This window comes from Caballeronia sp. BR00000012568055 (assembly GCF_029439455.1).
GTDB lineage: Bacteria > Pseudomonadota > Gammaproteobacteria > Burkholderiales > Burkholderiaceae > Caballeronia.
In genome coordinates this window covers 57,672-140,008 of sequence record NZ_JAQFVG010000358.1, presented here as the reverse complement: position 1 = coordinate 140,008, position 82,337 = coordinate 57,672, and the positions used below count along the sequence as shown (strand labels likewise).

Sequence of the window (82,337 nt, the reverse complement as noted above, 5' to 3'; positions counted from 1 at the left end):
TCAGCGCGCGCTGAATTCGAGGGCTTCCTCTAAAACAATTTAAACGATGTGAAGAACTGATCGGCCTGGTCTGCGGGCGGCGCTTTATCCGAGACGATAGCCAGTTGATAGACGTGCGTGCCCTTCGCGACAAAGCGTGCGTGAATGGTCCGTGCCTCGCGCTTTTCACCGCTCTTCCCTTCGACCAAGATCTCGCTGCCAAGCACCTTGCCGCCCGCCGCGAGATCGATCTGCGTGGCGCGCGCATCGGCCTGGGCGTTGACGTTGCGGGCGAGACCCTGCTGTAAGTAGTCGAGTGTCGCGCGTTGCAGCGCGGGATCGGCGCTCGGCAGCACGACGGTGCCGACGGCAAAAACCGCGTCGTTGGCTTCGGCGCTTTGCATGCGCATGGTCATCGGCTGACCGGCTATTTCAATCTTCCGCTCGGCTTCGTGCGGCTTGGCGGGCAGCGTGACCTCGTAGCCGTCGTCATTATTCATGATCGTGCGCCAGTCGTAGGCCGGCGTGCACGCGAGCAGCGCGCCGCATGCGACAGATGCGCACAGGGCGACGCGGAGAGGGTTTCGTCTGAAGAAGGAAAACGTCATGACAGATGGCTGCGTGGAAACCATCATTATCGCGCTGCGATGCCGGACCTATCGGCGCGTCACGACTTCATCTCGAAATCGGCGCTAGAATACGCGTCACTGTTCCACTGCTGCCGCGCCCGCGCGCGACGCAGATTCCGAGGTTCTCATGTCTCAAGCCACATCCGCCAATTCCAAAAGTCCGCTGCGCTATATCGTCATGGCGATCGTTGCGGGCGTGATCGCGTGCACCGGCTATTTCGCTTTCGGCGGCCAGCAAAAGGTGCCGGATGCGACCTTCACGCTGTTGTCCGGCCAGAAGATTTCCACGGCCAGCGATCTCAAGGGCAAGGTCTATCTCATCAACTTCTGGGCGACGAGCTGCGAGACCTGCATGAAGGAAATGCCCCAGATGATCAACACGTACAACAAGTTCAAGAGCCGCGGCCTGGAATTCGTCGCCGTGGCGATGAACTACGACGCGCCGATGTACGTGAACAATTACGCGCAAACGCGCAATCTGCCGTTCAAGGTCGCAATGGACGATGGCAGCGCGGCCAAGCAATTCGGCAATGTGCAACTGACGCCGACCACGTTCGTCGTCGATAAAGACGGCAAGATTCTGAAGCGCTACGTCGGCGAACCGACGTTCGCGGAACTGGATCAGTTGCTTGATAAAGCGCTGGATTCGAAGGCTTAAAGAAAAAACCCAAGAAAAAACCCGCTTCGGCGGGTTTTTCGTTTCAACGCTCGCCAGACTCGCCCTTCACCGCGATTCCATACCGTTTAATCTTCTCGTACAGCGTGGCTTTGCCGAGTTGCAGGCGACCCGCCGCCATCGCTACCGCGCCGCCGCACTGCTCCAGCGTCTCGCCGATCACCGCGCGCTCGAATTGCTCGATGCGCTCCTTCAGCGATTGCGTCGCCGTATCGAGCGATGAAACCGCGCTTTCATCGACAATCCCCAGCACCATCCGATCCGCCGCGTTGCGCAACTCGCGCACGTTGCCGGGCCAGTCGCGCTGCATCAGTTCGGCGCGCTGCCGATCCGTCATCAGCGGCGCGGGACGTTGATAACGGACGGCGGCATCGAGCAGAAAATGTTCGAAGAGCGGCACGATATCTTCGCGACGCTCGTTGAGCGCAGGCAGCGTGATCGTCACCACGTTCAGCCGATACAGCAAGTCGCGCCGGAATGTGCCGTCCGCGACGTGCTCGTTCATGTCGCCTTTGGCGGCGGCGACCACGCGCAGATTCGCGCGCACCGGCTGATTCGAGCCGAGCCGCTCCAGCACGCCGTCCTGCAACACACGCAGCAGCTTCACTTGCAGCGAAAGCGGCATGCTCTCGATTTCATCGAGAAACAGCGTGCCGCCCGATGCCGCTTCCAGCCTGCCCACGCGTCTTTTCTGCGCGCCCGTGAACGCGCCTGCCTCGTAACCGAACATCTCCGATTCGAACATCTGCTCCGGCAACGCGCCGCAATTCACCGCGACGAACGGCTTGTCGCGACGCGGCGATAGTTCGTGAAGACTGCGCGCGATCAGTTCCTTGCCCGCGCCCGTATCGCCATTGATAAGCACGGACGCGTCCGTCGGCGCGACGTTGGCGATCAGCCGCTTCACCTGTTCGATCGCCGGACTGCGCCCGATGATGCGGTTCTGCCCGCCTTCGCCCAACTCACGCCGCAACGCCTGATTTTCGAGCACGAGCTTGCGGCGTTCGAGCGCGCGCCGCACCGTTTCGATCAATCGTTCCGATGCAAACGGCTTCTCGATGAAGTCGTACGCGCCGTCGCGCATGGCTTGCACGGCCATCGAAATATCGCCGTGGCCGGTGACGAGAATCACCGGTACGTCGGGCGCGCGTTCGTGGCACTGCGCGAGCAGATCGAGACCGCTTGCGCCCGGCAGACGGATATCGCTGACGATCACGCCCGGAAAACCCGGATCGATCGCGCGCGCGGCGGACTCGACGCTGCCGTGGCCCGTGACATCGAAGCCCGCGAGTTGGAGACTCTGCACGCTCGCGCGCCGCACGAGTTCGTCGTCTTCGATAAAGATCACCTGCAATCCGGTGGTCATGGCTTGCCTCAACAAAGTGTTATGCGCGACGCAGTGTCAGCACGAATTCCGCGCCGTGCGAATGATCGGCGTCCGCCTGCGTGCCGCCTTCCGGACCGTCCGCGACGATCGGCGCCTCGCGATTGCGCGCCACCAGCGTGCCCGCGTAGTCGCGTGCAATCGCCGATGAAATCGCCAATCCGAGCCCGAGGCCGTGGCCCATTTCCTTCGTCGTGAAGAACGGCTCGAAGAGGCGCGGCAAGGCATCGGCGGGAATGCCGGGGCCGTTGTCGCGCACGATGATGTCGATCACATGCTCCGTCGCCGCCAGTTCCACGATCACGCGCGGTTTATCGCAGGAGGCGACCGCATCGAGCGCGTTGCCGATCAGGTTGATGAAGACTTGCTCAAGACGCAAGTCCTCGCATCGCACGAAGATGGGCGCGGCGTCGCCGCTGAGTTCGGGCGCGATATCGAGCGCGACGTTTTTCAGGCGCGGACGCAGCATCGACACAACATTGCGCAGCGCGCGCGCGACGTCGGCGCGCGCATTCTTCGGGCGCGCCTTGGTGACGAACAGTTTGAGCTGATTCGTGATGTTGCCCATGCGCTCCGTCAGCGAGGCGATCGCTTCGAGATTCTCACGCGCGGCGTCCTGGTCGCCGCGATCGATCAGCACGCGGGTGTTATCGGAGAAACTGCGCAGCGCGGCGAGCGGCTGATTCAGTTCGTGCGTGATGCCCGCCGCCATTTGCCCGAGCGCGGCGAGTTTGCTGGCCTGAATGAGTTCATCGTGCGCGGCGCGCAAATCCTGTTCGGCGCGCGTGCGTTCGTTCACTTCCTTCGTGAGTTGCGCGTTCGCATCGGACAGATCGGCCGTCCGTTCGGCTACGCGCTGATTCAGTTCGGCATAGGCGCTCTGCAACATCTCGCGGCTGCGAATCATCTCGCGCACGCGCGCGCGCCGCATGCGCCAGTAAAACGCCAGCAAACAGAGCGATACGAACACCAGCGCCGTCACGATCACCGCGTTCGTCGCTTCGTTTTCGACGGGATCGAGCGGCGCCATCGTAATCAATTGCCAGTCCGGTTCGCCGATGGAACGGCGCGTCGCCAGATAGCTCGGCGCATTGCGCCCGCCGCCGACGCGCACGATCTGCGCGCCGCCTTCCAGCGTATTGACGATGGACATCGGCAGCGGTGTGATCGGCTGTTGCGCGTACTGACGCGTCTCGTACACCGACGCCTCGATCTTTTGCGGCAGCGGCCGCACCGTGTGGTACTTCCACGCGGGCACGGACGACAGAAAGATCACGCCATGATCGTCGGTAACGATCAGCGGTTCGGACGCATCCGCGCCCGTCAGCCATTCGAGATTGAGCTTCACCACCGCCACGCCGATCACATCGTGCGATCCTTCGCGATAAACCGGCTGCGAGATGTAATACCCCGGCTCGACCGAAATCGTGCCGATACCGAAGAACCGGCCAACGCTGCCTTTCACGGCATCGACGAAATATGGCCGGAAGTTATAGTCCACGCCGACAAAACTGTCGCCCGCGTTCCAATTGCTCGCGGCCACGCAAATGCCGTTGGCGCGAATCAGATATGTGTTGGTGGCGTGCGCACGCGCGTTGAGATCTTCGAGATAGCGATTCGCGCGCTCGACATTAGCCTGATCCGGATGATCCAGCGCGTTCTGCACCACCGGATGCCGCGACAGCAGATAAGGAAGATATTCGTAGCGGTCGAGCGTGCTCTTGAGCGTGTTCGTGGTGCGATCGACGCGCGCCGCCGCATTGCGCCGCAACTCGTCGATCCCGCGTTGCCACGCGACATGCCACGTCAGCGCGCAGCACGCCACCAGCGCGGCGAGCAGCGCAAAAATCACGAGGATGCGGCGCGTCACGTGAGCAGATTCCCGCGAGTGAGGATCGCTCATTGTGTCATACGCGCTCTCGGGATAAGACGCCGGAAACGAACGCGGCGAAGCGCTCGCTGATCGAGGCTTCGCCGCGTGCATTACCGTGTCCTCAGTGCGGGACGTGCTCAGACCGTCTTCGCTTCTTCGGTGTCGGTGACATCGACACCGCGCGTCAATACCGCTTTAAGCTTCGCGCGATCTAGTTCCTTCTCCCACGCCGACACCACCACCGTCGCCACACCGTTACCGACAATATTCGTCAGCGCGCGGCATTCCGACATAAAGCGGTCGATACCCAGAATCAGCACCATGCCCGCGAGCGGAATGGTCGGCACCACGGCCAGCGTCGCGGCGAGCGTAATGAAGCCCGCGCCCGTCACACCGCTTGCGCCCTTCGACGTCAGCATGGTCACGGCGAGCAGCGTCAATTGCTGGCCCCACGTCAGGTCCGTGTTGGTCGCCTGCGCGATAAACAGCACGGCCATCGTCATGTAGATGTTGGTGCCGTCGAGGTTGAACGAGTAGCCGGTCGGCACCACGAGACCCACGACCGAACGCGAGCAGCCGAGCTTTTCGAGCTTCAACATCAGTTGCGGCAACGCGGCTTCCGACGACGACGTGCCGAGCACGATCAGCATCTCTTCCTTGATGTACGCGACGAATTTGATGATCGAGAAACCAACCATGCGGGCGATTGCGCCGAGCACCACCAGCACGAAGACGATCGACGTGAGATAGAACGTGCCGACCAGCTTGAGCATGGGCAGCAGCGAGCCGATGCCGTATTTGCCGATGGTGAAGGCCATCGCACCGAACGCACCGATCGGCGCGAGCTTGGTGATGATGCCGACCATGCCGAACAGAATGCTCGACAAGCCTTCGATAAAGTTCGTCACCACGCGGCCACGTTCACCGATATGCGCGAGCACCGAGCCGAACAGCAGCGCGATCAGCAGAATCTGCAGAATCTCACCCTGCGCGAACGCCGATACCAGCGTGTCCGGAATGATGTGCATGAAGAAATCGACCGTGCTCTGGCCGTGCGCCTTCGTCGCGAAGGAATCCACAGCTTTGTGATCGAGCGTGGCCGGATCGACATTGAAGCCGACGCCCGGCTTCAGAATGTGCGTGGCGGCCAGACCGAGCACCAGCGCGAACGTCGAAACAATTTCGAAATACAACAGCGCCTTGCCGCCGACGCGCCCGACCTTCTTCATGTCCTCCATGCCGGCAATCCCGGTCACGACGGTACAGAAGATGATCGGCCCGATCACCATCTTGATGAGCTTGATGAAGCCATCGCCGAGCGGCTTCATGTCGGTGGCGAGAGCGGGATAAAAATGCCCGAGCGCAACACCGATGATGATCGCAGCGATCACCTGCACGTACAGGACTTTATGGAGTGGTTTTTTCACGATGGTTCCAGGCTCTGAAAATCAGGCAGTTGGCAAAAGACAGCCAGCGGCAGGGCGCACGGGCGCGCCGATTCGCATCGAACGAGCGACAGCCGCTTCGTCGACGGATTCAGGGACGTTTGGATGCGAGAGGGGTCATCGAATTGTCTCCTTGAGTTTTTTAAGGCGGCTTCGCGGGCCGTGGCTCTTATATTGCAAGGTCGATGCCAGTTTTTGGATGCGCTAATACCCTGATTTTGTGGGATTTTTCTTAGGGGATGGTTGCTCGGAGTCTGGGAATCTGGAAATTGGGATTGGGGGTGTCTGGTGATCTGGACGCGTCAACCCGCACACGCTACCGCCGCTCAGGCATTGCTGAACGGCGATAGTAGATCGATCATCGGTTAAATAGATTCATGATGTACGGTCCGCACAGCGAAATCACTGCCAGAAAAAAACCAAACATTCCGCTCGCCAAGATCCACCGTCCAATTCTCTCGACGCTGTCGTCTTCCATGACTTACCCCAAGTGAACGTGCACATAGCACGAGATTACTAACGTTACGATGCTCAGATAGACCGAAATCCGGAAAAGAGTGAAGTGCCGCCATTTCGATACGCCCGCAGGCTTCTCCTTCGGAGGATTCGACGCCCCTACCGCAGCGAGCATTCCACCGGAAGCGGCGATCGTGAATAGAGCGATAATCCCGCCCATCCGCAACCCAATCGACAGACCGCCCATCTTCGCCAACTCAAAGACAGCAGCCATCGCCCAGCCGAGCACCATATAGCCGAGTTGCGCCTCCCGATACGGCGCAAAGTAGCTGACCGTAAAGGCAAACGGATGCTCCAAGTTCGCGGTCATCTGATTCAGTTGCCTCATGGCATACATGCCGATCAGCGGCGCAAACACACCCACCACGACATTCGTCCCAAGCCAACCAATCAAATCGACCCAGTGAACCCACAACCAAGTTGAAACGAGTTCAATCACATTCAGCGCTCCTTCATTGTTTCGCCGTCCTAAAACTCAACGAAACAATTCTATGGAAACGCCCGAGCTTGCCAACTAGGCCGAACGGCCATCGCGCAAATAAAAACGGCCTGACCGCGATTCGCGATCAGGCCGTTCGATCAAACAACTGCCATTAAGCAAAAACCGTCAAACCACGCCCGCCCCATGCGCCTGCTGATCCGCGTGATAGCTCGACCGCACCATCGCGCCGACCGCCGCATGCGTAAAGCCCATCTTATAAGCCTCTTCCTCGTACATCTTGAACGTATCCGGATGCACATAAGCGCGCACCGGCAGATGGTGCTCCGAAGGCTGCAAATACTGGCCGATCGTCAGCATATCGACGTCATGCTCACGCAGATCGCGCATCACCTGAAGGATTTCCTCCTCGGTCTCACCCAGCCCGACCATCAATCCCGACTTGGTCGCCACTTCCGGATGCAGCGCCTTGAAGTCCTTCAGCAGCTTCAGCGAATGGTGATAATCCGATCCCGGCCGCGCTTCCTTATACAGACGCGGCACCGTTTCCAGATTGTGGTTCATCACATCCGGCGGCGCGGCCGTCAGAATATTGATCGCGCGATCCAACCGCCCACGAAAATCCGGCGTCAAAATTTCGATACGCGTTTCCGGCGAATGCTCACGCACATGCCTGATGCACTCGACGAAGTGCGCCGCGCCGCCATCGCGCAGATCGTCACGATCGACGGAGGTAATCACCACGTACTTCAGCTTCAACGCGCCGATCGTGCGCGCGAGATTCAGCGGTTCGTCCGGATCCAGCGGATCGGGACGGCCGTGGCCGACGTCGCAGAACGGGCAGCGGCGCGTGCACTTGTCGCCCATGATCATGAACGTCGCGGTGCCCTTGCCGAAGCATTCGCCGATATTCGGGCAACTCGCCTCTTCACACACCGTATGCAGATTGTGCTCGCGCAGAATCGTCTTGATTTCGTTGAAGCGCGAATTGCCGGTCGCGGTGCGCACGCGAATCCACTCGGGCTTCTTGAGCTTTTCGATCGGAATGACCTTGATCGGAATGCGCGACGTCTTCGCCTGCGCCTTCTGCTTCGCAGTAGCGTCGTACGCGGGAACGGCGGTGTCGCCAGCCAGGTTTGCGGTTGCGTCTGTCATTCGGTCGATCCGGTTGTTGCAGCGGGAAGGCTCGCGCCTTCGTGCAGGGGTGCGGCGCTTGCGGGAAAGCCGCCGATTTGATGTGCCAGCCGTTCGGCCAGCATGAAGGCTACGTCGCGCCAGCCGGCATCGACGCCGAGCGTCGCCATATCGACTGTTTCGAGTCCCGCGTAGCCACACGGATTGATAGCGAGAAACGGCTGCAAGTCCATTTTCACGTTCAGACTCACACCGTGATAACTGCATCCGTTGCGAATTTTCAGGCCCAGCGCGGCGATCTTCGCGCCCTGATGCGCCGACGGCGCCGTCACGTAGATGCCCGGCGCACCGGCCTTGCGGTCCGTTTCGAGATTATAGGCCGCGAGCGTTTCGATCACGGCTTCCTCGATTCGCCGCACCATCTCGCGCACCATCAGCTTGCGGCGGCGCAGATCGATCAGCAGATAAGCGACGATCTGCCCCGGCCCGTGATACGTAATCTGCCCGCCGCGATCCACCTTGACGAGCGGAATGCCGCTGTCCGCCAGCAGCAGATGCGCCGGGTTCCCGGCCAGGCCGAGCGTAAAAACGGGTGGATGTTCGACGAGCCAGATTTCGTCCTGCGTGTCGGGCGTGCGGGCGTCGGTAAAGGCGCGCATCGCGTCGAAGCTTTGGCTGTACGGCTCGAGGCCGCGCCAATGCAGCGCGATCGGGTCGTGGCCCGATGCGTCGTCGGTAAAAGCGGGGATTTCTAAGAGCGGAGTGGCGGACATGGTGACGATAGTTTACCGAAATCGTCCCCTGCCCGCCGATGGTGAATTCGCATGCATCCAATGGCAAAAGCGAATAAATGCATCAAACCGTGCGCCAGCCATCATGGAACCGGCGCGCGAGGCCTTCGAAACGCTTCGCCAGCCAGCGGATCGCGCGTTCGTCGCAGCGCGGCTGGATCATGAAAACCACGCGCGCGGGATTCTCGCCATCGACCGAAAGCCATAGGCGTTCGCGTTCACGCAGCTTGAGGTTGTCGCCGGGCGTCAGCCAATAGTCTTCGATATCGTTGCTGCGCGTCGCCCACACCGTGCCGCCCTGCACCGACAGCCGCGTGCCGCGCGCGATGCGGAACGGCACGGTCTTGCCCGGTTCGATTTCGAACGTGACGCTTGTTGAAATTTCTAGCATGATCCACTCCGTCAGAGGTACGCTTTGGTGACTACTATCCTAGGCGTGGCAAGGCATCGGGCAAAACGACGAATTTTCATCGCTATGTGAGCCGTTTTAACAATGACGATCCCAACCGCGAGCATCCACATGGACCTCCGCCAGCTTCCCGCACTGAACGCGCTGCGCGCCTTCGAAGCCGCGTCGCGTCACGAAAGCTTTTCCCGCGCCGCCGACGAGCTTTTCGTCACGCACGGCGCGGTCAGCCATCAGATTCGAGGATTGGAGGCGGAACTTGGCGTCACGCTGTTCGCGCGCGATGGCAAGCGCGTGCGTCTGACCGATCGCGGCCGCCAGTACGCCGCCGAAGTGCGCGCGGCGCTGGTGGCGCTGGCGGAATCCACGCGGCGCATCCGTTCGGGCGATCGGGACAGGCGGCTGATCGTGTCGATGTTGTCATCGTTTTCGGCGCGATGGCTGACGCCGCGCGTGGGCCGTTTCATCGAAAAGCATCCGGAATTCGATCTCGAGTTGCTCTCGACCAACGCGCTCACCGACTTCAATCGCGATGACGTGGATGTGGCGATCCGCTTCGGCTACGGCAAATACGCGGGCGTGCACATGGAAGAACTGCTCGACGAAGTGTTCTTCCCGGCATGCTCACCGAATTTTCGCGGCGGCGAACTGCCGAGCGAACCGCGCGATCTCGCCAATCTACCGCTGATGCGTTCGAACGACGAACTCTGGCGTCCGTGGTTCGATGCAGCCGGCATGACCGACTTTCCCGAGCCAAAACGCGGCGTTCTGTATGAGGATTCGTCGAACTTGCTGCAAGCGGCGATCGACGGTCAGGGCATTGCGCTCGTGCGTCGCTCGCTTGCGATGGAGGAGATCATCAAAGGCCGCCTGGTGCGGCTCTTCAATATCGACGGGCCGAGTCCGTGGACGTACTTTTTCGTATGTCCGCACAGCCTGCTGGAAACGCCGCGCGTGCAGGCGTTCAGGGAATGGATTTTCGAGGAAGCGCAGCAGTTCAGGCTGCTCTACGAGCGCACGCCCGCCGTATGTGACGGCGAAGCCGCGCCCGCAGCAAAGAAACTCAGAGCACTACCTTGACCATCGGATGGCTGGTGAGCGCGCGGTAAATATCGTCGAGATGGGCACGGTTTTGCGCGCGGATCGTGCACGTCAGGCCGGTGTAGTTGCCGCCCGACGACGGACGCGTTTCGACGCGCGAGGCATCGAATTCGCTGTCGAAACCGCGTAGCAGTTCGACCATCGTGTCCTGAAACTCCGGATTTGACTTGCCCATCACCTTGATCGGGAAATCGCAGGGGAAGTTGAACAGTTCGTCGGCGCTGTGGGCAGCGGCGTCGGTTGGATCGGTGGAAATAGGTTTGGGATCGGTCATTTCAAGCTCCTTGCTTCGCGCGGTTTCGGATCAACTCGAACTCGCGCGCTTTGGCCCGCTGGTAGGCATCGAACAATGCAGCATAGACCGCGCCGGGCCGGCCGTCACCCACGCTTTTGCCATCGAGCGTGGTCAGCGGCATGACTTCCTTGGTCGCCGACGACATCATGATTTCGTCGGCGCTGCGCAGTTCGGCTTCGGTGATATCGCGCTCTTCGAATGCGATGCCCGCCTCGCGCGCCAGTTCCTCAATCAGCGAATAACGGATGCCTTCGAGAATGCGCGGTCCGCGCGGCGCGCCCAGCAGCACGCCGCCCTTCACGATCCAGATATTTGAGGACGATCCCTCGGTCAGCAAGCCATCGCGCAACTGGATGGTTTCGAGCGCGTCGTTTTCGGCGGCGTACTGCGCCATCAGCACGTTGCCGAGCAGCGACGTGGATTTGATATCGCAATTCAGCCAGCGCTTGTCTTCCGCCGTCACCGCGACGCCGCCGCGCGCGCGGGCTGCATCGGTTGGGAACGCGAGCTGGCCGACCATCACGAACGCGGTCGGCGTGATGCCCGCCGGAAACGCGTGCCCGCGACGTTTGGCGACGCCACGCGTCACCTGGATATAGACGAGCGCATCGCCGGGGCCGGCGTTCTCCTGAATCGCGCGATCGATCAGCGCGCGCCAACCGGCGTCATCGAACGGATTGTCGATGCGAATCTTGCCGAGGCTGCGTTCCAGCCGCGCGAGATGCTGCGTCAGGCGGAACGGCAAACGCGCGCCGTCAGCCTGCGCGTACAACGGCACGACTTCGTAGATACCGTCGCCGAAGATGAAACCGCGATCCAGCACCGGAATGCGTGCCTCGGAAAGCAGGCCCCATTCGCCATTGAGATAAACCGTCGGGTTCCAGTCTTCAGCGTGGGTCATCGACTCAACTCCTTACTTCTTCTTTTGCCACATCAGCAACGCGGAATCCCACAGGCGGCCGAAGATGCCCGCTTGCGGCACATCCTGCAGCGCGACCAGCGGGAACGCAGCGACTTCCTTGCCATCCGCGACCATCTTGACGGTGCCGATCTGCTGGCCCTTCTTGATCGGCGCGATCAGCGTGCCTGTGTCCGTGACTTGCGGCTTGACCTTGTCGCCTACGCCCTTCGGCACGGTCACGTATTGATCGGTCAGCACGCCTGCCTGCACGTTGTCCGTCGCGCCCTTGTACACGCGCGGCGATTCGATCACCTGATTCGCCTTGAACAAGCGCAGCGCGTCGTATGCGGTGTAGCCGTAGTTCAGCATCTTCAGGCTGTCCTGCACGCGATTGTGCTCTTTCGGCTCGCCCATCATCACGGCGACGAGACGGCGTTTGGCATCCGGCGTGCCGTCGAGCGGACGCTGCGCGGTCGCGATCAGGCAGTAACCCGCCGCTTTGGTGTGGCCGGTCTTCAGACCATCGACGGTCGGATCGAGCCACAGCAGGCGGTTGCGGTTCGGCTGCTTGATCTTGTTGTACGTGAATTCCTTCACCGAGAAAATGCTGTAGTACTCGGGGAAATCGCGGATCAGGCGAGTGGACAGCACGGCGAGATCGCCTGCGGTCGTGTAGTGGTTGGGATCCGGCATGCCGTTGACGTCGGCATAGTTCGTGTTCTTCATGCCGATGCGCTTGGCCGCGGCGTTCATCATCGAGACGAACTGGCTTTCGCTGCCGCCGACGAGTTCCGCCAGCGCGATCGCGGCGTCGTTACCCGACTGCACGATCATGCCGTACACGAGGTCATGCACGGTCACCGGCTTGTTCGCCTCGATGAACATGCGCGACTCGTCCGTCTTCACGCGACGCACGTTCTCGCTCGGCATCACGGTCTGATCCATATTGATCTTCTTCGACTTCAGCGCGTCGAAGACGAGGTACGCGGTCATCAGCTTGGTCAGCGATGCAGGCTCGACGCGCTGATCAGGATTACCCGATGCGAGCACCTGATTGCTGGTGGCATCGACGAGCACCCACGAATTCGCGGTGACTTCGGGCGGCGCGACTTGCGCGAACGCGCTCGCGGCGACCAGCATGGCGGGCAGCACGAACGCGGTTTTGAGGGAAGCGGAAACAGAAGGCACAGACAAGCCGGAAGGGACAAAGCGCATAGGATCGATCGGCAGAGAAAGCAGGCTGCGTCGATGGCGATCGGGGATCGGGAGATCGGCGAAGCACGGGTTGAACAGGCGGACCGCGAGACCGGTCTTTAGTCTCTTCGCAAGACAGCGACGCACGCACAGCGAAAAAGCGCGACGCGGCAAAGAGCGCAGTTTCGACAGACGGACGCTCATTCGGTTCTCGAACGTCGGGGTTGTCGAACGCTGCGAGGAACCGATTTCGGGTCTATGTGTATCGTTTGCAGCGGGACGCAGCAGAAAAATTGCTGCGCCATTATACGCGCGGGGCGCAGCGCTTTCGCCGCTTTTGCTTCAGGACGCGAGGTTTCGGGATTTGCCTTAAGACGCTGTCCGCTTTGTGGTTCGTGGCGCGAAACGATGCTTCGTTTGGCCTTCGAAAGGCTTGCGATTCAGCGGCTCAACGCCTCAGCGCCTCAGCGCCTCAGCGCCACGCATCGACGATGACGCGTTTGAGAATGTGCAGCTTTCGATGAAAGAAATGCTCGCCGCCCGGAATCACGACGATCGGCAATTCCTGAGGACGCGCCCAGTCATAAACCGATGCGATCGGCACTGTCTCGTCCACTTCGCCGTGGATCACCAGCGTGGTGTCGGGCACGGTCGCCACTTCCCAGCGGCTCGCCGCCGTGCCGACGAACACCATGCGTTCGATCTGCTGACCGGCATCGAGCAAACGCTTTGCAACGTGCGACAGCACGAAAGTGCCGAAGGAAAATCCGGCAAGCACGAGCGGTACATCGGCCTGGCCGGGCTGCGCGCGCATATGGTCGATCAGCGTCAGCAAATCGTCCTGTTCGCCGATACCGTTGTCATGCTCGCCCGCCGTCTGTCCCACGCCGCGAAAGTTCGAGCGATACGTCGTGTAGCCCAGTTGCACGAAAGTGCGCGCGAGCGTCTGCGCGACCTTGTTGTCCATCGTGCCGCCGAACAGCGGATGCGGATGCGCCACCAGCGCAATGCCGCGCGACGAAGCATCGGCGTTATCGAGCGCACACTCGATCTTCCCGACCGGACCATCGATAAGAAACTTCTCGGTTTGCGCGTTCATGCGGGCTGATCGATCAAAAGACGTTCGACGATTTTTCCGTTTGCCAAATGCGATTCCACGATCTCGTCGATATCGGTTTCATCGACATACGTGTACCACGTGCCTTCCGGATACACGACCACGACCGGCCCGAGTTCGCATCGGTCCAGACAACCGGCCTTGTTGATGCGTACCTTGCCGTCGCCTGCGAGACCGAGTTGCTTAACGCGCTTTTTCGCGTGTTCCTGCATGGCCTGCGCATTGCAATTCGCGCAGCTCGGGCGCGCTGCGTCGGCATCGCGCTGATTCAGGCAGAAGAACACGTGATACTTGTAGAAGGAATCCATATGCGGCCTTTTTTGGTATCGATCGATTATAACGAGCGATGTTCGTGCCCGCCGTTGCCATCGTTTTTCCCCCTGCGCGCCCGCCGCCACGCGATAAACGCATGCTCCGCCGCCGATGCGAGCCAGCCGAGCGCCGCGTACGGCCACATCCACGCGAGCCAGTGCAGCAGACCGTTGAAGTGCAGATAACGCCCCTGCCGCCAGTCCGCGAGCACGATATCGAAGTACGGATTCACCGGCAAGAGATTCGCCAGCACGAGCGCGACAACCAGCGCCGCGCCCGCCGCCGCCGCACGCCACGCACGCGGCAAAGTCACCGACAACACGCCCGCCACGAAGCCGATACCAATGCCTTCCAGCGCGCCATCCGTCGCCCAGTCGAAGGTGAGACCGGCGCGCGATTGCATGAACGAAGCCGCAGCCTTCGCGAACAAGGTGCCGGCGGTCAGCAGGATCATCAGGCGGATACGCGGCGCGCGCTGACGTGTCAGCAACGTGGCGAGCACCAGCGCGGCAAACAGATTCGACGACGTGATCAGCGCTTCCCACGAATCGTCCGGCAGCAACGCGGAGAAGCGATCCGGCCAGGTTTCGATATCCCATGAAGCGGGCAGCCACGCGAGAATCGCGTCCTGCATCGCCGGATCGAGACCGTCCCACAGCACGCGCGGCAAGTCGCCGCCACCGAACAGATATGGCGATGGAAACAGCGCCGCGAACGGCCACAGCGCCGATAAGCCGATGACATACGCCGCATCGCGCTCGAACCACGCGAAGCGCATACGTCGCAGCAAACCACGATCGAGCAGCGCGCTCGTCGCGGGCGCGATCAGCATGCCGCCGATCAGCGCGCCGAACGCGTTCGCGGCGAGATCGAGATTCGAGGCGACGCGTGTCGGCAGATACGTCTGGATCGCTTCCATCGTGCCCGAGAGCAACGCGCCGCCGAACAGCGCCGCGCACACCGCGATCGATCCACGCCAGCGCGGATACAGCGCCAGCACGATCAACGCGCCGAGCGGCATATAGCCGATCACATTGGTGACCACATCGAACACGGTGATGTATTGCGGCAGCGGGTCGCCGAGATAGGCGAACGGCCCGATGCCGAGCGTGCGCCAGCCCGAAAACGGATACAGCGAGCCGTACACGACCAGCGCCATGTACGCGCCGAGCGCCTGCCGCGAAAACGCCGATGGGCGGCGCTGCCACTGCTTGATGGTCATGTTCCGGCGATGAAGAAACGGGCGATCATCGTCCTGCAGTGAGAGGTTGCGCCGCGAGCCACGATGCAAGCTGCGCGATCACATCGTCCGATGCCGCCGCCAGCGCGCGCGCGCCGCCGGGTGCGTCGGCGGTCGGTGCGGGGGCGCTTGCCGAAAAGCTCCGCTGCGCGACCACGCGGCCTTGCTGCGTGATCGTCGCGCGCACGGCGACGAGGCCGTGGCTTTGCTGAGGCGCGTCGAAGTCCTGCTCGAAGTTCGTCAGTTCCACGTCAAGCATCGGCACGGCGCGCACGGGGTCGGCACCGGAGAGAATCGGGCCGCGCGCGGCGAGCGCATCGCGCAGGCGTTGCGTCAGGAGTTGCGCGGGCGGCATCGTCCAATGGCTGTTGGAGTAGGTGCCGGTGCGTTGCGCATCCACATAGCTCAGGCGATAGACGAACGAATCGGCTTCCAGACTGCGCGGCGCGCTGACGGCGAGCACTTTCACCGGCGGCATCGGCGCTGCGTTGGTGTTCGCGGGTTGAGTGGACAACGCACCGAGGTCGTATCGCTCGTTCGGCATTGCGTTCGGTTGCGACGCGCAGCCCGTCAGCACGACCGCGAACGCAAGCGCCGCGGCCAACAGCTTGAAGTGGTTGATTGGCATTTTTCTTATCCCGATCGATCAATGCGCCGGCTGCGCGGGCCACGTGAAGCCCGGCTCGCCCGGACCCGGCGCCTGCTGCGGCGCGCCGAACAGCACGCTGCGCGGATTGGTGCTGAAGGCATCGGCCGCGCGGTCGATGGAACGCGCCGCGCTGCCCACGTCGTCGCCCAACGAATAGAGACGCGGCAAGGCTTCGAAGCCCACGCGCGCCGTCACCACGCGCAGCGATTCGTTCATGTCCGCGAGCGCCGCGCTCGCATCTTCCGCCGCCTTGCCCGCCTTGTTCAGATTGGTGACGAACGGGCCATCGGGACGATTGAGGTTTTGCACCAACTGATTCGTCGATGCCAGCGTGGTGTTGATCTGCTTAAGCGTCTGCGGCAATTGTGCGGTCGCGGGCGAGACCTGATTCGTCAACGTGGCGATGCCATCGGCGGCGTTCTTCAGGCTCTTGGTCGTGTCCATCAACTGAGTACGTACGTCGTCGGAGAGGAACTTGTCGGCGTCTTCGGAGAGGCGTTCGAACTTCTTCAGGATCACGTCGCCGCGCTCCTGCAACTGCTCAAAAAGACCCGCGCGCATCGGCACTTCGGCGACGTGTTGCGGCGATGAAGCGAGCGCGCTGGTGTCCTTGCCGGTGTCGTCGAGTTGCACGAAAGCGATGCCCGTCACGCCCTGAAAGCCGAGCGTGGCGTACGTGGAGTGCGTCATCGGCGCGTTCTGATCGACGAGAATGCGAATGCGGATTTGCCCCGGATGCGCTTTATCGAAGCGAATCGACTCGACCTTGCCCACGCCCAGACCGCGATAACGCACGGCGGCATCGGTGAACAGTCCGGTGACGTTGGTGCGCGCGATCAGATCGTAAGGCACGCGCACGGTGCGATCGACGTTGAAGAAGAACACCGCGAACGCAATCGCCAGCACGAGCACGATCGTGAATAGCCCGGTCCAGAACGCGTGTGATTTGTTTTCCATCGGCAGGTTCCTTAGGCATCGCCTTGTGCGGTTTCCGGCGATTATTTGTTCACGCTGAGCGGTGCATCTTCGAGCGCGGCGGCGGGCAGCTTCGCGCGGCGCTCGGGCGGCAGCGCCTGCAATGCGCGCCGTCCGCGCCGCCCCAGAAAATACTCGTGGATGAACGGATGATCCACCGCGCACGCCTCTTCCACGGGCGCGGCGACCAGCACGCGCCGGTCCGCGAGCACGGCGACGCGCGTGGACAGCGCGACCATGGTATCGAGATCGTGCGTAACCATCACGACCGTCAGACCCAGCGCGCGATGCAACGTCGCAATCAAATCGACGAATTCGTCCGATGCCTTCGGGTCCAGACCGGCGGTGGGTTCATCGAGGAACAGCAGCTCGGGTTCGAGCGCAATCGCCCGCGCAATGCCGACGCGCTTCACCATGCCGCCCGACAACGCCGATGGCATTTTGCTCGCGTGTTTGCACGACAAGCCAACCATCTCCAATTTCAGCATGACGAACTCGCGGATCAGATCCTCGGGAATCTTGCCGAGTTCGCGAAACGGCTGCGCGATGTTGTCGTACACCGACAGCGACGAGAACAACGCGCCCTGTTGAAACATCATGCCGGAGCGCGTGCGCAGCATCTTGGCGGTTTCCTCGTCCATGCGCGCCCATTCCTCGCCGAGCACGCGGATGGTGCCGGACGTCGGAAATTCGAGACCCAAAATCTGGCGCACGAGCGTGGTCTTGCCCGAACCCGAACCGCCGAGCAGCGCGACGATTTCACCGCGCCGTACATCCAGATTCAGATGCTCGTGAATGACCGTGCGGCCGTATCGCTTGCTGAGATCGCGCACTTCGATCACCGGCTCCGCGATAACGGGCGGCGGCTGATGTCGAACGGCAGTGGCGAGCGTGGTGGACATGATCGCTTTCTCTTTCTATAAGCCCACGTTCTGAAACAGGATGGCGAACACGGCGTCCGCAAGAATCACGACGGTGATCGACGTAACCACGGATGTCGTCGTGCCTTCACCGAGACTCTGCGAATTCGCCTTGATGCGGAACCCGAAGTGACACGCGGTCAGCGCGATCAGCATGCCGAACACCACGCCTTTGCCTAAACCGATCCACAGATTGGCAATCGGCACCACGCTCGGCAGCGAGCGAATAAAGAACGACATATCGATCGACAACACCAGCTTCGCCGCGAGCGCCCCGCCCGTCAGCGCGATGATATTGGTCCACATGACGAGCAGCGGCATTGCCACGCCGAGCGCGATTACGCGCGGCAGCACGAGGCGCAGGCCGTGCGGAATGCCCATCACCTGCATGGCGTCGAGTTCTTCGGTGACGCGCATCACGCCGATCTGCGCGGTGATCGCCGAACCCGAGCGCCCGGCGACGAGAATCGCGGACAGCACCGGCCCGAGTTCGCGGATCACCGACAGCCCGAGAATGTTCACGATGTACTGGTTCGCGCCGAACACGCGCAACTGCTGCGCCGACAGATAACTCAGCACGATGCCGATCAGAAACGCGACCAGCGCGGTGATCGCCAAAGCCTGCGCGCCGGCGCTGTAGATGTTCGCGGAGATCTCCGTCCACGGCGTGCGCTGCGGGCGGCGGATCAGCGAAAACAAATCGAGCACGAAGCCGCCGAACATCGCCAGGCCGCCGTGCAAGTGATCGAAGAACTCGAAGATAAGCTGGCCGAGACGCGTAACCGGATCGACATGATCGATGACGTCGGGCTCCTCGCGCTCCTGATCGAGCAACGCGACGCGCTCGAAGATTTCGCGTTGGGTATCGCTCAGTTCGACGGTGGCGGGCATGCGCCTGCCCCAGATGCGCCACAACGCCTGACCGCCGACATGATCGAGCCGCTCAATCGCCTGCAAGTCCCAATGCCCGATCGCCTCCCGCCCGATGGCGCGAAGCCTGCGCGTAACGCCGCTCTTGGCGCGGTCGCGCGCGAGCGCGAGCGCGGTCCACTGGCCCGAAAGCCGGACGACCTTGCCTTGCTGACCTGCTTCAACCCGAAGGCGTGGCGGCGTGTCGAAGTCCAAGGGTTCTGGGCGCGAGGCGCGCGGGTTAAGGGGGAAGGGACATTCTAGCGGGAAGTGCTTGGCTGGCGTCGAATGGTGTCGGATGGCCTATGCCATTCGGCCGAATATCGGGAAAGCGCGTGCGACGGAAGACTAGAGCGTCGATGACTCTACTTTCCAAACATAGCAAAGATGCTAATATCGAACGACGCAAAATGAGGTGAAAGATCATGGATAAAGCGCAACTTCAACGCGAACTCGCTCGTCGATACAAGCCGGTTGCGGAGACAAAAGAGGATCGGAAACGGTTGTTCGAAGATCCAGAGTTGAAGGCCGCTTACGACGCGCTGGAAGAGGAATACGCGGCACTCGATGCCTTGCTCAAGGCACGCAAGGAAGCTGGACTCACGCAGGCGCAAGTCGCCGAACGAATGGGCACGACCGCCTCCGCCGTCGCGCGACTCGAAGGCGCGATCGTGAGGGAAAAGCATTCGCCGACTTTCGCCACGTTGAAGAAATACGCCAGAGCCTGCGGCAAGTCGCTGCGGATCACGCTCGTCTGAGCGCGTTCCAGTTAAACCGCCCCGCTACAATACCCGCCATGAACCTGCCGCCCTCTTTCGCCCCCGACGCCCCGTGGCGCATCGACCGCAACCGGCTCGCACAACTCGCCGAGCGGCCCGCGCACGACTGGACCATCGAGATCGTCGATGAAACAGGTTCGACGAATGCCGACCTGCTGGAGCAGCTTCGCGCGTTGCCGCGTGAAGCCGCGCATCAGGAGCCGATCGCGCGTATCGCGTATTCGCAGACGGCGGGGCGCGGACGGCGCGGCCGGACGTGGCTCGCGGAACCCGGCAATGCATTGTTGATGTCGGTGGGATGCGTGCTCAAAAGGCCGATCGAAGGCTTGTCGGGACTGAGCCTCGCCATTGGCACTGCCGTGCTCGATGCCCTCGCGCGCTTGCCGCTGTCGCCCTCCGCGCGCCCCGCGCTGAAGTGGCCAAACGACGTCCTGCTCGACGATGGCAAGCTCGCCGGCATTCTTATCGAAACGGCGTGGAGCACGGCGAGCGCGACGGCGGTGGTGATCGGAATCGGCGTGAATCTGCATGGCGCGGATCAACTCGCCGCTCAGGTCGATGAAGCCAATCGGCAAGCGGCGTCCATCGTGCCGGGCGCGGCACCCGCGGCACTCGCGCGCGCGTGGCCCGACGCCAATCTCACCGATGCCCTCGCCGCCCTGCTCAACGCCCTCGACGACGCGCTGCCGCGCTTCGAGGCGCACGGCCTCAAGCCCTTCCGCCAGCGCTGGTCCGACGCACACGCCTATGCCGGACGCGAAGTCGCGCTGCTCGATCAGGGGCAGGAAGTGACGCGCGGCATCGCGGCGGGCGTTGACGATCGCGGGCAATTGCTGATCGAAACGCCCGAAGGTCCGCGCACCGTCGCGACCGGCGAACTCAGCTTGCGGCTCGCGCGGGAGCGTCCGTGAGCGACACGCCGTATCTGCTGATCGATGCGGGCAATAGCCGCATCAAGTGGTCTGCGTCCGCTGCGAGCGGCGCGTTCGAACATGACGACGATCGATTCGCCGCATGGTCATCGCTCGGCAAGCCGGGCAGCGCGTGGATTTCGAACGTGGCGGGCGCAGCGGTGCTGGCGCGCATCGAGCGAATGATCGACACGCATTGGCCAAACTTGCCGCGCACCGTCGTGCGTGCGAAAGCGCAGCAATGCGGCGTGAAGAACGGCTACACGGAACCCACGCAACTCGGCAGCGACCGCTGGTGCGGCCTGATCGGCGCGCGTGCGGCTTATCCCGAAGAGAACGTGCTGATTGCCACTTTCGGCACCGCGACGACGCTCGAAGCCTTGCGCGCCGACGGCATGTTCACCGGCGGCCTGATCGCGCCGGGCTGGTCGCTGATGATGCATTCGCTCGGCCATCACACCGCGCAACTCCCGACACTCGACGCCGACGACGCCCGCCGCGTGCTCGACACCGTATCGAACCGCTTCGCGACCGACACCGCTGCCGCGCTCTCCGCAGGCTGCGTGCTGGCGCAGGCCAGTCTTATCGAACGCGCGTATCGCGATCTTCAGGCAGACTGGCAAGCCGATATCCGCCTCGTCCTCAGCGGCGGCGCGGCGAATGAAATCGCGGGCGCGCTGCGCGTTCCGCATACCCGACACGACTCTCTGGTGCTGTCCGGCCTCGCGCTGATCGCGCGCGACGCGGCCGCATCCTCAACGCTTTGATGGAGCACGCATGCTGCGCTGGCTGATCGCCTTACTCATTCTGGCCAACTTGCTGATGGTCGCGGTCGTGCAGGGCATGTTCGGGCCGCTGCCCGCAGCCGGCGCGCGCGAGCCGCATCATCTGTTGCAGCAGGTGCATCCGGAAGCGCTGAACGTGCGCCCGCTGCATCCCGAAGACGCAGTCGATGCGCCGCAAGTCGGCGGTCCCGCGCCTGCCGCGAATGTGCAGGCGTCGCCGCTGAATCAATAAGAATCAGGACTGCGCGCGAACTTTTTTGAGCAGCGCGGTCGTCGATCGGTCATGTTCGAAGGCGATGGCGAGCGCCTTGCCGCCCCAGCCGCGCACCAACGCCGATTCCGCGAGTTTGTCCATGTCGTAATCGCCGCCTTTCACGAGCACGTCCGGATGCACCGCGCCGATCAGTTCCAGCGGCGTCGATTCCTCGAACTTCACCACGTAATCCACGCTTTCCAGCGCCGCGAGCAGCGCCATGCGGTCGTTCTCGTTATTGATTGGCCGATCGTCGCCCTTGCCGAGCGTTCGCACGGAAGAATCGCTATTGACGCCGACGATCAGCGTCGCGCCGAGCGCTTTGGCATCGGCGAGATAAGTGACGTGACCGCGATGGAGAATGTCGAACACGCCGTTGGTGAAAACGACCGGTCCGTTGAGCGTGGGACGGAGCGCGGCGAGCGCATCGCGCGTGAAGATTTTGCGTTCGAAGATGGCGGGCATGGCGTCGCTCGATTGCGATGTGCTGAAAGCGCGCATTGTCTCATGCAGCATTGGTGGCTTTGGCTTCGCGCGAACGCAGCCTCGGCGCGCACAAACGAAAACGGCCCGCCAAGGTTTCCCCGGCAGGCCGTTGTTTGATGCTCTTTTAGGCAAACTTAAGCGGGCTGTTCACCGCCCGAAGCCTGCAACCGCAACGTCACTTCCTTGCGATATCGGTTCAATTCCTGCGCCGTCGCGAACGAGCGTTCGAACAAAATCGACAGGTTGTGCAGAATGCGTTCGACAACCTTTTTCTCCCAGCTATCGTCAAAACGGATTTGATCGTCGAGCCAGCGCTCGAGCCATTCCGGGTCTGGCAGACGCGACTGCACCGTATCGCGCGGGAAAAGCGCCTGATTGACGTGCAGATTCGTGGGATGCAGCGGCTTTTCCGTGCGACGCGCCGACGCCATCAGCACGCCGATCTTAGCGAACGCCGCGCGCGCCGTATCGCCAGCCTGAACCAGCGACTTTTTCATGTAACGCAGATACGCGCCGCCGTGACGGGCTTCGTCGCGCGAAATGGTTTCGTAGATATGCTTGATGACCGGTTCCGTATGCCATTCAGCAGCACGGCGATACCAGTGGTTCAAGCGGATTTCGCCGCAGAAGTGCAACATGAGGGTTTCCAGCGGCGGCGCCGGATCGAACTCGAAGCGCACGGCGTGCAGTTCTTCCTCGCTTGGCACGAATTCGGGCTTGAAGCGGCGCAGGTATTCCATCAGCACGAGCGAGTGCTTTTGCTCTTCGAAGAACCACACGCTGATGAACGCGGAGAAGTCGCTGTCGTTGTGGTTGTCGCGCAAGAACATCTCGGTTGCGGGAAGAGCGGACCATTCGGTGATCGCGTTCATCTTGATGGTCTTGGCCTGCTCGTCGGTGAGCAGCGACGCATCGAATTTGTCCCAGGGGATGTCCTTCTCCATATCCCAACGGACGGATTCCAGCGATTTATAAAGTTCCGGATAAAGCATGGTGTTCATTGTCCACCCCTGAAGCCACTTATGCGACGTTATATCTGTATTGACCATCGGCACGCGATGAGCGGTTAAAACCGTTGAGCGCGAGCAACCAAGCTTTCAATTTTACGCGGGATTCCGGCGGCCATAGACGTAATCCGACAACGAAGCGCCACATTCTGACGCTGCGGCAACGCGTCGCGCGCCGCGAAAACACTGCACTTCCCCGTGCGAATGTTACGTTGTTTGCGTCTTGCTCTACCGTGGGTGAGGAGCGAAACCTGTGCCTGAGGTATGAAGAACAGCCTGTCTGCCGGCGGTCCACGCGGGCCGCGCAGTATGCCGCATCAGCGTGACAACGATGCGAATTCCCGCGCGCGCCGGAAGCCGATGAGCTCGCCCGACGCTGCGGCCACACCCGATTCACGGTCGGCGAATCGGGCGTTTTTGATCATAGCACGGCGGTTTGACGCCAATCGGCGACCGTTTCGTCGATAGGGCCTAATCCCGCGATGTGATCGATACCGTCGTGCGCCTTGCGCCGCAAGGCCGGACTGCTTCCGCCGACCCACACGCGCACGTGCGGCGGCAAAATCTTGCGCAGATCGACGAGCCCGTTAGCGATGGTCTGCGCGGGCAGCACCGACGAAAACGACAGCGCAACGATATCCACGTTATGAGCGTTCACGGCATCGACGATATCGTGCAGCGGCGTCTGCAAGCCAAGCTGAATGCACTCGCACTCGGAGAGCGTGAACATGGCTTCGGCCATCAAGATGCCGAGACCGTGACCTTCGCCCGACAACGTGGTCAGCAACACACGCGGACGGCCGCCGCGACCACGCAGCGCGTCGGATAGCGGACGCATCAGCGCGCGCAACGCTCCGGTAATCGCTTCGCTAAAAAGATGCTCGTGATAAACCTGAAGCGTGCCCGCCGCCCACGCATTGCCGATGCGCGCGGAAAGCGGCGCGGCGACATCGACCGTGAAGCGTTCCAGGCCTTCCCGCGTGGCGCGTTTGAGCAGTTCGTAACGGAAATCTTCGTAGTTGCCAGCCCGCAGCAAGGCGATCATATGATCGAGCTCCAAGTCCGGCGCGTCCTGCCCGATTCCCGACGATTCCGCCAGGTGCTGCAACGTCTCGATCGACTGTGCCAGCACCTTGCTCGGCCGATGCCCCGCGTCCAGCAGGCGCTTCACCAGCCGCAGCTTCGACACCTGCTCCTGCGGATACAGCCGCTCGCCGCCCGCCGAACGCATGGGTTGCGGGAAACCGTATCGTCGCTCCCACACGCGAAGTGTGTCCTTCGTCAGACCAATTTCCTGCGCGATCGCGCCAATGCCGATGCCGACCATCGCGGAATCGTTAGCGGGCCCGTCGAGCCGATCCGGCAACGAGGTCAACTGATCGGAGTCGCCAGCCGACGAATCCGGCTCGAATTCTTGTTCAGATGAATTTGTCATGGACAGTCAAAATATAGACAGCTCTACACGTCGATGCACAATGCGTGCCATAGCAGCGCGGGTAGACAAGCCATCTCTCGTCGAACGCTTCATCATAGACAGATTTCACGGTCGCAGACAAATGTGCAGCCAGCATCTGCATCCGCGGCCGGATGAAGCTTTTCGTATCGCGAAACAATACAACCCGCCTGCGTATTGATCGATACGCATCAGCGCGCCCGACGGATGCATCGTACGGAAGATCTGTCGAAGACGAACGAGCGTGAAAGGAATGTAGAGTGCGGACGAGCGCCGCACCGAATCTGGCTGAATCTGGCCCAAGCTCGGCGGACGGGCGTCCGCCGGACCGTCATATCATTCCGAAGGGTTCGGCTTCTTGCGCGGCGCGGCCTTTTTCGCCGGCGCTTTTCGGGCTGCGGCGCCGGGCGCTTTGTCCTCGTCACTTGCAGTTGCAGAAGCGTTGGTTTCATCCGCCGCGCCGGATGCCGCCGCCTCAGGATTAGCCATGCCGGGCTGAATCATCGCGAGATGGGCAAGTTGATTGAACTGCGATTGCAGTACGTTCCACCAACCGCTGGGATCGAAGCCGGGCGGCGGCGGATCGTTGGTAATTTTTTCTTCGGCGGTGCTTTCGTTGCGTGCTTCCGGTTCCGGCTTCGGCGTTTTCGGCACGGCGTTCATCGGCCATCCGGGCGCAGCCGGTTTCTCCGATGCCGCCTTTTGCGCGCCTTCCACGGACGACTGCGCATACGCGCCGAACGCGCGCAGCGTGGCCAGCGTCGCGCGCTGCACTTCGAGCGCCTGAATGGCCGATTGCAGCATATTCAGGTTCAGCTTGAGCCAATGCTCGACCGCGCGCATGTCGGTCACGCGCTTGTCGAGTTCTTCGATATTGGTGAGCGGAGCGAGCATGTCGGACATCATCGAAAGAGAGGGAACGCCGCCCTGAGCGCCGCCCTGCATTGCGGCGGTGAAGGGATTCAGGCGCATCAGTTCCCACATCTTGCCCATCATGTCGGCCTGGCCGAATCCGGGAAAACCGGGAATCGAGAATGGCGGCGTGCCGCCCGAGTTGTCGGTCATTTGCGTGTCCTCTTTTCTGATGTTCGGTTTTCTTGCGTGTGTCGTGTTCAGAACGGCGAACCGCCGGGAAAATCCGGCGCGCGCCGCTCGCGCAGCGAACGCATGCCTTCGTGTACGTCCGGCCCGGCGAAGCCCATGAATTCCAGCGCGAGCGATGTATCGAAAGTCGGCCCGGCTGAGCGCAGCCAGTTGTTCAACGCGTACTTGGTCCAGCGTATTGCCGTTTGCGAACCGTGCGCCAGACGATTCGCCACGTCCATCGCCTTCGGCAGCAATTCGTTCTCATCCACTGCCAGCGACACCAGTCCGATACGCTCCGCTTCCTCGCCGCTCACCGGCTCGCACAGCAGCAGATAGTACTTGGCCTTCGCCATGCCACACAGCAGCGGCCACACGATCGCCGCGTGATCGCCCGCCGCGACGCCGAGCCGCGTATGCCCGTCGATGATGCGCGCCGATTTAGACGCGATCGAGACATCGGCCAGCAAACCCGCGACCAGCCCCGCGCCGACCGCCGGGCCGTGCATCGCGGAAACGATCGGCTTGCTGCAATTGATTACGTTGTACACGAGGTCACGGGCTTCGCGCCACACGCGTGCACGCACATCGAAGTCATTCGCCATGTCTTCGACCAGACCGAGATCGCCGCCCGCCGAAAATCCCTTGCCTTCGCCGCGGATCAGCGCGACGCGCGTTTCAGGATCACGGTCGATATCGCGCCAGATTTCCGCGAGTTCGCGATGCATATTGGCATCGGCGGTAGAGAGGCCGCTCTTGTTCGCGCCCGCACCGTTCATCACCACTTCCAGCACGCCATGCGGATGACGGCGCAGTTCGAGCGATTGATAGCCCGAGTACATCGAAAGATCGCTCATGTTCTCTCGCACAAATTGTCAGCGCGGCTGATAAACCCACTTGCCGTCGCGAATCTCGACCATCACGCGCGCGCGTTGATCGAGGCCGATGTGATCGTTGGGCGACATGTTGACCTGCCCGTTGGTATCCGCGAAATTCTTCGTGCCTTCGAGCGCGTCGCGCAGGGCTGCACGGAACGCGGGCGTGCCGGGCGCGCCCGCTTTCATCGCGATCGGCGCGGCGCGGTTGAGCAACATGCCCGCGTCCCACGCATACGAGCCGAACGCCGACACCGAACCCGCGCCCTGCTTCGCCTCGTACAGTTTGATGTAGTCGAGCGCGAGGCGTTTGGCGGGATGATCGTCGGGCAACTGCGCGGCAACGAGCACGGGACTTGTCGGCAGGAAGGTGCCGTTGCAATCCGCGCCGCACACGCGCAGGAAGTCGCGATTGCCTACGCCGTGGTTGTGATAGACCTTGCCTTTGAATCCTCGCTGGGCGAGCGTCTTTGGCGGCAACGCGGCGGGCGTGCCGGCCGCGCCGACTACGACCGCGTCCGGCTTTGCGGCGAGGATCTTGAGAATCTGCCCGGTCACGCTGGGATCAGTGCGATTGAAGCGCTCGTTCGCCACCACGTCGATCTTGTGCAACTGCGCGAACTTGGCGACTTCGGCGTAGAACGTCTCGCCGAGCGCATCCGCCTGACCGATATACGCCAGCGTCTTCACGCCATGATTGCTCGCATGTTCGATGATCGCGGATGCCATCATCGCGTCGGTCTGTGGCGTCTTGAAGACCCAGCGGCGCTTGTCATCCACCGGTTCGATAATCTTCGCCGATGACGCCAGCGAGATCATTGGCGTCTGCCCTTGCGCGACGACATCGATCATGGCCAGCGAGTTCGGCGTGATGGACGATCCGATAATCGCATCGACCTGATCTTCGCTGATCAGCTTCTTGGTGGTCTGCACGGCCTGCGTGGTGTCGGAAGCATCATCCAGCACGATGTAATCGACGGGCTTGCCGCCCATTTCCTTCGGCAGCAGCGCCACCGTGTCGCGCGCGGGAATGCCGAGCGATGCCGCCGGTCCCGTGAGCGACAACACCAGGCCGATTTTCACGTGCTGCGCCTGCTGCGCAAACGCCGATGTCGATGCCGACAACGCCAGCATCGCCGCGATCAGAAACTTGCCGCCTGCAACCATCGATGTCTCCTTGTTATTTTCATCGCGGCAAGTGTAAGGCGGCTGCGTTCTTACCGCGATTCGGGCGACTCAGTACTTCCTTCAGTACTCCGGCTGCAGAACCGCCTGATCGATCGCGCCGAAGATGGACTTGCCGTCTTCATCGAACATTTCGATTTTCACGCTGTCGCCGAACTTCATGAATTCGGTCTGCGCCGCGCCGTGTTCGATGGTTTCCAGGCAGCGCTTCTCCGCGATACAGCAATACCCGCGCTTCGCGTCCTTGTTCGAGATCGTGCCCGAACCGACGATGGACCCCGCGCGCAGATTGCGCGTCTTCGACGCATGCGCGATCAACTGGCCGAAGTGAAACACCATGTCCGTGCCGCAATCCGGCTGGCCGACCTTCTTGCCGTTCCAATGCACGATCATCGGCCGATGCACGCGGCCTTCGCGCCAGGCATCGCCGAGTTCGTCGGGCGTGACGGCGACCGGCGAGAACGCCGTCGCGGGCTTGCTCTGGAAGAAGCCGAAACCTTTCGCGAGTTCGGCGGGAATGAGATTGCGCAGCGAGACATCGTTGACGAGCATCAGCAGGCGCACTTGCCGCAAGGCTTCGTCGGGCGTGGACGCCATATCCACGTCCGACGTAATCACCGCGACTTCCGCCTCGAAGTCGATGCCATACGATTCCGTCGCGCACACGATATCGTCCGTCGGTCCGATAAAGTCGTCGCTGCCGCCTTGGTACATCAGCGGATCGGTCCAGAATTCGGGCGGCATTTCCGCGCCGCGCGCTCGTCGAACCAGTTCGACGTGATTCACATAGGACGAGCCGTCCGCCCATTGATAGGCGCGAGGCAATGGCGCCATGCAGGCTTTGGCATCGAAGGAAAAGGTGTTGCGCGCGCGGCCCTGGTTCAGCGCTTCATATAGCTCGATGAGTTGCGGCGCGTAGAAGGTCCAGTCGTCCAGCGCGCGTTGCAGCGTGGAGACGATCTGATCGGCAATGGCGGCCGTGCGCAAATCGCGCGAGACGACGACGAGTTGGCCGTCGCGCGTGCCGTCCTTCAGGGTTGCGAGCTTCATGGAGCAGTCAGTGACGTTGGAGGAAATGTATTTTACGATGGTGAATCCCGCCCGACGACTCAGCCGAACGGCATAAGCCTTTTGCACACATTTTCATGCAGACCATCGAGAACGACGACGACGACATCAATGACGCCACCGAAGAGAAAACGCGCTCCGGCATACAGTCGATCGAAGTCGGCTTCAAACTGCTTGATGTCCTGACCAACGAGCCGCGCGCCATGATGCTGCGCGATCTGGCGCAGCGCGCGGGCATGAGTCCGGCGAAGGCGCATCGGTATCTGGTGAGTTTTGTGAGGCTCGGGCTGGCGTCGCAGGATCCGGTGTCGGGGCGTTACGAGCTTGGCGGCTTCGCGTTGCAGATGGGACTCGCGCGGCTCGCACGTGTCGATGGCGTGAAGCTCGCGCGTCTGGCGCTTGCCGAATTGCGCGATCGCATGGATATCACGGTCGGTATCGCCGTTTGGGGTAATCAGGGGCCGACGGTGGTGCACTGGATGGAGTCGAGTCACCCGGCGAAGGCATCGCTCAAATTGGGCGATGTGATGCCGCTGCTTACTTCGGCCACCGGTTTGCTGTACGCCGCGTATCTGCCGCGCAGCAAGACGCAGGCGATGCTCGATCGCGAACTCGCCGCCCTGCGCAAGACACTCGCCGATGTCGAGCCGCTATTCACCGAAGTGCGCGAACACGGCGCGGCGCGCGTCGAAGGCATGCTGCTGCCGACCATTCATGCGTTCTGCATGCCTGTTTTCGATTCGACCGGCGATCTGGCCATCGGACTGATCGCGCTCGGTCACGAAGGCTCGTTCGATACGCGCTGGGGCGGTGTAATCGATTCCGCATTACGCGAATGCGCGAGCGGGCTATCGTACGAATTGGGGTATAAGGCGGGCGAGCGCTGAGGAACATCGTTCCGTCCGCGCGTGTCCTAAACGTTCCGAGTGTTCCGTAACGTAACAGTTACGCGCATTACGCCTTTTCTCCAGCCGATGTCGTTATTCCCGTTCCACCGCCCTTCACCCGATAGCGGTTCCGATCAATCCACGCCGCCGCGCCGCTGGTGGCGATGGGCGCTCGCGATCCTGATCGTCGCCATATTGCATTTCAGCGCGATGCGGTGGATCGACCGTGCGCGTTTGCCATCGAATGAAACGAAGGTCGAACCGCCGCCTGTGCAGGTGGAATTGCTGACGCCGAAGCCGATTGCGCAGCCTGCGCCACAGCCGCCTGCGCCTGCTCCGGTTCCTGTAAAGCCCGCGCCGCCGAAGCCCGTCGCGCGCAGGCCCGCGAAAGCAGAACCGGTATTGAGCGCGAAAATGCCCGACGCGAACGCAACTGCGCCTGCGGAAACCGCGGCACCCGCAGAACCCGCCGCAAGCGCGACGTCAGCAGCACAAGCAGCAGCATCGGCTCCCGCGCCGGCTCAACCGCCAGCAGCCAAGGAATCCGGCGATAAATTCAGCGTCCCGCCCGCCGGCGAACTGCGTTACGACACGCTCGTCAACGGCATGATGAATCAGACCGGCACGATCCACTGGTCCAACGATGGCCAGCACTACGAGATGGTCGTATCGATCCCGCTGCCCTTTGTCGGACCGTACGTGTATTCGAGCAAAGGCCATATCGATGGCTTCGGTATCGCGCCGGAGCAGTACTCGGAACAACGCGGCCGCCGCGCCGCCGATATCGCCATCTTCAATCGCGAAAACAAGCAGATCGTCTACACGAAAACGCCGCAGTCGCAGCCGCTCGCGGACGGCGCGCAGGATCGCTTCAGCGTGGTGATGCAACTCGCCAGCCTCGTGCGCGGCGCACCCGACAAGTACAAGCCGGGCGTCACACGCCAGTTCAGTGTCGCGGACAACGACAGCAACGAAATCTGGCCGATCGAAACCGTCGGCGACGAATCCGTGCAAACGCGCGGCGGATTTACCACGGCACGCCACTTCACGCGCCTGCCACGCCGCGAAGGCGACAAGCGAAAACTCGATATCTGGCTCGCGCCATCGCTCGGCTGGCTGCCGGTGCGAATTCTTCAAACCGAACCGAACGGAATGCAAATCGAACTGCTCTGGGCGGGCAAACTCCAGCCGCCTGGCGCGTCGCAGCAAGGCGAGGAGGCTGGCACGCAAGCTGCGTCTGAAGAATCCGCGCCTGCCGCGCCCGCGCCGCTTCGACCGTAATGCCGGTGATTTGTCACACCAGACCGGTACCGTAGAAAGCGGCGAAAAGTGCGGCAATGCGCCATGCAAGGCATCGCGAACCGCATTCTCTACGGAGCCGATATGCAGTTGACGATCAATCGCATCGACACGCGTTATGTACTCGACAACGAAGGCGGCGGTCCCTGGCTGACCTTCATCCATCAACTCGCTGGCGACCACTCCGTGTGGGACCAGATGGCCGGCTACTTTCGGCACAAGTTCACCGTTTTACGCTACGACCTGCGCGGTCATGGCGGCACCACGGTATCGCCCGACGACTTCACCATCGACGATCTGTCCGACGATCTTTCGGAGTTGCTCGACAAACTCGGCGCGCCTTCGACGCACGTGGTCGGTTTATCGATCGGCGGAATGGTTGCGCAGACCTTTGCGGCGAATCACGCCGACAAGGTCGATTCGCTGACCGTCGTCGGCGCACCCGCGTTCATCCCCGAAGACGCACGGCCAACCTTTGCGCAGCGTGCGGAATCCGTGCGCGAAAACGGCGCTGCGAGTATCGTGGATCCAACGCTCGAACGATGGCTCACGCCAGAATTCCGGAAGGCACATCCGGAAGTCGTCGAGCAGATCGGCGAAACGATTGCGCGTACGTCACCCGAGGGTTTCGCACGCGCGGCTGTTGCAGTGAGTCGTTTCGATGCGCGCGACAAACTCGCGTCCATCGATGCACGCACGCTGGTTGTCGCAGGCGAACGCGACAGTGGCACGACACCTGCTCAGTCGAAGGTGATCGCCGATACGGTGAAGGGCGCGCAATTCCAATCACTCGATGCCGCGCACCTGAGTCCAGTCGAGCAGTCGCAGCGCTTCAGCGCATTATTGGATGGGTTTTTGCACAACGCGGTTTGAGAATATTTGACAAATAAGCCTCGATACCCCAGGCATTACGTCGAGGCCACCCCTTGAATTCCCACCCGATCGCTCCATCTAGGCAGCAGATTGCCACGGAGCAAACAGGAATAAGGAGTGTCGCCATGCAAATGATCTACAACAGCCCGAACTACTGCGTCGTCGAGTTTCCGCCGCAAGACAACCATCTCGCGATGATGTCGGGCGGCTACGAGATCGTCGATAAAAACACGCAACGGGAGATTTTCATCGACGGTGCGCTCGCCGCGAAGTTTCGGGAGCATGTGCAGAAGCTGATCGAAGAAGAACCGTCGCTCGAAGATGTGGACGAATTCCTCGGTCAGTTCGATATCTTGATGAATCAACCGGTCGTGCTTCACTAACGCAGCAACGCGCGGACGGCTCGCCGCCGTCCGTCACGGCGACATCCACGCACCCCGCCTTCACGGCGGGGTTATTTTTTGGCGCGCACCGCCACGCGCGGCGGCGCTATCGTGGTCCGGCTACAATGCCAGACTATTTCACACACGCGTCACAAGGTCCGTCCGCCATGAACCCGACCGCCAATTCGAAAGCTCCCGCGCGCGCCTATACGCGCGGCGCCGCGCTCCCTGCGCTGCTGCAACAGCGCATCCTGATCCTCGACGGCGCGATGGGCACGATGATCCAGCGCTACAAGCTCGACGAAGCGGCGTATCGCGGCGAGCGCTTTGCGGACTACGGACGCGATATCAAAGGCAACAACGAATTGCTGTCGCTCACGCAGCCGCAGGTGATCCGCGAAATTCACGAGCAATACCTCGCGGCAGGCGCGGACATTCTGGAAACGAATACATTCGGCGCGACGCGTGTGGCGCAGGCCGACTACGGCATGGAAGACTTGTCGGCGGAGATGAATATCGAGTCGGCGAAGCTGGCGCGCGAAGCCTGCGACAAGTATTCGACGCCCGACAAGCCGCGTTTCGTCGCGGGCGCGATCGGACCGACGCCGAAAACCGCGAGCATTTCCCCCGACGTGAACGATCCCGGCGCGCGCAACGTCACCTTCGACGAATTGCGCGATGCGTACTACGAACAAGCCAAAGCGCTGATGGATGCGGGCTGCGATCTGTTCCTCGTCGAAACCATCTTCGACACGTTGAACGCAAAAGCCGCGTTGTTTGCTTTGGACCAATTGTTCGATGACACCGGCGAGCTGTTGCCGATCATGATTTCCGGCACGGTCACGGATGCATCGGGCCGCATTCTGTCGGGGCAAACGGTGGAAGCGTTCTGGAATTCGCTGCGTCATGCGCGGCCGCTGACGTTTGGATTGAACTGCGCGCTGGGCGCTGCGCTGATGCGGCCTTACATCGCCGAACTTTCGAAGCTCTGCGACACGTTCGTGTCGTGCTATCCGAACGCCGGCCTGCCGAACCCTATGAGCGATACGGGCTTCGATGAAACGCCGGACGTAACGTCGGGATTGCTGAAGGAATTCGCGACGGCTGGATTGGTGAATCTCGCGGGTGGTTGCTGTGGCACGACACCGGAGCATATTGCGGAGATTGCCAAGGCGCTGGCGGATGTGAAGCCGCGCAAGTTTCCCTCGCAATACCGCGACGCGGCCTGACATCGAACAAGAGAAAAAACATGACCGATCACACGATGCGTCTCTCCGGCCTCGAGCCCTTCAACGTCACCGACGGCTCGCTGTTTATCAACGTCGGCGAGCGCACGAACGTGACCGGCTCGAAGGCGTTCGCGCGCATGATCCTGAACGGCCAGTTCGATGAAGCGCTCGCCGTCGCGCGCCAGCAAGTGGAAAACGGCGCGCAGGTTATCGATATCAACATGGACGAAGCCATGCTCGATTCGAAAGCCGCGATGGTGCGCTTTCTGAATCTGATCGCGTCCGAGCCGGATATCGCGCGCGTGCCGATCATGATCGACTCGTCGAAGTGGGAAGTGATCGAAGCGGGCCTGAAGTGCGTGCAAGGCAAGGCGATCGTCAATTCGATCTCGCTCAAGGAAGGCAAGGAGCAGTTCCTTCACCACGCCAAACTGATCCGCCGATACGGCGCGGCATCGGTCGTGATGGCGTTCGACGAAAAAGGCCAGGCCGATACCTTCGAGCGCAAGACCGAAATCTGCAAACGCTCCTACGAGATACTGGTGAACGAAGTCGGCTTCCCGCCCGAAGACATCATCTTCGACCCGAATATCTTCGCCATCGCAACGGGCATCGAAGAGCACAACAACTACGCGGTCGATTTCATCAACGCGACGCGCTGGATCAAACAGAATCTGCCGCACGCGAAGATCAGCGGCGGTGTATCGAACGTGTCGTTCTCGTTCCGGGGCAATGATCCGGTGCGCGAAGCCATCCATACCGTGTTCCTGTATCACGCGATTCAGGCGGGCATGGATATGGGCATCGTCAACGCGGGACAACTCGGCGTGTATGCCGATCTCGATGCCGAACTGCGCGAGAAAGTGGAAGACGTGGTGCTGAATCGTCGTGAAGACGGTACGGATCGTCTGCTCGAAGTCGCCGATAAATTCAAAACTGGCGCGGCCAAGAAGGAAGAGAATCTCGAATGGCGCAATCAGCCGGTCGAAGCGCGCCTCTCGCACGCGCTGGTGCATGGGATTACTAACTTTATCGTCGAAGATACGGAAGAGGTGCGCCAGAAGATCGATGCCGCCGGCGGGCGTCCGATCAACGTGATCGAAGGGCCGCTGATGGACGGCATGAACGTCGTCGGCGATCTGTTCGGGCAGGGCAAGATGTTCCTGCCACAAGTCGTGAAGTCGGCGCGTGTGATGAAGCAGGCGGTCGCGCATCTGATTCCGTTTATCGAAGAAGAGAAGAAGCGGCTCGCCGAAGCGGGCGCGGATGTGCGCTCGAAGGGCAAGATCGTGATCGCGACCGTCAAGGGCGATGTGCACGATATCGGCAAGAACATCGTCTCGGTCGTGCTTCAGTGCAATAACTTCGAAGTGGTCAATATGGGCGTGATGGTGCCCTGCGCGACCATCCTTCAGAAGGCGAAGGAAGAAGGCGCGGATATCATCGGCTTGTCGGGGCTGATTACGCCGAGTCTCGAAGAGATGGCTTACGTCGCCTCCGAAATGCAGCGCGACGAATATTTCCGTGGCAAGCAAACGCCGCTACTTATCGGCGGCGCAACCACGTCGCGCGTGCACACCGCCGTGAAAATCGCGCCGCACTACGAAGGACCGGTCGTGTATGTGCCGGATGCATCGCGTTCGGTGTCGGTGGCGTCGAGTTTGTTGTCGGACGAAGGCGCGGCGAAGTATCTCGATGACCTGAAGACCGATTACGACCGCATCCGCGATCAGCACGCCAACAAAAAGGCGCAGCCGATGGTCACGTACGCCGAGGCGCGCGCCAACAAAACGAAGATCGACTGGAGCGCGTACACGCCGAAGAAGCCGAGCTTTATCGGCCGTCGCGTGATCAAGAACTACGATCTGGCCGAACTGGCGAATTACATCGACTGGGCGCCGTTCTTCCAGACCTGGGATCTCGCCGGTCCCTACCCGGCCATTCTCAACGATGAAATCGTCGGTGAAAGTGCGCGTCGCGTGTTCTCGGACGGCAAGTCGATGCTCTCGCGCATCATTCAGGGCCGCTGGCTCACGGCAAATGGCGTCATTACGCTCTTGCCCGCCAACACCGTGAACGATGACGACATCGAAATTTATACGGACGAGTCGCGCACGCAAGTGGCCATGACCTGGCGCAATCTGCGTCAGCAAAGCGTGCGTCCGGTCGTCGATGGCGTGATGCGCCCGAACCGGTCGCTGGCGGATTTCATCGCGCCGAAGGATTCGGGCGTGGCTGACTATATCGGCATGTTCGCGGTGACGGCGGGTCTGGGCGTCGATAAAAAGGAACGCCAGTTCGAAGACGATCACGACGACTACAGCGCGATCATGCTCAAGGCGCTCGCCGATCGTTTCGCGGAAGCCTTCGCCGAAGCGCTGCACGCGCGCGTGCGCCGCGAATTGTGGGGATACGCGGCCAACGAATCGCTCGATAACGACGCGCTGATCGCCGAGAAGTACGTCGGCATTCGGCCTGCGCCGGGTTATCCGGCATGTCCGGACCATCTAGTGAAAAACGATATGTTCGAAGTGCTTCAGGCAGGCGAGATCGGCATGACGCTCACCGAATCTTTGGCGATGCTGCCGGCCGCCAGCGTGTCGGGCTTTTATCTCGCGCATCCGGACAGCACGTACTTTTCGGTCGGCAAGATCGGTGACGATCAGGTGGCGAGTTTCGCGGAGCGCATGGCCATCAGCACGAAGGACGCGGAGCGCGCGCTCGCGCCTCTACGCTAAATCGCGTGTAAGCAACATATCGCCAACGTGATATCGAAAAAAACACACGCTATCGGCGGGAATTTTTTGATTTCCGTAGACTGTCTCCGCGATAAGCCGTCACGAGGACGGCCACGCACTCAATCCGTCACGGAGAAAGTCGCATGAAGAAGATGACGTCCGCCGTATCCGCAGCGATCGCCGCGGCTGTGCTCGTGGCATCGAGTTCGGCCGCCTTTGCGCAGGCCAGTTCCACTCAGGCGTCGTCGTATTCGCCGCCGCAGTCGGAGCACAAGAAGAAACCGAAGAAACCCAAGAAGCCGAGAACGCCAGCTCAACCCGCCAAGCCGGAAAGCGGTCAGTCGCAGTAAGCAGCAAACGTCACGGCGTTGCTTCACCGCGTTATTTCGTCGGACAAAAAAGCCCGCATCGTCGAACGATGCGGGCTTTTGTTTTCGCGACCGCCAAGCCAGCGTCAAACGCCCCAGAGAATATCTTTGTTCTCTTTATGCGCGAGTCGCAGCATGTCGAGAAACGGATACGCGCGCTGCGCCAGGCCAATCGGAATCTCGTGCGGCTCGTGCCCTTCCTCGCCTTCGTGGAAGTGACCGTCGCCTTCGGCACGCTTTTGCTTGTCGGTGCTGACGGCGGCTTCGAGTTTCTGAATCGCGCCGGGCATTTCATCGACCGTAATGACGCCCCGTTCGGTGAGATGCTTGCCGATGATACCCAGCAGATACTCAGCGAGATTGTCGAGCATCATGACGTCCGGCGTAGCGGGACTTTTGAATGTGATCAGCATGATGGAAGGTCCTTTTCCTTATGTTGGATGACAACTGGTCTTTGTGTGAGACGCGCCGATGAGCCGATCCTTGCTGCCCTGAACCATCTTTTGACAGTCTAGCACCCTGCTAAAATCGTGATATCACTTAGACATCGCGTAATCACCGCGTAGTCATCACGTTCTACTAGATCAGAATCAGCATGCTGCCCGCACACAAAGAAACTCTGGAAACGCTCCTCTCCGACGCGGTCAAGCAGGTCGCGCAAGCCACGCAAGGTGCGACCGAAGCCGCTTTCGTTTCGCCGACCATCGTGCTCGAACGACCGAAAGTCGCCGCGCACGGCGACGTCGCGTCCAACGTCGCGATGCAGCTCGCCAAGCCGCTGCGCGCGAATCCGCGTCAGCTCGCTCAGCAGATCGTCGATGCGGTGCTCGGCCATCCTTCCGCGAAGGGTCTGGTCGAGGGCGCGGAAGTGGCGGGTCCGGGCTTCATCAATCTGCGTCTCGCGGCATCGGCGAAGCAAGACGTGATCCCGGCCGTGCTCAGCGAAGGCGCAGCATACGGACAATCGACGCGCGATGCAGGCAAGCAGGTGCTGGTCGAGTTCGTATCGGCGAATCCGACGGGTCCGCTCCACGTGGGCCACGGCCGTCAGGCCGCGCTCGGCGACGCGCTGTCGAATTTGCTCGCCACGCAAGGCTACGATGTGCACCGCGAGTTTTACTACAACGACGCGGGCGTGCAGATCAACAACCTCGCCACGTCCACACAACTGCGCGCGCGCGGCCTCACGCCCGATGATCCGCAATGGCCGGAAGCCGCGTACAACGGCGAGTACATCGCGGATATCGCGCGTGACTACATGGCGGGCGCGACCGTCGCCGCCAAAGACGGCGAGCCGGTCAAGGGCAAGGGTGACGTCGAAGATCTCGAAGCCATTCGCCACTTCGCGGTCGCGTATCTGCGTCACGAACAGGATCTGGATCTGACCGCGTTCGGCGTGAAGTTCGATCAGTTCTATCTGGAGTCGTCGCTCTACAAGGAAGGCCGCGTCGATCAGACCGTGAGCGCCCTGATCGATGCAGGCAAGACCTACGAGCAGGAAAACGCGCTGTGGCTGCGCACCACCGACGACGGCGACGACAAGGATCGTGTCATGCGCAAGTCCGATGGCACGTACACGTACTTCGTGCCGGACGTGGCTTATCACGTCACCAAGTTCCAGCGCGGCTTCACCAAGGTCATCAACGTGCAGGGTTCGGACCATCACGGGACCATCGCGCGGGTGCGGGCGGGTTTGCAAGGCCTGGGAATCGGCATTCCGAAGGGTTATCCCGACTACGTGCTGCACAAGATGGTCACCGTTATGCGCAACGGTCAGGAAGTGAAAATTTCCAAGCGTGCGGGCAGCTATGTCACGGTGCGCGATCTGATCGAATGGTCGGGCGGACTCGCGCCGGGCCACGAGACCGCGCCAGATCAGATCGATGAAGACACCATCCGTCGCGGCCGCGATGCCGTGCGCTTCTTCCTGATCTCGCGTAAAGCCGACACCGAGTTCACGTTCGATATCGACCTAGCGCTCAAGCAGAACGACGAGAATCCGGTGTACTACGTGCAATACGCGCACGCGCGCATCTGCACGATTCTGAACGACTGGAAGGAGCGCTACGCCGGCGATCTCGCGCAAGCCGCGAAGGCCGACCTCTCGCCGCTGTCCAGCGACCGCGCGATGGCGCTGCTCAACAAGCTCGCCGAGTATCCGGAAATGCTGTCGCACGCCGCCGATGAACTCGCACCGCACGCGGTCGCGTTCTATCTGCGCGATCTCGCCGGTGAATTTCACTCGTTCTACAATGCCGAGCGCGTGCTGGTGGACGAAGCGCTCGAGCGCAACGCGCGCATCGCGCTGCTGGCGGCCACGCGTCAGGCGCTGGAGAACGGGCTTGCGACCATCGGCGTGTCGGCTCCGCAAAAAATGTAAATCTCATGCTATGCCGTTTTCGCGCAACGTTTCGGCGTGCGCGAACGGCGTCATGGCGCGGGCTTGCCTTGTCGCGCAGCTATAATCGTCGGCCAACTCGAAGACTTTTCGCAGGTTATTCATACGATGGCAAAACCACGCCGCACAACTAGCCAGGGCAAGCAGTCGAAGCAAACCGGGGGCACCTTTATCGGCATCGTGCTGGGCCTGATCGTCGGCCTCGCGATCGCGGTGATCGTCGCGCTGTACATCACGCGCGCGCCCACGCCGTTCGTGGCAAAGGTCACACCGCCGCCTTCGGACAATTCGGCATCGCAGTCCTCCTCGTCCGCTCAGCCTTACGATCCGAACCGCCCGCTTCAAGGCAAGACGCCGGGTCAGGCCGTGCCGCAAGCCGCGCAGCCCACGCCGCCGAACACCGCGCCGGGCCAGAGCAGCAATCAATCGCAGTCGTCGGGCATGCTGGACGAACCGCAGATTGTCGAAGTGCCGCCTTCAGGCAACGCGGCTTCGGAATCGAAGAATACGGCGAAGAATCAGGCCAGCGCGCCTGCCGCGACCAGCAGCGCCAACGCTTCCGCGCCGAAGAACGGCTCGCAGCCGAATGCGACCGCCAAGACCAACCCGCCCGCTCCCGGCGATGTGAACACCGGTTATTACCTGCAAGTCGGTGCATACAAGACGCAGCAGGATGCCGAACAGCAGCGTGCGCGTCTGGGCTTTCAGGGCTTCGAATCGAAAGTGACGCAGCGTGATGCAGGCGGGGTGACGTATTACCGCGTCCGTGTTGGTCCGTTCGCGAAGTTCGAAGAGATGAACACGGCGCGTCAGCGTCTGTCGGATGCGGGTGTCGATACCGCAGTGATCCGTTTCTCCAAGCAGTAAGCACAAGGAATACGCGGGCGGCGTTCCGGGTAGTGGACATGAGCGGGAAAGCCTTCATCGTCCACTGCCTTTAAGCCAGGCTTAAGCGTCGTATGTCCCACTTATGGACCTCCTTTGCATCCCCTTTAATCATGAAAAAACTGTTTAGCGCCGTCGCTCTTTCCCTTGGCATCGCTGCCGCGTCGTTGTGCGTTGCGAGCGCGGCCAATGCACCGCCGGCAGCGCCCGCCGCTGGCAAGGACTACACGGTGCTGCAAGCGCCGCAGCCGGTCGGCGCGCCTGCGGGCAAGGTCGAAGTGATCGAGTTCTTCTGGTACGGCTGCCCGCACTGCAACGAATTCGAACCGGTTCTGGAAGCATGGGAGAAGAAGCAAGGTCCGGACGTCGTGTTCAAGCGGGTTCCGGTGGCTTTCCGTGACGACTTCGTCCCGCATTCGAAGATGTATCACGCGCTGGTGGCGCTGGGCGTCGCGGAGAAGGTCACGCCGGCCGTGTTCAACGAAATCCACGTGAAGAAGAACTATCTGCTGACGCCGCAGGCGCAGGCGGACTTCCTCGCCACGCAGGGTATCGACAAGAAGAAGTATCTGGACGCGTATAACTCGTTCTCGATTCAGAGCGATATCCAGCGCGACAACAAGATGCTTCAGGACTACAAGATCGACGGCGTGCCGACGGTTGTCGTGCAGGGCAAGTACGTGACCGGCCCGGCGCAGACCAACAGCCTGCAAGGCACCACGCAAGTGATGGACTTCCTGGTCCAGCAAGTTCGCGACAAAAAGATGTAATGACGCACGCGCCGGCATGACTGCAACTCCGCTCAGAGTTTTCATCACCGGCGCGTCCAGCGGGATCGGCCTGGCGCTGGCCGAAGAGTATGTGAAGCGCGGGGCCGTGCTCGGCCTCGTCGCCCGACGCGCCGATTCTCTCGCGGCATTCGCCGCACGCTTTCCCCAATCCTCCGTTTCGATCTACCCCGCCGATGTCCGCGACGCCGACGCGCTCGCCGATGCCGCACGCAGCTTTATCGCGCAGCATGGCGGCGCGGATATCGTGATCGCGAACGCGGGCATCAGTCAGGGCGCGCTCACCGGCCACGGTGATCTGAACGCCTTCCGCGCGGTCATGGACGTCAATTACTTCGGCATGGTCGCGACCTTCGAGCCGTTCATCGAGTCGATGCGCGCATCGCGGAGCGGCACGCTGGTCGGTTTGGCGAGCGTCGCGGGCGTGCGCGGGCTGCCGGGATCGGGCGCGTACAGCGCGTCGAAATCGGCGGCGGCGAAGTATCTGGAATCGTTGCGGGTGGAAATGCGGCCGCAGGGCATTTCCGTGGTGACCATCGCGCCGGGCTATGTGCGATCGGAAATGACCGCGCACAATCCGTATCCGATGCCCTTCCTTATGAACGCCGACCGCTTCGCCGCCAAGGTCGCCAACGCCATCGCCCAGAAAGTGCGATACGCGACGTTTCCGTGGCAGATGCGTATCGTCGGCATGGCGCTGCATGTGCTGCCTCGCTGGCTCTACGACTTCGCGTTCGAGCGCGCGCCGCGCAAGCCTCGCGCGAGCGAATAAAAGAATAAACGCCCATAAAAAAACCGGCTGCGTCGCAAAACGCAGCCGGTTTTTCTATCTACATCCAAAGCAGAAAATCAGAACGCCACGTAAGGCGAGCTTCCCTGCACGTCATAGCCGACATACACGTGACGGCCGAAGAAGAACGGCAGACCGAAGTCGAAGTAGCCGGTCATGCCCAACTGCCCGCCAAGGCTGTTGAACGCGTACTTCCCGCCGCCCGACGTCAGCGTGCGAGCGCTTACCAGCGAGAACGGCACCGTCACGCTGTTGGTGTTCGAAGTCACGCCCGTAATGACCGCCGACAACGACTGCTCCGAACTCGGGCAATAGAACGCGCTCGTGCTCGAACAGAGCGTGAAGCTGTCCTGGAAGAAGTTGCCGTTCGATCCGGTGTCGAAGAAGGTCTGATTCGCCGTGCCTTTGTAGCTGCCGGTCAGGTCGCCGTAGCCGTCGGTGCCGTACTTGGTTACGCCGGTCAGCGTGTTATTGCTTTGCGTGCCGATGCCGAATATCAGCGTGCCGCTGGCGCTGGCCGAGCCGGTATCCGCGACGGGCGGCAACTGCACGATCACGCCGTTGTTGTCGGAGGCGAACTTCGTGACCGGATTGGTCACCTGCTGCGCGAGCGGCACGGCGACGCCCGTGCAATTCGCGCCGTTGGTGCAGGAGAAGTACATCGCGTTTTGCGCGGTGCTGGCGCACGACGAACCGCAGTCGTACGTCGCCGATCCGACGCCGAGAATACCGTTCGCGCCGATATCGCCGAGCGTGTTTTCATCGTTGCCCGAAGGACAGCCGTTCGCCCCGGTCGGCGCTGACGTCGATGACAGGTCGCCGATGATCTGCACCGGCACGTTCGATGCCACTTCGGTGCCCATCTTCACGTCCGCCGTGCGCACCGTGCCCCACGTATAACCGTCCGCGAAGCCCGCACATTCGGCAAGTTGCCCGCCATTCGATGCCTTGGTGTTCGGCAGGTTGCCGAGCACGCCCGTGGCCGCCGAGCTGAGAATACGCAGACCGAAGGACGCCGTATCGAGCTGAATATTGTTGATGGTCTGACACACCGACGTCCCCGGCGCGCACACCGTCACCGATACATTCGGAATGTTGACGAAGCCCGCCGCGCCCGCATTGACCGAAATCGGCACGGCGTTCGTGCCGTTGGGGGCGCTGGGCTGCGCGTTGGCCGTGCTGGTTCCGCCGCTGCTGCCGCCGGACGAACCGCCCGAGCCGCCCGAACTGCCGCCGGACGACGATCCGCCCGAGCTGGAACTGGAATTGTTGTCGCCGCCACCGCCGCACGCGGCGAGCATCAGCGCGAGCAAAAGCGCGCCGAACCAGCGAGAAAGTGAAGACACCGAAGCGCCTGAAGTCGATACACGCATGCAGGATTCTCCGGTCGCTTACTGAATGTCGCTGGCGGAAACGCCCGCCGGCAACGCTTGAGGCAGGTACGCATTGCCCGCGAACGAGCCCATATGGCCGCTCGACTGGACCACGAGGCCCGAGTCCTGCACGCTCACCGGCCCGCGCCCGCCGCGCGCGACGCGCTGCGCCTTCAGGCCCTGCTGATACTGCGGGAAATAGGTTCCGAGCAAGGTGGCGAGATCGGGCACGCGCGGCCCTTTCCAGGCGATGCCGAAGACCGTGCCGTCGCTGCCCGTGTATTCGTTGACGGTGGTGCCGCTGGCGTACGTGGTCGTGTTGACCGAGTAATTCGCGGCCTTCGTGGCCGTCGTCGATGCCCCAGACGCCGCCGCCGCGCGCACGACAGCCTTGCTTGTCGCCACTGCGCCTTCGGGCGCGCTGGAAGGCGCACCGCCGAGGACGGCGAACGCGGGCATCGCCACGCACGCGCCGATCGCGCTGGCGAGCATCGCCAACGCTTTAATCCGATGCCCGTTACGGGGCTGCTTCATTGCCTTCACTGGGCCTCTCCGATCGGTTTTTAACCGAATGCGTTAAAAACTGTGCATCCGAATTCTGACGTTCAACTGACAGATCTGTCACCGCTTGGTTCGCATTATTTCTCCATGCGAATGCACTAGTATGCCAGCCAAGCGGAATAGTCCTAACGTTCGCAAATTTCCACAAAAAACGCGATGCGCATTTGCATGCACATCGCGTTGCTTGATTTGCGGGTCGTCGCAGCCTGCAAGCGCCTAAAACGGCACGCGCCGTCAGAAGCCGAGGCTCGCCAGCAGATCGTCCACTTGCGACTGATCCTGCACCACGTCGCTCTTGCCTTCCGGATTGATCTGCGGACCGTTCAGCAGGCTTTCCGGGCTGCCGCTCGCCGACATCAGCGCCGCCGCCGATGCCGCGAACTGCTCCCGCCGCTCCGGCGCGATGTTCTCCAGCAGCACGCCCAGCAACTGCTGTTCGATGAGATACACCACGTCGGTGATCTTTTTGATGACTTGACCGGTGAGATCCTGAAAATCCTGCGCAAGCATGATTTCCATCAGTTGCGCGTGCGTCGCTTGCGTGCGTTCCGGCACGCTCTGCAAAAACGTGCGCGTCTCGGCCAGCAGTTGGCCCGCTTCGCCCTGCGGCAGCGGCTCGCCATACCATTGCGACCAGCGCGCTTCCAGCGACTGCGCTTCACGCTGCATCGCTTCCTGAAGCGGCTGGGCTTTTTCGATCGCGTTGAGCGCGCGTTCGGCGGCCTGCTCGGTCATCGTCGCGACGTACTTCAGGCGATCGCGCGCGTCGGGGACGGCTTGCGCGGCCGCTTCCAGTTGCTTGTCGAGGCCGAGTTCGCGCATCGAATCACGCAGCGTGCGCGTGAGTTGCCCGATGCGCGCGAGAATGCGATCGCTCGATTGATCGCCTTCCATATCGGCGACGGCGGCGGCCAGTTCGGAGGTCAGATCGTTCAAGATCAGCTCCCCGCTTTAGCCATCTTCTCGAGAATCTTGGTGACCTTCTCGTCGAGCGTCGCAGCCGTGAATGGCTTCACGACATAACCGTTCGCGCCGGCCTGCGCCGCCGCGATGATGTTTTCCTTCTTCGATTCCGCCGTCACCATCAGCACCGGCAGATGCGACATGGTCGCGTCGGCGCGGATTTGCTGGAGCATCGCGAGACCGTCGAGGTTCGGCATGTTCCAGTCGGAGATCACGAAATCGAAGCCGCCGCCGCGCAGGCGCGCAAGACCCGCTGCGCCGTCTTCCGCTTCGTCGACGTTCGTGTAACCCAGCTCCTTGAGCAGGTTGCGCACGATACGGCGCATCGTCGGGAAGTCATCGACGATGAGGATTTTCATGTTCTTGTCCATTGCTGCTCCCGTGTGTTCCATTCAATGCGGCGATGCCGCGTAACTTAAAGATTTCAGACGCGCTGAACGCGTTCGCCCATCGATGCCAGCCGCGTCATCACGCGACGGCTCATTTCCGACAGCGGCGCGATTTCGCTCGCGCCCCCCATTGCAATTGCTTCGCGCGGCATGCCGAACACCACGCAACTCGCTTCGTCCTGCGCGAACGTGTATGCGCCCGCGTTCTGCATTTCCAGCAAGCCAGCCGCGCCGTCGCGGCCCATGCCGGTGAGAATCACGCCGATCGCGTTCTTGCCCGCATGTGTGGCGGCCGAGCGGAACAGCACATCGACTGATGGCCGATGCCGGTTCACCGGCGCGGCATCCGACAGATGCGCGACGTAGTTCGCCCCGCTGCGCGCCAGCAGCAAATGCGAATGCCCAGGCGCGATATACGCATGACCCGGCAAGACGCGCTCGCCGTGCTCCGCTTCCTTCACCGTGATGCGGCACAGCCCGTTCAGGCGCTGCGCGAACGATTTCGTGAATCCCGGCGGCATGTGCTGCGCGATCAAGACAGCGGGCGCATCGGGCGGCAGCGGCGTGAGCACTTCGCGGATCGCTTCCGTGCCACCCGTCGATGCCCCGACGATCACCAGCTTTTCCGTCGATAGCAACGGGTTGTTCAGATGCGGCGTCGGCTTGTGCACGTCCTGCGCGGCGTGTGCCGATGCGCTCGCCGCATGCGTGCTCTGCTTCACGCGCGCCCGCGATGCCGCGCGCACTTTGTCCGCCAGCAGCGATGCGTAATCGAGCATGCCGTCGCGGATGCCGACTTTCGGCTTGGTCACGAAATCGACCGCGCCGAGTTCCAGCGCGCGCAACGTGATTTCATTGCCGCGCTCCGTCAGCGACGACACCATCACCACCGGCATCGGCCGGAGGCGCATCAGCTTTTCGAGGAAGTCGAGGCCGTCCATACGCGGCATTTCGACATCGAGCGTCAGCACATCCGGGTTATGCAGCTTGATGAGTTCACGCGCAACGAGCGGATCGGGCGCGGTGGCGCACACGTGCATATCGGGCTGCGAGTTGATGATCTCGGTCATCAGGCTGCGCACCAGCGCCGAATCATCGACGCACAGCACCTTGATTTTGTTTCCTGTGCTCATGCTTCCTCCGCGGTTCTTATGCCGCGCGGCTTGAACATTTCGACGCGCGGCTTAGGCTGCGCAGTGAAGAGTTCCGCACGCGGCTTCGCGGTTGCGTTGTTGGAAAACAATTCGACGCGCGCCCGCGCTTTCGCGAGCCTCTCTGCGCGCTGTTCCGGCGTACGCTGCACGAGCGCGGCTTCACGCTCGATCACGACCGGGTCTTGCTGCGTCATCAACTTCTTGACCATCACCTGACCGGAACGCGGCATGAAAGCGACCTTGCGCGGATGCATGCCCTGCAAGTCCTCGGCGACGATGCGAATCTTTTCCAGCGCCAGATAGCGCCGCACAAATTCCGAATTGCGATCGCCGATATTGATGGTCGTCATGCCCGCCAACACCGCGCCGCCGCCGAACACCTTGGCTTCGAAACGCTCACGGCGTCCGCCGCGCTTGATGAGTTCGTTGATCAGCACTTCCATCGCGTACGAGCCGTAGCGCATGGAATCCGAAGTAGCGTGCGACGCGTCGGCGCCGTCATCGGGCAACATGAAATGATTCATTCCGCCGATGCCCGCGGTGCGGTCGTTGATGCACGCCGCCACGCACGAGCCGAGCACGGTCACGAGCACCATGTCTTCGCTCGTCATGTAGAACTCGTTGGGCAACAGCTTTACGCCCGGCTTCTTGAAGTGATTATCGAAATACAGGTTCGATGCGATCGGCAGCGCGCTCATGCGACTTCTCCTGCGAGCGCACGCCTGGCCGTGGTCGTGCTCTTCGAATCGCGTGTCAGTTCATACACGGTCTGGCCGCGCAATCTGAACGCCTGCGTCACATACGTGAAGTTCTCCGAATGACCGGCGAACAGCAGCGCGCCCGGCTTCATCAGCGGTTCGAAGCGCGACAGCACTTGACCTTGCGTCGGCTTGTCGAAGTAGATCATCACGTTGCGGCAGAAAATGGCGTCGAACGGACCTTTGATGTCGTAACGCGCATCGGTCAGATTCACGCGGCCGAAGTTCACCATCGCGCGCAGTTCGGGGCGCACTTTCACCAGGCCCGCGTGCGAGCCGGTGCCTTTGAGGAAGAAGCGCTTCAGCCGATCCACCGAAAGCGTCTTGACCTGATCGAGCGAGTAGACGCCTGCTTCGGCTTTCGCCAACACCTGACTGTCGATATCGCTGGCGAATACCGTGCACTGACGCGCGGCGTGATCGCCGAGCGCTTCGATCAGCGTCATCGCGATCGAATACGGCTCTTCACCCGTCGATGCCGCCGAACACCACACGCTCATCGGCTGCTGACGGCGTTTGGCGAAATCCGCGAGAATCGGAAAGTGATGCGACTCGCGGAAGAAGGCCGTGAGGTTGGTCGTCAGCGCGTTCGTGAAGGCTTCCCACTCGGCGTTGTCATCGTTCGATTCGAGACGATCGAGATACTGGCGGAACGTGTCGAGACCACAGGCGCGCAGACGGCGTGCGAGACGGCTGTACGCCATGTCGCGCTTGTGATCGGACAGCGAGATGCCCGCGCGGCGATGAATCAGCTCGCGAATGCGGGCGAAATCCGCCGATGTGAATTCGAAATCGCGTTCGACTTCCGTGCCGCGCGCTGAAGTTGCGGGCGCGGTGTCGAGGCGTGCGTTGCGCGTGGCCGTCATGATGCTTTGTGATTTCCTGGCGTGTTGATCGCGCGCCGCGTGGTCGGTTTCGATTGATCGGCGACGATCGACCATGCCTGCGCGTGCTGCTTGTATGTTGCGAGTGCGGCTTGCATGGTCGTATCGGTCCGAACGCTTTTACTTAGAAGGTTTCCCAGTCGCCGGCATCGACGGTGGTTTTGGTTGCGCGCGGTGCGGGTGCCGGGGTTTGCGCCACCGGCTTTTTCACTGCTGCTTCCTTGATAACGGCGGGCTCGTGTGAAACTTTCGAGATCGCGACAGCAGGTTTTTTCGCCGCTGCAACCTTCGGTTCGACGCGTGCTGCGAGCGCTGCGGGCGTTGCTTTAGCTACAGATACGCTCGCCATTTCCACGCGCCATTGACCGACCACGCCCTTCAACTGACGCGTCTGTTCTTCGAGCGATGCAGCAGCCGCCGCCGCTTCTTCCACCAGGGCCGCGTTCTGTTGCGTGACGCTGTCCATCTGCGTGACGGCGAGATTGACCTGCGCGATGCCATCGGATTGTTCTTCCGATGCCGCGCTGATCTCGCCCATGATGTCCGTCACACGACGCACGGCCTGCACGATCTCGCCCATCGTTTCGCCAGCCTGCGCGACGAGTTCCGAGCCGTTCTGCACCTTCTCGGCCGAATCGCCGATCAGCGATTTGATTTCCTTCGCCGCCGCCGCGCTACGCTGCGCCAGCGATCGCACTTCGCCTGCAACGACCGCGAATCCGCGTCCTTCTTCACCGGCGCGTGCCGCTTCAACCGCCGCGTTCAACGCAAGAATATTGGTCTGAAACGCGATGCCTTCGATCACGCCGATGATGTCCACCACCTTGCTCGAACTCGATGCAATCGCGTTCATCGTATCGACGACTTGCTCGACGACTTCACCGCCACGCGACGCGATATCCGATGCGTTCACCGCAAGCTGGCTCGCCTGACGTGCGTTGTCGGCGTTCTGCTTCACGGTGCTCGTGAGTTGCTCCATGCTCGAAGCCGTCTCTTGCAGCGATGCAGCCTGCTCCTCCGTACGCTGCGACAAATCCGTGTTGCCGCTGGCAATTTCCCGCGCGCCGACATCGATCGATTCCGCGCCGCGATGCACCGAGCCGACCATCGACGTGAGATTGGTGCGCATGCGTTCGATACCCGCGAACAAGCGACCGATTTCGTTCGTGCTCTCCGTGTGCGCCGACTGCGTGAGATCGCCGCGCGAAATGCGCTCGAAGTGCTCCACCGCGTCTTCGATCGGCTGCACGATCAGACTGCGCAGCGCGAAGCGCGTACCAATCAGAATCAGCACCGACAACACCAGCAACACGCCGATCGTCACATTCAACGTCGAAATATTCGATGCCGTGTTCGCGCGCAAATCTTCCGCGTGCTTTTGCTGCGCCTGAACGGCGGCAACCACTGCGTTATCGAACGATACGAACATCGGGCTGATCTTCGTGTCGGCGATGGCGTGATACGCGGCCATATCGTTGGCGCGGATCGCGGTGAACTCGGGTTCGACGCCGCTCTTCAACAGCGTGTCGTGCTGCGAAATGAGTTCGTCCATCGTCGCGCGCGGCAAGGTCGATTGAACCGTGTCGAGATAAAGCTTCCAGTTCTCGTTGCTCTTGTCGAGCAGATACTGGCCGCGCTCCATCGCTTTCTGCGACTCGGCCGTGTTGCCCGCTTCGATCAGCGAGCGCACGCGATCCAGCGTCACGCGCGAACGCAGCAAATACGACGACGCTTCCGACAGCGCGCGCGCCGCGACCATATCCTGTTGCGCGAGCGTGGAAATCGACGTGCTGGCCGAATTCAGACCGACTACCGACAACCCGCCGATCACGGCGGCGCTGGCGACGAACAACAAACCGACGAGCGTGAGCGTCGTGCGAATCGACAACTTCTTTAGCATGGCTATCTTCTTGTTGGCTTAAGCGACAGTGTCGATCAGTTCCATCTCGCGGCTCGTCATGAGCTTCTCGATGTCCATCAGAATCAGCATGCGGCCATCGACCGTGCCGAGTCCGGTGAGATATTCCGTGTTGAGCGTCTGGCCGAATTCCGGCGCGGGCATCACTTGTTCGGGCGAGAGCGTGAGCACGTCGGACACGCCGTCCACCACCATGCCGACCACGCGATGCGCCACGTTCAGAATGATGACGACCGTCTGGTTGTCATACTCCACGCGACCCAGATTGAACTTGATGCGCATATCCACGATCGGCACGATAATGCCGCGCAGATTGATCACGCCTTTGATGAAACCCGGCGCATTCGCAATCCGCGTCACGCTGTCGTAACCGCGAATTTCCTGCACCTTCAGAATGTCGATGCCGTACTCTTCCGCGCCGAGCGTGAAGACGAGAAATTCCTGACCGGCGGCTTCGCCGTGCTGCGCGTCGTGACGCGAAGCGGGATGGATCGATTGAATATCAGCCACAAAAGCCCCCAACAGTCTTTTAATGAGTCTGCGATGCGTGCGCGGCACGCGATTCGCGATTGAGCGCGGCAACGTCGACGATCAGCGCGACACTGCCGTCGCCCAGGATGGTCGCGGCGGAAATGCCGTGCACCTTGCGGTAATTGGTTTCGAGGTTCTTCACGACCACTTGCTGCTGGCCAACGAGTTCGTCGATCAGCATGGCCATGCGTCGGCCTTCCGTTTGCAGGATCGTGACGATGCCTTGCGTCGGTTCCGTGCGTGCGCCGTCCACATCGAACACCTGATGCAGCGCGACCAGCGGCAGATATTCGCCGCGCACGCGCACCACGCGTTCGCCGTTGGCGACCGTGTAGATATCGTCGGCGACGGGTTGCAGCGACTCCATGACGAAGTTCAGCGGCAGAATGAAGATCTCGTTGCCGACCTTCACCGACATGCCGTCGAGGATCGCCAGCGTGAGCGGCAGCACGATCTTGGTCGTGGTGCCCGCGCCCTGACGCGACATGATTTCGACGTGACCGCCCATCGACTGGATGTTGCGCTTCACCACGTCCATGCCGACGCCGCGGCCGGAGATATCGGTGACTTGTTCTGCGGTCGAAAAGCCCGGCATGAAGATGAGTTGCCAGACGTCTTCATCGGACATCGAGTCGCTGACGGCGAGACCTTGTTTCTGCGCCTTGGCGAGAATCTTGTCGCGACGCAGACCCGCGCCGTCGTCGCTGACTTCGATCACGATATTGCCGCCGTGATGCGCCGCCGACAGCACGAGCTGACCAGTCGTCGGCTTGCCCGCCGCGCGACGCGCTTCCACCGTTTCGATACCGTGATCGAGCGAGTTGCGCACCAGGTGCGTCAACGGATCGATGATGCGTTCGATCAGGCTCTTGTCCAGTTCGGTCGCCTGACCGAAGGTGACGAGTTCCACTTCCTTGCCGAGCTTGCCGGCAATATCGCGCACGAGTCGCGGGAAGCGGCTGAATACGTAATCCATCGGCATCATGCGGATGGACATGACGGCCTCTTGCAGGTCGCGCGCGTTGCGCTCCAACTGCGCCATGCCGTTGAACAGACGATCATGCAGCGCGGGATCGAATGCGCTCGTCGTTTCCGCGAGCATCGCCTGAGTAATGACCAGTTCGCCGACCAGATTGATAAGCTGATCGACCTTTTCCACGCCCACGCGAATCGAGCTGCCTTCCGCCGATGCGGCGGCTTGCGGGCGGGCTTTCTTTTCTGCGTCCGCTGCTGCGGCCTTGGGTGGCAAGGCGGCCGGTTCACTGACCGCCTTCGCCGGTTCCTCGTTCTTGTTCACCGATGCGGATGCAGACCCTTCCTGCGCCTGCGATACGCCCGGTTTTTGCAGCGCGTGATGTACTGCGGGTGCTTCCATGACTGCCGGTGCTGCCTGTGCTTCTGAAACAGCCACTGTTTTTGCCGCCGTGTTCGACGGTTCTTTATGTGCGACTGGCTCCGTCGCCTGGCCGCGGCTGATCGTGATTTGACTTTCGTCGATCACGAAACAGCACACGGCCACGATGTCGTCGGCGCCGACGTCCGACTCGAGCCACAGCACGAGTTCGGCATCGGTCTTTTGCTCCCCGACGATATTGCCCAGATTCCCCAACTCTTCAGTCAGCGTCTCCAGGTCCTTCGCGCCCACCCCCCGTAGCGTAATTTTCAGGTGGGATCCAACATTTGCTGCTAGTTCGTTAACCTTATTATCGGCAGCGTTTCCTGCATCTTGTGCGCTATCTTTCAGTTCGAACGCGCCGTCCCAATTGCCGTCGTCTTCGATCGCTTCCATCGCTTGCGCGATGACGTGCGGCGGCGGTGCGTTCTCGCCTTCATACATGGCCGGTGCGTTCGCGTTGATCTCCGGCAGGAGCACGGGCTCCGCAACCGGCGCTTTCGCGTCTTCGTTCTTCAGGCGTTCCAGCTTCGCGCAAATCGCGATCGCCGCTTCCATATCCGGCTCGGCGCTCGCGCGATACGCGGCAAGCTGATCCTGCAACACGTCCTTCGTCGCGAGGAACGTATCGATCATGTCGCGGCGCAGAACGAGTTCGTTATTGCGCGCGCGATCCAGCAGCGATTCGAGAATGTGCGTGGTTTCGGTCAAGGCGGTGAAGCCGAACGTGGCCGCGCCGCCCTTGATCGAATGTGCCGCGCGGAAGATCGCCGCGAGATCCTCGGGATCGGGATTCGCGATATCGAGCACGAGCAGCAATTGCTCCATCTGCGCGAGGAGTTCATCGGCCTCGTCGAAGAAGGTTTGATAAAACTGGGTAATGTCGAGAGTCATGCTAAGAATCACCGCTTTTTAATTGCTCAATGCTGCTCTTGAGGTTCCGAGAGGGCTGCGACCAGTTCGGTCAGCAAATCCGGATCGACCGGCTTTTCGACCCAACCCGTCGCGCCGGCTTCGCGCGCTGCATCCTTGAACGGCTCGCCGGATTCGGTGGTCAGCACCAGAATCGGCGTCGCGCGGTAAGCGTGATTCGCGCGCAATTCGACGATCAGATCGAGGCCGTTTTTCTTCGGCATATGCTGATCGGTCAGCACGAGATCGAAGCGTTCGGCGAGCGCCCATTCCAGACCTTCGTTGCCGTCGGATGCGACCGTCACTTCGTAGCCCGCGCTGGTCAGCGTGGCCGAGAGGATTTGCCGCATGGCGGCTGAATCGTCGATTGCCAGGATGTTCTTGATCATGTGTTGCCTTGGTGGCTTGCTGCGCAAGTTCTTGTTCGGTTGACGGCGCGATTAGCAGAAGTCTTGAGTCGATTTATTGCTGAGCCATCGAAGCCGACGTGCGCGCGATCCCCGCGCGCGGCAGCGTCGAGTCGAGCACGCCCGCGCCGCTGCCGTTGTCGATGGTCGTGCCCGCGCTGCCGCTGCCGTCGTCCTGCACCATCTGCGCTTCCGCGCGTCGATTGAGCACGATCACGCTGATGCGCCGGTTTTCCGGGTCCATCGGATCTTTTCGATTCAGGTTCTGTGTCGATGCCAGCCCGAGCACGCGCAGCACCTTCGCTTCATCCATGCCGCCCGCAACCAGTTCGCGCCGCGACGCGTTCGCGCGATCCGCCGACAGTTCCCAGTTGCTGTAGCCCTTCTCGCCGCCCGCGTACTGCACGGCATCCGTATGTCCCTGCACGACGATGTGATTCGGCACGCCGTTCAGCGTCTTGCCGATCTCGCGCAGAATGTCGCGCATATACGGCTGCACGTTGTTGCTGGAGAGCGCGAACATCGGCCGCTTTTGGGTATCGACAATTTCGATGCGCAAGCCTTGCTGCGTGGTCTCGATGCGAATCTGCTGCTTGAACTGGCGCATGGTCGGATTGGCTTCGATCGCGGCCATCAGCTTGATTTGCAGATCGTGCAGACGCTCTTGCTCGCGGCGTTCCATTTCGTTGGCCGCCGCCTTGAGCAACTCGTCGTCCGTCCTCTGGTTCGATGAACGTTGCGCGAGTTGCGTCTTGCCATCGGTTCTGCGTGCGGCGCCGGGTTCCGTGCTGGAGATATCGCGACCGCCGCCTTCGAGAATGCTGTTGTCCATGCCGACGGTCTTGCCACCGACCATTGCGGCCTTGAGCGGCATCTGAAAATATTCGGCGATACCGCGACGCTGCACCGGCGAGGTCGATGACAACAGCCACATCAAGAGGAAGAACGCCATCATCGCGGTCATGAAGTCCGCATACGCGAGCTTCCACGCGCCGCCGTGATGCCCTTTCGCACCCTTGACGATCTTCTTGACGAAAATGGGCCGGTCTTTTTCGGAAGTGCTCATGGCTTACTTGGCCTTGACCTTGCGCACGTGCTCTTCGAGTTCCGAGAACGACGGACGCTCGGTCGAGAACAACACCTTGCGGCCGAACTCCACGGCAATCGACGGCGCGTAGCCGTTGAGGCTGGCGAGAATCGTCACCTTGATGCACTGAAGCATCTTGGTTTGCTCGGCAAGACGTTGTTCCGCCACGCCCGCCATCGGACCGATGAAACCGTAGGAAAGGAGAATGCCGAGGAAGGTGCCGACCAGCGCCTGCGCGATCATTTCGCCGAGGATAGCGGGCGGTTGATCGGCCGAGGCCATGGTGTGCACCACGCCCATCACCGCCGCGACGATACCGAACGCAGGCATCGCGTCACCGACTTTATGCAGCGCCTGCGCCGGCGCTTCGCCTTCGACGTGATGCGTTTCGATTTCCTCGTCCATGAGGCTTTCGATCTCGAACGCATTCATGTTGCCGCCGACCATCAGGCGCAGATAATCCGTAATGAATTCGACGATGTGATGATCCGCGAGCACGTTCGGATACTGATTGAAGATCGGGCTCTTGAAGGGATCGTCGATATCGGATTCGAGCGCGAGCGTGCCTTCCTTGCGCGCCTTGGCCAGCAACACGTAGAGCAGACCCATCAGTTCCATGTACACGTCCTTGCTGTACTTGGAGCCTTTGAACAAGGTGGGAATGACGCGCAGCGTCGCCTTGATCGTCTTCATGTTGTTGCCGAGCAGAAATGCGCCAATGCCCGCGCCACCGATCATGAGAATTTCGACGGGCTGCATGAGCGCGCCAAGGTGACCGCCTTCGATGGCGTATCCGCCAAAGACGGACAGCAATGTCACGAGCGTTCCAACGAAAATCAGCACAGTCGAGTCCTCATAATTTGCATGCGGGATGACCGCCGTTATGTTGGTTTACGGCACTCGACAAAAAAACTTTGGTAGGACGTTTCTAACCGGGCAAACGGTAAAAGCCACGCGGGGATTGGCTGTGGCTGATTGATGCGGCGTCGTTTTTACTGTTTTTAGGCAGCGGTTGTGTGACGCGCTATGTCTGGAAATTGCGCCCGGCGGGTTTTTCCGGCACGCGATGGCGGCTGGCATAAGCCGCATATGTAACCGGGCCGCGAATCGTAGGCATGCGCGACGAAACGTCCGCCGCAACGCGTGCAGACGGTGGTTTGCAGCATCTTCGAATCGAAGTAGCGGACCAGCGTCCAGGCGCGCGTGAGCGTCAGCACGGGTTCATCGCCATGCAGGCCGAGATGCTCCAGATATAAACGGTAGCTTTTGACGATTGCTTGAATCGTCGGCTGCGCGGGGTCGTGTGTGGAAACGAATCGGTAGATCGCGTGAAACAGGGACGAATGGATATTCGGCTGCCACGTCATGAACCAGTCGGTCGAGAACGGCAGCATGCCTTTCGGCGGCGACGCGCCCTTCAGCTCCTTGTAGAGCTTGACGAGCCGGTCGCGCGACAGGCTGGTCTCAGTTTCGAGCAATTGCAGCCGCGCCCCCATTTCGATCAGTTCGATCGCCAGGGTGATCTCGCGAACTTCCGCGACGACGCTGCGCGTAGCCATCGGCCCGCGGCGCTGGAGAGCCAACGAGCCGCTCAGCCGATCTGTTCGGTGGGCGCGTCGGCCAGCAGAATCGCGGCGTGCGCGTGGGAGAGCGCAGCGCTCTTTTCCTTGTCGGCGAGCGTCGCGAGGATGGTGTGATCGTCGAAACGGAAGCGGCACAGCAAATGGCTGGACGACGCCACCTTCACCGCCTGCGCAAGCGAAAGCGAACTCAGCACCTGCGCGACTTGTTCCGATAGTCCGAGACGGTACATCGCCGACACGCGGTCTTCGTGTAACAGACGCTGCGCGAGGAGCAAGTACGACAGATTCACCTCGCGGATTTCCGCGAGCGTACTGGTATGGCTGGCCGTCATTTTTTCCCCGAGTCGATACATGGCTGGTCAGGCCGTGCGGGAAACGTTTGCTCGGATTCGCCTCGTGTTCGGGCTGGGCGATCCGGTCCCGCTCGTAGTTTCGACGCGATTGTGAGCCAGGTCTGTGCGCGGGGGTATCGGATGAACGCGCCGAGAGCGAGCCGGAAATTTTCGAGTTTACGTGTAGGAATTCTTCTTACACGTCGATTCCGGTACGGGTTGGCGGCGGCGGAAATGTATATCGGCGCGTATTCGTCTTACTTAATACGCGCAGGCACACGCAATGCTAAAGCCCTTCTTCGCGGCAAGCGGGATGCTCCATATCGACCTTCATCGTAGGAAACAGTGCAATTTTCGACTTCGTAACAGCAGTTGTTTCGCGCTGTAACAACGATAAGCGATTGAAAAATGACGTGAAATGCCGCTCTCGATCCCGATAATGAGCATTAAGGGATAACCCGGTCACGAGCACTTCGTATTTCCGGGCCGATCTCGGGCGGCGTCACCAGACACACGCGGCCCGCCCGAATGGCATGTTGAGCGCTCGACCGGAGCGTGACTGCAATGCCTAACCAATAAGGAGAGTCACGTTATGCGAATCGCACAAATTGCACCGTTGCACGAAGCAGTTCCCCCGAAGTTTTACGGCGGCACTGAGCGCGTCGTGTCGTATCTGACCGATGCACTCGTCGATCTCGGCCACGATGTAACCTTGTTCGCCAGCGGCGATTCGCAAACGAAGGCAACGCTCGAAGCGGCCTGGCCGCGCGCGCTGCGTCTCGATCCGACCATCCGCGATGCGCTCGCGCCGCACATGCTGCTGCTCGAAAACGTCCGCCGCCGCGCGCACGAATTCGACGTGCTGCATTTCCACCTCGATTACATGCCGTTCCCGCTGTTCACGCAGATGGACACGCCGTTCGTGACGACGCTGCACGGCCGTCTCGACCTGCCCGAACTGCAACCGATCTTCAATACGTTCACGAAGGCGAACGTGATTTCGATTTCGGATAACCAGCGCGGACCGCTGCCGCAGGCAAATTGGCTGAACACGGTTTATCACGGTCTGCCGGACGATCTGCTGACGCCGCGTACGGACAAGAAGCCGGAATATCTGGCGTTTCTGGGCCGTATTTGCCCGGAAAAGCGCGCTGATCTGGCGATCAAGATCGCCGCGCAAAGCGGGTTGCCGCTGAAGATCGCTGCGAAGGTGGACAAGGTCGATCAGGAATACTTCAAATCGACGATCGAACCGCTGCTGTCGCAGGCGCATGTCGAGTTCATCGGCGAGATCAACGAGGCGCAGAAGCCAGAATTCCTTTCGGGCGCGAAGGCGCTGCTGTTCCCGATCGACTGGAACGAGCCGTTCGGCCTCGTGATGATCGAAGCGATGGCGTGCGGCACGCCGGTGATCGCGTTCAATCGTGGTTCGGTGCCGGAAGTGATCGATCACGGCGTGACCGGCTTTATCTGCGAAGACGTGCAAGGCGCAGTGGGCGCGCTGCATCGGATCGATGAACTGAATCGCACGGAAATTCGCGCGCAGTTCGAGCGCCGCTTCAGCGCAAAGACGATGGCGCAAAACTACGTCGATAGCTACACGGCGATGCTTCAGGCCGCCAAGCGTCCGGTGCTGCGTCAGGTTGCGGTGGGCTAAGACCTGTTCCGACTGTCTGCGTAGAACGAAAAAGCCGCCCCATTTCGATGGGGCGGCTTTTTTATCTTATAAAAGCGAAACAGTTTCCCCGATTGCAACCAGTCTCGAACCGGAATAATCCGAAGTTTCAGCCTACTTGCTGTAATTTGAGCGCCGATCGACCAATTTTGACAGTTTGCAAAAGAACTCGCCATTAAACTGCGCTCCGCATCGAGCGCGGTTGCTCTTGCATTTGACAAATAGTCGTTCACCACTTCAAGTAGGCAGGATCATGCATCTGACCAAGCGTCTCGGCGCTGAAATTTTCGGTACTTTCTGGCTCGTGCTGGGCGGTTGCGGAAGCGCCGTGCTCGCCGCAGCCTTCCCTCACGTTGGTATCGGTCTGGCTGGCGTTTCGCTGGCGTTCGGCCTTACCGTGCTCACCATGGCGTTCGCTATCGGCCACGTGTCGGGCTGCCATCTGAATCCGGCTGTCAGCATCGGTCTCGCGGCGGCTGGCCGTTTCCCGGTGCGTGACCTCGTGCCGTATATCGTGGCGCAAGTGATCGGCGCAACGCTGGGCGCGTGGGTGCTGTCGATGATCGCAACCGGCGCGCCGGGCTTCGATCTGGTCGCCAGCGGCTTTGCTGCAAACGGCTTCGGCGAGCACTCGCCGGGCGGCTATTCGATGATCGCAGCGCTGATCTGCGAAGTCGTGATGACGTTCTTCTTCCTGTTCGTGATCCTCGGCGCCACCGATGACCGCGCACCGAAGGGCTTCGCACCGATCGCCATCGGTCTGTGCCTGACGCTGATCCACCTGATTTCGATTCCGGTCACCAACACGTCGGTGAATCCGGCTCGCTCGACGGGTCCGGCATTGTTCGTTGGCGGCTGGGCGCTGGATCAGTTGTGGCTGTTCTGGATTGCGCCGATCGCTGGCGCGATCATCGCCGGTATCGTTTATCCGGCACTGACGCGTGAAACGCGTTCGCACGTTGCGGGCGTGGTGGCGCGTTAATCGGCCAGTAGTTCACGCTGTAAAAGAAACGGGCGCTTCATGCGCCCGTTTTGCTTTTCCGCCGTCAGGATTAAAACGGCGCGACAAATGTAATCGGCAATTACGAAGCATGCTTATTATTTTCGTTGCGGGATTCATCGGCGGAATATAAAGCCTTGCCACATAAGGCTTTCGCGGCAATCACAACGCCAAAACCATCCTTTCGCCTCGCTTGCACACAGTAACAAGTCGTCGAAGCGTGTAAGACGGGCGGCGCTTACATTGGACTCATGCGACACGCGTCGCTCTAAAGGAGAACCACAATGAAGCGCATCGTCACCCATATGCTCGTAGCTGCCGGCCTCGCGATCGGTGCAGTCGGCGCGGCTCAGGCTCACACCGACCTGAACATCGGACTGTCGCTCGGCGCGCCGGCTTACGCTGCGCCGGTGTACGTGCGACCCGCGCCGCCGGTTTATCGCGCGCCGTACTATCGTCACGATGAACCCCGCTGGCACGACAACTATCGTCATGACAACGGCCACTGGAACCGCGCCGGCTGGGATCACGGTCCCGATCACGGCAACTGGGGCCGTCGTGGATAAGCGCAGTTAAATGAGGCTCAAGCGCCCGAGGCGAGGTCGTCGCGAATCTCGAACAGCTTGCGAAGCTGATGCGCGACGCCCGCCTCGAAGTTCGAGCCAATACGCGGCACGTTCGGCAAACGCTTGATGAGGTCGGGATTCGCGTTGTTCATCATGAACGGATGCCCAGCCGTTTCCAGCAAGTCGATATCGTTCATGTTGTCGCCGAAGGCCACACACTGCTTCGGACTCGCATCCAGCCGATCCAGCACGAAGCGCAGCGCGCGCCCTTTCGATACATCGCAGGTCATGACTTCAAGGCAATCGGGAAGCGAATACGTGACGTAGAGCGAATCGCCGAACTCGCGTTCCAGATTGGCGGCGGTCTCCTTCAAATCCGCCGGATCGCCGATATACAGCACCTTCGCGATGTCCTCGCCGTCGTGCTGCGTCAGATCCATCACCTCGTACTTGAAGCCGGAATCCTGATGGAACACCAGCAGTTCGGGAGCGTGACGATCGATCAGCCAGGCGTCGTCGGCGAAGAGATTGACGACCACGCGGCCGCTGCCGCCCGCGAGATCGGGCTGCACCAGACGGCGCACGAAAGCGGGATCGATATTGCGCGAGTAGACGCACTCGTCGCCAGGCGCATGCACACGCGCGCCGTTCGACGTAATGAGATACGCGTCCACGCCGAGCAGATCGCGAATTCCGGCGACATCGCGGTAATGTCTGCCCGTCGCGATGATGATGTCGATACCACGCGCCGCCAGCGTGCGCACGGTTTCAGCTGTAAAGGGATCGAGCGTGTGGTCGCTGTGCAGCAGCGTACCGTCGAGATCAGTTGCGATGACCGAATACATGACTGCCTTTTTTGAGCGGATGGAAGGCGCTGCGAAGTGCGTTATTTTATCGCGCGCTTTTGACGGCCCTTCGCGCGAGTTCCAGCGCACCGGCGGCGGAATCGGCGCGTGGTGCGCGCAAGCGCTCGCGAATGGCGATCGGCACGAACGGTTCGAAGGGCGCGCCGAGACCGCCACACAACGCGACAGGTAACTCGCCGCGCGGATCGAGCGCCGTTACGAGCAGGCCGATTTCCTCGCCCGCGCGTTCGAGCAAACGCGCGGCCTCGGGATGATCGCGGAACTCGAAGACCGTGGGCGCGAGCGTCGCGTAGGCGGTTTGGTTCGCGGCGCACAGCCAGACCACCAGGCTGTCGCGATCCGTCGCGCCGGTGCGGGCGAGCAGTTCGCGCGACCAGGCATCGGCGGGGCTGCGGCCATCGAGTACGCGTTGAAGATGCACCACGGCGCGCAGGCCGAGCCACGCGCCACTGGCTTCGTCGCCGCTCGGAAAACCGTAGCCGCCGGAAATGCGACACACGCCCGCCGCATCCAGCGATGCCGCGATGCTGCCCGTCCCAAGCGCGACGATCACGCCCGCCGCGCCGCCGTGCGCGCCGAGTACGGTCGTGTAGGCATCGCTTTCGACGCTGAGCGCACGGACGTCCGGCGCGTGCGCCAGAAACGCCGCGAGCCAGTCCGCGTTATTGACGCCCGCGAGGCCGCAGCCGAGCGAACACGCGCGCCAGTCGAAGGCGAGGCCGGCGGTATCGAATGCGCGCTTGCAGGCATCGCCGATCGATTGCCACGCACGCTCGACGCCAAGCCCGAGGCCCGACGGACCGCCGCTGGCGCGCGCGAGTTCGATGCCGTTTGCATCGGCGAGAATCACGCGCGTGCCGCTGCCGCCGCCGTCGATACCGAGCAGGAAATCGCCCGAAAAATGAGATGAGGTGAGAGTCATGCCCGCAAGCTTACCGGCGACAAGGACGCGCGCCAATCAGCCGAACGGCATAGGCCGCGCGACGCCGATCTTCCGCTATGCTGGCGCGATTCTGAAACCGGGGGTATCGCGATGAAGGCGACCGAAGCAAAACGCTGCGCATGGGCAACGACCGATGCGATGGCGCATTACCACGACACCGAATGGGGCGTGCCATCGCACGACGATCATCACTTGTTCGAAATGCTCGTGCTCGAAGGCGCGCAGGCGGGCTTGTCGTGGTCAACCATTCTCAACAAGCGCGACGGTTATCGCGCGCTATTCAAAGACTTCGATATCGATAAGGTTGCGCGCATGACGGAGAAGGACGTCGATCGGATCGTGGGCGATGCGCGGATCGTGCGGCATCGCGGGAAGATCGAATCGACGCTGCTGAATGCGCGCGCCGTGAAGCAGATTCAAGCCGAACACGGATCGTTCGCCGACTTCGTCTGGTCCTTCGTCGATGGCAAACCGATCGATACGCCGCGCAACGCGAAGAACCCGACGCCCGCGTCCACGCCTGAATCGGATGCGCTATCGAAAGCGCTGAAAAAGTACGGCTGCAAGTTCGTCGGCACGACCATTTGCTATGCGTTCATGCAGGCGGCCGGCCTCGTCAACGATCACGCCGACGACTGCGACGCGCGAACGAAACCTAAGACAAAACGCAAATCCACAGCCAAGTCAAAAACCTGAACAGCATCGGCGTGAAAGATTTTTGCTTTTTGACAACATGCTTGAGCGCAAACTACGCGACTCAGGGTAAATCCCGATAGGAGCAAAGTTTTTTGCAGTGAAGCACGCCGAAATGCCCGCCCGATAAGGGTTTCCGATGCTTCTTCCGCACTGCACGAACGTGCGGTTCGTGTAAAAATGTCGTCCTCGCGTGCGCTGCCGCACCTTTTTACCGGACCAAAACGTTATAACTGACACGTGCGGGCCGTTAACAAGATAGGCACCGCGGTGAGCACCAAGGCGCGGTGAGACCGAGCGCCCATAGCTGAAATAGCCGAAAAACCGTCGTGCTCCATAGCAGTAGCCGGGAAGCGACAAGCGTCTTTAGGTTGCGCGTCATGCGCGACGGCACGCTGACCGGTGTTGCAGGTGCGGGTTGCTCGAACACTTAATCGCATGGCCGCTGCGCAGGGGCGCAGGGGAGAAGATCATGAAAAGCCTGAACTTCCTGACGCATCAGGAGATTTTCAACAACGCCGTCCAGCATCTCTTCGTGCAGGGGCAAGCCGCTTTGCTGCCGCACGGTGGCGGTGCTTATCGCGGTTACTGCGGCGGCTGCCCGATCGGCGGCATCATCAAGCCGCGCGATTACGTCACGGCCATGGAAGGCGTGCCGGTGCGCTTCATCAACAAGTCGCCGGACGCGGTGCCTGCCTATATGGATGTCGGCGTCGCCGCGCTCAAGCGTGCGCTGCTGCGCGCCCGCATCAACGTCTACGATCCGGCCACCGTCGAACTGCTCTCCTGCCTGCAAAACGTCCACGACGTGTTCGGCAAATGGGAATGGCGTGATCGTCTTACTTCGATTGCGCGTCAGTTCGGTCTGTCGGCCGAGCTTTTGAAATCGGCTGCGTAAGCGTTCGGGTGTCGCGATGTTGAGCCCTATCAAGATGTTGAGCCCGCAGGACATTTACGAACACGTGCGCGGGCATTTGCTCGCGCAGGGCGCGGTGTCGGAAGACGATAACGGGTCGTGCCGGCTGCGCAGTCCGAATGGCCGCAAGTGCGCGATCGGATCGCTGGTGCGTGACGATCTTTACGATGCCAGGCTCGAAGGCGTCGGCATTTCGTACTATCGGCACGCGCAGGATGGCGCGCTGCTGCGCACGCTCTACGCATCGAACGTGAATGCGTACGATCCGAACGTGATCAATCTGCTGATCGAACTGGAGCAGATTCACGACGACGCCAGCGTCGAGGAATGGCCGCATTTGCTGGCCGCGCTGGGCAAACGGCACGCGTTCGCATAAAGCAAACCACGGACGCAGAAACAAAAACGCTTTAGTGCATCTTCTTCGGCAGCATCTGGCTACGCAGGCGCTTGCGCAGACGCGCGACCGCGGCGGCCTTCTTGCGCTTACGCTCGGTGGTCGGCTTTTCGTACGACTGACGCTCGCGCAGTTCGGCGATCAGGCCGTTACGCTCGATGGTGCGACGGAAGCGACGGATCGCGACGTCGAACGGCTCGTTTTCTTTGAGGGTGATGGTGGTCATGGAAATCCTGTTTCGCTAAACGTGTTTCTAAATGCGCGACGGTGTTGATGCGCCGCGCGCCGGCACTCCGATCGTCCGGCGGCACGCAATGAAACGGCGCGACGGACACGAGCAAAGCGGCCACGGAGGCCGGAAAAGAGAGAGTTTGAGTTTCAACAACCGCGTGAGCGGTGTGCGTGCTCGGAGGAAAAAGCCAGAGCGCGCATTTCGGAGCCGGTCGCTGTCTTTGATCGACATTGTCTTTTTCGACGGCGACGGCAAGAAATCGGGCACATTTCTCGATTCGGGCGCGATGTTACCAGATCATCGCGCCCGCGCCAAGCCCTTGATGCGCCAGCGTTATCGCTGCCAGGCGCTGGCGTCGTCGAGCAATTCGATGTCGTCGGACGAAAGCGTGAGGCGCGTGGCGTGCGCGAGACTTTCGAGTTGCTCGACCGACGTCGCGCTCGCGATCGGCGCGGTGACGCTCGGCCGCGCGATCGCCCACGCCAGCGCGACGGTCGCGGGCGTGGTGTCGTTGCGTTTGGCGACTTCGTCGAGCGCGTCGAGAATTTTCAGGCCGCGCGCATCGAGATATTTTTCCACGCGCGAGCCGCGCGCTTTGCCCTGCAAATCTTCCTTCGAGCGATATTTGCCCGACAGAAAGCCGCTCGCCAGGCTGAAGTACGTCACCACCGCGACCTTGTTCGCCGTCGCCACCGGTTCGAGATCGGTCTCGTAGCCTTCGCGGTCGTACAGGTTGTACTCCGGCTGAAGAATCTGATACGCCGGCAAACCCGATTCCTTCGCCACCTTCAGCGCCTCTTCCAGCCGCGCGCCCGTGTAGTTCGACGCGCCGATCACGCGCACCTTGCCCGCCTTGATGAGCTTTTGATACGCGTTCAGCGTCTCGTCGAGCGGCGTCTTGTCGTCGTCGAGATGGGAGAAATAGACGTCGATGTAATCGGTTTTCAGGCGGCGCAAGGAGTCGCCCACCGCCGCCGCGATATTCGCCGCCGACAGCCCCGCGCGCGTGCTCAACATGCCGACTTTGGTCGCCAGCACGATTTTGTCGCGCTTGCCGCTCTCCTTGAACCATTTGCCGATGATGGTTTCCGACTCGCCGCCGGTATGTCCTTCGATCCACGCCGAATAAACATCGGCGGTATCGATGAAGTTAAGTCCGTGATCGACAAAGGCATCGAGGATGGAAAAAGACGTTCGCTCGTCAGCAGTCCAGCCAAAAACATTGCCACCGAATACGAGGGGCTGAACTTTCAGGTCCGACGTGCCGATATTGCGTGCAGACATGGATGCTCCGGGAGTTATTGGAAACGAACGGAAAAGCATACGCGCGATTGCTCCGCCTTGCCGGGCGGGCGTTTGCAAGCGAGCGCACGTACGCGCAAGCAAGCCCCGAGCACCTGTTGCGATTCGTTACACAAATAAAGTCAACGGCTCTTAAGTTTTGTTCTAAGGGGCCGAAAACCAAAGTAAGCGGCCGGCTATCACCGAATAAGCAGGTTCGCTAAGAAGCAAAATCGGTGTTAAGCCAAAGCCAGACTTATCTCCCAAGGAGAAATTTAAAATGATCGGTATCAATAGCAATATCAACTCGCTCGTCGCTCAGAACAACCTGAACAACACGCAGAGCGCCCTGTCGTCGGCTATTTCGCGTCTCTCGTCGGGCAAGCGCATCAACAGCGCAGCAGACGACGCAGCAGGTCTCGCGATCTCCACCCGTATGCAAACGCAGATCAACGGCCTGAACCAAGGCGTGTCGAATGCGAACGACGGCGTGTCGATGGTCCAGACGGCGTCCAGCGCACTGTCCTCGCTGACCTCCAGCCTGCAACGTATCCGTACGCTGGCTGTGCAAGCTTCGACGGGCACGATGTCGTCGAGCGACCAGGCCGCGCTGCAACAAGAAGTTTCGCAGCAAATTCAGGAAGTGAACCGTATCGCGTCGCAAACGACGTACAACGGCACGAACATTCTCGATGGCTCGGCTGGCATCGTGAACTTCCAGGTCGGCGCGAACGTCGGTCAGACGATCAACCTCGATCTGTCGGGCAGCATGTCGGCGAACAGCCTCGGCGGCGGCGTGGTGGCGAAGGGTCAAACGGTCGGCACGGTCAGCGGCCTGCAACTGTCGTCCACCGGCGCTTACACGAGCACGGCTTCGAGCGCATCGATCACGGCGGTCAACGTCGTGTCCGACGGTTCGGGCGGCTTCACGTTCACCGACCAGAACGGCACGGCACTGACCAGCACAGTCGCCAACACGATTTTCAGCGCAGGCACGACCGGCGGCTCGGCAACGGCTCCGATCACCACGCTGGCACTCAGCTCGGGCGCAACCAGCTCGGGTATGTCGGCAGCTTCGCTCACGGCAATCAGCAACGCCGTGGCGCAGATCAACAAGGTCAACAAGCCGGCTAACGTGTCGAACCTCGACATCAGCACGGTGAGCGGTGCAAACGTCGCGATGGTTTCGATCGACAACGCGCTGACCACGGTGAACAACCTGCAAGCTCAGCTCGGCGCAGCACAAAACCGCTTCACGGCAATCGCTTCGTCGCAGCAGGCTGTTTCGACGGACTTGTCCTCGGCTCAGTCGCAAATCACCGACGCCAACTTCGCGCAAGAAACGGCGAATCTGTCGAAGGCTCAGGTTCTGCAACAAGCAGGTATCTCGGTTCTGGCGCAAGCGAACTCGGCACCGCAGCAAGTTCTGAAGCTGCTCGGCTAAGTTTGACGAAGTAGAAAAGCGCCGCGCTCCGACGGGCGGCGCAGTAAAAAGCAGCAAATGTTGGGAGGCTCGCCTCCCAACACGCATTTGTTTCACGGGATCGGTTGCACGCGCGCGAAGCATATTGATGTCGATGCGCTCCCGATCATCGTCTGTTTTACTGAATTTCCGAACCACGGAGCATTACGATGTCAACCGTTTCGTCGACCAGTGCCGATCAGACCGCTCTGCAACAAGCCGCGCAGTCGATCATCAGCGGCTCGACCGGCAATTCGAGCATGGACGTCAGCTCGCTGGTCTCCACCCTCGTCAATGCGAAGGTCGCCGGCCAGACCGCCACGCTCGCAAACCAGGCCAGTTCCGACAACACGCAGATTTCCGCGTACGGCACGCTGTCGTCCGCGTTGAGCGCGTTGCAGACCGGTTTATCGACGTTATCGGATGGCACGTCCGCCACCAAGTACACCGCCACCATGAGCGGCACCGGCATTACCGCGACCGCGGCTGCCGGCGCTGTCGCTGGCTCTTATTCGATCGCGGTCAACAACGTGGCTTCTTCGCAAGCCTTGTCGTCCGCGGCATTCGGCGCATCCACTGCGCTCGGCGCGGGCACGCTTACGGTTTCCGTGGGCGGCAAGTCGAGCAGCATCAGTGTCGATAGCACCAACAACACGCTGTCCGGCATCGCGGCGGCGATCAACGGCGCGTCCGACAATCCGGGCGTGACGGCGACTATCGTCAACGGTACGGACGGCGCGCATATCGTGCTGCGCTCCACTACGACGGGTTCGGCCAACGCGATCAGCGTCTCGACCAGCAACATCACCGACGACTCGGGCGGCCTGTCCAGTCTCGGCGTGACCTCGACGGCAAGCAGCACGGGCGGTGCATCGACGATTACCTCGGCGAACACGGCTTCGGCGTGGACGCAGAGCACGGCGGCGCAAGACGCGTCGTACAGCATCAACGGCATTGCGGGCACGAGTTCGACCAACGCGATCAACTCGGCCATCGCGGGCGTGACGATCAACCTGAGCGCCGCCGCCGCGAACTCCGCGAATAATTCGCAAACCTTGACGATCGCCTCCGACACCAGCAGCCAGTCGAGCGCGATCAGCAACTTCGTCAGCCTCTACAACACGCTCGTCACGACGATGAGCACGCTGACCAAATACGATTCCACCGCGTCGTCGCAAGGCCCGCTGCTCGGCGATTCGACGCTGAACTCGGTCAAGAGCACGGTGTCGTCGATCATCGCGCATGGCGTGACGTCGGGCGGCACGACCTCGAGCCTGGCGTCGATCGGCATTTCGCTGAACGCGGACGGCACGCTCGCGCTCGACAGCACCAAGCTCAACACTGCGCTGACCACCAATGCATCGACGGTGAATTCGCTGTTCAACGCGACCAACGGTATCGGCAAGCAATTGAACGATGCGGTCACCTCGTTCACCTCAACGACCGGCATCATCGCGGCGCGCACGACGGTGCTGAACAAGGACCTGACCAATCTCACAACGCAGCAGTCGAATCTGGCGACGTACACATCGCAATTGACGGCGCAGTATCAGGCGCAGTTCACCGCGCTGAACACGCTGATGGCGACGATGAACAACAACTCGCAATATCTGACGCAGTTGTTCGGCGGCACCAACAGCGCAGGCGCGCTGGCCACGGCCAAGAGCTAAGCGGGAGCGATGAACATGGAACGCATGGACCAGGCAAAACTGATCGAAGCATTGCTGGCGAAGACGCAGGAAATCGAATTCGCCGCCACGATGCTCGACTGGACCCGCGCCGCGCAACTCGCCGACGAGCGCACGGCGCTGCTGCATCGCCTGAGCCCGGAGCAGACGCCCGAAGCGATGGAATCGATCCGCCGCATTCAGGCGAGCGCCGCGACCTTGTTCACGCGCGCACGCGAGGCGCAGGACACGCTGCAAACGGAATATCGCGCCGCGATGGGCCGTGTAAAAAGCGTCGGCATGTATCAGCGGACCGCGTCGCTGTAAGGCTGCGCAAGCCGATTCAGACTCGAAGCCCTCCACGCGAGGGCTTTTTTCATTGGCCGCCGATTGCTCAATTTGGCGGGATTTTTGGTGCTTTCTCCCGGCTTCGGCGGCGCGGGACCGACGGGATAATCCGTCTACATCCTAAACGCGCCATGCCATGACTGAAATTTCCCTGACGCCCGCCGCCGCGACGCTCACGCCCGAACAACAGTTCGAGCACGATATCGCGCTGGTCATGCAGAGCGCGATCGAGCATCACACCGAAGAGCGCTTCGACGATGCCGAAGCGCTCTACGAAGCCATCATCGGCGCGGTGCCGAATCATGGCGACGCGAACTACAACCTCGCGGTCCTGAAAGTGCAGACCGACCGCCCCGCCGATGCCATCGCGCTATTCGAAACCGCGCTCGGCATTGCGCCGAACAACGGCAATTACTGGGTCAGCTATATCAACGCGCTGCGTGAGAGCGGGCAGACCGCTGCGGCGTGGATCGCGGTGGAAATCGCGCAGAAACAGGGCGTGCATGGTCCGGCGCTCGACGGCCTGATTTTGCAGATGGCCACGCCCGGCGTTGCGCTCCAGACCAGCGCCAATGGCGCGCAGCCGATTCAAATCACGCTCGAAGCCGCGGCGCAACCCGGCACGCCGGAACAAAAACCCGCCGATAACGGCCGCCGCGCCAGCAAGCACGAGCTGGATCAGCACGCGATGCACTTCGCCAAGAGCCGCTTCACCGAAGCCGTCACGGCGGCGCGCAAGCTGGTGAAACGCTATCCGTCGGACGGCATGACGTGGCGCGCACTGACCATTTCCCTGCACAAGCACGGCGATTTCCTCGAAGCCATCGAAACCGCGCGGAAAACGCTGGCCATGCTGCCCGCCGATCCGATCACGCATTTGCTGCTCGCCGATACGCTGCGCCTGCTGGGCCGTTCCGCCGAGTGCGAAGCCGCCGCGCGCGCGCTGCTGGCCGTCGATCCGCAGCACGCGGAAGGGCATCGCCTGCTGGCGCTCGCTCAAGCCACGCAAGGCCGCTCGGACGCGGCGATCATCACGGCCAGACGGGCTATCGAGCTGGCGCCGAATGTCGCGGCGGGACACAGCGCGCTCGGGTTCATCCTGCTCGAACAAGGCGTAATGCGTGCCGCCGAGGAAAGCTTTCGCCGCGCCATCGAACTCAATCCGATGGACGACGTCTCGCACAGCAATATGCTGTTCTGCCTGACGCACAACGAAAACATCACGCCGGACGATCTGCGCGAACAGCACGGCGTCTTCGGCGCGCGCCACGAAGAACGCGTGCGCGCGCTTTGGCCGGAGCACACCAACAACCGCGACACCGAACGGCAACTGCGTATCGGCCTGGTTTCGGGCGACTTGTTCAATCACGCGGTTTCGTCCTATCTCGTGCCGGTGATTCGCCATCTCACCGAGGACGCGAGCCTTTCGCTGCACTTCTATCAAAACGACCCGCGTGTCGATGCAACCACCGACCTGCTGCGCGGCTGGGCCGATAGCTGGCAGGAAGTCACCGGCCTCACCAACGAAGCCTTCGCCGCACAGGTGCGCCGCGATCGTATCGATATCCTGATCGATCTGTCGGGCCACACCGGGCGCAACCGGCTCGTCGCGCTGGCGCGCAAGCCCGCGCCCGTGCAGGTTTCGTGGATCGGCTATCCGGCGACCACGGGTTTGAAAGCGATGGATTATCAGATCGCGGATCGTTTCATCGCGCCGGAAGGTGAGTTCGAAAAGCAGTATCTGGAAAAGATCATCCGTTTGCCCGCCATCGCGCCGTTCATGCCGCCGCAGCATTGCCCGCCGGTCAATGGCCTGCCCGCGCTGCACAACGGCTATATCACCTACGGCAGCTTCAACCGGCTCAACAAGCTGCGTCCGGATGTGATCGCGGTGTGGGCGCGCGTGCTCCATGCCGATCCGACCTCGCGCATGATTCTGGGCGCCACCGGACGCGATCTCGACCGCAAGCAGTTCCTCGACTGGTTCGCCGCCGAAGGCATCGACGCATCGCGGCTGGCGTTCCGTCCGCGCGCGGGCGTGCCGGTGTATCTGCAGCAGCATCATCAAGTCGATCTGTGTCTCGACGCCTTCCCGTACGCCGGTTCGACGACCACGCTCAACGCCTTATGGATGGGCGTGCCGACCGTCACGATTCCCGGCGACACGCTGGCGAGCCGCGGCAGCGCCTGCTGGCTCAGCCACGTCGGATTGAGCGAATTCATTGCACGCGATCGCGACGATTTCGTCGAAAAAGCAATCGCCCTGTCGCGCGATACCGTCGCGCTCAACGCACTGCGAACCAGCCTGCGCGAACGATGCACGCAATCCGCCGCATTCCAGCCCGCAAAAGTCGCAGCCGGTTTGTCGCAAGCCTTGCGCACGATCTGGACGCGCTGGTGCAAGGGACAAGCCACCGAATCTTTCGAAGTCAGCCTGCCGAGCGCAGACGCTTTGCCATCCGTGAATTCGTAAGGGGCACGCCATGACCGCCAGCCTTCCGTCGCAAGCCACAACGAATCTGGTGAGTGACCGCATCTATGTCACTCAGCCTTATCTCCCGCCGCTGAACGAATTCCTGCCTTATCTCGAAGAAATCTGGTCGAGCAAGGTGCTGACGAACGCCGGACCGTTCCATCAGCAGTTCGAGCGCGCGCTGTGCGAATACCTCGGTGTGCCGCATCTTTCGCTGTTCGCCAACGGCACGCTCGCGCTGGTGACCGCGCTTCAGGCGCTGCGCATCACCGGCGAAGTCATCACGACGCCCTACTCGTTCGTGGCGACCGCGCACTCGCTGCTGTGGAACGGGATCAAACCCGTATTCGTCGATGTCGATCCGAACACGCTCAATCTCGACCCGGCGCGCATCGAAGCTGCGATCACGCCGCAGACCACGGCGATCATGCCGGTTCACTGCTACGGCCGCCCGTGCAACGTCGATGCGATTCAGAAGATCGCCGACAACTACAACCTGAAGGTGATCTACGACGCCGCGCACGCGTTCGGCGTGCAGACGGAAAACGGCAGCGTACTGTCGAACGGCGATCTGTCCGTGCTGAGCTTTCACGCGACCAAGGTCTTCAACACCTTCGAAGGCGGCGCGATCATCTGCCCGGACGCGAAGACCAAGCAGCGCATCGATCACCTGAAGAACTTCGGTTTCGTCGATGAAGTGACGGTGGTCGCGCCCGGCATCAACGGCAAGATGAGCGAAATCAACGCGGCTTTCGGCATGTTGCAGCTCAAACATATCGATCACGCACTCGCGCGCCGCGCGGATTTCGACGCCCAATATCGCGAGCGGCTGGCCGGCGTGCGCGGCATCCGCTGTCTGCCGAAGGGCAGCGAGAAGGTCGCCAATCACGCGTACTTCGCCATTCAGGTCGAAGACGATTTCCCGATCGACCGCGACGCGCTCTACGATCACTTCAAGCAACACGATATCTACGCACGCCGCTACTTCTACCCGCTGATCTCCGAATTCCCGATGTATCGCGGTTTGCCTTCCGCCAACAAAGAGAATCTGCCGGTCGCCACGCAGGCGTCGCGGCGCATCCTTTGTCTGCCGATGTTCGCCGACCTCACGGCGGCTCAGGTCGATCGCATCTGCGACGTCATCGCGGGGATCAAATGAGCGCGCGTCATGTGCTGGTGTTTCCGGCGGGCACCGAGATCGGCCTGGAGATTCAACACGCGCTGAAGGATTGCAAGGAAGTCCGGCTGTTCGGCGCGGGACAGGACATTCCCAATCACGGCAAGTTTGCGTATGGCGAGTACCATCGCCTGCCGCATATCGGCGATCCGAACTGGCTGCCCGCGTTGCAGGATCTGTGCGAAACGCTGTCGATCGACTACATCATTCCGGCATATGACGATGTCATCGTGGCGCTGTCGCGCGTCTCGGATCAGTTGAGCGCCGCGGTCATCACTTCGCCGCGTGAGGCGTGCGAAATCACGCGCTCGAAGTCGCAGACCTATGCGGCGCTGACGGGCATCGTCGCGGTGCCGCATCTTTATGCCGATGCCGCCGATGTCGATCGTTTTCCCGTCTTCGTGAAGCCGGATCGCGGGCAGGGATCGTTCGGGGCGCGGCGTATCGAGAATCGCGAACAACTGGATGCGGCGCTTGCGGACGTGCCCGGATCGATCATCTGCGAATTTTTGCCGGGCGAGGAATACACGGTCGATTGCTTCTCCGACCGCGAGCGTGGTCTGCTGTTCGCGCAGGCGCGCGGACGCAGGCGCGTGCGCAACGGCATTTCGGTGAATTCGATCACGCAGGATATCGAAGGCGTGCCCGCGCTTGCCGCGAAAATCGGCGCGCGTCTTGGTCTGCGCGGCGCGTGGTTTTTTCAGCTCAAGCGCGCCGCGAACGGCGAACTGACGCTGCTCGAAGTCGCACCGCGAATTGCGGGCGCGATGGCGCTGCATCGCGTGACTGGCGTGAATTTTCCGCTGATGAGCATTTTCGAGCACGAACGCAAACCGCTCGGCATTCTGGTGAATCCCGGTGAAGTGGAAATCGATCGCGCGCTGGTGAATCGTTATCGGCATTCAATTTCCTTTGCCACGCTGTATGTCGATCTGGACGACACGCTGATTCTTGGCGACGCCGTCAACACGCGTCTTGTCGCGCTGATTTTCCAGTGCCTCAACGCGGGCAAGCGCGTGAATCTGATTACGCGACACGCGTCGGATTTGAATGCGACGCTGCGGCGGCATCGCCTGAGCGGATTGTTCGATCGTGTGATTCATCTGCGCGACGGCGAGAGCAAGGCGGATTACATCGCCGAGCCGGACGCGATTTTCATCGACGATAGCTTCCGCGAGCGGCTGGATGTAACGAAGCGCCTTGGCATCCCGACATTCGATTGCAGCATGATCGAAATGCTGACGCAGCAGGCCGAATCGATGAACGCGCGCGGTGCGTCCGACGTGCGTGAACGGTCGGTCGAAGGGGTATCGTAAAAAATCGAAGCGGGCGGCTAAAGTTTCCCCGCCACGCTCCGATAACCTTAATAAGAACAACAAGAACGACGCGCCAGGATCAGAGGCGCGGCTTCGCTCTTGATGCCCGCCTCGTGCGGGCATTTTTTATTTGGAGGGCTGATTACCGTGTGACTAGCGCGTGATTAGCGCCCAAGCGTCAACGTCAAATACGCCACATAAAGCGCGCCATTCCCCAGCAACGCCCACAGCACCACCCCATTCACCCGTGCATTGAACCGCAGCCACGCGGCAGCGGCCAGCGTAATCAATACGCCCGTCAGCACTTCGATACGCGGTTCCCACGGCGTCAACATAATGCCGATCGCGGGCAGCAACGTGCCCTGAAACACCATCGCGCCGGTGATATTGCCGAACGCGAGCGTGTCCTTGCCGCGACGCGCCCAGATGATGCTGTTCACCTTCTCCGGCAACTCGGTGGCAATCGGAATGATGATCAGCGACAGCAGCAGCGCCGACACGCCCAACACCTGCGACACGCCTTCGACGCCGTGAATGAAGCCCTTCGCGCCGCCGACCAGCAACACGATGCCGATCAGAAACTGCAACATGATCGACCCAAGCGACGTCTTCAGACCGATGCGCGTGATGAACAACGCTTCCGGCGCTTCCGTGCCGTGCCCGCTTTCGACCAATGACGCCGACGCGCGGAACGTGCAGATCACATACGTCACGTACACGCCGACCAATCCCGCCGAGAACAACGCGCGCACTTCCCACGCGTGATGCGGCACGAACATCGCGCCGCAGGCGATCAGGAATGCGAACAGGAAGAAGTTGAGATCGCGCGTGAAACCCGTGCGCTCGGGCACCACGCGCCCTTTCAAACCGCGCGACTTGATGATGGCCAGCGTCATCAGAAACGTGGACAGCGTGGCCAGCATCAACGGCGCGCCGAGAATCGCGCCGACGCCGATTTCCTCGTTGACCGCGCGGCTCGGCGTGCCGCCCAATAACGCGATGATCGGCACCGTGGTTTCAGGCAGCGCCGTGCCGACCGCGGCGAACAGCGAACCGGTCACGCCTTCGGAAATGCCGAGCCGTTCGCCGAGATGTTCGAGCGCATTGGTGAAGAGTTCGGAGGCGATCAGAATGACCGCGAGCATCAACGCGAGTTCGATGAATAGCCACGTCATGCGGCACCTCGCATCGAACAAAAAAATGAGCGATGAAGCGCGTGCGAGAGACGCGCGTGCAACCGCGCGAGGGGAAGATATAGTTTTTGTGGGGACACGATGTTTCCGAGGTCGGACGTCAGCGAACCACGATGCGCCATGCCTCGTCCGACCAGGAACGACATGCCGCATCGATGGTCTCGCCAAACCGGACCGGTCGAACGCGCCACGGCACGATAGCCGAGGATGTTGACGCGTTCTCCTCCCATTGCGGAAGGAAGGCTACTCCCCAAAGACGGCGCAAGTTTAGCCTGATGCGGCCCGACTCGGCAAGCCGCGAATATATGCGTATGTCGATCGAATCGTTGTCGATCATCGATCATTTCGCTAATCTGGCCGCGCGGGCGCGATGCTTGCTCTTTTGTCGGACATTCTTTCGCGCCAAGTCATACGAACGCCACAAAAACAATCCGCTATACCGTTGTGTGACCCAGGGTCACGGGAGATCTCATGCGTCTGAAACAATTCGCTGCCGTAGCTTTGGCCTTGTCTCCGGTTCTGGCGTTTGCCAAGCCGCTGACCGTGTGTACCGAATCGAGCCCGGATGGTTTCGATGTCGTGCAATTCAATTCGCTGGTAACGACCAATGCATCGGCGGATGTCATCTTCAATACGCTCGTGTCCTACGATGAAGCGCAGAAGAAAGTCGTGCCCGCGCTCGCAGACAAGTGGGACGTCAGCAGCGACGGCCTGAGCGTCACGTTCCATCTGCGTCCGAACGTGCAGTTTCAGACCGCCGACTGGTTCAAGCCGACGCGCGCGCTCAATGCCGATGACGTCGTCTTCACCTTCGAACGCATGCTGTCCGACAGCAATCCGTGGCACAAGGTTGCGGGCGCGAGCGGCTTCCCGCACGCACAGTCGATGGGTCTCGTGAAGCTGATCAAGTCCGTCAGCAAAGTGGACGATCAAACCGTCAAGTTCGAACTGAACGAGCCGAACGCCACCTTCGTGCCGATTCTCACGATGGGCTTCGCATCGATCTATTCGTCGGAATATGCGGACAAGTTGCTCAAGGCCAATCAGCAAAACGATCTGAATGCCAAGCCGATCGGCACCGGCCCGTTCGTGCTCAAGAGCTATACGAAGGACGCGGTGATCCGTTATGACGTGAATCCGACGTACTGGGGACCGAAGCCGAAGATCGATCGATTGATCTACGCGATCACGCCGGACGCCACCGTGCGCGCGCAGAAGATCAAGGCGGGCGAATGCCAGATCGCGCTATCGCCGAAGCCGCAGGACGTGCTCGATGCGAAGAAGGACAAGTCGCTCAAGGTCAGCGAAACGCCCGCGTTCATGACGGCCTTCGTCGCGTTGAATACGGAGAAGAAGCCGCTGGATAATCCGAAGGTGCGTCAGGCGCTCAACATGGCGTTCGATCGCACGACGTATATGAAGACCGTGTTCGAGAATACGGGCACGGCGGCGGTGAACCCGTACCCGCCGAACACGTGGAGCTACGACAAGAACATCGCTGCATACAAGTATTCGCCCGATGCCGCCAAAAAGCTGCTCGCCGATGCAGGTTTGCCGAACGGTTTCGAGACGACGATCTGGGTGCGTCCGAACGGCAGCGTGCTCAATCCGAATCCGAAGGCCGGCGCGGAATTGCTGCAAGCCGATCTCGCGAAAATCGGCGTGAAGGCGCAGGTGAAGGTGATCGAATGGGGCGAGCTGATCAAGGAAGCCAAGCAAGGCCACCACGATATGCTGTTCATGGGCTGGGCCGGCGACAACGGCGATCCGGACAACTATCTTTCGCCACTCTTTAGCTGCAACGCGGTGAAGTCCGGCATCAACTTCGCCCGATACTGCGATCCAACGCTCGACAAGGCGATTTCAGACGGCAAGACCACGGCTGACGTCAGCAAGCGCACGAAGGCTTATATCGATGCGCAGAAGATCATCCACGATCAGGCGGTGTGGATTCCGCTGGTTTATCCGACGGCTTATGCGCTGACGCGGGGCAACGTCAGCGGGTATAGCGTGAGTCAGTTTGGGCGGGTGAATTTTGGGGCGGTGAGCGTGCAGTAAGTGAAGTCAGACCGGCGCGAACCGAATCACGCCATCGTCGCCGGTCTGGCGTTTCAGCGTGCCATCGAGCCAGAGCAGATTCAGATGCGCCAGCGCTTCACCGAGCGCGAACGTCATTTGATGGATATCGAGCTTGCGTTTGAACATGAGCGGCACGATATCCGCCGCGCTGCATGGCTTTTCCGCGCACGCCTCGCGCACTTCCGCCAAACGCGCGCGATGATGATCGCGTAATTGACCAATCCGCGTCTTCACGCCGCGAAACGGCTTGCCATGCGACGGCAACGCAAGCACGTCCTCCGCCATCGATTCGTAACGCCCGAGCGATTCCAGATACAGCGCAAGCGGATTGCCTTCCGGTTCAAGTCCGAACACCGACACGTTCGTCGAAATACGCGGCAAGACCATATCGCCGGAAATCAGCAGCTTGTCTTGCGCGTTGTACAGCGCGCTATGTTCGGGTGAGTGACCGTAGCCCGACACTACTTCCCAATCACGCCCGCCAATTTCGATGCGATCGCCATCGCGAATGCGCCGGTATTCGAGCGGGATCGATGGCACGAGAGTCGGGTAATAGCTATCGCGTTTGCGTAACGCATCGAGCGATGCTTCGTCAGTGAGGCCGTGCGTTGCGAAATGCAGCGCGGCGCGCTCGCCGCCTGCGTTCGAGCCATCGCCTGCGGCCATCACGCGGCCCATCGCGTATTCGCCAAGCGATATCCACAGGCGCACGTTCCAGCGCTGCTTGTCGCCACCGTTGCAGATCCAGTCCGCGAGGCCGAGATGGTCCGGATGGCAATGCGTGACGATTACGCGCAGCACGGGCAGACCGTCGAGCGCTTCGTCGAATACGCGTTCCCAGTTGCTGCGGATCGTGGCGTCCGAAATGCCGCAATCGACCACGGTCCAGCCTTGCACGCCATCGATTTCATCGCGCAGCAGCCAGAGATTGATGTGATCGAGCGCGAACGGCAACGGCATGCGCAGCCACAACACGCCCGGCGCGACTTCCTTCACATGACCGGCCTCGGGCAAGGTATCGCCGAAAACATAGTCGAGTTGATGTTCGAGTGCGTTCATGTGATCCGTGTCTCCGGGTTTGCGCCGCGTTGCAATTTGATCAAGTTGACGATAACGTTAACTTCCACATTCTAACGTTGCGCGAGAAAACACGCCCGGCGATGACTCAGTCCACCATGCACTTCACCATCACCGAACTCGCGCGCGAATTCGATGTCACGCCGCGCGCCATTCGCTTCTACGAAGATCAGGGCTTGCTCGCACCCGCGCGCGAAGGTTCGAACGGTCTGCGGCGCGTGTATTCGCCGCGCGACCGCACGCGTTTGAAGCTCACCTTGCGCGGCAAACGGCTCGGCTTCACGCTTTCGGAAATCCGCACGCTGCTCGATCTCTACGATTCCCCCACCGGCACCACCGCGCAACTTCAAGCCTTCGCCGATACCATCGCCGCGCACCGCGAAGTGCTCGAACGTCAGCGCGAAGACCTCGACACCACGCTCGCGGAACTCGCCGCATATGAAGATCAGGCGCGCGCGTTATTGAGCGCAGATTCGGAAAAACGCGGGCGCAAACCGAAGGCTGCGTAACACATGAAGCACTTCCCGAAACTGCTTTCCTCGCAAATCGGTTTCGATGTGGCCGAAACGCTGCTCGATGGTTTCAATCGCCACTACCGCGTGTTTCGCGATGCCGCGATTCAGGCCAAGCAATATTTCGAAGAAGGCGACTGGCTCGCGCTTCAAACGCTCGCGCGCGATCGCATTGCATCGTATGACGATCGGGTGGCTGAATGTGTGACGAGTCTCGAAGATGAATACGACGCCGAAAATATCGACGACGATATCTGGCAGCAAATCAAGCTGCATTACATCGGCTTGTTGACGACGCATCGGCAGCCGGAATGCGCGGAAACGTTTTTTAATTCGGTGTGCTGTCAGATTTTGCATCGCTCGTATTTCAACAATGACTTTATCTTCGTGCGGCCGGTGATATCGACCGAATATATCGAGAACGACGAACCCGCCGCCAGGCCGACGTATCGCGCGTATTACCCCGAGAAAGACGGGCTGGCCGCGACGCTCGAGCGTATTGTCACGAACTTTCAATTGGCGTCGCCATTCGAGGATTTATCGCGCGATGTGCAGTGCGTGATGCAATCCATGCACGATGAATTCGGCGCCTTCACGCCCGCGCCGAATTTCCAGATTCATGTGCTGTCGTCGCTGTTTTATCGGAACAAGGCGGCGTATATCGTCGGGCGAATCATCAATGGCGACGCGCTGTTGCCATTCGCCATTGCCGTGCGCCACGTTCAGCCACGCGTGCTCGCGCTCGATACCGTGCTGCTGACACGCGAGCAATTGCTCATTATCTTCAGTTTCTCGCACTCGTATTTTCTGGTCGATATGGAAGTGCCATCGGCTTATGTGGAGTTTCTCGGCACGATCATGCCGCATAAACCGAAGGGCGAAATCTATACGTCGGTCGGTTTGCAGAAGCAGGGAAAGAATCTGTTTTATCGCGACTTGCTGCATCATCTGAAGCATTCGAGCGATCGGTTTATCATCGCGCCGGGCATCAAAGGGCTGGTGATGATCGTGTTCACGCTGCCTTCGTTTCCTTACGTGTTCAAGCTCATCAAGGACGCGTTTCCGCCGCCGAAGGACACCACGCGGCAGAAGATCAAAGACAAGTATTTGCTCGTCAAACGGCATGATCGTTTAGGCCGGATGGCCGATACGCTCGAATATTCCAGCGTCGCTTTGCCACTCGCGCGTCTCGACGACGCGTTGATCCGCGAACTGCAAAAAGAAGCGCCTTCGATGATCGAATACGAAGGCGACAAGCTCGTGATCCGGCATGTGTATATCGAACGTCGCATGGTGCCGTTGAATCTGTATTTGCAGAACGGCGACGCGGCGCAGATCGATCACGGCATCAAGGAATATGGCGATGCCATCAAACAATTGATTCAGGCCAATATCTTTCCCGGCGACATGCTGTATAAAAACTTCGGCGTCACGCGGCACGGACGCGTGGTTTTTTACGATTACGACGAGATCGAATATCTCACCGATTGCAACGTGCGCCGCGTGCCGCCGCCGCGCAACGAAGAAGACGAGATGTCGGGCGAGCCGTGGTACAGCGTCGGTCCGCACGATATCTTTCCCGAAACCTACGACACGTTCCTGCTCGGCGACCCGCGCGTGCGCGAAGCCTTTATGCGCCATCACGCGGATTTCTTCGATCCCGCGCTCTGGCAGCATCACAAGGAACAAGTGCAGCGCGGCGAACTCGCCGATTTCTTTCCCTACGATCAGGCGGTGCGCTTCAGCGTGCGCTATCCGGCGCAATTCGCGCAGACCGCCTGAAGCTGAATCATCATGACTGACATCAATCCCCTCGCGCATCTTTTCACCAATAACGAGAACTGGGTTTCGCACAAGCTCGGCGAAGATTCGCAGTTCTTCGAGCGGCTCGCGCATCAGCAGACGCCGGAATATTTGTGGATCGGTTGCGCGGATTCGCGTGTGCCCGCTAACGAGATTATTGGTTTGCCGCCGGGCGAAGTGTTCGTGCATCGGAATATCGCCAATGTGGTGGTGCACTCGGATCTCAACTGTCTGTCCGTCATTCAGTTCGCGGTCGATTTGCTGAAGGTGAAGCACATCATGGTCGTCGGCCATTACGGCTGCTCGGGCGTGGGCGCGGCGCTGGTCGGCAAGCGCGTCGGTCTCGCGGATAACTGGCTGCGTCACGTCGAGGATGTGCGCGAGAAACATGCGGCCTTGCTCGATGAATGGCCGGTCGGCGAGGCGCGGCATCGTCGATTGGTGGAACTGAATACGATCGAGCAGACCATCAACGTGTGCCGCACAACCGTCGTCGGGGACGCGTGGGCGCGCGGACAGGATTTGACCGTGCACGGCTGGACCTACGGCGTGCACGATGGCCGTCTGCGCAATATGGGCATGATGATCGGCAAGCAGGACGAGATCGATCCGGTGTATCGGTCATGCGTCGCGGCGCTGGGCCGCGGCAGCGCGCATGGCGCGGAGAACGACGTGCTCGCATCCGATGCCGCGCGTCTGGGCGATCTGCCCGCCGTCATACAAAGCGTTATCAAGGAGATGAAACATGAGTGATGCTGTGGTTATCGTGTCGGCGGCGCGTACGCCGATGGCAGCGTTTCAGGGCGATTTCGCATCGCTGACGGCGCCGGAACTCGGCGCTGCGGCGATCCGCGCGGCGGTCGAGCGCGCCGGTTTAAAGCCCGAACAAATCGATGAAGCCATCATGGGCTGCGTGCTGCCTGCTGGACAAGGGCAAGCGCCCGCGCGTCAGGCGGCGCTTGGCGCCGGCTTGCCGCTCGGCACGGGCTGCACGACCATCAACAAGATGTGCGGCTCGGGCATGCGCGCGGCGATGTTCGCGCACGATATGTTGCTCGCCGGTTCGGTCGATGCGATCGTCGCGGGCGGCATGGAAAGCATGACAAACGCGCCGTATCTGCTGCCGAAAGCGCGCGGCGGCATGCGCATGGGACACGGTCAGGTGCTCGATCATATGTTCCTCGACGGGCTGGAGGACGCGTACGACAAAGGCCGTCTGATGGGCACGTTCGCGGAGCAATGCGCGTCTTCGTACGAGTTTTCGCGGGAATCGCAGGATGCGTTTGCGGTGGAATCTTTGCGGCGGGCGAAGCGCGCGAACGAGGATGGTTCGTTTGCGTGGGAGATTGCGCCGGTGACGGTCGCATCGCGCAAAGGCGATACGGTCATCGATCACGACGAGCAGCCGTTCAAGGCGAACATCGACAAGATTCCGTCGCTGAAGCCGGCGTTCGCGAAGGATGGCACGGTGACGGCGGCGGATTCATCGTCGATATCGGATGGCGCGGCGGCGTTGGTGATGATGCGGGAATCGACAGCTCAACGGCTCGGCGTGACGCCGCTTGCGCGCGTGGTCGGACACAGCACGTTTGCGCAGCAGCCCGCGTTGTTCACGACCGCACCGGTCGGTGCAATCCGCAAATTGTTCGATAAGAACGGCTGGCGTTCTGGTGACGTCGATTTGTACGAGATCAACGAAGCGTTCGCCGTGGTCACGATGGCCGCGATGCGCGAGCATGATTTGCCGCATGATCGTGTGAACGTGAATGGCGGCGCTTGTGCGCTTGGGCATCCGATTGGCGCTTCGGGCGCGCGAATTTTGGTGACGTTGATTGGGGCGTTGCGGGCGCGTGGGGCGAAGCGCGGGGTGGCGAGTTTGTGTATCGGTGGTGGTGAGGCGACGGCGATGGGGATTGAACTGGTTTGATCGACTCGGGCCGGCTTTTCTTGCTTGTTGCTTATTGGCTTCGGGCCGGCCTTGCGTCAATCAAAAGGATTCAGCACTTTCACGTCGGTGCCCTCGAAGTCTTTTACATTGCGCGTGACGACGGTGAGTCCGTGAACGATCGCCGTCGCCGCGATGAGCTTGTCCAGCGCGGGTTCCGCGTGCGGCACGCGAAGGCGGCCCCATAGTTCACCGATGGCTTTATCGACGGGAAGGATGCGTTGTTTGTATTCCTCTTTGACGGAATCGAGCCAGTTGCCGTAGATGGACGCCGAGCGGACATCGCCGCGACGGCGCGACATTTCGACACCGCGCCGGATCTCCGCGATTACGACGATGGAGAGATGGACTGAATCTTCTCCTTCCTCTCGCTCAAAGAACTCTCGTACGCCTTTGTTTGCACGATGGAGCTTCCTATGCTCGCTCATGACGTTGGTATCAGCGAGATACATTTCCGCGGCCCTCATTCAATATCTGATCGAGAATGTCGTCTTCTCCAAAGTAAGGCATGGTCGCGAGAAAGGCGTTGAAGCGCCGGTTATCTTCGGGTTCGTACTTGCGCTCGCACGCAGGACCGAGACCGCCGTACTTCATATCGGCGCGAAGTTCGGCACGAAGTTTTTCGATATAGGCGGGATCGATTTTTTCGGAGTCGGGTAATGGGGTGGGGTTGGTCATGGGTGGTCGTTTATAGTGATTGATTAAACTACTCGAATGGATTCAGCACTCTGACGTTCGTGCCTTCAAAGTCCTTCACATTACGCGTGACGACCGTCAAGTCGTAAGTCAGCGCGGTTGCCGCAATCAGTTTGTCGATGGCCGGCTCTGCGTGTGGCACACGAAGTCGTCCCCACAATTCGCTGATTTCTCTGTCGACTGTCAAGATCAGCGGCTCGTACTCTCGCATGATCGAGAATAGCCATCTTTCGAGAACACGCGCCTGCTCATCGTCTGATCTGCGACGAGACATTTCGATGCCGCGCCTGATTTCGGCAATCGCCACGACTGAGAGATGAACAGCGCGTTGGTCCTTCTCCGCCTGCTCGAAGAAGGCACGCACACCTTT

At 61.1% G+C, this 82,337-nt stretch carries 84 protein-coding genes and 1 riboswitch (1 of these 85 only partly in view); of the genes, 34 read left to right on the top strand and 50 right to left on the bottom strand.

Features of this window, described 5'->3' with window-relative positions:
- Positions 1 to 29: 29 nt before the first annotated feature.
- Positions 30 to 479: a hypothetical protein gene (locus P7F28_RS32455; RefSeq protein WP_277189379.1), complete on the bottom strand. Its 450-nt coding sequence runs from the start codon at positions 477 to 479 to the stop codon at positions 30 to 32.
- 256 nt (positions 480 to 735) lie between these two features.
- Between P7F28_RS32455 and P7F28_RS32450 the strand changes: the two genes are divergently transcribed.
- A complete protein-coding gene (locus P7F28_RS32450) occupies positions 736 to 1,266 on the top strand; it encodes a peroxiredoxin (RefSeq protein WP_277189378.1) in 531 nt (176 codons plus the stop codon).
- 43 nt (positions 1,267 to 1,309) lie between these two features.
- Here P7F28_RS32450 and P7F28_RS32445 read toward each other — a convergent pair whose 3' ends face one another.
- The 7 genes from P7F28_RS32445 to P7F28_RS32415 all read right to left on the bottom strand — a co-directional run bounded on the left by P7F28_RS32445 (position 1,310) and on the right by P7F28_RS32415 (position 9,257).
- Positions 1,310 to 2,650 carry a sigma-54 dependent transcriptional regulator gene (locus P7F28_RS32445; RefSeq protein WP_277189377.1) on the bottom strand — a complete coding sequence of 447 codons (1,341 nt, stop codon included), beginning with the start codon at positions 2,648 to 2,650 and terminating at the stop codon, positions 1,310 to 1,312.
- 19 nt (positions 2,651 to 2,669) lie between these two features.
- Complete coding sequence (locus tag P7F28_RS32440; protein ID WP_277189376.1) at positions 2,670 to 4,652, bottom strand: ATP-binding protein; 1,983 nt, start codon at positions 4,650 to 4,652, stop codon at positions 2,670 to 2,672.
- A gap of 26 nt (positions 4,653 to 4,678) precedes the next feature.
- Positions 4,679 to 5,968: a dicarboxylate/amino acid:cation symporter gene (locus P7F28_RS32435; protein ID WP_277189375.1), complete on the bottom strand. Its 1,290-nt coding sequence runs from the start codon at positions 5,966 to 5,968 to the stop codon at positions 4,679 to 4,681.
- Between the two features lie 499 nt (positions 5,969 to 6,467).
- Positions 6,468 to 6,941 carry a hypothetical protein gene (locus P7F28_RS32430; protein ID WP_277189374.1) on the bottom strand — a complete coding sequence of 158 codons (474 nt, stop codon included), beginning with the start codon at positions 6,939 to 6,941 and terminating at the stop codon, positions 6,468 to 6,470.
- A gap of 168 nt (positions 6,942 to 7,109) precedes the next feature.
- A complete protein-coding gene (gene lipA, locus P7F28_RS32425) occupies positions 7,110 to 8,096 on the bottom strand; it encodes a lipoyl synthase (protein WP_277189373.1) in 987 nt (328 codons plus the stop codon).
- Positions 8,093 to 8,848: a lipoyl(octanoyl) transferase LipB gene (lipB, locus tag P7F28_RS32420; protein ID WP_277189372.1), complete on the bottom strand. Its 756-nt coding sequence runs from the start codon at positions 8,846 to 8,848 to the stop codon at positions 8,093 to 8,095. Before lipB ends, lipA begins: the two co-directional genes overlap by 4 nt.
- An 82-nt stretch (positions 8,849 to 8,930) precedes the next feature.
- Positions 8,931 to 9,257 carry a DUF2917 domain-containing protein gene (locus P7F28_RS32415; protein ID WP_277189371.1) on the bottom strand — a complete coding sequence of 109 codons (327 nt, stop codon included), beginning with the start codon at positions 9,255 to 9,257 and terminating at the stop codon, positions 8,931 to 8,933.
- 129 nt (positions 9,258 to 9,386) lie between these two features.
- Here P7F28_RS32415 and P7F28_RS32410 point away from each other — a divergent pair, with 129 nt between their 5' ends.
- On the top strand, positions 9,387 to 10,352 hold the full coding sequence (locus P7F28_RS32410) for a transcriptional regulator GcvA (protein WP_277189370.1): 966 nt from the start codon (positions 9,387 to 9,389) through the stop codon (positions 10,350 to 10,352).
- Here the strand turns inward: P7F28_RS32410 and P7F28_RS32405 are convergent.
- The 10 genes from P7F28_RS32405 to P7F28_RS32360 all read right to left on the bottom strand — a co-directional run bounded on the left by P7F28_RS32405 (position 10,336) and on the right by P7F28_RS32360 (position 19,101).
- On the bottom strand, positions 10,336 to 10,647 hold the full coding sequence (locus tag P7F28_RS32405) for a YbeD family protein (RefSeq protein ID WP_277189369.1): 312 nt from the start codon (positions 10,645 to 10,647) through the stop codon (positions 10,336 to 10,338). The genes P7F28_RS32410 and P7F28_RS32405 overlap by 17 nt on opposite strands.
- 1 nt (position 10,648) lies before the next feature.
- Positions 10,649 to 11,569 carry a D-amino acid aminotransferase gene (locus P7F28_RS32400; RefSeq protein WP_277189368.1) on the bottom strand — a complete coding sequence of 307 codons (921 nt, stop codon included), beginning with the start codon at positions 11,567 to 11,569 and terminating at the stop codon, positions 10,649 to 10,651.
- A 12-nt stretch (positions 11,570 to 11,581) separates the two neighbouring features.
- The gene (locus tag P7F28_RS32395; protein ID WP_277189521.1) at positions 11,582 to 12,784 is read right to left on the bottom strand and encodes a D-alanyl-D-alanine carboxypeptidase family protein; all 1,203 of its coding nucleotides are present in this window, start codon (positions 12,782 to 12,784) and stop codon (positions 11,582 to 11,584) included.
- A gap of 451 nt (positions 12,785 to 13,235) precedes the next feature.
- Positions 13,236 to 13,862: an alpha/beta hydrolase gene (locus P7F28_RS32390; RefSeq protein ID WP_277189367.1), complete on the bottom strand. Its 627-nt coding sequence runs from the start codon at positions 13,860 to 13,862 to the stop codon at positions 13,236 to 13,238.
- Entirely contained in the window at positions 13,859 to 14,188 is a 330-nt protein-coding gene (locus P7F28_RS32385; RefSeq protein ID WP_277189366.1) for a ferredoxin, read from the bottom strand. Before P7F28_RS32385 ends, P7F28_RS32390 begins: the two co-directional genes overlap by 4 nt.
- A gap of 26 nt (positions 14,189 to 14,214) precedes the next feature.
- Positions 14,215 to 15,414 carry a VanZ family protein gene (locus tag P7F28_RS32380; RefSeq protein WP_277189365.1) on the bottom strand — a complete coding sequence of 400 codons (1,200 nt, stop codon included), beginning with the start codon at positions 15,412 to 15,414 and terminating at the stop codon, positions 14,215 to 14,217.
- 25 nt (positions 15,415 to 15,439) lie between these two features.
- Positions 15,440 to 16,060 carry an ABC-type transport auxiliary lipoprotein family protein gene (locus P7F28_RS32375; protein WP_277189364.1) on the bottom strand — a complete coding sequence of 207 codons (621 nt, stop codon included), beginning with the start codon at positions 16,058 to 16,060 and terminating at the stop codon, positions 15,440 to 15,442.
- A gap of 18 nt (positions 16,061 to 16,078) precedes the next feature.
- Positions 16,079 to 17,038, bottom strand: a complete 960-nt coding sequence (locus P7F28_RS32370) for an MlaD family protein (protein ID WP_277189363.1) — start codon at positions 17,036 to 17,038, stop codon at positions 16,079 to 16,081.
- Between the two features lie 41 nt (positions 17,039 to 17,079).
- Complete coding sequence (locus P7F28_RS32365; protein ID WP_277189362.1) at positions 17,080 to 17,958, bottom strand: ABC transporter ATP-binding protein; 879 nt, start codon at positions 17,956 to 17,958, stop codon at positions 17,080 to 17,082.
- A gap of 15 nt (positions 17,959 to 17,973) precedes the next feature.
- Complete coding sequence (locus P7F28_RS32360; protein ID WP_277189361.1) at positions 17,974 to 19,101, bottom strand: ABC transporter permease; 1,128 nt, start codon at positions 19,099 to 19,101, stop codon at positions 17,974 to 17,976.
- Positions 19,102 to 19,310: 209 nt separating this feature from the next.
- Between P7F28_RS32360 and P7F28_RS32355 the strand changes: the two genes are divergently transcribed.
- From P7F28_RS32355 to P7F28_RS32340, 4 genes are read left to right on the top strand one after another with little or no spacing between them, the layout of a single operon-like run.
- Entirely contained in the window at positions 19,311 to 19,643 is a 333-nt protein-coding gene (locus tag P7F28_RS32355) for a helix-turn-helix domain-containing protein (protein ID WP_277189360.1), read from the top strand.
- A gap of 38 nt (positions 19,644 to 19,681) precedes the next feature.
- Positions 19,682 to 20,575, top strand: coding sequence for a biotin--[acetyl-CoA-carboxylase] ligase (locus P7F28_RS32350; protein ID WP_277189359.1), 894 nt, complete (start codon positions 19,682 to 19,684; stop codon positions 20,573 to 20,575).
- Positions 20,572 to 21,342, top strand: coding sequence for a type III pantothenate kinase (locus P7F28_RS32345; RefSeq protein WP_277189358.1), 771 nt, complete (start codon positions 20,572 to 20,574; stop codon positions 21,340 to 21,342). Before P7F28_RS32350 ends, P7F28_RS32345 begins: the two co-directional genes overlap by 4 nt.
- Before the next feature lie 10 nt (positions 21,343 to 21,352).
- Positions 21,353 to 21,592 (top strand): hypothetical protein, encoded by a 240-nt coding sequence (locus P7F28_RS32340; RefSeq protein ID WP_277189357.1) that lies wholly within the window; start codon positions 21,353 to 21,355, stop codon positions 21,590 to 21,592.
- A gap of 3 nt (positions 21,593 to 21,595) precedes the next feature.
- On the opposite strand, the gene rfaE2 is transcribed toward P7F28_RS32340, so the two are convergent.
- The 7 genes from rfaE2 to P7F28_RS32305 form a co-directional block, all read right to left on the bottom strand.
- Complete coding sequence (gene rfaE2 / locus P7F28_RS32335) at positions 21,596 to 22,078, bottom strand: D-glycero-beta-D-manno-heptose 1-phosphate adenylyltransferase (RefSeq protein ID WP_277189356.1); 483 nt, start codon at positions 22,076 to 22,078, stop codon at positions 21,596 to 21,598.
- A gap of 155 nt (positions 22,079 to 22,233) precedes the next feature.
- Positions 22,234 to 23,100, bottom strand: a complete 867-nt coding sequence (locus tag P7F28_RS32330; RefSeq protein ID WP_277189355.1) for a ferritin-like domain-containing protein — start codon at positions 23,098 to 23,100, stop codon at positions 22,234 to 22,236.
- A gap of 427 nt (positions 23,101 to 23,527) precedes the next feature.
- Positions 23,528 to 24,541, bottom strand: a complete 1,014-nt coding sequence (locus P7F28_RS32325; RefSeq protein WP_277189354.1) for a cobalamin-dependent protein — start codon at positions 24,539 to 24,541, stop codon at positions 23,528 to 23,530.
- 354 nt (positions 24,542 to 24,895) lie between these two features.
- Positions 24,896 to 25,624 carry a PhaM family polyhydroxyalkanoate granule multifunctional regulatory protein gene (locus tag P7F28_RS32320; RefSeq protein ID WP_277189353.1) on the bottom strand — a complete coding sequence of 243 codons (729 nt, stop codon included), beginning with the start codon at positions 25,622 to 25,624 and terminating at the stop codon, positions 24,896 to 24,898.
- A 47-nt stretch (positions 25,625 to 25,671) separates the two neighbouring features.
- Positions 25,672 to 26,499 carry an enoyl-CoA hydratase/isomerase family protein gene (locus P7F28_RS32315; protein ID WP_277189352.1) on the bottom strand — a complete coding sequence of 276 codons (828 nt, stop codon included), beginning with the start codon at positions 26,497 to 26,499 and terminating at the stop codon, positions 25,672 to 25,674.
- A gap of 18 nt (positions 26,500 to 26,517) precedes the next feature.
- Positions 26,518 to 27,684 (bottom strand): ABC transporter substrate-binding protein, encoded by a 1,167-nt coding sequence (locus tag P7F28_RS32310; RefSeq protein ID WP_370467452.1) that lies wholly within the window; start codon positions 27,682 to 27,684, stop codon positions 26,518 to 26,520.
- 81 nt (positions 27,685 to 27,765) lie between these two features.
- Positions 27,766 to 28,752 (bottom strand): fumarylacetoacetate hydrolase family protein, encoded by a 987-nt coding sequence (locus P7F28_RS32305; protein WP_277189351.1) that lies wholly within the window; start codon positions 28,750 to 28,752, stop codon positions 27,766 to 27,768.
- Positions 28,753 to 28,847: 95 nt separating this feature from the next.
- On the opposite strand from P7F28_RS32305, the gene P7F28_RS32300 reads away from it, so the two are divergent.
- From P7F28_RS32300 to P7F28_RS32270, 7 genes are all read left to right on the top strand, one after another.
- Complete coding sequence (locus P7F28_RS32300) at positions 28,848 to 29,657, top strand: IclR family transcriptional regulator (protein ID WP_277189350.1); 810 nt, start codon at positions 28,848 to 28,850, stop codon at positions 29,655 to 29,657.
- A gap of 87 nt (positions 29,658 to 29,744) precedes the next feature.
- Complete coding sequence (locus P7F28_RS32295; RefSeq protein WP_277189349.1) at positions 29,745 to 30,938, top strand: DUF3108 domain-containing protein; 1,194 nt, start codon at positions 29,745 to 29,747, stop codon at positions 30,936 to 30,938.
- A gap of 102 nt (positions 30,939 to 31,040) precedes the next feature.
- Positions 31,041 to 31,829, top strand: a complete 789-nt coding sequence (locus P7F28_RS32290) for an alpha/beta fold hydrolase (RefSeq protein WP_277189518.1) — start codon at positions 31,041 to 31,043, stop codon at positions 31,827 to 31,829.
- A gap of 125 nt (positions 31,830 to 31,954) precedes the next feature.
- Positions 31,955 to 32,212: a DUF3567 domain-containing protein gene (locus P7F28_RS32285; RefSeq protein ID WP_244826831.1), complete on the top strand. Its 258-nt coding sequence runs from the start codon at positions 31,955 to 31,957 to the stop codon at positions 32,210 to 32,212.
- Positions 32,213 to 32,379: 167 nt separating this feature from the next.
- A complete protein-coding gene (locus P7F28_RS32280; protein ID WP_277189348.1) occupies positions 32,380 to 33,441 on the top strand; it encodes a homocysteine S-methyltransferase family protein in 1,062 nt (353 codons plus the stop codon).
- Positions 33,438 to 36,179: a methionine synthase gene (metH, locus tag P7F28_RS32275; RefSeq protein WP_277189517.1), complete on the top strand. Its 2,742-nt coding sequence runs from the start codon at positions 33,438 to 33,440 to the stop codon at positions 36,177 to 36,179. Before P7F28_RS32280 ends, metH begins: the two co-directional genes overlap by 4 nt.
- Positions 36,180 to 36,322: 143 nt before the next feature.
- Entirely contained in the window at positions 36,323 to 36,529 is a 207-nt protein-coding gene (locus P7F28_RS32270) for a hypothetical protein (protein ID WP_277189347.1), read from the top strand.
- 104 nt (positions 36,530 to 36,633) lie between these two features.
- On the opposite strand, the gene P7F28_RS32265 is transcribed toward P7F28_RS32270, so the two are convergent.
- Entirely contained in the window at positions 36,634 to 36,960 is a 327-nt protein-coding gene (locus P7F28_RS32265; RefSeq protein ID WP_277189346.1) for a DUF1840 domain-containing protein, read from the bottom strand.
- 182 nt (positions 36,961 to 37,142) lie between these two features.
- Between P7F28_RS32265 and argS the strand changes: the two genes are divergently transcribed.
- The 4 genes from argS (at position 37,143) to P7F28_RS32245 (ending at position 41,390) form a co-directional block, all read left to right on the top strand.
- Positions 37,143 to 38,927 carry an arginine--tRNA ligase gene (gene argS / locus P7F28_RS32260; protein ID WP_277189344.1) on the top strand — a complete coding sequence of 595 codons (1,785 nt, stop codon included), beginning with the start codon at positions 37,143 to 37,145 and terminating at the stop codon, positions 38,925 to 38,927.
- A 126-nt stretch (positions 38,928 to 39,053) separates the two neighbouring features.
- Positions 39,054 to 39,812 (top strand): SPOR domain-containing protein, encoded by a 759-nt coding sequence (locus P7F28_RS32255; RefSeq protein WP_277189343.1) that lies wholly within the window; start codon positions 39,054 to 39,056, stop codon positions 39,810 to 39,812.
- A gap of 131 nt (positions 39,813 to 39,943) precedes the next feature.
- Positions 39,944 to 40,600, top strand: coding sequence for a thiol:disulfide interchange protein DsbA/DsbL (locus P7F28_RS32250; protein WP_277189342.1), 657 nt, complete (start codon positions 39,944 to 39,946; stop codon positions 40,598 to 40,600).
- 16 nt (positions 40,601 to 40,616) lie between these two features.
- Positions 40,617 to 41,390, top strand: a complete 774-nt coding sequence (locus P7F28_RS32245) for an SDR family oxidoreductase (protein WP_277189341.1) — start codon at positions 40,617 to 40,619, stop codon at positions 41,388 to 41,390.
- Between the two features lie 77 nt (positions 41,391 to 41,467).
- Here P7F28_RS32245 and P7F28_RS32240 read toward each other — a convergent pair whose 3' ends face one another.
- The 15 genes from P7F28_RS32240 to flhD form a co-directional block, all read right to left on the bottom strand.
- Complete coding sequence (locus P7F28_RS32240) at positions 41,468 to 42,781, bottom strand: DUF3443 domain-containing protein (protein ID WP_370467451.1); 1,314 nt, start codon at positions 42,779 to 42,781, stop codon at positions 41,468 to 41,470.
- Positions 42,782 to 42,799: 18 nt separating this feature from the next.
- The gene (locus P7F28_RS32235; protein WP_306806114.1) at positions 42,800 to 43,315 is read right to left on the bottom strand and encodes a DUF2844 domain-containing protein; all 516 of its coding nucleotides are present in this window, start codon (positions 43,313 to 43,315) and stop codon (positions 42,800 to 42,802) included.
- A gap of 261 nt (positions 43,316 to 43,576) precedes the next feature.
- Complete coding sequence (gene cheZ / locus P7F28_RS32230) at positions 43,577 to 44,236, bottom strand: protein phosphatase CheZ (RefSeq protein WP_277189514.1); 660 nt, start codon at positions 44,234 to 44,236, stop codon at positions 43,577 to 43,579.
- Positions 44,237 to 44,280: 44 nt separating this feature from the next.
- Positions 44,281 to 44,676, bottom strand: a complete 396-nt coding sequence (gene cheY / locus P7F28_RS32225) for a chemotaxis response regulator CheY (RefSeq protein WP_277189339.1) — start codon at positions 44,674 to 44,676, stop codon at positions 44,281 to 44,283.
- Between the two features lie 53 nt (positions 44,677 to 44,729).
- A complete protein-coding gene (locus P7F28_RS32220) occupies positions 44,730 to 45,827 on the bottom strand; it encodes a chemotaxis response regulator protein-glutamate methylesterase (RefSeq protein ID WP_277189338.1) in 1,098 nt (365 codons plus the stop codon).
- A complete protein-coding gene (cheD, locus tag P7F28_RS32215; RefSeq protein WP_277189337.1) occupies positions 45,824 to 46,546 on the bottom strand; it encodes a chemoreceptor glutamine deamidase CheD in 723 nt (240 codons plus the stop codon). The genes P7F28_RS32220 and cheD overlap by 4 nt, the downstream gene beginning before the upstream one ends.
- The gene (locus P7F28_RS32210; RefSeq protein WP_277189336.1) at positions 46,543 to 47,472 is read right to left on the bottom strand and encodes a CheR family methyltransferase; all 930 of its coding nucleotides are present in this window, start codon (positions 47,470 to 47,472) and stop codon (positions 46,543 to 46,545) included. The genes cheD and P7F28_RS32210 overlap by 4 nt, the downstream gene beginning before the upstream one ends.
- Positions 47,473 to 47,614: 142 nt before the next feature.
- Entirely contained in the window at positions 47,615 to 49,390 is a 1,776-nt protein-coding gene (locus P7F28_RS32205) for a methyl-accepting chemotaxis protein (protein WP_277189335.1), read from the bottom strand.
- Positions 49,391 to 49,408: 18 nt separating this feature from the next.
- A complete protein-coding gene (gene cheW / locus P7F28_RS32200; protein ID WP_277189334.1) occupies positions 49,409 to 49,918 on the bottom strand; it encodes a chemotaxis protein CheW in 510 nt (169 codons plus the stop codon).
- 19 nt (positions 49,919 to 49,937) lie between these two features.
- Positions 49,938 to 52,226 carry a chemotaxis protein CheA gene (cheA, locus tag P7F28_RS32195; protein WP_277189333.1) on the bottom strand — a complete coding sequence of 763 codons (2,289 nt, stop codon included), beginning with the start codon at positions 52,224 to 52,226 and terminating at the stop codon, positions 49,938 to 49,940.
- Positions 52,227 to 52,252: 26 nt separating this feature from the next.
- Positions 52,253 to 52,633, bottom strand: a complete 381-nt coding sequence (locus tag P7F28_RS32190) for a response regulator (protein WP_277189332.1) — start codon at positions 52,631 to 52,633, stop codon at positions 52,253 to 52,255.
- A 73-nt stretch (positions 52,634 to 52,706) separates the two neighbouring features.
- A complete protein-coding gene (gene motB, locus P7F28_RS32185; RefSeq protein WP_277189331.1) occupies positions 52,707 to 53,717 on the bottom strand; it encodes a flagellar motor protein MotB in 1,011 nt (336 codons plus the stop codon).
- A gap of 3 nt (positions 53,718 to 53,720) precedes the next feature.
- Complete coding sequence (motA, locus tag P7F28_RS32180) at positions 53,721 to 54,581, bottom strand: flagellar motor stator protein MotA (protein WP_277189330.1); 861 nt, start codon at positions 54,579 to 54,581, stop codon at positions 53,721 to 53,723.
- Positions 54,582 to 54,739: 158 nt separating this feature from the next.
- Positions 54,740 to 55,297, bottom strand: a complete 558-nt coding sequence (gene flhC / locus P7F28_RS32175) for a flagellar transcriptional regulator FlhC (protein ID WP_277189329.1) — start codon at positions 55,295 to 55,297, stop codon at positions 54,740 to 54,742.
- A gap of 32 nt (positions 55,298 to 55,329) precedes the next feature.
- A complete protein-coding gene (gene flhD / locus P7F28_RS32170) occupies positions 55,330 to 55,653 on the bottom strand; it encodes a flagellar transcriptional regulator FlhD (RefSeq protein WP_277189328.1) in 324 nt (107 codons plus the stop codon).
- 592 nt (positions 55,654 to 56,245) lie between these two features.
- On the opposite strand from flhD, the gene P7F28_RS32165 reads away from it, so the two are divergent.
- From P7F28_RS32165 to P7F28_RS32155, 3 genes are all read left to right on the top strand, one after another.
- A complete protein-coding gene (locus tag P7F28_RS32165; protein ID WP_277189327.1) occupies positions 56,246 to 57,310 on the top strand; it encodes a glycosyltransferase family 4 protein in 1,065 nt (354 codons plus the stop codon).
- Positions 57,311 to 57,581: 271 nt separating this feature from the next.
- Positions 57,582 to 58,310 carry an aquaporin Z gene (aqpZ, locus tag P7F28_RS32160; protein WP_277189326.1) on the top strand — a complete coding sequence of 243 codons (729 nt, stop codon included), beginning with the start codon at positions 57,582 to 57,584 and terminating at the stop codon, positions 58,308 to 58,310.
- Positions 58,311 to 58,612: 302 nt separating this feature from the next.
- A complete protein-coding gene (locus tag P7F28_RS32155) occupies positions 58,613 to 58,894 on the top strand; it encodes a hypothetical protein (RefSeq protein WP_277189325.1) in 282 nt (93 codons plus the stop codon).
- 17 nt (positions 58,895 to 58,911) lie between these two features.
- On the opposite strand, the gene P7F28_RS32150 is transcribed toward P7F28_RS32155, so the two are convergent.
- Complete coding sequence (locus tag P7F28_RS32150) at positions 58,912 to 59,739, bottom strand: Cof-type HAD-IIB family hydrolase (protein WP_277189324.1); 828 nt, start codon at positions 59,737 to 59,739, stop codon at positions 58,912 to 58,914.
- 46 nt (positions 59,740 to 59,785) lie between these two features.
- Entirely contained in the window at positions 59,786 to 60,682 is an 897-nt protein-coding gene (locus P7F28_RS32145; RefSeq protein WP_277189323.1) for a BadF/BadG/BcrA/BcrD ATPase family protein, read from the bottom strand.
- Between the two features lie 111 nt (positions 60,683 to 60,793).
- Between P7F28_RS32145 and P7F28_RS32140 the strand changes: the two genes are divergently transcribed.
- From P7F28_RS32140 to P7F28_RS32130, 3 genes are all read left to right on the top strand, one after another.
- Complete coding sequence (locus tag P7F28_RS32140; protein WP_277189322.1) at positions 60,794 to 61,399, top strand: DNA-3-methyladenine glycosylase I; 606 nt, start codon at positions 60,794 to 60,796, stop codon at positions 61,397 to 61,399.
- Positions 61,400 to 61,868: 469 nt separating this feature from the next.
- The gene (locus P7F28_RS32135) at positions 61,869 to 62,294 is read left to right on the top strand and encodes a hypothetical protein (protein WP_277189321.1); all 426 of its coding nucleotides are present in this window, start codon (positions 61,869 to 61,871) and stop codon (positions 62,292 to 62,294) included.
- A gap of 16 nt (positions 62,295 to 62,310) precedes the next feature.
- Positions 62,311 to 62,688, top strand: a complete 378-nt coding sequence (locus P7F28_RS32130) for a hypothetical protein (RefSeq protein ID WP_277189320.1) — start codon at positions 62,311 to 62,313, stop codon at positions 62,686 to 62,688.
- A gap of 31 nt (positions 62,689 to 62,719) precedes the next feature.
- Here P7F28_RS32130 and rpsU read toward each other — a convergent pair whose 3' ends face one another.
- Together rpsU and P7F28_RS32120 are read right to left on the bottom strand one after the other, a co-directional pair.
- Positions 62,720 to 62,932: a 30S ribosomal protein S21 gene (rpsU, locus tag P7F28_RS32125; protein ID WP_277189319.1), complete on the bottom strand. Its 213-nt coding sequence runs from the start codon at positions 62,930 to 62,932 to the stop codon at positions 62,720 to 62,722.
- Positions 62,933 to 63,271: 339 nt separating this feature from the next.
- Positions 63,272 to 64,222 (bottom strand): aldo/keto reductase, encoded by a 951-nt coding sequence (locus P7F28_RS32120; RefSeq protein ID WP_277189318.1) that lies wholly within the window; start codon positions 64,220 to 64,222, stop codon positions 63,272 to 63,274.
- Positions 64,223 to 64,499: 277 nt separating this feature from the next.
- Here P7F28_RS32120 and P7F28_RS32115 point away from each other — a divergent pair, with 277 nt between their 5' ends.
- The 6 genes from P7F28_RS32115 (at position 64,500) to P7F28_RS32090 (ending at position 72,662) form a co-directional block, all read left to right on the top strand.
- Entirely contained in the window at positions 64,500 to 65,663 is a 1,164-nt protein-coding gene (locus P7F28_RS32115) for a flagellin (RefSeq protein ID WP_277189317.1), read from the top strand.
- A 188-nt stretch (positions 65,664 to 65,851) separates the two neighbouring features.
- Positions 65,852 to 67,351 carry a flagellar filament capping protein FliD gene (gene fliD / locus P7F28_RS32110; RefSeq protein ID WP_277189316.1) on the top strand — a complete coding sequence of 500 codons (1,500 nt, stop codon included), beginning with the start codon at positions 65,852 to 65,854 and terminating at the stop codon, positions 67,349 to 67,351.
- Positions 67,352 to 67,366: 15 nt separating this feature from the next.
- Positions 67,367 to 67,675, top strand: a complete 309-nt coding sequence (gene fliT, locus P7F28_RS32105) for a flagellar protein FliT (RefSeq protein WP_277189315.1) — start codon at positions 67,367 to 67,369, stop codon at positions 67,673 to 67,675.
- A gap of 157 nt (positions 67,676 to 67,832) precedes the next feature.
- Entirely contained in the window at positions 67,833 to 70,169 is a 2,337-nt protein-coding gene (locus tag P7F28_RS32100; RefSeq protein WP_277189314.1) for a tetratricopeptide repeat protein, read from the top strand.
- Between the two features lie 10 nt (positions 70,170 to 70,179).
- Positions 70,180 to 71,328: a dTDP-4-amino-4,6-dideoxy-D-glucose aminotransferase VioA gene (gene vioA / locus P7F28_RS32095; protein ID WP_306806113.1), complete on the top strand. Its 1,149-nt coding sequence runs from the start codon at positions 70,180 to 70,182 to the stop codon at positions 71,326 to 71,328.
- Positions 71,325 to 72,662, top strand: coding sequence for an ATP-grasp domain-containing protein (locus P7F28_RS32090; RefSeq protein ID WP_277189313.1), 1,338 nt, complete (start codon positions 71,325 to 71,327; stop codon positions 72,660 to 72,662). The genes vioA and P7F28_RS32090 overlap by 4 nt, the downstream gene beginning before the upstream one ends.
- A 164-nt stretch (positions 72,663 to 72,826) precedes the next feature.
- On the opposite strand, the gene P7F28_RS32085 is transcribed toward P7F28_RS32090, so the two are convergent.
- Entirely contained in the window at positions 72,827 to 73,837 is a 1,011-nt protein-coding gene (locus P7F28_RS32085; RefSeq protein ID WP_277189312.1) for a sodium:calcium antiporter, read from the bottom strand.
- Between the two features lie 113 nt (positions 73,838 to 73,950).
- Positions 73,951 to 74,119, bottom strand: a riboswitch (yybP-ykoY riboswitch).
- 207 nt (positions 74,120 to 74,326) lie between these two features.
- Between P7F28_RS32085 and P7F28_RS32080 the strand changes: the two genes are divergently transcribed.
- Positions 74,327 to 75,913 (top strand): ABC transporter substrate-binding protein, encoded by a 1,587-nt coding sequence (locus tag P7F28_RS32080; protein ID WP_277189311.1) that lies wholly within the window; start codon positions 74,327 to 74,329, stop codon positions 75,911 to 75,913.
- A gap of 6 nt (positions 75,914 to 75,919) precedes the next feature.
- On the opposite strand, the gene P7F28_RS32075 is transcribed toward P7F28_RS32080, so the two are convergent.
- A complete protein-coding gene (locus tag P7F28_RS32075; RefSeq protein ID WP_277189310.1) occupies positions 75,920 to 76,993 on the bottom strand; it encodes an MBL fold metallo-hydrolase in 1,074 nt (357 codons plus the stop codon).
- A gap of 101 nt (positions 76,994 to 77,094) precedes the next feature.
- Between P7F28_RS32075 and P7F28_RS32070 the strand changes: the two genes are divergently transcribed.
- The 4 genes from P7F28_RS32070 to P7F28_RS32055 are packed head-to-tail and all read left to right on the top strand — an operon-like array spanning position 77,095 to position 81,253.
- Positions 77,095 to 77,520: a MerR family DNA-binding transcriptional regulator gene (locus tag P7F28_RS32070; protein WP_277189309.1), complete on the top strand. Its 426-nt coding sequence runs from the start codon at positions 77,095 to 77,097 to the stop codon at positions 77,518 to 77,520.
- 3 nt (positions 77,521 to 77,523) lie between these two features.
- The gene (gene aceK, locus P7F28_RS32065; protein ID WP_277189308.1) at positions 77,524 to 79,305 is read left to right on the top strand and encodes a bifunctional isocitrate dehydrogenase kinase/phosphatase; all 1,782 of its coding nucleotides are present in this window, start codon (positions 77,524 to 77,526) and stop codon (positions 79,303 to 79,305) included.
- A gap of 12 nt (positions 79,306 to 79,317) precedes the next feature.
- Positions 79,318 to 80,079: a carbonate dehydratase gene (gene can, locus P7F28_RS32060; RefSeq protein WP_306806112.1), complete on the top strand. Its 762-nt coding sequence runs from the start codon at positions 79,318 to 79,320 to the stop codon at positions 80,077 to 80,079.
- Positions 80,072 to 81,253 carry an acetyl-CoA C-acetyltransferase gene (locus P7F28_RS32055; RefSeq protein WP_277189307.1) on the top strand — a complete coding sequence of 394 codons (1,182 nt, stop codon included), beginning with the start codon at positions 80,072 to 80,074 and terminating at the stop codon, positions 81,251 to 81,253. Before can ends, P7F28_RS32055 begins: the two co-directional genes overlap by 8 nt.
- A gap of 56 nt (positions 81,254 to 81,309) precedes the next feature.
- On the opposite strand, the gene P7F28_RS32050 is transcribed toward P7F28_RS32055, so the two are convergent.
- The 3 genes in view from P7F28_RS32050 to P7F28_RS32040 are tightly spaced (at most 28 nt apart) and all read right to left on the bottom strand, a layout consistent with a single transcriptional unit that may run on beyond the window.
- The gene (locus tag P7F28_RS32050; protein ID WP_277189509.1) at positions 81,310 to 81,699 is read right to left on the bottom strand and encodes a type II toxin-antitoxin system VapC family toxin; all 390 of its coding nucleotides are present in this window, start codon (positions 81,697 to 81,699) and stop codon (positions 81,310 to 81,312) included.
- Positions 81,700 to 81,709: 10 nt separating this feature from the next.
- Positions 81,710 to 81,949, bottom strand: a complete 240-nt coding sequence (locus P7F28_RS32045; RefSeq protein WP_277189306.1) for a hypothetical protein — start codon at positions 81,947 to 81,949, stop codon at positions 81,710 to 81,712.
- A gap of 28 nt (positions 81,950 to 81,977) precedes the next feature.
- Positions 81,978 to 82,337, bottom strand: the 3' portion of a protein-coding gene (locus tag P7F28_RS32040) for a type II toxin-antitoxin system VapC family toxin (protein ID WP_277189305.1). It continues 57 nt past the right edge of the window; the window shows 360 of its 417 coding nt (coding positions 58-417); its start codon lies beyond the right edge, outside the window; it ends in the stop codon at positions 81,978 to 81,980.

Coding starts and splice junctions, on each gene's coding strand:
- P7F28_RS32120 (WP_277189318.1), bottom strand. CDS start 64,222: ATGTCTGCACGCAATATCGGCACGTCGGACCTGAAAGTTCAGCCCCTC.
- P7F28_RS32205 (WP_277189335.1), bottom strand. CDS start 49,390: ATGCTAAAGAAGTTGTCGATTCGCACGACGCTCACGCTCGTCGGTTTG.
- P7F28_RS32445 (WP_277189377.1), bottom strand. CDS start 2,650: ATGACCACCGGATTGCAGGTGATCTTTATCGAAGACGACGAACTCGTG.
- P7F28_RS32085 (WP_277189312.1), bottom strand. CDS start 73,837: ATGACGTGGCTATTCATCGAACTCGCGTTGATGCTCGCGGTCATTCTG.
- argS (WP_277189344.1), top strand. CDS start 37,143: ATGCTGCCCGCACACAAAGAAACTCTGGAAACGCTCCTCTCCGACGCG.
- P7F28_RS32270 (WP_277189347.1), top strand. CDS start 36,323: ATGAAGAAGATGACGTCCGCCGTATCCGCAGCGATCGCCGCGGCTGTG.
- P7F28_RS32410 (WP_277189370.1), top strand. CDS start 9,387: ATGGACCTCCGCCAGCTTCCCGCACTGAACGCGCTGCGCGCCTTCGAA.
- P7F28_RS32135 (WP_277189321.1), top strand. CDS start 61,869: ATGAAAAGCCTGAACTTCCTGACGCATCAGGAGATTTTCAACAACGCC.
- P7F28_RS32405 (WP_277189369.1), bottom strand. CDS start 10,647: ATGACCGATCCCAAACCTATTTCCACCGATCCAACCGACGCCGCTGCC.
- P7F28_RS32390 (WP_277189367.1), bottom strand. CDS start 13,862: ATGAACGCGCAAACCGAGAAGTTTCTTATCGATGGTCCGGTCGGGAAG.
- P7F28_RS32285 (WP_244826831.1), top strand. CDS start 31,955: ATGCAAATGATCTACAACAGCCCGAACTACTGCGTCGTCGAGTTTCCG.
- P7F28_RS32340 (WP_277189357.1), top strand. CDS start 21,353: ATGCTGCGCTGGCTGATCGCCTTACTCATTCTGGCCAACTTGCTGATG.
- P7F28_RS32210 (WP_277189336.1), bottom strand. CDS start 47,472: ATGACGGCCACGCGCAACGCACGCCTCGACACCGCGCCCGCAACTTCA.
- P7F28_RS32100 (WP_277189314.1), top strand. CDS start 67,833: ATGACTGAAATTTCCCTGACGCCCGCCGCCGCGACGCTCACGCCCGAA.
- vioA (WP_306806113.1), top strand. CDS start 70,180: ATGACCGCCAGCCTTCCGTCGCAAGCCACAACGAATCTGGTGAGTGAC.
- P7F28_RS32295 (WP_277189349.1), top strand. CDS start 29,745: ATGTCGTTATTCCCGTTCCACCGCCCTTCACCCGATAGCGGTTCCGAT.
- P7F28_RS32150 (WP_277189324.1), bottom strand. CDS start 59,739: ATGTATTCGGTCATCGCAACTGATCTCGACGGTACGCTGCTGCACAGC.
- P7F28_RS32440 (WP_277189376.1), bottom strand. CDS start 4,652: ATGCACGCGGCGAAGCCTCGATCAGCGAGCGCTTCGCCGCGTTCGTTT.
- P7F28_RS32070 (WP_277189309.1), top strand. CDS start 77,095: ATGACTCAGTCCACCATGCACTTCACCATCACCGAACTCGCGCGCGAA.
- P7F28_RS32280 (WP_277189348.1), top strand. CDS start 32,380: ATGAACCCGACCGCCAATTCGAAAGCTCCCGCGCGCGCCTATACGCGC.
- P7F28_RS32255 (WP_277189343.1), top strand. CDS start 39,054: ATGGCAAAACCACGCCGCACAACTAGCCAGGGCAAGCAGTCGAAGCAA.
- P7F28_RS32300 (WP_277189350.1), top strand. CDS start 28,848: ATGCAGACCATCGAGAACGACGACGACGACATCAATGACGCCACCGAA.
- P7F28_RS32115 (WP_277189317.1), top strand. CDS start 64,500: ATGATCGGTATCAATAGCAATATCAACTCGCTCGTCGCTCAGAACAAC.
- P7F28_RS32190 (WP_277189332.1), bottom strand. CDS start 52,633: ATGATCAAGAACATCCTGGCAATCGACGATTCAGCCGCCATGCGGCAA.
- aqpZ (WP_277189326.1), top strand. CDS start 57,582: ATGCATCTGACCAAGCGTCTCGGCGCTGAAATTTTCGGTACTTTCTGG.
- rfaE2 (WP_277189356.1), bottom strand. CDS start 22,078: ATGCCCGCCATCTTCGAACGCAAAATCTTCACGCGCGATGCGCTCGCC.
- P7F28_RS32315 (WP_277189352.1), bottom strand. CDS start 26,499: ATGAGCGATCTTTCGATGTACTCGGGCTATCAATCGCTCGAACTGCGC.
- fliD (WP_277189316.1), top strand. CDS start 65,852: ATGTCAACCGTTTCGTCGACCAGTGCCGATCAGACCGCTCTGCAACAA.
- P7F28_RS32045 (WP_277189306.1), bottom strand. CDS start 81,949: ATGACCAACCCCACCCCATTACCCGACTCCGAAAAAATCGATCCCGCC.
- can (WP_306806112.1), top strand. CDS start 79,318: ATGACTGACATCAATCCCCTCGCGCATCTTTTCACCAATAACGAGAAC.
- cheZ (WP_277189514.1), bottom strand. CDS start 44,236: ATGGAAGGCGATCAATCGAGCGATCGCATTCTCGCGCGCATCGGGCAA.
- P7F28_RS32385 (WP_277189366.1), bottom strand. CDS start 14,188: ATGGATTCCTTCTACAAGTATCACGTGTTCTTCTGCCTGAATCAGCGC.
- P7F28_RS32245 (WP_277189341.1), top strand. CDS start 40,617: ATGACTGCAACTCCGCTCAGAGTTTTCATCACCGGCGCGTCCAGCGGG.
- P7F28_RS32165 (WP_277189327.1), top strand. CDS start 56,246: ATGCGAATCGCACAAATTGCACCGTTGCACGAAGCAGTTCCCCCGAAG.
- P7F28_RS32355 (WP_277189360.1), top strand. CDS start 19,311: ATGGATAAAGCGCAACTTCAACGCGAACTCGCTCGTCGATACAAGCCG.
- cheY (WP_277189339.1), bottom strand. CDS start 44,676: ATGGACAAGAACATGAAAATCCTCATCGTCGATGACTTCCCGACGATG.
- P7F28_RS32310 (WP_370467452.1), bottom strand. CDS start 27,684: ATGGTTGCAGGCGGCAAGTTTCTGATCGCGGCGATGCTGGCGTTGTCG.
- P7F28_RS32145 (WP_277189323.1), bottom strand. CDS start 60,682: ATGACTCTCACCTCATCTCATTTTTCGGGCGATTTCCTGCTCGGTATC.
- cheA (WP_277189333.1), bottom strand. CDS start 52,226: ATGACTCTCGACATTACCCAGTTTTATCAAACCTTCTTCGACGAGGCC.
- lipB (WP_277189372.1), bottom strand. CDS start 8,848: ATGTCCGCCACTCCGCTCTTAGAAATCCCCGCTTTTACCGACGACGCA.
- P7F28_RS32375 (WP_277189364.1), bottom strand. CDS start 16,060: ATGCCAATCAACCACTTCAAGCTGTTGGCCGCGGCGCTTGCGTTCGCG.
- P7F28_RS32050 (WP_277189509.1), bottom strand. CDS start 81,699: ATGAGCGAGCATAGGAAGCTCCATCGTGCAAACAAAGGCGTACGAGAG.
- flhC (WP_277189329.1), bottom strand. CDS start 55,297: ATGGCTACGCGCAGCGTCGTCGCGGAAGTTCGCGAGATCACCCTGGCG.
- P7F28_RS32075 (WP_277189310.1), bottom strand. CDS start 76,993: ATGAACGCACTCGAACATCAACTCGACTATGTTTTCGGCGATACCTTG.
- P7F28_RS32395 (WP_277189521.1), bottom strand. CDS start 12,784: ATGCGCTTTGTCCCTTCCGGCTTGTCTGTGCCTTCTGTTTCCGCTTCC.
- cheD (WP_277189337.1), bottom strand. CDS start 46,546: ATGAGCGCGCTGCCGATCGCATCGAACCTGTATTTCGATAATCACTTC.
- P7F28_RS32130 (WP_277189320.1), top strand. CDS start 62,311: ATGTTGAGCCCTATCAAGATGTTGAGCCCGCAGGACATTTACGAACAC.
- lipA (WP_277189373.1), bottom strand. CDS start 8,096: ATGACAGACGCAACCGCAAACCTGGCTGGCGACACCGCCGTTCCCGCG.
- P7F28_RS32055 (WP_277189307.1), top strand. CDS start 80,072: ATGAGTGATGCTGTGGTTATCGTGTCGGCGGCGCGTACGCCGATGGCA.
- P7F28_RS32455 (WP_277189379.1), bottom strand. CDS start 479: ATGAATAATGACGACGGCTACGAGGTCACGCTGCCCGCCAAGCCGCAC.
- aceK (WP_277189308.1), top strand. CDS start 77,524: ATGAAGCACTTCCCGAAACTGCTTTCCTCGCAAATCGGTTTCGATGTG.
- P7F28_RS32155 (WP_277189325.1), top strand. CDS start 58,613: ATGAAGCGCATCGTCACCCATATGCTCGTAGCTGCCGGCCTCGCGATC.
- P7F28_RS32265 (WP_277189346.1), bottom strand. CDS start 36,960: ATGCTGATCACATTCAAAAGTCCCGCTACGCCGGACGTCATGATGCTC.
- P7F28_RS32235 (WP_306806114.1), bottom strand. CDS start 43,315: ATGAAGCAGCCCCGTAACGGGCATCGGATTAAAGCGTTGGCGATGCTC.
- fliT (WP_277189315.1), top strand. CDS start 67,367: ATGGAACGCATGGACCAGGCAAAACTGATCGAAGCATTGCTGGCGAAG.
- P7F28_RS32090 (WP_277189313.1), top strand. CDS start 71,325: ATGAGCGCGCGTCATGTGCTGGTGTTTCCGGCGGGCACCGAGATCGGC.
- P7F28_RS32400 (WP_277189368.1), bottom strand. CDS start 11,569: ATGACCCACGCTGAAGACTGGAACCCGACGGTTTATCTCAATGGCGAA.
- P7F28_RS32250 (WP_277189342.1), top strand. CDS start 39,944: ATGAAAAAACTGTTTAGCGCCGTCGCTCTTTCCCTTGGCATCGCTGCC.
- P7F28_RS32330 (WP_277189355.1), bottom strand. CDS start 23,100: ATGAACACCATGCTTTATCCGGAACTTTATAAATCGCTGGAATCCGTC.
- P7F28_RS32325 (WP_277189354.1), bottom strand. CDS start 24,541: ATGACAAATTCATCTGAACAAGAATTCGAGCCGGATTCGTCGGCTGGC.
- P7F28_RS32080 (WP_277189311.1), top strand. CDS start 74,327: ATGCGTCTGAAACAATTCGCTGCCGTAGCTTTGGCCTTGTCTCCGGTT.
- P7F28_RS32320 (WP_277189353.1), bottom strand. CDS start 25,624: ATGACCGACAACTCGGGCGGCACGCCGCCATTCTCGATTCCCGGTTTT.
- P7F28_RS32350 (WP_277189359.1), top strand. CDS start 19,682: ATGAACCTGCCGCCCTCTTTCGCCCCCGACGCCCCGTGGCGCATCGAC.
- P7F28_RS32240 (WP_370467451.1), bottom strand. CDS start 42,781: ATGCGTGTATCGACTTCAGGCGCTTCGGTGTCTTCACTTTCTCGCTGG.
- P7F28_RS32450 (WP_277189378.1), top strand. CDS start 736: ATGTCTCAAGCCACATCCGCCAATTCCAAAAGTCCGCTGCGCTATATC.
- P7F28_RS32305 (WP_277189351.1), bottom strand. CDS start 28,752: ATGAAGCTCGCAACCCTGAAGGACGGCACGCGCGACGGCCAACTCGTC.
- P7F28_RS32220 (WP_277189338.1), bottom strand. CDS start 45,827: ATGAGCACAGGAAACAAAATCAAGGTGCTGTGCGTCGATGATTCGGCG.
- P7F28_RS32290 (WP_277189518.1), top strand. CDS start 31,041: ATGCAGTTGACGATCAATCGCATCGACACGCGTTATGTACTCGACAAC.
- rpsU (WP_277189319.1), bottom strand. CDS start 62,932: ATGACCACCATCACCCTCAAAGAAAACGAGCCGTTCGACGTCGCGATC.
- P7F28_RS32370 (WP_277189363.1), bottom strand. CDS start 17,038: ATGGAAAACAAATCACACGCGTTCTGGACCGGGCTATTCACGATCGTG.
- motB (WP_277189331.1), bottom strand. CDS start 53,717: ATGAGCACTTCCGAAAAAGACCGGCCCATTTTCGTCAAGAAGATCGTC.
- flhD (WP_277189328.1), bottom strand. CDS start 55,653: ATGACGGCCAGCCATACCAGTACGCTCGCGGAAATCCGCGAGGTGAAT.
- P7F28_RS32380 (WP_277189365.1), bottom strand. CDS start 15,414: ATGACCATCAAGCAGTGGCAGCGCCGCCCATCGGCGTTTTCGCGGCAG.
- P7F28_RS32415 (WP_277189371.1), bottom strand. CDS start 9,257: ATGCTAGAAATTTCAACAAGCGTCACGTTCGAAATCGAACCGGGCAAG.
- P7F28_RS32365 (WP_277189362.1), bottom strand. CDS start 17,958: ATGTCCACCACGCTCGCCACTGCCGTTCGACATCAGCCGCCGCCCGTT.
- P7F28_RS32140 (WP_277189322.1), top strand. CDS start 60,794: ATGAAGGCGACCGAAGCAAAACGCTGCGCATGGGCAACGACCGATGCG.